This window comes from Pectobacterium odoriferum, from assembly GCF_009931295.1.
GTDB classification, from domain to species: domain Bacteria; phylum Pseudomonadota; class Gammaproteobacteria; order Enterobacterales; family Enterobacteriaceae; genus Pectobacterium; species Pectobacterium odoriferum.
Genome location: NZ_CP034938.1, coordinates 3,977,479 through 4,092,821, shown reverse-complemented (window position 1 = coordinate 4,092,821; position 115,343 = coordinate 3,977,479). Strand labels below are relative to the sequence as shown.

The following is a 115,343-nucleotide window of genomic DNA, read 5'->3' as shown; positions in this document are numbered from 1 at the left end:
GCATAATCATGACAGGCAATCAATCGCGCGCCGTCGAGTGCATCGCCCATCGGAGCCGCGAGTTGGGATTGCCACTCGTCCGGTAGCCACGGGCGAATATGTAAGCCGATGCTGCCCATGAGCGACAGGCGGGGAGGTGTATGGCGTGCCACGGCGGCCAACAGCAGGCCGATTTCGCTAGCCGTTTGCGCCAGTAGCGTGTGAGAAACGGTATCGCCCTGCTGAGCGCAGTCAAATACGTGGCGGGCGAACTGCGCATAGTCGCCCGGTTTCGCCTGCTGACTAAACGTCTGTAGCGCGTCGAGCGTGTTCGCGGCCTGCGCGGGCGTTGCGCGGGCGGAAAAGAAATCGTCGATGCGCTGACTGAGCGCAGATGGCGAGCACCAGCTTTGCAGCACATCATAGGTATGTTGCAACGCCGCCAGCCCAAGCCGTGCGCCACTGCCCTGATCGGAAATCGGGAATTCATGGCCGCCGTAGGCGGTAATCGTCCGGTTTTGCCACGCCAGCCCGCAAGAACCCGTGCCGGCAATCACTACGCCCGCCTCTTTCCCTTGGTTGACTGCCAGACAGGCGCCCAGCGCATCGGTATTGAGTACCTGAGCGGCGTAAGGATGCGGCAGTGCAAGAAAGGCATCATAGGCGGCGCGGTGTTCTGCGCTGGCGAGTGCCAGCCCGACTTTCAGCCGGGATACGTCATCCGGTGACAGTCCGCTGTGCTTCAACGCCTGCGCGATAGCGTCGTCCACCGACTGGCGAACGTTCTCCACGCCGAGTAGCAGATTGGCGCGACCGCCGTGTCCCTGTCCGAGCGGCATGCCGTCAGCCTGATAAATGCGTGCCCGACAGCCTGTACCACCGCCATCTACACCGGCATAGAGCCATGTTGTCATGATGCGCGTGCTCCAGAATCCAGATAGGGAAGGCAGGCAACTGCCAGATCGCCGCTGAGGCTGACGGTTTCAGTCTGCGAGTCCGGCAGGCTGCTGAGCAGCAGGTTCAGCTCGCCCGCGCAGCGGGTCAGCAGTTGCACCGCCAGCGCATCCTGCGGGTGCGCCAGCACAACGCGTCCGAGCGTGCTGTAGTCTGCGGCCTGCGCCTGTTTTGACCAGTCGATAACCCGATCGATATGCTTATCGAAGTGCAGGAACAGCGCTTCACTGAGTGGCGTCAGTGGGGTGATGCCCTCAACGGCCTGAAGCATCTCCTGCACCGCCCACAGCCCCAGCCGCGACAGGCTGGCTGGGTTGCCGATGAGAAAGCTATCGCCGCCGCGACAGGTCAGAAGGCCGTCATGCCAGTGCAGCAGCCGGGTAAAACCGCCGGTGACGAGCAGATAGCGGCTTTGTCCCGGCCAGCGCTGTTCGCACAACGTGCTCTCCTGCGCCCGATCAAAGGGGCGATCGCCATCAATGCCGATCTCCCTCAGTTGCCCTTTCACGGTGCGTTTTTCCGCTGTTGTTGATTGGTCGCGATCGTTTCGTTGAGGCGCTTCACATCGTTTGAGGTCAGGCGCAGATACTCATCAAACGACACCTGATCGTTCAGGTATTGGGTAAAGCGCGTCAGGATGATGGGGTACAGTTCGTTCGCGCCCAGACTTTCCATGCGTTCCCAATCAAAGACGTAAGACGGGATCTTTTTGATCTCTTCACGCGCGGTGTTCAGGCCGTCGATCACGTGCTTATCTTTGGTCTGGTAGTGCAGATCGGCAATATCCGCGCCGACGATGATATTGAAGCGCTCGGCGATCTCACGTTGCAGCGGTTCGCTGCTCAGCCACTCCATGAATTCGGCGACTTCCTGTGGGTGTTTGGTAGTGGTAAATGGCATGATGAAGGTCGCGCCACCCATCGAAATACACTTCTCTTTGCAAGGCGCGGGCAGCACTTTCCAGTCAAAACCGTCGCCAATCTGCTTACTGAATTGGTTCAACAGCCAGTTGCCGGAGAAATAGGTCACGATGTTGCCGTTCACGAAATCGTCCGCCATGCTCTTGTACTGGCCACCGCCTGCCGCACCCCACATTTCACGCGGGAACACGCCTTCGTCCGACCAGCGTTTCAGATCTTTAATCCACTGCTGCGCTGCCGCATCCGGGAAGTTGATCAGCCCGTCTTTATCGTAACGTGCGCCATAGGAATAGGCGGGTCCGGAGAAGCGGAAACCGCTGCGGTCGATGGTGAAGGGGATATGCACGCCGGTTTTTTCCGCGACCCGCTTCGAGGCTTTCATCAAGTCATCAATCGTGTAGCCTGGCTGCGGTAGCGGAACGCCTGCCTGTTCAAACAGCGTCACGTTAACGAACGGCAGATCGGCAGTCCAAGAGGCGACAAAACCCGGCAGCGCATCCGCTTTATGCACGCCTTTCACGCGCATGATCTTTTCGATACCCGCGCTGTAGCGTGTCTCAAATGCAGCGGGATCTTTCAAGTAGGGACGTAAATCCAGCGTATAACCGAGCAGCCCCATTTGCGTGGTTTTAGCAATATCGGGGCCTAAGCCCGCTGCCAACTGCATCGGTAACTGCGTTTGCAGCGCGTTATAGCCAGTGCTGACAAAATTCACATCAATGCGTTCATTACTTTGAGAGAAGGATTTAACTTTCTGCTCCATGAAATGCACTAATTCGGGATCGTCGTCACTATATAAAAATGTTATTTGCGTTTTGGCGGCTAACGCGCTGTTGCCGAATAACCCCAGTGCAAGGGCGGAAAAAAATAACGCGGTGTTGGGACGTATCATAAACATCTCCACATCATAGGTTTGATTAATGGCGCAAATACCCAAGCGTTGGCGACGGGTTTTATGCTCGTCATACTTCAAGTTGCATGTGCGTTGGCCGCGCTCAGTCACCCGAATCACTTACTTATGTAAGCTCATCGGGATTCCTTCTCTTGCCGCCTTCCTGAAACTCGAATTATTTAGAGCATATTTTCTTTTGGCGATTTATTTCATTTTTTATTAATGCAAATTTGCATTCATCTGTCATTTTCATCATGCAATCATGGACAGAACCCTGACTGATTTATGTGAAGCAGGTTAAAGATATTTTAAATGTTGATTTAAATAAAGCATTTTTGTGATATTAATCACATATATAAACGCGATAATCTTATTTATTAATGCGAAATGTCAATAAATGAATGCAAATGACAATTTAATGCAAATTTGCATTCTAATTGCGATATCACAGTGCAGGGAATGACCCGCTGCCCTAAATATTGGCAGGGTGTGCACAGCGAAAGTGCAAATAAGTGCCGCCATACATTTTCGTTATTTTATTTTTCAACGCCGTAAACAGGATTCCGTATGAATATCGGTTGGAAATTAAAGAAGAACGGCGTCATTAATCGGTTTCTCATCACCGAGTTGACGGAAAAGCGTTATTTCGCCGAGCCGGATACGCTGCCGGATAAGGTGAATTACCGCTTTATTAACGGTTTTGTCGATGTTGGTGTGCTGCCCTGTCGCGTGCGTTTTTTGCAGGAAGAGGCAAAGCGCGAAGTGGCGTTACCCGAAGATCTTCATTTCCCGCTGATGTGGAGCGGCGGCGATGAAAGCCGCAGCGTGAATTTCAGCGATTTCTGGCCGTGTCCGGTTCACGTTCAGCGCTTTGCTCGCTGCGCGATCCACAGTGACCGCGCGCAGATGGCACCGTTTACGCTCAGCACCTGCGGCGGTGTTACGCTGTGGCTGAACGGTGAGCCGATTACCCGCTTTACGCCGTTTACCCGCAACACCGAGCAAACCTGTGCGATCTCGCTGCCGTTGAGAGCGGGGCTGAACACGCTGGTGGTTCATAGCGAAGAGCTGTGCGAGCGCGATACCGACTACCTGTTTAGCCTGTGCTATCAGGGGGAAGACACGCTCTTCTGGCAGCTTGATGAAGACGCGGCGCTCAGCGAACCGCTGACCGCGCTGGATAGCTGGGTGAACGGGCTGACGCTGGAGAATAACCTGATCCACCCGCCCGTACTGGTGCTGAATAGCTCACAACCGCTGTCGGAAACGGTGACGATGGCGCACCGATTGATTGGTAACGTCAACGAGTCCGTCCCTGCGTGGCAGCAGCAACACACGCTGCCTGCTGGCAATCTGGGCTGGCAGGTGGATTTACCCAAAATCTTGGTTGGCTATTACGATCTGGTCTGCGCCGCAACCTGCAACGGCGTTACGCTGACGCGCACCCTAAGCTTTGGGCGCTTGCCATCGCAAACGATGCCTGCGCTGCCAACATTACCGGCACGTCGTGAAGCGGTACTGCGCCATACCGCGCAGCACGGTTTTGAACGCCTCGGCCGGCTGCTGGCGATTGTCGCGACGGGCGAGGGTAGCGATGCCGCTGCGCCGATCCTCAATAGCGCATTGCAGAAAATCAGCCGTCGCGAAGACTGTGCCGATTTCCAACTGGTGCCGCTGATTTGGCTGTGGCAGCGCTATCAGGGACAGCAGTTGCCGCCGCAGGACTGGCGGCGCGTGCGCAGCGCGATTCTCGGTTTCCGCTACTGGATTGATGAGCCGGGCAACGACACCATGTGGTTCTGGAGCGAAAACCACTGCCTGTGCTTCCATGTTGCGCAGTATCTGGCCGGACAAAACTTCCCGGATGACACCTTTCCGTGCAGCGGTCGTCGCGGGCTGGAGCAGAAGACGATCGCACACCAACGCCTGACGCGTTGGTTTGATTCCATTCTGGAGCACGGGCTGGTGGAGTGGAATTCGGCGGCCTATTACCCCATCGATCTGATTGGGCTAGTCGCGCTGTACGAACTGGCGCAGGACGCCGATCTGCGCGAGAAATCCCGCGTGGTAATTGACCGCATCATGCTGATGACAGCGTGGGTACATCAGAACGGCGTCGCGGTTGGCACGATGGGGCGCGCCTACGATAAAGAGTTGCGTTCCGGCATGTTGACCGAGCTGTCCGGCCTGTGTGCCCTGATGTGGGGCGAGGGCTGGCTGATTCCGCACTGCGCCGCGCTGCCGCTGCTGTGCCTGAGCGACTATCAGCCGCCGGAAACGACGGATCGGATCGCACACTGGCCACTGCCGCACGGTGCAGAAGCGCGCTGGGTGCAGGGGCTGAACCGCAGCGCCCGTATCATCGCCTGGAAGCAGCGCGACGTTGCCTTTTCTTCCGTTTTTGATCATCACCCCGGCACCCCAGGGCACCAGCAGCATCTGCTGGATGTGCGGCTGGGCACACACTATGCCGCTCGCCTGTGGGTGAACCACCCGGGTGAAGATCGCCCCGACGGCGTACACCGTCCGTCTTACTGGGCGGGAAACGGGCGTTTGCCGCACCTGATGCAACATCGTAATCGCGCGCTGATGGTGTTCGATCTGCAACAGGATATCCGCCCGTGGACGCACCTTTATCTGCCGCAAACTGCGTTGGATGACGTCATCGTTGAAGACGTTTGGTGCTTTGTGCGCGGCGGCAACGGCTATGCTGCGTTTCATAATCCCGCCGGATTGCAGCCGTTTGCGACCGCAGGCCAGCAGGCGGAAGGCGAACTGCGGGCGTATGGCGAGCAGAACGTCTGGTTCGTTGCCGTGGACAGCGGCGATGGTGCAGAAGGATTCGCCGCGTTTGCTGACCGCTTCCGAGGGCGTTCGCTGATACAGGACAGCGACGGCGTACGTATCGACGATCCCGATTACGGCGAACTGGCCTTTAGCCACGCGGCAGGATTCAGCGTGGCGCAGCAGCCTTTCCTTTTTCCCGACGATGTCCCGGTCGTCCCGCAGTTCAACACAGGAAACCCATGACATGCAGACAGGTTCACTTAACCGACAACAAACCGAAGTGCTGCTGGCGCAGGTGGCGCGGGCGTTTTGCCGCCTGAAGGCTATTGACAGCGTGACGCAGGACGATGCGCCGGATGCCGGGCTGACAATTCAATTTGAAGAGTGGGATTGGGAGGTTGGCGTCGGGCTGTACGGCTTTTGGAAGCTGGCACATCTGACGCAGGACGACACCATGCTGACGACGCTGGCGAACTGGTATCAGCAAAAGCTGGATGCCGGGCTGCCACCGCGCCAGATTAACTCGACAGCCCCGATGCTGGTGCTGGCCTTGCTGTGTCAGGACAAGCCGGATGCGCCCGCGCAGTGGCGCGAAACCGTGAGCGACTGGGCGGACTGGCTGCTGCACTCGCTGCCAAAAACCGAGGATGGCGGCTTCCAGCACACAGTAAAAGAGCGGCCGAATACCGGACAGCTGTGGGACGACACGCTGTTTATGGCGGGTCTGTTTCTGGTGGTCGCGGGGAAACTACTTTCCCGCCGCGATCTGATCGAAGAGGCGGAATACCAGCTTGTCACGCACGCACGCTATCTGGCCGATGTGCGCAGCGGGCTGTGGTATCACGGCTGGACGTTTGTTGGTCGCCATCACTATGCCAATGCGTTCTGGGGACGCGGCAACGCCTGGATCACGCTGGTGCTGCCGGAAATGCGGGTGCTAGCGGAGGATCAGCTGTCTGCGCCGGTACTGCGCACGCTAGAAGCGATTCTGGAACAGCAAACGACAACGCTGGCTCGCTGCCAGCACGATTCTGGCCTGTGGCACACGCTGCTGGATGACCCGGATTCGCCGCTGGAGACGTCTGCCAGCGCGGGATTCATTGCCGGGATTCTGACGGCACGGCGGCTGGGCATGCTGCGCGACTTCCCGCAGGACGTATTGGAAAAAGGCTATGCCGCCGTGGTGGCGCAGATTGACGCGCAGGGCGTGGTGCAAGGTGTCTCGGACGGCACGGCGATGGGACACGACTTACAGTTCTATCGCGATATTCCCAATGTCGCTGTGCCTTACGGGCAGGCGCTGGTCATGCTGATGTTATTGGCACAGTTAGATTCTGTTTGCGAGGGCTGACAATGGCGAGTCTGGAACTAAAAAACGTCCACAAAAATTATGGCGCGGTGAGCATCATCAAAGGCGTGGACTTAACGATTCATGACGGCGAGTTCATGGTCTTTGTCGGCCCGTCGGGTTGTGGAAAATCCACGCTGCTGCGCATGATTGCTGGGCTGGAAGAGATCAGTAACGGTGAGCTGTGGATCGACAACCGCAAGGTGAACGATCTCACGCCGGCGGAACGTAAGATAGCGATGGTGTTCCAGTCTTACGCGCTCTATCCGCACCTCTCGGTACGCAAGAACCTCGCGTTCGGGCTGGAGAACCTGCACTTTCCTAAAGACGAAATCATCCGTCGTATTGATGAAGCTGCCCGTATGCTGGGGCTGGAACCTTATCTGGATCGTCGGCCGCGTGCGCTGTCGGGTGGACAGCAGCAGCGTGTGGCGATTGGTCGTGCCATCGTGCGTGAACCCGACCTGTTCCTGTTTGATGAACCGCTCTCCAATCTGGATGCCAAGCTACGCGTGCAGACGCGCGGCGAGCTGTCTCGCCTGCACCAGAAGCTGCGCACTACCATGATTTATGTGACTCACGATCAGGTAGAAGCGATGACGATGGCGCAGCGCATTGTGGTGCTGAACGCGGGGCGCATCGAGCAGGTTGGCACGCCGCTGGAGTTGTTCAATCGGCCGAAAAATAAATTTGTCGCGGGCTTCATTGGTTCACCGCGCATGAATATGTTTCCGGCGCAAATCGTCGCCACCTGTGCGGACGGCGTCGACGTGCAGTGTCCGTCGGGCAATCGTCTGGTGCTGCCGTTTATCGGCACTGTCGGGCAGAGCGTCACGCTCGGCATTCGCCCTTCACACTGTGAGCTGGTGGAGGAAGGCGAGGGAATGGCACTGTGTGTCGATCGCTGCGAGATGATGGGGCATGAAACCTTTATCTACGGGCGGATGGGCGGCATTGACGATGAGATGATTGTCCATCTGGCGCAGCACCGCGAGTTCGCCACGGGTGAATCGGTATTCGTCCGCTTCCCGCCAACGTACTGCCATCTGTTCGATGGCAAAACGGATGACACATTGCCGCGCTGTACCGAGCATTAATTATCGCGACGGGAGAGGACGACATGAAAAAGATTGCCTTACTGCCCGCAGGATCGCTGATCGATAAGCTGGTGACGCCAGTGGAAAAAGCGGTGAATCTGCTACAAAAACTTGGTGGCCGCAAAGTGATGCCGTGGTTTTTTATCGCGCCCAATATGCTGCTGTTCGCCGTTTTTGTCTTTATTCCGATTCTGCTGGCGGTGTGCTACGCCTTTACCGGCGGCACCAATATCCTGCTGTGGGAACGCCCCTACGTCGGCGTGGAGAACTTTTCCACGCTGCTGAGCTGCGGCAACTACGCCGAGCCATCCACCTGTGAACAAGATCTGTTCTGGACCGGCGTCTACAACACCGTGTCGTTCACCTTTTTCAACGTGCTCTGCACGCTGCTGGTGGCGCTGGTGACGGCACTGATCCTCAACCGCAAGATTATCGCCCGTGGCTTTTTCCGCGCCATGTTCTTCTATCCGGTGCTGCTGTCGCCGGTGGTCGTTGGCCTGATCTGGCAGTGGTTCCTGAACCGCAACGGCCTGCTGAATCTGGTGCTGTCGTCGCTGGGCGGGCAGCCGATTACCTTCCTGCTCGATCCGACGTTTTCGCGCTTCTGGGTGGTGTTTGTCTCTGTCTGGTTTCACGTCGGATTTTATACCCTGATCCTGCTGGCCGGATTGCAGGCGATCCCGCGTGATATTTACGAGGCAGCGGCGGTGGACGGCACCTCGCGCTGGAGGGGTTTTTATCGCCTGACGTTGCCGCTGTTAGCACCGAATATTCTGGTGGTGGTGATTCTGCTGACCATCAATAGCGTGCAGATCTTCGATGAAGCCTGGGTACTGACCAACGGCGGCGGCCCCGGCACAGCCAACAGCTTTATCGTGCAGTACATCTACCAGACCGCCTTCTCGTCGAATGCCTCGCTTTACGGGCTGGCCTCGGCGGCGTCGGTGCTGATGGGCGTAGTGCTGATGATTTTGACGGCGTTACAGTTCCTGCTGACGCGTCGGCTGGAAGGGAAAAAATAACGGGAGCCATGATGAAAATAATCGCATTTCTCACCCGTACCCGTCATCCGGGGCGCATCCATATTACGGATATTATGAGCTGGGTCTGGCTAGTGGTGGGTACGCTGCTGGTGATGATTCCGGTGATGTGGGCGGCGATGTCGTCGTTCAAAACGCCTGCGGAGATCAACCGCTTTCCGCCCAGCTTTCTACCGCAGGCGGCGGATACTGTCACGCTGCCGGAGTACCCGAAGCCGCTCGAGCTGTGGCAGGTTAAGCAGGAAGACGGCGAAGCGAAAACGATGGCGTTGGTTAGACGCATCGGCCTGATTGCACAGCTGGTGAACCCGGATGCCCCGAGTGAAGTGGTGCGTGTGTCGACCAAAGATCTGGTGCCGATGAAGGCCTTGCATCTGGAGACGGAGAACTACACGACGCCGATAACGAAGTTCCACTTTGCTACTTACCTGAAGAACACCGTGTTCGTGACGGTGATGGCGACGTTGCTGACCCTGTTGCTCAGTTCGATGGCGGCCTTTGCGCTATCGAAATACGAGTTTCGCGGGCGCGGTACGGTGCTGACGCTGTTTCTCTCTACGATGATGATTCCGCTGTCGGTGGTGATGGTGCCGACGTTCCTGGTGGTGATTGGCCTGAACATGGGCGATAACCTGTGGGGCGTGATTATTCCCACGGTGGCAACGCCGACCGGCGTATTTCTGCTGCGGCAATACATGCTGACGATCCCCGATGAACTGATCGAGGCGGCGCGTATCGATGCCGCCAGCGAGTTCCGTATTTACTGGAAGATCATCCTGCCATTAACCGCGCCCGCGCTGGCGGTGCTGGCGATCTTCTCGGTGATCTGGCGCTGGAACGACTTCCTCTGGCCGCTGATCGTGCTCTCCAGTCAGGACAATTTTACGCTGCAAATCGGCCTGAATGCGTTTCAGGGGCAGTTCTCGGTGCAATGGCACTATATACTGGCGATGACGATGCTCTCGCTTCTGCCGGTGACGGCGGTGTTCGTCTTCCTGCAAAAATACATCACGACGGGGATTGCCAACACGGGGATGAAATAATGGCGACACTTAAGGATATTGCCGACCGCGCGGGGGTTTCCATCAGCACGGTTTCCCGCGCGCTGAACGGGACGGCACCGATCAGCGCCAAGGTCAGGCAGCACATCATGGCGATTGCCACCGAGCAAGGCTATCCGCTGCATAAAGTGGGCAAAGCGACCGTCGCGCAGAAGGAACCGCTGCGACACATCCTGCTGGCGACGCCGCGCAACCTGATGCTGGAAAGTGAGTACAATCTGGTGTCGCTGACGCTGATTAACGCCCTGAAAACGCTGTGTTTGCAACGTAACATCCAGCTTCGCCCGTTTCTCGGGGAGCACGACACCATTAACGAACAGCAGCTACTGCGTGAACTTCAGGGCGGAAAAGAGAGCGGCATTCTGATCGTGAATGACGATCACCCAACGCTGCTGAACGCCGTGGCGGAAAGCGGCATTCCAGCGGTGCTGATCAATGGGGAAGATCCCTCCATGCGCCTGAGCAGCGTCACGCCCGCTAACCACTATGCGGCGGCGGCGGGAGTGCGCTACCTGATCGAACAAGGGCATACGCGGATTTTGCACCTGACCTGGACGTCGCGTATGACGATCAAACAGCGCGAGCGTGGCTATCGTGATGCACTCGCGCAGGCGGGCATTGCGGTGGATGAGGATCTAATTCTGTCGCTGCCGGATTTCCACCCGCGCACGGCACGCGATGCGCTGCTGCGCTGGCTGACGGCTAACCCGGACAGATTGGGCGTCACTGCGATTTTCTGTGCGGCGGACAATCAGGCTATCGGCGTGATCGACGCGCTGTATCAGCACGGGTTACGCGTGCCGGAGGACATTTCCGTCATGGGCATGGACGACATTCTGCCGTTCGACATGCTGCCAGTTTCACTCACCACGGTGCATCTGCCGTTTGAGACGATTGCCCGCGCGGCGCTACAGCTACTGGCGCAGCAAATGACGCCCGCACAGGCGCTCGGTATTGCCCAGCGTACTGAACTGGCTGGGCAGGTGGTGGTCAGGGAATCGGTGCGGCGGGTGGGGTAGAGGGGCGTTATTTACAGGGAAGTTTCACCCCGCATAAGCACTATAGTTTCTGCATAAGTACTACAGTTAAAGCGGCATTCTATATTCGATAACGCCGGGTTTTTCCGCCACCCAATCATAAAGCCGCTGGGCTGTTTTATTGGTTTCCTGCGTATGCCAATACAGCCGATCGCAGCTTTTTTCCTGTGCCTGTTTTCTCACGTATTCAATTAGCTTTTTCCCAACGTGTTTACCGCGAGTGGTCGGAGCAACAAACAGATCCTCTAAGTAACAATAAGGATTTACTCCCCACGTGGAATCGTGAAACACAAAGTGCACGAAGCCCACAATATGTAATCCTTCCCTTGCTACCGCGCAATACACAGGGATCTCGGCGTTAAAAAAGCGATTCCAGGTGGTTTCAGTGACGTCATCGGTAAGCTCGACTTTATAGAACGCTTGATAGCTTTTCCAATAGGGTAGCCATTGTTCGTAATCTTCTGGCTCAACGGAATTAACAATAATTTCTTGGTCTATATTCATCATTTTACTCTCATATTGTCGTGGATCGATGTTGGCAATCAGTCTGATATTTACCGTAATAAAATAGCAATCAAATAGACGGATGTGCCCCTCCACTTATTGAGAATAGAGCAGACCAATTTGCTTGAATTCCCACATTCTGAGACCGTACAGGCTGTAGGTAAGGTCGGCTAACGTTAACGTGGCAGGTTCATTCATGTTGTGCTCAAATCTCTTATCAGGCTGGTTTTTGTATCTAAGGAGGGAGTGATGGATATTGAACAAAGAAACATTGGAAAGAACCAAACGGTTATAAACAATGAATCCGGCGTTATTAACGTCAATAACCACGGGCAATACACGAATCTGGCGGGTGAAAATACGGTACATATCTATAAGGAAATATCGCGTTCAGAACAGGGTAAGTTCATCGTTAGCTTTGTGAGCGTTTGCTTATTGCCGGGATTGAGCCTGATTGCGGACTTGATGCAGATTCATCCTGCGCTCAACCTACCGTTTTGGGTTTATGTCGCTGTGTTCGGTGTAATATTTGCCGTGGTATTAGCGGGATATTATGACAACCTCCGAATTTTGGTATCCGGTGCGCCGAATGAAAATGAATGCAAGCAGCTTTATGCCGACAGGTTATTTAGCAGAACCGAAGATGGCTATGTGGTATTCACCCACACGACGGGTTGCATATATCCAGACTGCTGCGGAAAAATTGTGATTGCGACGGCTCCAGAGCGATACAACGGAGAATACTCTTTTTTCGGTAAATGCAGCCTTGCTGGCGGACAGCACTCTTATGGCATCGACTACAACTTCAAAGCGTACCCGATAAAGGTGGATTGGCGACCGATACCCAAGCCGAATAAATAGCGCTGTAAGAAGCCGAGTTTTGTGCTGCTGAGAGTGCGCATGCCTCTTTGTAAAAGGCGAGGTTGATACCAGCATGTTGGTAAATTCAGGTTAATTTCCTGCGCGTTGGAGTGGTCGGCGAACAAACTGCTATTACGGTCACAAAATTATTAAGTTAACGTTAACATTTGTGATTATCATCCCAAATCACGACAAGAATTATTTAAATGATGAATTGTTAACGTTAACAATGGCGCAGGACTTCTTGCGGAATAGACCAACATGAATAAACACGCGCAGACACCGGCACACTCTGCCAGACAAAATTACTTAAAATTAAGTGGGTTGTTATTTGCCTTCTTTTGGACATGGTCTTCAGCCTTTTCGCTTATCTCGCTTTGGCTTAACCAGAAGGTTGGCCTTCGGGGAGCCGATACGGGGATCATTTTCTCAATCATCAGCCTTACCGCATTTTTCGCTCAGCCTATTTATGGCTTTATTCAGGATAAGTTGGGACTGCGCAAAAACCTGTTGTGGGTCATTGGTGCACTGCTGTTACTGAGTGGTCCTTGGTTTATTTTCGTTGGAACACCGCTTTTACGTTGGAATATGTTTCTGGGGGCGTTCAGCGTCGGCGTCTATGTCGGCGCCACATTTTTCGCTGGGATCGGGGTACTGGAATCTTATACCGAACGTGTCAGCCGCATTATAGGGTTTGAGTACGGAAAAGCCCGTATGTGGGGGTCGCTGGGCTGGGCGGGGGCGACGTTTCTTCGCTGGTATGCTATTTAACATCGATCCTAACCTGAATTTTTGGATGGCCTGTGTATCGGCGAGCGTGTTCTTACTGCTGCTATGGAGCCTGAATGATATTAAGCCGCATGTGATGGGAGAACTGGAATATGGTAAGAGCAATGCGTTGACGCTAGCGGATGCCATCGGGCTGCTGCGATTGCCACGTTTCTGGTCCCTGGTGGTGTTTGTCTGCGGTGTGAGCGTCTATAACGTTTACGATCAACAGTTTCCCGTCTATTTTGCTTCGTTGTTTAGCGACCCCGCTCGCGGCAACGAAATGTTCGGATTCCTCAATTCGTTTCAGGTGTTTTTGGAAGCCGGGGGCATGTTTTTAGCGCCTTTTCTGGTTAACCGCATCGGTGCCAAACGTGGCCTGTTGTTAAGCGGCCTTATCATGACGTTGAGGATATTTGGTTCGGGGCTGGCGGAAGATACGCTCACGATCTCGCTGTTAAAATTACTCCATGCCGTTGAGCTGCCGATCCTGCTCATCGCCATGTTCAAATACATTACCTCACAGTTCGATAAACGCCTTTCGGCCACGCTCTACCTAGTTGGATTCCAGTTTGTTACTTCATTTTGCGCCGCGATCCTCTCCCCGATTGTGGGATATGGCTATGACGCATTGGGTTTTGCTGACACCTATATGATATTGGCGGTTGCCGTCTTTATTCTGACGCTGGTGTCTGGCGTATTGCTTCGCGCGGAGAATGATGAATCCGCTTCTCAAAATATGAATACAGCACCACGGTGAAATGATGAAATCACGTTTGATAAAGGCAGAATCTACACGGGACGCGTTGTTGGTGCAGCGTGGTAATTCGTTTTACCCACATTACCATTTAGCGCCGCCAGCGGGGTGGATGAACGACCCCAATGGATTGATCTATTTTAATGGTCTCTACCACGCTTTCTATCAACATCATCCCATGAGCGAACATTGGGGGCCGATGCATTGGGGACACGCGACAAGCCCGGATATGGTGCACTGGCAGCACGAACCTATCGCATTGGCACCTGGGGATGAATATGATCTGGATGGCTGCTTCTCTGGCTGTGCGGTAGATGATGGGGGCGTGCTATCGCTGGTTTACACCGGCCATGTCTGGTTATCTGGAGAAGGGGACGACAGTGCGATCCGCGAAGTGCAATGTCTGGCGATCAGTCATGATGGCATCCATTTTGAAAAACGGGGCGTTATTCTGCTGCCGCCAGACGGCATTATGCATTTTCGTGATCCAAAAGTCTGGCATGAAGACGGTAGCTGGTGGATGGTTGTGGGCGCACGTGACAAGAATGATACGGGGCAGGTGTTACTGTATCGCGGCTTGTCGTTGTCGGAATGGAGTTTTGAACGGGTACTGGCCCATGCCGACGTGCAGGAAGGGTATATGTGGGAGTGCCCGGACTTTTTTCCACTGGGTGAACATCACTACCTCATGTTCTCCCCTCAGGGAATGAAAGCGGAAGGATATGCCTATCGTAATCGCTTTCAAAGTGGCGTCTTGCGGGGACACTGGCAGCCGACAACCGTATTTAAGCGGACAAGCGCCTTTGAGGAGTTGGATCATGGGCACGATTTTTATGCTCCACAGTCGTTTTTAGCGGCGGACGGCAGACGCGTTATTTTAGGGTGGATGGACATGTGGGAGTCGCCGATGCCGTCCAAGCAGGAAGGGTGGGCCGGGTCGTTTACCCTGCCGCGTGAACTCGTTGAATGTCATGGAAAGCTATATCAGCGGCCTGTTCGTGAACTGGAAAGCCTGCGCCAACATCAACAACATGTTGAACCATTGATTGTGAAGGATGCCTATCTCATTACGCCCTGTGCAGATGCGGTTGAGCTGGAAATCAGTTGGGATATTGCACGCAGTCAGTCAGAGCACTATGGCGTCAGGTTGGGGGATGGGCTGCAACTTTATGTGGATAATCAGACTCAGCGGTTAGTGTTATGGCGTCGCTATCTGCATGAAGGAATAGACGGTTATCGTAGCATCGCGCTACCGCAGTGTGAGCACGTGAAAATTCGGATGTTTATCGATCGTTCTTCGATAGAAGTTTTTGTGAACGATGGGGAAAAATGTATGACGAGCCGAATTTATCCCCAGCCGGAGCAGCGTGCATTGACGCTTTATTCCAGTCAGGGGGAAGCGGTCATGCTTGGCGGCTCACTTTGGCATCTGGAATAGCGTTCTACTTCTATTGCTACTGCTCGTGTAGTAAGAGGGCAGTGCTGTTATGTGCGAAGACCCGGTGATGTGGCCGCGCCGGAGTCTTCGCCAAACGTCCAAGCGAATCTTACGATAGCCGTATTATGTGGATGAACGGATCAAGAGGGGACAAGTGAGCTGCTGACAACCGCTGTTTTCACGATTTTCAATAATGTGAAGCGTTGCCTGACGACCAATCTCATCGTGAGGTAATTGTATGGTCGAAAGAGGTGGGAGGAACAAATTTCCCATGCCCACCTGATTATCAAACCCCAATACCGCGACCTGTTCAGGGATAGCGATCCCGCGTGCGAGCAATACCTGATAAGCAATAAAAGCGATCCGATCATTACCGCAGATAAGGACGTCAAAATCAGGACGATTATCGGGTAATTTGGTGGCCAATAAATCGGCCAAATCGGTGTAGTGCTCGTCCCCCAACATCATATGGTACTGCGAGGCGTCTGATAATGAGCGCCCCGCGGTTTGCCAGGCATGTTCAAATCCTTCACGCCGATCGCGGCTTGCCGCTTCTGCGTCAGGGAGCCAAAAGCAGAGCGGTTTTTGGTAGCCACGGTCAATGAGATAGCGTGTTGCCTGATACTGCGCGTCAAAATTATTCGGGATGTAGGCGGGGAGTGAGCGATCGTTTGACTGACAGTTTGCTAAAATAACATTTTCCCCTTTTAGCACATCTGGCAACGTGACATGGCGAAGTCCCATGGTGGTATAGATAATTCCGTCTGGTCGCTGTGCTAAAAGCTGCCGTACCGCCCGCTCGCTGTCTTGCTCTGAAAAAATATTAATAAGAAAGCTATTCCAGCCTTTTTCCCGAGCGGTTTGTTCTATTGCCAATAAAATTTCGACGGAGAAAGGCGTCGTCGCGGTATCTCGCGCCAGAATCGCAATCGTCGATGCATTGTTGCGCTGGGTGCGTATTTTTCGTGCGGAATGGTCGGGAATATAGTTAAGCGCTTGTACCGCCTGCATAACGCGTTTTCTGGTTTCGGGGCGAACGGTATCGGGATGGTTGATGACGCGTGAAACCGTCATCATTGATACCCCCGCTAACTGCGCAACATCCTTCAGGGAAACCATGCTCTTTCCATTATGATGAAGATAATGACCATTTTATCATAAAAGGGAGGTTAATCAGCGATGACAGAGTCAAATGCCACGGAAACTGAAAGAGGTATTTGGTTTTTTCATCCCCCTTTTCATTGGGCAGGCAGATGAGGACGCGCCACTTTCCTCACCTGCGACACGGTTACGCCTTGTTGTTACTCCAGTTTGATGGATTCATTATTAGCGCCGACTGCATCCCTACGCTGCCGCTCATCGACGGGTTATAGGCCTGTTTCCCGTAGAATGACGGGAGCTGACTTTTTGCTGTCGATGACGAGCTGCTTGCTCCGCCAGATGTGGGAATAAAGGGTTTCACTCCCTGTTTGGCTATCGCTCCGGTCAGGCTGCCAAACGCGGGTATCGTTAATTTGCCTAATGAGAGGCTTTGCAGCGTTTTTATTACGGGAATACGGCTGAGGCAAGTGAACTGCGGTACGATACCGAGGCTGCCAAACGAGCTGTAAGCGTTGCTGACATCCGTAAGTGATGATGGGCTGAATGAGAGCCGATTACCCGCACCAAGGATGTTGTCGTAAATCTTCGATTGTTGGTGGGCAAACGCACCGCCAGCACCGGAGACTGCGCCAGTAATCGCACCACCAATCGCCCCCGTAATCGCGCCGCTGAGCATCGATTGTTGCCAGGTTCCCGAGTTGGCGACGCCGAAGGCGTCATTGACAAAATGCTGGCTGACGCCTTGTGCAGCGCCAATGACACCTCCAGAGACCGCTCCAACAAACGATCCAGCGATGATGCCGCCTGCCGTTGTTGATGTTGCCGCCGCCGCCGCTGACCCTGCGGCAAAAGCACCGACCCCACCTGCGGCGGATAGTGCGCCCGCAACGGCACCGATCCCTGCTCCGGCAAAAATGTAACCCGCCAATGCGCCACCTTTTAGCCCAGATTGAATACCCGTGTAAGCCGCCACGCCGCCGCCAATTACCGCACCAGCCAGTGCCCCCATGAGCAAAATGACCAGAATTGGCGCTATTTCACCCGAAGGATCGGTTTGGTTGACAGGGTTGTTGTAGCAATAAACAAAGGGCCCACCATATTGGAATCTGGGATCACATGAATAAAAACGCCCAAGCTGAGGATCGTAGAAACGTGCGCGATAGTTGTAGATTGCCAGTTCAGCATCAAATTCTTGGCCGGTATAGCGATAGTGCGCGATCTCTGGCGTACCGACGCTATTGGCAAATCGCTGACCAAACGGCATGTAGTCCAGCATGGTAGCAACGGTGCCGTCGTCAGCAATGACGGCACGCACCGACCCCTGCAAGTCCTTCAGTACATAGTATGTTGCATGGTTTTTTACCATCGCCAATAGGCCGCCAATGCCATAGATATACTGGGTGTCTTGTTCCCCTGACTCCATCAGTGGAAAATCACTCAGCCCATGCACATACAGCGTTTGTGTGCCGTTGCTATGCCTTTTTATGACACGCTGATTAATGCCGTTATAGGTAAACTCCAGCGAGTTGCCCTCTTCCAGTGAAACGAACTGCGGTAAATTATTCAGCGCATTGTAGTCGATGCGTGCAATATGGCGATGCGATGAGGCGGTGACATTGCCGAAGGTGTCATAACGGTAATGCTGTGTTTGCGCGTTATCGTGATGAACGGCAGCAACTTTATTGCTGTTCTTTAGGTAATCATATGTCCTCAGTGCCGTTCCCTGCTGAAGAGACAAGATATTACCATTGGGATCGAAGGTAAGCGGGTGGCCGATGCCAAGGCTGTAGTCATCGTGAGTGCTGTGCTGTGCGACGATTAACTGGCCGCGTTTATCGTACTGATAGCGGTAGGTAAATGTGTTTTCTGGATTGATGCTGTTTTCGCTGGTGGCGCTGGCAATATTACCGTTGTAGTAACCTGAGCCGTTATAGCCACCGGATGTATAGCTAAAGGTGTGTTTGAGCAACAGGCTACCGTCAGCGTACTGGTTGTCTATTTCGGTTACCCATCCCGGTGAGTTGTAAGCTAGACGACGTACAAGCGGGCGACTCCCTGTGGTATTGAGCTGTTCTCCGGCGAGGCTGCCATCAGCATGATAACGATATTGTGCAAACTTTCCAGGGTCGCTCTCCGTACCGATGGCCGTGTTTTGCCCCATGTTATTATAGGTGTAAATGACACTGGGAACGGGTGCGCCGGTAGGGTAATCAATACGCGTGGTATTACCCAGATTGTTGTAAGTATATGTCGTGGTTTGTGCAGCTTGCTCTGGCACGCTCAATGTGGTGCGTGTTGTGTTGCCGTAGCGATCGTAGCCGTAACTGTTTTCGACGATCGTATCGCTGGCATTTCGTTTCTGTATTTTCCATAAACGCCCGCGTAATGTGACGTCTTCCCCTGTTCCGTCATAGCTATTTTGGGTTTCCCAGAGGTTATTCTGTGGATAGCGCGGATCGCTGTTCGCTATGCTCTGTAATTGGCTGCCATCTCCCCAAGAACGCGTAATTTCTCCTTCCTCAATGATACGACCCAGAATGTCATATTTCTTATAGAGAACGGTGCCTTTCTCAACCGTTAACGGCGTTGAACTAAAGCGTAGACGACCTGCGGAATCGTAGATATAGCGCGTTTCTCCCGTATCTGGCGTCGTTCGGGATATGAGTTGCTGCAGGAAGTTATAGCGGTTGTGGGTCGTAAATGCCCCAGCGTCGTTGCCTGGTAAAAAAGCGTTCGGATGCAGGATTTGGCAGATATTCCCCGCGGCATCAAAAACTTGCTGAACGGCATCAACAACGGTGTTATCTGCACTGGTCTGTTTGCCTAACGTTTGTCCTCTGCGATCTTTAATTTCCAGAACCTGAGAGCCATTCGCATCGGTCAGCGCGGTAACCAATAATTCGCCTGGGCGATACAAAATGCCCGCGATGCTTTTTTGATCGGTAACGCCATACCGAATCTGTGTGGTGTGGCTGTTGCTGCCAGTGATGGCAAACAGTTTGCCGGGTAATCCCTTTTTCAGTGGCCGCCCGAGTGATGACGCTTCATAGCGAGTGCCGCTGTACGGGTATCCTTCATCTTGTGGATAAAGCGTGCTGATTTCGCCACTCATCATGCCCGTTGCACTATCCAGCCCGCTGACAAACCCTGAGCGGTAGCCGAAAAGTGTGTTGTCAAATGTTGCTATCTTGGTTTCAGCGATGCAGTTCCCTAGTGCGTCATAGCATTTTTCTTTAACCAAACACTGGATACCATTCAACACCTGATACTGCATACCCTGCCGATTCGCATTTTTATACACCATTGAAATTTGAGGTGAGCGATACGTAACAGGATTAGCGAATTGCAATTCGCCCTGTGCTGAAAACACGCATTCGCCACGCAGTGGCGTTGGGCTTTTTATGGCAAAAACTTGTCGACCATCGGCGAATAAGAGCACGGCTCCGTTGACAGGAATCAGTAAAACCGTTGCGGGAACCTGGCCATTAACTTTGCTATTTTTGTGCGTCGTGCCATCCAGTTCCAGCGTCCAGCCCGTTGATGACTGCCATTTGGCGTTTAAGCAATTACCGATAGTGATGCCAAAAGCGGCATTCTGAGGCGTGTAGGAAGAGAGGGTAACGCCGATAGCATAGCAGTCATGCTGCTGGGTTGGCCGCCATGAAATGGTGTTAATTGCCTGACCCGTGTGGCAAAGCTGGCCGTTATTGAGCCGCCACGCACTGGCGACATCCCGCTGCCAGTGCTCCCAGACTTGCTCGCCGTTCATAAAGGTTTCGTAGAGGCCGCCTTCTGCCGCCATGATGTCACAGCTACTGGAGGGATCGTTTTGAGGATAGGCAAAGGGCTGTGCGACATTCCAGCTTCGCGTCGCGTAGCTTACCGACCCTTTTTTGCTGTTCTCCTGTGGGCCAACTTCGGTGAATTTCTGGCGTAGTGCATCGTAGCCATAACGCATGATATCGGCATTATTGCCGAGCGTGGCGGTTTCATCCCAGTAGATAGGATCGTAAAATTTCGCTTCCATGTTGCTGGTCAACGGGGTAATGCTGATATTGTTGATCAGAAGGTAAGCGGACGATTTTTCGTTCGTGAATGCCACGGTTAGCGGGAGAGGAACCCCTTCTCCCTGATAGTCGATGACCGCCTGCCAGTACACCCATTTCGCTTCATCGGTAGGGATAATCGCCATTTTTTTACGTTCACCGCCGCCTGAGCGCGTTTCCAGATAAACGTTGCCCGCGTTGGTCAGAAACCCTTTTTCCGCTTTTATCCAGCCAGCAATGATTACCGTCTGCGAGTGTTGTAGCGGCGCTATTCGCGACAGTGCGCTGTTAGCGGCAAGTTTAAAACTCTGGGTGCCTGTGCACGCATCACCAGAGGTGAGATTGTCTGCCATCGTCCCCTTGCTTGATGATAATTGCCAGTTCGACGAATAGGCTTCATAGGGTTCAAAACCGACAAAATCACAGGTGTTCTCGTCTTCGCTGGTGAAGGTCGCAATTGGCAGAATTTCGTTTTGATCCCATAGCGTACTTTCTATCTGTTTTGTGGCGTCAGTCCCACTGGTGATTGCCCCATAAAAACGCCTGCGCAGAACGCTATTTACCTTCAGCCATGATGTACCCGGGTTGGCAGCGATGAGGTGTGGGTCCTCTGGCGTGGTGTCATCAGAAGCCTGTTGCAAGATATACGCCTGGCTTGCTGCCCACACTGTTGGTGCTGGGCGACCAGAGAGTGGAAACTGACGTGACTGAGGGGTGTATTGTTGCAGGCTGCCGGAGAATACCGTTTTCTTGCCGCCATTAGCCGAGCTGGTAACCGAGTCAAAATGGGTGAAAGGAACATCGATAACGTGCTTAAGTAAGAACCACGGGTAGGCCTGATATGCATAACCATAGTCTTTAGTGATCGTTTCTACCGTACCGTCTTGAGTCACATTATCAAACGTTTCCTGTACGAGTTTGCCAAACTGGTTGTCATAAGTGTAGCCCGTGGTCGTCAGCAGGCCATCATTGGTGCTTGTGTCGGTGACGCAGCGGATGTAGCCGCCAAATAAGTCACGTTGCACTCCCTTGATGGTGAGCGTTGTAAACACCTCCACATGCTTCTGTTCATGTACCAACAGATTATGGCTGCTATCGAAGGTTTTTTGTTCAATAAGCTGCCCATCTAAAAGGCCTGAATCGTCTTGGTCTGACGCCCTGACCTTCTGATTTTTTCTGGTTAGTCCGTTGAAATAATTATTTTCGGTATAGCCAAAAAGCGGGGTGGCTGGCGTGGTGGTGCCCGGATAAGAGGTGCTTTTGTAATATTTAAATACGGCACCAGTTGGATCGCAGGTTGCCGTTGCGATATCAAAAACATACGCCGTCGTGCTGGTGGTATAACCGTCATTGATACTGACCGTATCGACGCAATAATCCACCAGCGTACCTTGCAGGGTATTATCCAGATAGCGGTTCAGCGTTAGGGTTTCTGCGTTATCAAAGCTCTTTTCCAGCGGCAGATAGGTGACAAAAGTGGAGAGGCCTGAAGGGTATTGACCATTAATGTTAGTTTTGATTTGCCCGTCTGCACCGATCTGTGTGAAGTAGCGTTGGACGATAACATCTTTACTGGCAAGGTTCTGGTTGAGGAGTGGCCAGACGGTCGTATCTTTGACTGCCGTTCCTGCCAAATTCAAATAAGAAATAAAACGCGGCCCCTGATTGATCATGGTGGTGCTATCTATCTCATACGGCACTTCCTGATAGTGGCTGACCGCATCCTGCCAGTTACACCAAGAACCACGCTGGTAGATACGATTGCCCATGGTGGCAATATCGGCACCGGCCGTTGGGAAGAAATGTATTTTCCGCGCGGATGTGGGGCCGTCTTTGCTATACAAATCTATGGCGCTGTTATCCCAGCGGGTAATCTGGGTCGTGGGATCGTAGCCAATGAGTTTGGCTTGCACGGCAGATTCCCGATTACTGACCGCGATAGCGTAATCGGTGCCGTAGGCATACCAGTTTATGTCCTGATCGCTACAGGTATCGCGGAAATTCAGGCTTTTGTTAAACAACCATGATGCGCCGTTGTAGCGTAGCAAATGAGGGCCGGAAGCAATCATGCTGTTGTTGATGAATTTGGCGATAAAGGGAATGGTAATCACACTGGAGGGATTACTTTTCGGTAGGCGACAGGGGAAGTCGACACTGTTTATCGTGTTAAAAGCAGCGTCCCATTCCAGAACTTTAATGGTGTAGTCAACGCTAAGAGAAACTTCCTGAGTAATGTAAGTCAGCGCAATAAACGAGGCGCTGCTGGCAAACCCAAAGCTGTTTGCTGGATTAGTGCCGCCTATGGTAAAGGTCAGCGTTGTGGACGCGCCGGTATGCCATTGCTCGCCACCGTCCTGATAATAGAGTGTGAATGTATTGTGATGCGTGCCGCCGCTTTCTGGCGCATAGTCCAGAATGGCGTAGTACTTGTTTGTAGCGGTGATGTAAGGCTTGTTGTTTGGCTTATTTGCCGCAAGATCGGAGGATCTCTCTTCAATAATCCATGACTTGGCAAAGCTATTCCATGTGTAGCGTAGTAGCTTGCGGTTATCTTTATCACAAGTGACGAAGAAATTGTCACCCGCAGCGATTTGTAAATGAGCGGTTTTTGCATTTATCGGTGCTGTTTCGAGCCATTCCCCCCATTTTCGGTTGTCTTTATGGTAAACGTGTACGCCCGATTTCCCATTCTGTGGGCTGGAATAGGTCAGACAGGCAAAGTCAGTGGAGGTAATCACGTTAACACTATTGATATCGAACGCGGCCTTGATGACCTGCTGCGTGGGCGTCCACTGTTGCCAGCGCCCCAGCCAAGTATAGAAAGTGATATGGATCTGGTCGGTCGATTCGTTTAGCCATAGGCTGACCACATAGTCCGCCCCAAACCAGACTCGAGGCTTCGCGGTGCGTGGCCAAGGGTTGGTAATCTGCTGCTGCCTGTCACAGAGGGGCAGCGCCTGCTGTTTGTATCGGTAGGCGATATCGGCCCCATCGGGCGTAATCGCACGGCTTAGCGCCCCAGCGTTAACGCTGCCTGCTGGCCAGTAGCTGAGTTGTAGGTCTGGCAGGGAACACGGGGTGGCGTATGTCCGGCGTATACTGGTTAGCGTGCGTTTGACAGTGTCGCCGTAGAGGTTGTCATTCTTTGCGTAGTGGCTGAAATTGCTGCTGATGTCATAACCCAATTGCACGGTATAAAGCAGAGAGCCTTGAGGATTATTAACGACAATATTGTCCAGATAACGCGTTTCGTATCGATCCTGATAGGGGCTCGGCTGGTTATCAGGGATCTGCGTATAGGGTGCATTCCAATGTGGAGACAAGTATTCGCGCGGGCCAGCAGGGGAATGGATATCGTACAGTTTTTCCTTGTAGTTGAAATTAATGGTACGGTTAAACATGTCGGTGATTGTTAAAAGGTAACAGGCTTTAGTAAACGATAGCCCGTTGTCACCAACCTGTTGTTCCACCACATCATAGCTGAACGTGATGGTATCTCCCCAAAGGCTTTCGATTTGCACTAAATTCCAGGTTGACGCGAATCTTGATTGTAATAATGTTTTATCTCCGGCATGCGTCAGCGCAGATTGTCCTGACCAGTTACCCCATCTTACTTTCCATTGAATAGCATGTTGATTCGGGGTTATTCCACCGTAAAAATAACTGGTGCCATCGTCTTTCACAATTTCCCAGCGTTCAAACTCTGGGTAATATAAAATTTTACTGAAATCATATTGGAAACATTCAAAGGCAAAACCACCAGAAAGGACACTCAGATGTGAGCCTCGGTTCTTAACGACAAACACACGTTGATTTTGGCTATCGACAATTTCCCATTGTTGATTCGGTTCGATGGTATTGACACGGGCATGACTATCAATCGTTATTCCAGAATCAATAAACTGAGACTGAATAGCGGAATCTATTTCCCCTTTGTTAAGAGGGGGGATACTGTTGTTGGAAAGTGTCGCACGCTGCCATTCATTTTTTGTTCTTATTAATTCTGTTGCGCTGTTATTAATGTAAATTTGATAGGTGTTGTCGCCTGATGAGGCACTCCCTCGTGTTTCAACTTCTATTCTTTCAAAAGGAAGCTTCCAGCCTAGTCCTAATATACTTGTTGGGGCGCTGGCATTTGATTGATGAATCTCATTTTTAACATTACTGCCATAGGATGCCGTCACTTTCACATCCAGCTTGTTTCTTCCTTGCAGTGAAACTAAGTCTAGAGGTAGATTTATATCACCGCGAAATAAATTAACGCTGTCCTTAAATATATTGTTGATGTTTTTTTCGAATTGGCTTGGGCGTATTTTTGGGGTTTGACTGTTCGTGCTATTGTTCATTTTTTATATCCTTTTAATGAAGCGTTATCAGTCAGGATGCATAAGTTAGGCTAGAGACGGTAATGTGTCGTGAGGATAATGGCTTTCTGACGTGTGAACCGTGTATTCTGGACGGTGTGCTGGTACTCAAAAGTCGCAGATAGCATTTCTGCTACCTGCGATATAATTAATCAAAAAAGAGAAAGATAAAATTATGAATCACATTCTGCGACAACAAGAACGTTGACGCTGCCATAGGCTTTATTATTGGACTTGTCTTCCATAAAACAGGTTGCAGAAACGGTGACTTTATTGCCACTAAAACTTGATATTGAGCTGGCAACGCTAATGGTTTTTAAATGGTGATCAGCACTACCGAAAGAAAGTTCAAAGGCTTGAACGGCGACAGAGGCGTTAAGTACACGAGTTCCGAAATCTATACTTTGTGTTGCACCTGATTGAACTTTGACAGCTTCAAACTTTGTAGTGGACATAGCTTATCCTTATTAATAAATAATTGTAGTTATGCTTTATATACCCTAAATAATTCGAGTTGCGTGAAGGCGGCAACTGCGCGAATCCCCAGGAGCTTACAGCAGTAAGTGACTGGGGTGAGTAAGGGCAGCCAACGCACAAGCAGCTTGAAGTATGACGGGTATAGCAGGAGTATTGCTGTTAGCCATTTTAATAACGTTAATGCAAGAATAAATTATATTCAACGAATGGCTTTGTCAATCTCGCAGGGATAAAAATAATTCATTTTATTTTTTCCTTTATCATGTTGTTTTTTAAGGTTTTATTTTATAGTTTCTTTGGTTATTGTTAATGTGGTTATTATTACCACGATCTTCTTTTAAGTGAGAGGAGAATAATAAATTGTATTTTATAAGTGATTCTGATGACTCAGGTTTCAATTACAATCCCAGAACATAACGCCAAGGAATGTAAAATACCTATTTACATTGATTTTTTATGGCAGTTTTATTAAGAATAATTTTTATGACTAATTTTTTAAGTGGTAATGGAAAAGCTAAATCTCTCACAAACTTAATGATATTAATAACTCAAATATCATTTTTGATAAAATAACCAATGATATTTTTATCGCGTGGCATGATGATTATGCTATTAAATCAGGATGACCCTGAGAAATGCAATCAATCTTGGGGAATAAAAAAACCCTGCCGGAGCAGGGTTTCCCACAATCAAATTTTTGGTGCACTTAAAAGTAAATCTTAGAATGGAATATCGTCGTCGAAATCCATTGGTGGTTCGTTGCTTTGCGCTGGAGCGCTGTTCTGTGCAGGGCGCTGCTGAGACTGCGCGCCGCCGCTGAACTGGTTGCCACCCTGCGGCTGCTGAGGTTGACCCCAACCGCCTTGTTGCTGGCCGCCACCTGCATTGCCACCGCCTGCTGGTGCACCGCCGCCCTGGCGTCCACCCAGCATTTGCATGGTGCCGCCGACGTTAACAACCACTTCTGTGGTGTAACGTTCTACGCCAGCCTGATCGGCCCATTTACGGGTTTGCAGTGCGCCTTCGATGTAAACCTGAGAGCCTTTACGCAGGTATTCGCCCGCGACTTCTGCCAGCTTGCCGAACAGAACCACACGGTGCCATTCGGTCTTCTCTTTCTGCTCACCGGTTTGCTTGTCACGCCAGCTTTCCGACGTAGCCAGCGTGATGTTGGCAACTGCACCACCATTCGGCATATAGCGGACTTCCGGGTCTTGACCCAGATTCCCGACAAGAATCACTTTATTAACGCCTCTGCTGGCCATGCTCGTGTCTCCTGATGAATCAATTTATGTAAGTCTAAACGATCAATTTTATCATGATACACATTTGTATCATACCTGCGAAATGGCTTCAGAAATGAAAGTAATATTTACAGCGTTTGCAAAATAAACGGGTTTAATACTGGATATTCATTCAGCCTTTTTTATGGCAAGCTATCCCTGCTTGCCACCCTATCGGGCCGTCGCGAGCGACGTTAAAAAATGCGTCCGGCATTTTTTTTGTGCCATAATTGCTCGTTTCGTACCGTTTCTCTCTGTTTGAGAGGCGATGACAATCCGTTTTTATTCCGGGAAGTGTGTGAATGGATAAGATCGAAGTTCGTGGTGCTCGTACCCATAATCTCAAGAATATCAACCTGATAATCCCTCGTGACAAACTGATCGTCATCACCGGTCTGTCTGGTTCGGGTAAGTCATCGCTGGCGTTTGACACGCTGTATGCCGAAGGGCAGCGGCGCTATGTAGAATCACTCTCCGCCTATGCCCGTCAGTTCCTGTCGCTGATGGAAAAACCGGACGTCGATCATATAGAAGGGCTGTCGCCCGCCATCTCTATCGAACAGAAATCCACCTCGCACAACCCGCGTTCCACGGTCGGGACGATTACCGAAATTCATGATTACCTGCGCCTGCTGTTTGCTCGCGTGGGTGAACCGCGTTGCCCAGAGCACGATGTGCCGTTGGATGCGCAAACGGTCAGCCAGATGGTCGACAACGTGCTGGCGCAGCCGGAAGGCAAACGCCTGATGCTGCTGGCACCGATTGTGAAAGATCGCAAAGGCGAACACAGCAAGACGCTGGAAAACCTGGCCTCACAGGGCTACATCCGTGCCCGTATCGACGGCGAAGTGTGCGATCTGTCCGATCCGCCGAAGCTGGAATTACAGAAAAAGCACACTATTGAAGTCGTCGTCGATCGCTTTAAAGTGCGTGACGATCTGGCACAGCGGCTGGCGGAGTCATTCGAAACCGCGCTGGATCTGTCCGGTGGTAGCATCGTTGTTGCCGATATGGACGACCCAACCCAGCCTGAACTGTTGTTCTCGGCTAACTTTGCCTGTCCGGTGTGTGGCTACAGCATGCATGAGCTGGAACCGCGCATGTTCTCGTTCAATAACCCAGCGGGTGCGTGCCCAAGCTGTGATGGTCTGGGCGTGCAGCAGTTCTTCGATCCGTCCCGCGTGGTGCAAAATGCCGAGCTGTCGCTGGCAGGCGGCGCCATTCGCGGCTGGGACCGTCGCAACTTCTACTATTTTCAAATGCTGCGCTCACTGGCGGAGCACTACAAATTTGACGTCGATGCCCCGTTTGAAAGCCTGAGCGCCGCAGTTCAGAAAGTGATCCTGTACGGCTCCGGTAAAGAGAACGTCGAATTCAAATACATCAACGATCGCGGCGATACCTCGATACGTCGCCATCCGTTCGAAGGCGTGCTGCACAACATGGAGCGTCGCTATAAAGAGACGGAATCCACGGCGGTGCGCGAAGAGCTGGCGAAATTCATCAGTAACCGTTCCTGCGCCAGCTGTAGTGGAACGCGCCTGCGTGAAGAAGCGCGCAACGTGTTTGTCGAGCAGACGACGCTGCCGCAGATTTCCGATATGAGCATCGGCCATGCGATGACGTTTTTCCAGAATATGAAGCTTAGCGGGCAGCGCGCCCAAATCGCCGAGAAAGTGCTGAAAGAGATTGGCGATCGACTGAAGTTTCTGGTGAATGTCGGGCTGAACTATTTGTCGCTCTCCCGCTCGGCGGAAACGCTGTCCGGCGGCGAGGCGCAGCGCATTCGTCTGGCGAGCCAGATCGGTGCCGGGCTGGTTGGCGTGATGTACGTACTGGATGAGCCGTCTATCGGCTTGCATCAGCGTGATAACGAGCGCCTGCTGGAAACCCTGATTCACCTGCGTAATCTGGGCAATACCGTCATTGTGGTTGAGCACGATGAAGATGCGATTCGTGCCGCTGACCATGTGATTGATATCGGCCCCGGCGCGGGCGTGCACGGCGGGCAGATTGTCGCAGAAGGCACGATGGAAGAGATCATGGCGGTGCCGGATTCGCTGACGGGGCAGTTCCTCAGCGGTAAACGCAAGATTGAAATACCGCAGCAGCGCGTGCCTGCGGATCCGACCAAAGTGTTGAAGCTGATTGGCGCGAAGGGCAATAACCTGAAAGACGTCACGCTGACGCTGCCGGTTGGGCTGTTTACCTGCATCACCGGTGTGTCGGGATCGGGCAAATCCACCCTTATCAACGATACCTTGTTCCCACTGGCGCAGCGCCAGTTGAACGGTGCGACGCTGGCGGAACCCGCCGCTCACCGCGAGATTCAGGGACTGGAGCATTTCGACAAGGTGATCGATATCGATCAAAGCCCGATTGGCCGCACGCCGCGCTCCAACCCAGCAACCTACACCGGTATTTTCACGCCGATTCGTGAACTGTTTGCTGGCGTGCCGGAAGCGCGTACCCGTGGCTACAACCCCGGCCGTTTCAGCTTTAACGTGCGCGGTGGACGCTGCGAAGCCTGTCAGGGCGACGGCGTAATTAAGGTCGAAATGCACTTCCTGCCGGATGTCTATGTGCCGTGTGACCAGTGCAAAGGCAAGCGCTATAACCGCGAAACGCTAGAGATTCAATACAAAGGCAAAGGCATCCATGAAGTGCTGGATATGACCATTGAAGAGGCGCGAGAATTCTTTGATGCCATTCCGGCGCTGGCGCGGAAGCTGCAAACGCTGATCGACGTCGGCCTGTCCTACATTCGCCTTGGGCAGTCGGCCACCACGCTATCCGGCGGGGAAGCGCAGCGTGTGAAACTATCACGCGAGCTGTCGAAACGTGGCACCGGACAGACGCTGTATATTCTCGACGAACCAACAACTGGCCTGCACTTTGCCGATATTCAGCAGCTTCTTACCGTTCTGCATCAGTTGCGCGATCAGGGTAATACCATCGTGGTGATTGAGCACAATCTGGATGTGATTAAAACGGCAGATTGGATTGTCGACTTAGGGCCAGAAGGCGGCAGCGGCGGCGGGGAAATTCTGGTCTCCGGCACGCCGGAAACGGTGGCGGAGTGCGAACAGTCTCACACTGCGCGTTTCCTGCGACCTATTCTGGCGCGTGAAGCCTGATAGCAGGGGACGCCGATGTGGACGCAATATGAAATCCGCCTGAAGCCGAAAAGCAGAGGCTTCCATCTGGTGACCGACGAGATACTGGCGCAGGTTGTCGCACTGCGTCAGATAAACGTCGGGCTGATGCAGGTGTTCATCAAACACACCTCGGCGGCGCTAACGATTAACGAGAATGCCGACCCTACGGTGCGGCAGGATTTTGAGAGTTTCTTTAATCGCTTGGTGCCGGAGGATGAACCGTACTACCGCCATACGTATGAAGGTAGCGACGACATGCCCGCGCACCTGAAAGGCAGCCTGCTCGGCAACAGCCTGACGATCCCCATCACCAACGGACGCCTGAACATCGGCACCTGGCAGGGCATCTACCTGTGCGAACACCGCAACCACGGCGGCAGCCGCTCGCTGGTTGTCACGCTCAACGGGGAATAACGCCAGCGACGCATCCCGATAAGCATCTAGCTGCCTGCACGGCAGTGAACACAGCCGCTTGTGCATCGATTTCAGCAATTGCTTTCTAATCTGCCTGTGCGGCAGTGAACCAAACTTATCAGGATGATAACTAAGCCAAAACTTTCTAAGCTGCCCGTGAGGCAGTGAAATCCTGTGTCTCAGCAGACATCTGTGCATCGGGTTTCTAAGCTGCCTATACGGCAGTGACCCCCATACCCCAGCCAGCGCATTATCAGTCATTTTCTAAGCTACCTATACAGTAGTGAACGTGCAGGAACGCAATTCACAAACCCATTAAACTTTCTAAGCTGCCTGTACGGCAGTGAACCCACTTGATGCGCTGACACATGCTGGTGTGTGTTTCTAAGCTGCCGCATAGGCAGTGAACCTGGGTAACACCGAATACGTTAATTTTGCTCATTTCTAAGCTGCCTATGCGGCAGTGAACGGCGAACGTGATCCCCGTTCGCCGACCTTTCGTTTCTAAGCTGCCTATGCGGCAGCTTAGAAAAGCGTCGAAATCTTCCCGCCATTCGTCTTCGTGTTCACTGCCGTATAGGCAGCTTAGAAATAATAGACCAAGCCCGTAAACAGAACGCCATCGTTCACTGCCGTATAGGCAGCTTAGAAAAGAGATGATCGCCGACACTCTCGATGGAATTGGTTCACTGCCGTATAGGCAGCTTAGAAAGTCCGGCAACCAGACTGATTTGATGGAATCAAGTTCACTGCCGTATAGGCAGCTTAGAAACAAAAGATTACAAGCTGTCACGTCGGATAATTGTTCACTGCCGTATAGGCAGCTTAGAAACTCGTTTTCCGCCCGCTCAATGCCATCAACGCGTTCACTGCCGTATAGGCAGCTTAGAAAACCGATGGCAATACGCTTAAATGCCGCCTGTGGTTCACTGCCGTATAGGCAGCTTAGAAATTGGTTATAATGCAGACGCCGACCGATGCATCGTTCACTGCCGTATAGGCAGCTTAGAAATATTTGGAGCGAGTGGCCGTCATGGATACCCAGTTCACTGCCGCACAGGCAGTTTATCCACGGCCTCAAGCGCTGTTGTCTGGCTATTATCGAGGTAGTACTGCGCCAGCGCTCACCCCCTTAAATAACGCATATTGATGACCTTATTTCGTAACGTTTTTAAGTAATAAGTTTCTTTTTAAGGGAATGCAAATTGTGTATTGGGTATTATTAATATTTAAAAATCATCATTTTTCCGTTAAAGTACCCTTACAGGGAAATAGTTCGCTGACTTAAGTCAAATTCAAGGGAGTGAGTGACTGTGAAATACGATCCGGTTTTAAAAACGCTTGTGGATGATGACTATCGGTTAGAAGATCATCTTGATTTTAAAAAGCAGCATGCAGATATTAACTATCAGAAATTACACGCACAACTAAATGAAATAAATAACGATAACATTCATGCCATATTGACTGCGCAGGAAGCGACGTATTTTTTAAAGACGTTATGTACACCAAACCCTAACGAATCGTGGAAAACGGCGATATTTGGCTGTACCGATCCTACTTCATCGTTTGCTGGGAATATTGCAGAAGCGGTATCTGTAAGCAGAATCGTGATGGAGATGAAAGGGTTCGGTGTAACGGCAACAGAATATGTCGGAAAAAACGGCAGTAAGTACATAAAACTGTCTGGCTATCCGGGAGTAAGAAAGTATTTAGATGCCACCCGATATTTAGTCGGTAACCAAAAAATACTCGACATAGGGATAGGTACAAAAGGAATTGAAAGTGGTATTGCGACTGGAGCAAGGTTCTGTATTGTATTTTCAGGCGCTTATCGAGCCATTGAGTTGATGGTGAAGGACGAATACGCACTAACCGATTTCTTTGTTAATTTAACGATGGATGTGGCAAAACTGGCTGTATCGGTTGGGATTGCATGGGGGGCGAAAATAGCAGCTACCGGGTTTATGCTTACTGGCGGTAGTGTTCTTGTTATTGCCATTGGTATATTCTTTTTAGGTGTTTTAGTGAGTGCAATATTATACTGGTTAGATAATGAATATAAAATTAGTGAAACGATAATAAAAAATTTAAAATCACATAAGAAACAGTATACCCCATACCATCCCGATCAATTCTTTCATGCTTGGGGGAGAGTCAGTCGTGGTTAAGATAAATAGGCCGTTAGTTGGTGCATTTGCAACCTTGATTTTCCTCATGTCCTGTTGGGGATGCTGGTTTTCTTTAAATGGGTATTTAGCCTTTTTTAAATTAAGTGATGTAATCACGTTCTCTTGGAAAGTTGGTGTTCTGGTATTTTCAGCACCGCTATTATTTTACTTTTCATACTTGGGGTTTTATTCTGCAATGAAAAATGAAATAGCGAGAATGAATAATAGATTAGCTAATGTACTGGCTGTTATAGCTATATTAGGTGCAGTAGTTGGTTTGTTTTCATCAACATATATATCATATAACCTTAGTGACCAAGGTTATAAAATATGCCCTAAGAACTCTTGGATGGATCCCAATAAATATGTTAAAGACACCGCTTTTTGTAAAGAGTAAAAATGGTATAAGAGTATGCTTTTTCATTTATGGGGGGGGCAGTCGTGGTTAAGATAAATAGGCCATTTTTTTCATATATTCAGTTTTTATTCTTTCATGCTGGGGAGGATAGTTTTCTTTAAGCAGGTATATTGAATTTTTTAATCTAAAAAATGTAGTTTCATTTTCATGGAAACTTGGTGTCATAATTTTTCTAGTTCCAATAGCGTTTCAGTTTTCTTATTTTGGTTTTTTTTCTGCTATAAAAAAAGACCAATTAAAATGAATAATAAAACTTCAAATGTATTGGTCATGTTTGCTATTTATGGTGCTGCGGTGAGATTTTTTTCATCTATGTATATCTCTTATAGCCTTAATAAGCAGGGCTATAAAATCTGCTCCAAGAACTCATGGATGGCTCCCAATAAATATGTGAGAGATGTTTCTCTCTGTGATTAATGGTAAAAATAATCTGATGGGTTTTATGATTGTTGAGGATTGTTCGTGTTTAAAATAAATAGACCGTTTTTTTTCGCATTCTCATCTTTTACCTTTCTATTGACATGCTTTACTGGTTGGTTTTCTTTTAATTCATATTTGGATATTTTACAGTTAAACGATGTGATCGTGTTTTCATGGAAGGTTGGGTTAATGGTATTTGGTTCTCCTTTGCTATTCTATTTCTCGTATTTAGGGTTTTATATAGCAATAAAAAACAAACCTATAGGAATGCATGGAATATTTACAAATGTGTGCGGCTATTTGTTTTTTATTGGTGTTGTTATTAGTTTTGTTGCATCTATGTACATATCTTTTAACTTTAGAAGTTATGGCTATGAAGTCTGCCCTAAAAACTCCTGGATGGCTCCTAATAAATATGTGAAAAATATCGCTCTTTGTGATGAATGGTGAATAACAAGCACATCTGATGATAAGGTGTGCTTGTTATCAAAGGTCATAAATTTTAGAGACTCATTTCCTCCCAAATACTATAACCCGACGTGCCTGCGATCTTATGGTTCCATGCTATGGTTTTATATTTTAGCTGGACTTTTTCATACGGCATGATGTCGTTGTTATCGATGACGTGCGGATAGACACAGGTGACATCAACAATGCTCGCATCCGTTAAGGTGACTTCATAATAAAGTTCTAACTGCCCAGCGGAATTGACGCGATAAAAATAAAATGTCACATCGACCTTTTCATTATAAGAGATTGCCATCCCTAATAACGGGGATGACTTATCGATTGGCTTAATAAAATGAATCGGATGATGAGCGACATTCTGATCGCGGCTGATGCTATGGTTTAAACCTAATACCTGTATTTGATCTTCATGACCCGTTTGGTAGCGATTACCAATTGAGTCTAGCGTTGAGCAACCCGATGATATTAAACCCTGTTTTTGACCATTAATGCTGGCGTAAATCAAATTAGCCATATCAAATCCTTATGAGAAAATTTATCAATAGACTGAGTGAAAATATATTAATCATCAGCTCGGAAATAATACGGCTAAGGCAACGTCAAAGCAAAGCGAACAATCATAAAAGGTGAATTCAGACCGCGCCTGAATTTATTTCTCGCCAGTTCAGCCAGATTCGCATATCAAATTCCAACTGGTGATAATCAGGGTCCATATGGCAGCAGAGTTGGTAGAAAGCCTTGTTGTGGTCTTTTTCTTTGAGGTGAGCGAGTTCGTGTACCACGATCATCCGCAGGAAATCTTCTGGCCCGTCACGGAATAGCGTTGCTATTCGGATTTCATTATTGGACTTTAATTTTCCGCCCTGCACGCGTGCCACAAAGGTATTGGTTCCCAGCGTCCCTTTGATCGGGTTCTGTTTATTGTCGTAAAGCACCTTTGATATCGCTGGAGCGTTTTTCAAATATCGCTGTTTCAGCTCGGCGACAAACTGATAGAGCGACTTGTCACTCTGGATCGGATGGCGGTCAGGGTATTTTTTTTCCAGCCACGGGCCGAGTTTACCTTGATCAAGGAGCGTTTGTACTTGTGCAATAATTGCTGGGGGATAACCGTTCAGGTAGCGTAGCTGGGTCATATTTTATTCGTTGGGATAAAGCATGGCAGATTTGTCGATGTGTTGCCGTCAGTCTGAGTGTAGAGAACAGATAGTACGACAGCGATAGTTAACCGAAAACACAAGCCACTGGGTTAAGCGAGCTCACTCATGTGAGTCGATTAAGCCACAGTGGCGTTGTCATTTACAATTTACTGAATCGCGGCGAAAGCGGCGGCGACGCGTTGGACGTTGCTGTGGTTCAGCCCCGCCATACACATACGGCCGCTGGCGATCAGGTAGACGCCGAATTCTTCACGCAGACGATCAACCTGTTCCGAGCTGAATCCGGTGTAGCTGAACATACCGCGCTGGGTGAGCAGGTAGTCGAAGTTACGGTTCGGCAGCGCGTTTTTCAGTGTCGATACCAGCTCCTGACGCATGCTCAGAATGCGGGTGCGCATCTCTTCGACTTCCGCTTTCCAGTCGGCGTTCAACTGCGCGTCATTCAGGACTTTAGAAACTACCTGTGCGCCGAAATTCGGTGGGGAAGAGTAGTTGCGGCGGACGGTCGCTTTTAACTGACCCAGCACGCGCTGTGCGCTGTCGGCATCGTCGCACACTACGGAAAGGCCGCCGACGCGCTCGCTATACAGTGAGAAAATCTTGGAGAACGAGTTGGCGATGAGTGCCGGAACGCCCGCGCTGGCAACGGCGCGAATCGCATAGGCATCCTGCTCAATCCCGAGGCCAAAGCCCTGATAGGCGATGTCCATAAACGGAATCAGCTCACGCTGGATGATGACTTCAATGACGCGATCCCACTGCTCGGTGGTGAGGTCGGAACCGGTCGGGTTGTGGCAGCACGGGTGCAGCAGCACGATGCTGCGCGCCGGCAGCGTTTCCAGCGTGGCAAGCATGGCGTCAAATTTCACGCCCAGGCTTTCGCCATCGAAATACGGATAGGTGTGAACGTTAAAGCCCGCGCCCTCAAAGATCGCAATATGGTTTTCCCAGGTGGGATCGCTGACCCACACTTCTGAGTTCGGGAAGTTGCGTTTCAGGAAATCTGCACCGACTTTCAGTGCACCGGAACCGCCCAGCGTCTGGATGGTGGCGATGCGACCGGCTTCCAGCGCCGCGTGGTTTTCACCAAACAGTAGATGTTGGATCGCGGTACGGTAAGGTTGTAGCCCTTCCATCGGCAGATAGGAACTCGCGCTCTGCGCTGGCTGTTTCAGGCTGCTTTCGGCCGCGCTGACGGAGCGCAGCTGTGGGATAATATTCTGCTCGTTGTAGTAGAGCCCGATACTCAAATTGATCTTATCCGCTCTTGGATCCTGTTTGAATTTTTCCATCAGAGACAGGATAGGATCTCCGGCATAGGTATCAACGTTTTGAAACACAGTGTAGCTCTCCTGAGTGTGTCATTTTTATGGGTACCGCAACCCCGACGATGGTAGGGGACAATCAGGCCGCGTAACGGCCGGGGCGATGATTCATCGCGATAATCAGGTTCAGAATGGTTGCCCCCAGAATCGAAGCAATCAACATCGGTATGCTTACCACGAACAGGGAAGTCAGCACAATCACAACGTCAACGCCCATCTGGAGTTTTCCCGCCCGCAGGCCGTATTTGTCCTGAAGATACAACGCCAGAATATTCATGCCGCCGAGGCTGGTCTTATGACGGAACAGCACCACAAAGCCGATACCGGTGATGATATTGCCAAACAGCGTGGCGTAGAACGGGTTGAGCTGATCGAAATGAACGAACAGTGGATGCAGGTCGGAAAACAGAGAAACCAGCCCGACGGCGCAGAACGTTTTGATGGTGAATTCCCACCCCATACGGCGCACGGCCAGATAATAGAAGGGCAGATTCAGCAGGAAAAAGGCAACGCCGAAGGAGACGTTGGTCAGATAGTGGATAAGAAAAGCGATGCCCGCGGTGCCGCCGGTGAGGGCACCAGCCTGACGCAGCAGGATAACGCCAAACGACACCATCAGCGTGCCGATCAGGATCGCCAGAATATCTTCCAGCAGCGTGTGTGATATTTTTTGTGTGGGAATAACGTTATCCATGGTGAGCACTCAATAGACTGTCGTAAAAACATGTGCTTACCAAAGCAAGAATCGCACCAGATAGTGCTGCTTAGCGGCTGGCGTCTGCGTAATCTCGCCTGCGATAAGAGCAACGTATTGAATTATATGAATGAAAATAATGCGTGATTCATGCGTTTTTTATTATTTATTTGTATTCTTCGTGCGCTTAATCGGGTTTTGTTGCGTGAAATATTCATTTTGTGCACCGAATAGAGGCAATTGCCCCAATTCAGGGCAACGCAGGCAGTTCTGGCATCATCAAACCGTTCTCTTTGAGGCGATTCAATACCACTGAGGTTTTCAGGTGCGCGACGCTCTTGTTCTGCGACAGAATCTGGCTAATCAGGGTGCTGAGTCCGGGCAGATCTGCCACGGCGACTTTTAACAGATAATCGGCATCGCCCGTGGTTTTATAGGCGTCGATGATGGCATCCACTTCCCCCAGCATTTGGTGAAAGCGTTCAACGTATTCGCTGGTGTGATTGATCAACCGTACTTCAATCAACCCCAGACATTCCAGCCCGACCGCGTTCGGCGACAGGCGGGCATGGTAGCCGAGAATCAGCTGTGCCTGTTCTAGCGCGATGCGACGGCGGGAACACTGCGAGGCGGAAAGCCCAACCAGATCGCTCAGCTCCTGATTGGTCAGGCGACCGTTCGTCTGTAGCAGCGTCAGGATTTTCAGATCGAAATCATCAATGTGGTACATCGCGTTCCCTAAACAGTGTCAGGCAGTGAGCCAAACAGACTACCAGCTTTTTAGGCCGCGTTGCCTATGAGTTTTTTATTACTGATTTTCGGCGCGTTTAATTTTCTTAACTGCCTGTACGGCAGTGAGTCCAGCACGAGTTTGTGCGCAAGAAAAGTTAAATTTCTAAGCTGCCTATACGGCAGTGAACCCACAGCAGCAGGCATTACATTAGCGCCGAATTTTCTAAGCTGCCTATACGGCAGTGAACCCCCATCTGGCGCTTCTCAGTCATTCGGGTACTTTCTAAGCTGCCTATACGGCAGTGAACAATCCCGCTTGCTGAACGCTCCCATACATATTTTTCTAAGCTGCCTATACGGCAGTGAACACTGTCCGCGTATCAGGACATCGTGGGTGTGTTTTCTAAGCTGCCTATACGGCAGTGAACACGTAGCTGAGTTCAAAGATGCGTTTATTGCTTTTCTAAGCTGCCTATACGGCAGTGAACTCTACATTGTTACCAGTCAGCCCACTGGCGCTTTTCTAAGCTGCCTATACGGCAGTGAACCGTTCATATTTTACGGTAGTTACCTAATTTTAAAAGGAAATAAACCATTTTTCCCGAAAAACCCTTTTTTATCAGGGCTGATAATCAAAATTAAAAATCAATGAGTTACGACGATGCGTAAAAAAAGGGTCATGAACGTATGGCAAAGATTTTATTTATCGACGATAGGCCTATGTCAGGTATCGCTCGATGCGGTGTTACCTTGGGATAGCGCCGCAGTAGACGCTACGACAAAAATTAAAATCGCGCTAGCCGCAGCAGGCACGCCTATTGGCCCGAATGATACGGCCATCGCGGGTCATGCCATCAGTGCTAAGGCCATATTGGTCACCAATAATCTGAGAGAATTTGAGCGAGTACCGGGGCTGACGTTGGAAGATTGGGTTAAATAATCGGTCAGACTGACCGGATGATGTCTGGTGAAGTGAAAGTCCTGATACTTGTTAAGCTGCCTACACGGCAGTAAATCCATCACTCAACAATAATCCGCTCATCATTCTCTCCCAGACAGATACTTAACTGCTGGCCGTCAGGGCTGAAAGCGCAGTAGGGGAGAGGTTCACGCAGGTAGAGATGCAGCGGGAGCGCGAAATAAAGCGCAACTAGCAGCAATGCCGCGACCGCTTTCGCATAGGTTGGATGTGGAGCGACTGGATTGCGCCGAGCGTGTCGATATTTCACGATGCCGATGGCGGCCATGCCTGCGCCCACCAGCATGGAAACATACAGTTCTCCGGGCATGGGGGAAAGTATCAGCTCTTCGCTTTCATAATCCTGCCAATATTGAATGCGCCACAGGGCGCTGATACCGATTTGCACCAGCCCCGCGAGTATCCAGGCAACACGCCATCCCGAGAGCCGAAAGAGCGCCAGAAAGCAGAATCCCGACGCGGCGCAAGACCAGTAGATGAGATCGAACATCGCGCTAAACATGCCGCCAAACAGCGTGCCGCCGACGTCCGTCGGTTTCAGAGTATAGAAATTAATAAGGGCAAACAGCGCCAGGATGGCAGATACGGCAAGCCAGCTTGCTGCATAGTAGATAACCCGTTTTAAAATCGGCAAGCCATGAGCCTGCCGATAAAAACTAGCCAGTCCCTTTTTACTCACCGTCGACGTATTCCAACGCGGTGCGCTGGGTTAAGCGCGTAATCAGTTCGTAGGCGCTGGCACCCGTATGCGCGGCAATGCGTTCAACCGGTAGCGTTGGGCCCCACAGGATGACCTCATCGCCGACCTTATCCTGTGCATCTGGCCCTAAATCTACCGTAATCATATCCATCGATATGCGGCCAGAAAGCGGCACTTCGCGACCGTTGACGAGCACAGGCGTACCGGCTGGCGCGCAGCGCGGGTAGCCATCGCCGTAGCCGACGGCGACCACGCCCAGACGGGTATTGCGCGGGCTGGTCCAGGTGCCGCCGTAACCGACCGCTTCACCTGAGTTGTGTTCGCGTACCGCGATCAGGTGAGACGCAAAGGTCATGGCTGGCTGGAAGCCGAAATGTGCGGCGTCTTCGTTATCCAGCGGCGACACACCATAGAGAATGATGCCGGGACGAACGCGATCGCGGTGCGACTGCGGCCACAGCAGAATACCGCCGGAGGCCGCAATGGACTGTGCGCCGGGCTTACCTTGCGTAAAGGCATCGAAGCAGGCCAACTGGCGTTCGGTGGTTCCCGCTTCGGGTTCATCGGCGCGGCAAAAGTGGCTCATGATATTGACTGGCTGCACCACGTTGCGGCATTCGGTCAGGCGTTGCCAAAACGCGTCGGCGTGTTCCGGTAGAACGCCAAGGCGATGCATACCGCTATCCAGTTTCATCCACACGGGGATCGGCTGTGGCAGCGTGGCCTGTTCCAATGCGGCAAGCTGTTCAGGGCTGTGAACGGCGGTTTCTAACTGGTGCTCCACCAGAAGCGGGAGGTCGTCGGCGGAGAAAAAGCCTTCCAGCAGGACGATGGGCTTGGTGATGCCCGCGGCGCGTAGCGCCAGCGCTTCGGAGAGTCGCGCAACGCCGTAGCAGTCAGCGTCGCAAAAGGTATGGGCAGCTTCGAGCATGCCGTGGCCGTAGGCATTGGCTTTCACGATGGCAACGACCTGACTGTCAGGCGCTAGCTGACGGATACGTTGCAGGTTGTGGCGCAAAGCACGCCGGTTAATGACGGCAGTTGCCGTTTTCATTCTTGTTCCTTAGTGCAGTGTTGTCATTGCTGAGCGCTGCGTTATTCATCGTCATATTGTGGGCCGGCATAGTTATCAAAGCGCGACCACTGCCCGTTAAAGGTCAAACGAACGGAACCAATCGGGCCGTTACGCTGTTTCCCCAGAATGATTTCAGCGATGCCTTTCAGGTCGCTGTTTTCGTGATAAACCTCATCACGATAGATAAACATAATCAGGTCGGCATCCTGCTCGATGGAGCCGGATTCACGCAGATCCGAGTTAACCGGGCGCTTGTCGGCGCGTTGCTCCAGACTACGGTTAAGCTGCGACAGGGCGACAACAGGAACCTGCAATTCTTTTGCCAACGCTTTGAGTGAGCGGGAAATTTCTGCAATTTCCAGCGTACGGTTGTCGGACAATGACGGCACGCGCATCAATTGCAGGTAGTCGATCATGATCAGGCTCAGGCCATTATGTTCACGGAACACGCGACGGGCGCGGGATCGCACGTCGGTCGGCGTCAGGCCGGAGGAGTCATCGATGTACATGTTGCGTTTTTCCAGCAGGATCCCCATGGTGCTGGAAATACGCGCCCAGTCTTCATCGTCCAACTGACCGGTACGAATGCGGGTCTGATCCACGCGAGACAGAGACGCGAGCATACGCATCATGATCTGCTCGCCGGGCATCTCCAGACTGAAGATCAGTACGGGCTTTTCTTGAGTCATCGCGGCATGTTCGCACAGGTTCATCGCAAAGGTCGTTTTCCCCATTGATGGACGTGCTGCCACGATGATCAAGTCGGATTTCTGCAATCCAGCGGTTTTCTTGTTGAGATCCTGATAGCCCGTGTCCACACCCGTAACACCATCATGTGGTTTCTGGTAAAGCTGCTCGATACGGGAAACGGTATCTTCCAGAATGCGGTCGATACTTTTTGGGCCTTCATCTTTGCTGGCACGGTTTTCAGCGATCTGGAATACGCGGGATTCCGCCAGATCGAGCAGATCCTCGCTGCTGCGCCCCTGCGGATCGTAGCCCGCGTCGGCGATCTCATTGGCGACGGAGATCATTTCACGTACCACGGCACGCTCGCGCACGATATCGGCGTAGGCACCGATGTTAGCGGCGCTGGGGGTGTTCTTTGCCAGTTCGGCCAGATAGGCGAAGCCACCAGCGGATTCCAATGAACCTTGCAGTTCGAGCGATTCGGACAGCGTGATCAGATCGATCGGTTTGCTCATTTCCAGCAGCCGATGCATCTCGGTGAAGATCAGACGGTGGGCGCGGTTATAGAAATCGTTAGCAACAACACGCTCGGCGACATTATCCCAGCGTTCATTGTCGAGCATCAGGCCGCCCAATACCGATTGCTCCGCTTCCAGCGAATGTGGCGGAAGTTTCAGACCTTCCATCTGGCGGTCGCGAGGTTCATTCGATTTATTGGTGGGTCTTTTCTCTGCCATAAAACGGGTTCTTTACCGGTTGATTTGCCATTGGATTAGGGGGCATTGTATATGCCGCACGTCCGAAATAACACAATATACCCGTCATACTTCAAGTTGCATGTGCGTTGGCTTCGCTTCGTCACCCGAATCACTTACTCAAGTAAGCTCATCGGACTCCTTCGCTTGCCGCCTGCCTGAAACTCGAATTATTTAGGGTATACGTATTATAGAGAGACAACGAACCTGTCACGATTAAGGAGATAACATGGCAAAACGCGTTCAGTTCCGAGCCTATGGTGGCCCAGAGGTTCTGCAATATGTGGATTTCACGCCTGCCGAGCCCGCGGCGGGAGAGGTTCAGGTCGAGAATCGCGCCATCGGCATTAATTTTATTGATACCTATATTCGCAGCGGCCTGTATCCGGTGCCTGATTTACCTTCGGGGCTGGGAACCGAAGCGGCGGGCGTTGTGACGAAAGTCGGGGCAGGGGTTAGCGTGCTGAAAGTCGGCGATCGCGTCGTGTATGCGCAGTCTGGGCTGGGGGCATATAGCGAAGTGCATAACGTGGTAGCAGAGAAGGTTGCGCTGCTGCCAGATGCCATCAGTTTTGAACAGGCAGCGGCCTCTTTCCTGAAAGGGCTGACGGTTTACTATCTGCTGCGCCAGACGTATGAAATCAAGCCAAATGAAGTCTTCCTGTTCCATGCGGCGGCGGGGGGCGTTGGGTTGATTGCCTGCCAGTGGGCGAAGGCGCTGGGGGCGAAACTGATCGGAACGGTGGGCTCTGATGAGAAAGCGGAGCGGGCAAAACAGGCGGGTGCCTGGGCGACCATTAATTACCGTACCGAGAATATTGCGCAGCGCGTCGCGGAACTGACCGATGGGCAGAAGGTGAACGTCGTGTATGACTCGGTTGGGAAAGATACCTGGGAAGCCTCACTCGATAGCCTGCGTCGTCGCGGATTGATGGTCAGCTTCGGTAATGCGTCTGGGCCGGTGACCGGCGTCAATCTGGGTATTTTGAACCAGAAAGGCTCGCTGTACGTCACGCGTCCGTCGCTGTTTGGTTACGTTACGAACCGTGCCGAACTCGAACAGGCCAGCAATGCACTCTTTTCACTGATCGCCAGCGGGGCGATTACGGTTGATGTGTCGCAGAACCAGAAATTCGCGCTGTCGGATGCGCAAGCCGCTCATCGGGCGCTGGAAAGCCGCGGTACGCAAGGCTCCTGCCTGTTAATTCCCTGATCTTTGTTTCTGAAAAGCAAAGGGCTTCCCGTTAGGAAGCCCTTGCCGTTACGCTAATTTCATCAGACTGTATGTAGGGTACAGCGTAGCGATCGTCACGAAGGTACCGCTGTGCGGCTATTATTTCCCTGACGATGATGAAATCGTGTGGCGAGTTTGCCACTTAGCTTGCTCACGCTTTAAATGATAAAAAGGGAGTCAAACCGTGACGTCATCCTAACAGCCACATCAGGGAAAAAATATCTGCTGGCGCACACTTTTGTATTAAAACAAGGCGGTATTAATACACGCGAGTGTTAAACACGGTGTTACCTGCCATTTTCGCGCGTCATTCAGATTTTTCTCTTTCCAGGCATTACCACTCATTCCTATTGCGCTGGCGATAGGTGTATTTTCGATCGGTATAATGTCGATAGGTATCACGGTGCGAGTTGTAGACGGGTCGCCCGCTAAATTTGCGCCACAGCCACACCGCCGCGACAGCCAAAATTAGCCACGGCAACACTTTTATCGCTAGGGTAAACAGCCCACCTATCAGCATAAAAAGGGATGCCACAAATAGTGCGGCAATCACGCCCAACAGTGACACGCCCGTCAACATCAGCATGATAAAAAAGCCAATAACGAAGAAAATTTCCAACATGGTGCGCTCCTGTAGCGGTTAAATCGCAGAAGGTCGTGTTCTGCGTGCTACATAAGCAATTACAAGAATCGTGCCAAGAGGCGTCGCTGATAACCTATTGATTTATCAGCGACGTCAGGAAGAGAAATGAAAGAGTGTTGATGGAAAACACTAACTGTTAGTGTTTTTTAAACCAAATTAACCAACGACAGCGCACGTTCCACTACCGCTGCATCGGCACCGGGTTTGTGGGCGTTTTCACTCAGGTAGCGTCGCCACTGACGGGCACCGGGAATGCCTTGAAACATGCCGAGCATATGGCGCGTGATATGGCCTAATGACGCGCCGGCAGAGAGTTCGCGTTCAATATAGGGATACATGGCTCGTACCACGCCAGCCAAATCCGGTGTCGTGGCGTCGATGCCAAATAGCTCACGGTCGACCTGCACCAGAATTCCGGGGTTTTGGTAGGCTTCACGCCCCACCATCACGCCGTCCAGATGCTGTAAATGCGCTTTGGCTTCTTCCAGCGTTTTGACGCCGCCGTTGATGGCGAGGGTGAGCGCCGGGAAATCACGCTTGAGCTGGTAAACACGTGGGTAATCCAACGGTGGAATTTCCCGATTCTCTTTCGGACTTAAGCCTGATAACCAGGCTTTGCGCGCGTGGACGATAAAGGTCTCGCACTCACCGCGTTCGGCGACGGTTTGAATAAAGTCGCACAGGAATTCATAGCTGTCTTGATCGTCAATCCCGATGCGGGTTTTCACCGTAATCGGAATTGAGGTACTGTCTTTCATCGCCTTGATACAGTCTGCTACCAGCGCCGCCTCGCCCATCAGGCAGGCACCGAAACGACCATTCTGCACACGGTCAGACGGGCAACCGACGTTCAGGTTAACTTCATCATAGCCGCGCTGTTCTGCCAGTTTGGCACATTGCGCCAGCGCTTGCGGATCGCTACCGCCGAGCTGTAGCGCCAGCGGATGTTCTTCTTCACTGTAGGCCAGATAGTCGCCTTTGCCGTGAAGAATCGCACCTGTCGTCACCATTTCGGTATACAGCAGCGTCTGGCTAGTCAGTTGGCGAAGAAAATAACGGCAATGGCGATCGGTCCAGTCGAGCATCGGCGCGATGGAGAAGCGGTTAAGGTGAGAAGCGCGGGTGTCGGCGGATACCGTGTTGTGTGTACCTGATTTTACGTCTGTCATGGTTTGTCAGTTATCGTTTCGTGTGTGTCTGGCGGTGTTGTCTGAGGTTATCTTTGCTGGTGCCGACTATAGCACAGGGAGCGGGTCGTGGCTGATAGCTATCTTACTCTGGGTTAGGGAATATGCTCCCCGCGTATGCGATAATCGGAGAGCAATAAATGTGAATCACGACGTTAACTAAGCATTAAGAAATAGTTGAACAAACTTGTCGATGTTCCATTCTTTGGTATCAGAGACTTGCCCATCACCAATTTCTATCAGGCGAAGTTCACCAGAAGCGTTTTCAGCCATATCAATCGAGAAAAAGGGTGAACTGATAGGTTGTGCTATTTCAACAACAATATCAGGAACAATGCCGTCAGAGGAATACACGTTATTTCTAAAGGAAAAATAGCGTCTTTCGCTAGTTTTTATAATGTCTTCAACCTTTCTCAGGCTAATTCCGCCTCAAATATCTCATCTACTTTGGAACTATCAAAGTAATCACTTGGGTATATTATATTCATGTAAATGATCTCAACAGGAGAGTGTGGATTGAAATTTTAAATAATTTATCACACTCCTTATCCACCGGTTATCATAAAGGTCGCCTAAGCGACCCCGTCAGCAATTTACCAGTAGTAATATAGTGCGTTACTGGGCCCTATTGTTATGCTTACTAATAAATTTGTCCTGTAAACGTTTAGACTCCTGAAGCTCACTTTGCGACATGCTTTTCTCAATTTCTTGTATTCTTTTCTCATGTATCTGAATGGCTTTTTGGATATCTGGGATTGAGCCCCATTCCAGATCTTTTTCGTTTCGATTGAATACCGAGAACCAAAAATAGGCCTGAGAGTCATTCTTCTTAACACCAATGCCGTCAGCGTACATTGCTGAAGTCATGAACTGTGCTTTTTGCATATTTTGTTCTGCTGCGTCTTTAAAATGCGTAAACGCCGTTCTGGCATTTACCGGAGTACCCACTCCATTTAGATACATTACTGCCAGGTCGAAATGTGCATCAGGCATGCCTTGCTCGGCCGCTTTTTTAAACCACGTGATCGCTTTAGCTGACTCTTTTTCGTCAAAATACATGGTGCCAAGTTCATATTGCGCTTCAGCACTGCCTTGCTCTGCGGATTTCGTGTACCACGCTTTTGCTTGCGTATAATCTTTTTCTACGCCGTCACCGTTATAGTACATGTCACCCAGCATCAATTGTGCGTAGGCATTGCCTTGCTCTGCCGCTTTCATGTACCACGTTTTGGCTTGCGCGTAATCTTCTTCTATGCCGTCACCGTCATAGTACATGTCGCCCAGCGCCAACTGTGCGTCCACATTACCGTTGTTCGCTAGCTGCTGCATTTCTGCGAGCGTTTTATTCTCAACGTCGCTGGCTACGGCGTGTGCCGTTGGCAGGACAAATGAGAGTGCGATGACAAAAAGTAATGAAATAAATTTCATGTGCAATCCTTCACATTTTTAACAATAAAAAGCGCCTGTTACGACGCAATAAATAAACCATCACGTTTATAACGTCGCCGCGTACTGGTTTATCGAGAAGGGGATACTTTAACGGTTTAAGGGGACGAGATACAGACAGTATCGGAAACGAAAAAGGGAGCATGCCGTTGGCGTGCTCCTTTATGAAGGCTGATGCGGACGATTATGCGGTAGCGCGGCTGACCATCTGTGTCAGCACCTTGCGCCACGCGTCTACCTGACCGAGGTAGTTTGCCGCTGGGATTTGCTGGAAATTCCCGTTGGCGTCTTCTAGCGCAAACGTGGGGAAGCCTTGTCCACGCACTTTTGCCAGTAATTCCCGGCTAGCGCTGATGTGTTTTGACAGCGTTTCTGCCTGAATAAAGGCGAACTCGGTGCTGAAGGCGTCGCCATCCAGACCAATCGCTTCCGCACATTGACGTAGCACGGCGGTGTCAGCGATCTTGAGCCCAGAAACGTAGTGTGCCCGCTCGATCTGGTGCAGCATCACCATGCCTTTGTCAGCTATCGCTTCCGCAGCGAGTACGGCAGCCGTCGGCGGCGCGGAATCCAGCACGACGCTGGTGTCGCGCAGCAGCCCTTCGTAATAGGCTTCCCCGAAGGTCTGCTCGGTCATTTGTGCAATGCGGCGATCGTGGGGAATCACATAATCGTGCCACTCTGGGGTGATGGTACGGCTATTGTTGCCCGTCATCATACCGCCGCCGTGGAGGATCAGATCCAGCCCGTCAATCTCCTGCGCGGCCAGCGCGAGTGGGGCGGCGCCGTAGCACCAGCCACACAACGGATCGTAAATGTAATGCAGTCTTACTGTGGCCACTTCATTTCACCTTTCAGGACTTTGGCGCTCAGTTCTAGACCTGACTCTTCTTTCAGCGTCGGGTAGTGTTTTTTCATTGCTGCGATCAGTTCGGCAGAATCTTTCGCTTTTGCCAGCTCTTTTTCCACCGTATCCAGATATTGCAGCGTAAAGGTCATGTTTTTCAAGGTGTAATCCGTTGGCGCGATAAAGTGACCCGGCACGACGGTGGTTGGCTTCAGCGCTTCAATGGATTTCAGCGTTTCACGCCAGTGAACGCGAGACTCTGGTGTTTGGGTATCGGCAAGCCAGACGTGGATGTTGGCAGACACCGGAATACCACCGACTACGGCTTTCAGAGAAGGAATCCAGACGTACGTGCGATCTGGCGTTGGCCCTTTCAGACCTTTCACTTCCAGTTTTTTGCCATCAACGGTAAAGCTATCACCTTCCAACGCTTGAGGAACGACGATTTCTTTCGGCGCGTTTTCTTTCAGAACCGGGCCCCAGTGTGCCACTTTGCCGTCTTTGCTGGCGTTAATCGCATCGATGGTGGCTTGGGTCGCAACGATTTTAGCGTCTGGGAACGCGGCTTTAATCACGTCCAGACCGAAATAATAGTCAGGATCGGAGTGGCTGATATAAACGGTGGTCAGTTTCTTTCCGGTGGCTTTGATGCGATCAACCAGCGTTTGAGCATCGTTACGCTGGAACTGCGCATCGATCAGGACGACTTCTTTATCGCCGCTGATAATTTCAGAGGAAACAGGGAATACACTGGCTTCACCTGGATTAAACACGTCGATTTTTAACTCGGCAGCGTTAGCAGCAGAAGCCAAACCCAGCGATGCAGCGAGTAAAGATACGGTAAAAGCGATAGATTTAGACATGGTGATACTCCACAGGTATGACAGAAAGTGGGTTCATGTTATGTTGCATTAATCGTACGAAAAACCGCAAAGCGGGCAATTATTTGTTGCATAAAACGGACTAATTTATGGATCGTATTACGGCAGCCGAAGTGTTTGTGACTATTATAGACCGCGGTAGCATGATCGCGGCGGCGGACACGCTGGACATGTCCCGGGCAATGGTGACGCGCTATCTGGCGGAAATGGAAACGTGGGCGGGGGCGCGATTATTGCACCGCACCACACGCAAGCTGAGTCTGACGGATGCTGGTGAAAAAACGCTGGCGCGCTGTCGGGAGATGCTGGCGCTGACGGCGGATATGCGCGTCGAGGCCGATACCGACGATGCCACGTTAAGCGGTTTGCTGCGCATCGGCTGTTCGCAGTCGCTGGCGCAGGGCGCGCTCGGTATGGCGATAACGGCTTTCCTGCGGCGGCATCCTCGGGTCGCTATCGACCTGCAAATGAATAACCGAACGGTGAATCTGGTCGAGGAACGTATCGATCTGGCGCTGCGCATCACCAACGAACTGGATCCTAATCTGATCGCCCGACCGCTTTCACGCTGTGAGTCGGTGCTGTGTGCGTCGCCTTCTTATCTGAATGAGCACGGTATTCCGCGACAGCTAACCGATCTCTCGATTCATAACTGCCTGACCTACACCTATTTCGGCAAAAGCCTGTGGCATTTTTCCCGCGATGATGAAAAGTTTACGATTCCCGTTAGCGGTAACCTGAGCGGCAATGAGTCGCTGGTGCTGCTGGCCGGTGCGTTGGAAGGCGCGGGGATCGCGCTGCAACCGCGCTATTCTGTGGCGCCGTATCTCGCTAACGGACAACTGGTAGCGCTGTTGCCGGAATACCGTCCGCAGGCGATGGGGATTTATGGTATTTACACCTCGCGCCGCCAGATGCCCGCTGCGCTGCGTACCCTGCTGGATTTTCTGGTGGAATGGTTTGCTCACGATCCTCGCTGGCGGGCGTTAGCGCTGTAATCGGTGAAGTGAGCCGACCAAGGCCGGAGTATTACTGCCGCAAGACCTGCTCCAGACGCGAAGGTACGCCGGAGGCGTACTGCTTGAGTTGATCAATCACGGTATCGACCAGCGCCGAAGCGGGGCGGTGCAGCGGACGAATCAGGCTGACCGTAAAAGGTACATCGATGCTGAAAGGCCGTACGACCACGCCGGAGGCGGCATAATCCAACGCAGTGAGCGGGTTAACGATGGACAGCCCGATGCCCGCCCGCACCATTGCACACACCGACGCCGCGCTGTGAGTTTCCAGCACCATCCGGCGCGACACGCTCTGTTCCTGAAACAATTTGTCCAGCAACTGGCGATAGCTGTCGGCGCTCGACAGGCTGATGAAGGGTTCATTGGCAAAATCCTGCGGCGTGAGCACCGCTTTTTGCGCCAGCGGATGCCCGGCAGGCAGCACGCACACTTCATTGAGTAACATCAGCGTTTGCCGCTCGGTGCCGGCTGGCGTGAGGCTGTTTTCCGTTAGGCCCAAATCGTGGCGCTGGGCAGATAACCACTCTTCCAGCAGCGGCGATTCCTGCGGAATGATGTGCAGATTAAGCAGCGGGTAACGCGCCAGCAGCGGCTTGCAGATGTCGGGCAGCAGTGACTGTGAAAACACGGGCAGACAGGTAATAGAAAGCTGTGCCTGCTGAAAACGGCGAATATCGCTGGCGGCGTTGATGATCCGATCCAGTCCATAGTAAGAGCGCTGCACTTCTTCAAACAGCTGTAGCCCCTGCGCGGTGGGGTAAAGCCTGCCGCGTAGTCGCTCGAACAGCGTCATCTGAATCAGTTTCTCGAAGCGGGCCAGCTCACGACTGACGGTCGGCTGCGAGGTGTTCAGCAGATCCGCCGCTTCTGTCAGATTGCCAGTGGTCATGACTGCATGGAAAATCTCGATGTGTCGTAGGGATACTGCCGCCATGTCGCCTCCTTCATTTATTTTTATAAACCATCAGTTTGATAAACCATATCAGAAATGAATAGAGTCTGCCTAAAACGATATTTGTTTACCGGTTGGGGTGTTTTTATAGTGTTTCTCAACTCCGTTTAACCCTTTAAATCGGTAACTTTTTATGCCACACGATCTGAATGACGTAACCCATGCTCTGAACGCACAAAGCCTGCGTGAACTGCCTGCCCGCTTTGGTTGTCCGGTTTGGGCCTATGACGCGCAGACCATCGTTAACCGCATTGCCCAACTGCGCCAGTTCGATACGATCCGCTTCGCGCAGAAGGCGTGTTCCAACACGCATATTTTGCGCCTGATGCGTGAGCAGGGAGTGAAAGTGGATTCGGTATCGCTGGGGGAGATCGAGCGTGCGCTGATTGCGGGGTTTGTTCCGGGCACCGATGCGCATGAGATCGTGTTTACTGCCGATCTGCTGGATCGTCCGACGCTGCAACGCGTTTCCGAACTGAACATTCCGGTGAACGCCGGTTCAGTCGATATGCTGGAACAGCTCGGTCAGCAGTCACCGGGGCATCCGGTGTGGCTGCGTGTGAATCCAGGCTTTGGTCATGGTCACAGCCAGAAAACTAACACCGGCGGCGAGAACAGTAAGCATGGTATCTGGTACGGCGATTTGCCGTTGGCGTTGGCGCATATTCAACGCTATCAGCTGAAGCTGGTGGGAATCCACATGCACATTGGTTCCGGCGTTGATTACGGCCATCTGGAACAGGTGTGCGAAGCGATGGTGCAGCAGGTCGTTGAGCTGGGTCAGGATATCGAGGCGATTTCAGCGGGTGGCGGGCTGTCGATTCCGTATCGCCACGGTGAAGAAGCGATTGATACTGAACACTACTACGGGCTGTGGAACGCGGCGCGCGAGAAAATTGTTGCGCACCTCGGCCATCCGGTGACGTTGGAAATCGAGCCGGGACGTTTTCTGGTCGCCGAATCCGGCGTGCTGGTGGCGGAAGTTCGGGCGATAAAATCGATGGGAAGCCGCCACTTTGTGCTGGTCGATGCCGGATTTAACGATCTGATGCGTCCGGCGATGTACGGCAGCTATCACCATGTTTCTCTGCTGCCGGGCGATGGTCGCGATATCAGCCAGTCCGCGCTGCGCGACAGCGTGATTGCTGGGCCGCTGTGTGAATCTGGCGATGTGTTTACCCAACAGGCGGGCGGCGGCGTGGAAACGTTCGCGCTGCCGGATGCGCAGGTTGGCGACTATCTGGTGTTCCATGACACCGGTGCGTACGGTGCATCCATGTCTTCTAACTACAACAGCCGTCCGCTGCTGCCGGAAGTGCTGTTTGAAAACGGCGAACCGCGCCTGATTCGCCGTCGTCAGACGCTGGACGAGCTGCTGGCGCTGGAAGTGCTTTAATCGGTTTTATTCGGTGGTATCAGGGGAGAAGCGCTCTGCTTTTCCCCCAGAACGTGATGCGCCAGCCGAACGTCATTCCGGCGGCGGACAGCAGAATCGCGACCGCCCCAGCAAGCTGCATGGCATCCAACCGATGTCCAAAAGCCGCCCAGTCTACCAACGCCGCGATAACGGGATAGATGAATGACAGTGTGCCAACCAGCGCGGTCGGGATCTTCTGGATCGCGCTGTACAATAACGTCGACATCAGGCCGGTATGGATCACGCCAATCGCCACAAGCATTCCCCACTGTGAAGCCGTAGGAGAAGCAGGTATTGCCGCGAAGGGCGCAAGAACCACAACGCCAACGAGCAGCTGTATCAGCACAAGCACATGCGGCGGAGTTCCTGACAGCTTTTTAGTTATCGCGGCTGCAATGGCATAAAAGAACGCCGCACCCAATGCCATCAGTACGCCAGAGAGATAACCGTTACTATCGCTGTCGGCTCCGGTTTGAGCGCTGACGATCAGGACGATGCCGCCAAAGGCGCACAGTAGCCAGCAGACTTTGTTGAAGGTCAGCGCTTCCCTGAAAAAGAGCGCGCCGAGCCCCACCAGCATAAAGGGCTGCGTGTGATAAACCACAGTAGCGACGGCAATAGAGGCTTGCGAGTAAGCGCCGAACAGCAGCGTCCAGTTGAGCACCAGCGCCAGACCGCCGAGTACGGCAATGCCAGCCTGCTTTCTGCTAATGATGCCTCGCCGCAGCAAGCCCAATAGCCCGCAGACGATTAACATCGTCAATGCGCCGAACGCGCAGCGCCAGAAGACCGCCATCATGGCTGGCTGTCCTGCCGTTAAAACGAACCAGCCAACCGTACCGGAAATTATCATTGCGATAGTCATTTCTATCGTGCCGCGCGTCTGGGGTGTCATCTTTTTTCCTGTCTGTCAGTGTGAAAAGTGTGCTGCTATAGCGAACAAAATTTTTTATAATGAACAACAGAGCGAAATAATGAACACGAATCAAGTGTTCGTCAAGTCGAACGATTGATTGTTATGGTGAACGATATGAAGAGCGATAGTCAGGAAAATGGTGCACAAGATGTTATGCAGGTCGCTACGCCTATCGCACGGCTGGCTGTCTCTATTCGGCGTGAACGAGAGCGGCTAAATCTGTCAGTGACCGAGCTGGCAAAGCGCGCAGGGTTGGCAAAATCAACGCTTTCGCAGCTGGAAAGCGGAGTCGGCAATCCAAGTCTGGAAACGCTCTGGGCACTGGCGATGGCGCTTGACGTGCAGGTCAGCCAGTTGATTGGCCAGTCTCGCCAGCACGTACAGGTGATTCGGGCTAATGAAGGCGCAACAACCTATTCGGAGCAAGCAAACTATGCCGCAACGCTGCTGGCGGCGTGTCCGGCAGGTGCGCAGCGTGATATTTATCGGCTGAAGGTGCAGCCGGGCGAGGCCAGAATCTCGCAACCGCATATGCTCGGAACGATAGAGCATGTGATTCTGAGCCGCGGCCGCGCCAGAATTGGGCCTGTCACACAGCCCGTTGAACTGAGCGCGGGGGATTACATCAGTTATTCGGCGGATGTCCCGCACCTGTTTGATGCGTTGGAAGCGGATACGAGCGCGGTGATGCTGATTGAACATGGCTAAAGAGGCGAACCCCGTGCAGGCTGTTTGCGCGGGGAACCGTTTTACCGTGAGTTTTACTTAGTGTAGTACGGGCCTTTCTGCACCGATTCACGCAGCTTAAGTTCGCCGGTGAAGGGCTGTAGCGGGTTGACGTCTTTGCCCGCGATCAGATCCAGCACTTGCGTAATCGCGGTGGCGGCCATCTCTTCAATCGGCATGTAGACGGTGGAAAGTGAAGGGTGCAGGTAGGCCGCGCAGGGCTCATCGTCAAAGCCGAAGACGGAGACGTCCTGCGGTAATTTTTTCCCTGCCTCGTACAGCGCTTTCATCGCGCCAATCGCCATGTCATCGTTGCTGACAAACAGCGCGCTAAAGCTGGCACCGTTGTCCAGCAGCTGGCGTGCGGCCTGATAGCCGCTGGCGACCATGCTGGTTCCGTGCGCTACCCGACGCGGATCAACGTCGATCTGATGGGTGGTTAGTGCCTGCTGATAGCCTGCGAGCCGGGCCTGCGCCGTCGGCGTTTTCATCGGTGCGGTGATGCAGGCGATCTCTCGGTGGCCCTGTTCTATTAGGTAATTCACTACGTCAAATGCGGCCTGCTGCTGGCGGAAGAAAATACAGCGTTCCCGTGCCTGCGGCAGATCGCGATTCATCACGATCATCGGAATAGTCAGCGTGTCGAGCAGCGTCATGAGGTCCGTTTCGGACATATAGCGGGTATAGAGAATAATGGCGTCGCATTGTCTGTCAGACAGAAGCTGCACCGCACGATGCTCATCTTCCGGCGTATCGTGCCCGTCGGTGACGATCAGGTGTTTACCGTTGCTTTCCGCGATATCCGCCGCTCGGCGCAACAGGCGGCCAAAGTAGGGGCCGTCAAAATTGGAAATAACGAGACCAATGCTGTTTGAAGTACGACGAGCCAGCGAACGCGCCAGAAAGTTAGGACGGTAGCCTAGCTCCTCCATTGCCTGAAATACGGCATCGCGTGTTGCCTGTTTGACCTGACCCGTGCCGTTTAGCACTCTGGATACGGTCGCTTTAGACACGCCTGCACGTCTTGCCACCTCAAGCATGGTTTTCATCGCTGCACCTTAATTGAGTATGATGACGGGCTAAACGCCTATCCATCCTTGTTACGAACGTCGTATGACATATTACCACAGGCATATTGTTGGATTTAACGCCTGATGTTCGTTTCTCAATCAGATTTTTGTCAGTTTTGTGATGCAGCCATTTCTCGGCGTAGCAAGACAATCTCTTCCGCTAAATCCCGACAGAGCATGGCGGTCATCAGATGATCCTGTGCATGTACCATGATCAGGTTGACGGGCACCTTGCCTTCCCCTTCGTCCAGACCGATCAGCCGTGTTTGAACGCGGTGAGCCGCACGCGCCGCTTCTTGTGACGCCGCGAGCAGATCGTCAGCCTGTTGCCATTCCCGTTGGCGCGCCGCCTGAATGGCCATCATGGCGTTTGAGCGCGCTTCACCCGCATTAATCAGCAGTTCCATCACGGTTTGTTCCATATCGAATGCAGGAATGTTTTCTGTGTCTTTCATCGTAGGTTTCCTTATCGCAGTCAGGAAAGCAGCCCAAGTTGGTTGAGAACTTATGTGGCTGAGAATTTATGTAGTCGAGAATTTATGGTATGCCAAAAATCACATTTTCATCATATTGGAATTCCAATATCGTCTTGTGAGAATCATGTCACAGAAAAATAATTCATTATGGTTGATTTTTGGTATGCCAAACGCGAAAGCGCGGTACCTGCATTTACCCTGCGCGTAACGGCCATCCCGCGTGTCACACGCGATATAACAATATGATGATGAAAGAGGTGGTGTTATGTCATTTAAGGACCAACTGATTGATTCATTGGGCTCCTTTGCCAATAAATTTAACAGTCTGCGTTACATTATGGCGATTAAGGCATCCTTTATTACGCTGATGCCTGTCATTATAGTCGGTGCGTTTTCCGTTCTGATTTCCAACATGGTGATGGATCCGAAAAATGGTCTGGCCAGTTTTTCCATGTTCGCGTTTTTGGCGGAACTTAAGCCGATCATGAGCGGCATTAACTACGCCACGCTCAGCTTTCTGACTATCGGTGCCGTCTTCCTGATTGGTATCGAGCTTGGGAAGATTAACGGTTCACGCGGGCTGTTTCCCGGCCTGCTGGCGGTGATCTGCTTTATTGCCGTCACGCCAACCACGATCGAAATGGCCGTCAACGGGCAGATGATGGTGGTGAAAGACGTGCTGGCTAAACAGTTCTCCGATACCAAAAGCCTGTTTCTGGGGATGTTCATCGCCATCCTGTCTGTCGAGATGTATACCAAGCTGCAAAATATTGATCGGTTGCAGATTAAAATGCCGGACAGCGTGCCGCCCAACGTCGCGGCCTCTTTTTCTGCGCTGTTTCCTTCCATCATCACGGTGGTTGCTATCGCTACCTTTGGGTTTGTGTTTCACCGCGTGACGGGTATGTATCTGTATGATGCCGTTTATAAAGTCGTACAGCAGCCGCTGGAGTCTGTGGTGCAAAGCCTGCCCGGTTTACTGGTGCTGATGTTTGTCGCCCAACTGTTCTGGGTGATCGGGATCCACGGCAACCAGATGATTAAACCGATTCGCGAACCGCTGCTGCTGGGGGCGATTGCCGTCAACATGACCGCGTTCGAACAGGGGCAGGAGATACCGAACATTATCACCATGCCGTTTTGGGATGTGTACATGAGCATCGGCGGTTCCGGCCTGACCATTGGCCTGCTGCTGGCGGTGATGATTGCTTCTAAACGCAAAGAGATGAAAGAGATCGCCAAAATTTCTTTCGGCCCCAGCGTGTTCAATATTAATGAGCCGGTGATTTTTGGTATGCCGATTATGCTCAACCCGATTCTGGCTATTCCCTTCATTATCACACCGTTAGTGACGGGTACGATTGGTTATTTCGCCACCAGCATGGGCTTTGCGGGCAAAGCCGTGGTGATGGTGCCGTGGACGACCCCGCCGATCATTAACGCCTGGCTGTCGACGGCGGGATCGATGGGGGCGGTTGCTACACAGATCGTATGCATCATCGTCGCGATGCTGATCTATCTGCCGTTTGTCAAAGTCGCGTCCCGTCGTGCTGAACTGGCGCAGTTGGAAGCAGAAAAGCAGGCCGCAGCGGAAAAAGCCTGAAATGGACGAGAAGAGAGGTAACGCATGAGTAAGGTTGCACTGACTATTCCACCGGATTTTATTCTGGGCGCGGCGGCATCGGCATGGCAAACGGAAGGATGGAGTGGCAAGAAAGCCGGGCAGGATTCTTATCTGGATCTCTGGTACAAGCAGGATCGTCAGGTCTGGCACAACGGCTACGGCCCGGCAAAAGCGACGGACTTCTTTAATCGCTATCGGGAAGACGTGGCGCTGATGAAGCTGGCGGGGCTGACGCACTATCGTACGTCGATCAACTGGTCGCGCTTTATGCTGGACTATGAGAAAGGCATCGTCGATGAGGAGTACGCGGCCTATATCGATAACCTGCTGGATGAGATGCACCGGCAGGGGATCGAACCGATGATCTGCCTTGAACATTACGAGCTGCCCGCCTGCCTGCTGGAGAAGTATCAGGGCTGGTCATCCAAGCAGGTGGTGGAGTGGTTTGTGCTGTACGCCGACGCGGTTTTCGCCCGCTATGCCGGGAAAGTGAAGCGCTGGTTTACCTTCAATGAGCCGATTGTGGTGCAGACGCGCGTTTATCTGGACGCGCTACGCTACCCTTATGAGCAGAACACGCACACTTGGATGCAGTGGAATCACCATAAAAATCTGGCGACGGCGAAAGTGGTGCAGCGGTTTCGGCAGCGGGGCTATCACCAGAATGGCGGCTCGATCGGCGTGATCCTCAATCCCGAAGTCACGTATCCGCGATCCCGTGCGGCGCACGATGTGAAAGCGGCGCACCTTTACGATCTGTTCTATAACCGGGTTTTCCTCGATCCGGCGTTAAAAGGGGAATATCCGGCGGAACTGATGGCACTACTGGCACAGCATCAGGTGAAGTGGGATTACACGGAAGAAGAGCTGGCGATCATTCGGGACAATACGGTCGATGAGGTGGGGATCAACCTGTATTACCCGCATCGGGTCAAAGCGCCCAGCCGTGAGTGGAACAAGGAGACACCGTTCCATCCGGCCTATTACTACGAGCATTTTGAGCTGCCGGGGCGTCGGATGAACACCTCGCGTGGCTGGGAGATCAATCCCAGAATCATTTACGACATGGCAAAGCGCATTGAGCGCGACTACGGCAACGCCCCGTGGTTTGTGGCGGAAAATGGTATCGGTATCGAGAACGAAGCGCGCTTTAAAGACGATGCGGGCGTGATTCAGGACGATTACCGCATCGCATTTATTGCCGAGCACCTTTACTGGACGCTGAAGGCGAAGGAAGAGGGGGCAAACTGCCGCGGCTACATGCTGTGGGCGTTTACCGACAACGTCTCGCCGATGAACGCGTTTAAAAACCGCTACGGATTGATCGAAATCGATCTGGAACAGGATCGGCAACGGCGGCCGAAAAAATCCGCCGCCTGGTTTCGTCAGCTACACGACACGCGTCGGCTTGAATTGACGCTGGATGATGAAGAGAAATAGGTGCAGATAACCAAAATGAGGAACGGAATATGAAAAGAATCGTACTGGCCTGTTCAGCAGGAATGTCGACCTCACTGGTGGTCACCAAGATGGAAAAGGAAGCGGAAACGCGGGGAATGGAACTGAAGATCTACGCGATCCCAGAGCAAAATTTGCGGGATGAGTTGCAGGAGTTCGGCGGCGACATTATTGCGGTTCTGCTGGGGCCGCAGGTGCGCTTCAAGCTTAACGAAAATAAAAAGCTGACGGACAGCTACCAGATTCCTATCGCGGTGATCGACCCCGTCGCCTACGGCACATTAAATGGCGCAAAAGTACTGGATCAGGCGCTGAGTTTGGTAAACTAATGCCCCACCGCCACGTCAGTACGTGGCTGGAGACGTGCCCGTTATCATTCAAGTTGCAGCTTGAAGTATGACGGGCAAAATCAGAGCGGGCCTGACGCCCGCACTCAGGGCGACAGTGCATGTAGGGTGAAAGCGTGGCGAAGGATGTGGTTCTGCAAGAGAAGAAGCAATATCAGGAAATCGGCTGTGATTTACGCCAGAAGATTCAGTCAGGGGATTACCCCGTCGGATCGCGCCTTCCTCCTGAACGCAATATTGCGGAAACCTATGGTGTTAGCCGGACGATAGTGCGCGAAGCACTACTGATGCTTGAGCTGGAAGGCACGGTCGATATTCGTCAGGGCTCTGGGGTTTATGTCTTGCGTATTCCTGATGAAGACGACACGGCAGACGGTGGCAAAAACCATATCGGCGCGTTTGAAATGCTACAGGCTCGCCAACTGCTGGAAAGCAATATTGCGGCGTTTGCGGCCCGCATGGCAACGCGGGCGGATATCGAAAACCTGCGTAAGACGCTGGAACAAGAGCAGGCCGCGATTGCCGTAAAAGATTACCGTGGCGATTTCGATCGCCTGTTCCATCTGCAAATTGCCGGTGCGACGCAAAACCAGATGCTGCTGGAAACGGTCAGCAATATCTGGGCGTGCCGTGATGATAACGCGCTCTGGCAGCAGCTTTATACCCACGTCGGGACGCAGGGCTATCGCTTGAAATGGCTGGCGGATCATCAGGCTATTCTGGCGGCGCTGCGACGTCGTGATGTGTCTGGTTCTTATCAGGCCATGTGGCAGCACCTCGAAAATGTCAAAAATACGCTGATGGAAATCTCTGACGCCGATGCGCCGGAATTTGACGGCTATTTGTTTGATTCTGTGCCGATTTTTCAGGGGAAGCTGGTGTAATCATGGCGGATATTTCTAGCGTGAAGATTGTTTATCTGGCGGATCATCCTCAGCATCAAGAGCAGGTGATTGACTGGATATGGCAGGCGTTCGGTAGTCAGAACAGCCGTGAATTCTTTGCCAGCGTGGTGCGCAATAGCCTGAACCCGGCGGCGTTGCCGCTGACGTTTATCGCGCTGGAGGGCGAGCGTCTAGTCGGGACGGTAGGGCTTTGGCGCTGCGATTTAATCAGCCGGCAGGATTTGACGCCCTGGCTGGCATCGCTGTATGTGGAAGAAAGCCAGCGTGATAAAGGGCTGGGCATCGCGCTGCAACAACACGTATTGGATTTCAGCCGCCGTCAGGGCTTCGAAGACCTCTATCTGTTCGCCACGTTTAGCGGCTATTACGAAAAACACGGCTGGCGTTATATCGGCGATGGGCTGGACTACCCGGACAAAGCCGTGCGGCTGTATCACCAGTCGCTATCAAGCTAGAAAAATGCGCGAAAAGGCGGTTGCCTTACATGATTCACCAGAATCTTACAGTTGGTTGCACTTATAGAATAACTCTTTCGATTCATCGCTGGTGAAGAGAGGTGACGATCTTTAGAGTTACAAGTCCCAGAGGTATTGATTGGTGATATATCGATGTGCTCTGTACATTGAACCATTTGATTACACCAACCTACGCGGATGCGTAGGTTTTTTTTTGCCTGAATTTCCCGCTTTCGTTATTTCCAGCCATTTTAATGCGATGTGAATACTGTGCCGTCGGCAATCTTCACGTTTAGCCGTCGCTTGAAGTATGGTGCATATGTAGTATTTTGACGTATCGCCTGGTGGTTTTTGCGCTTCAGCAAGCTGCCCGTTTATCTGTCTATTGGGAGAAGGCATGATTCATACCCTGTTACGTTGGGTGTTCCAGCGTCTGTACCGCATCCGGATCGAGGGCGACAGCAGCCAGTTTCAGCAATCCAAACTGCTCATCACCCCGAATCACGTCTCGTTCCTTGATGGCGTTTTTCTGGCGTTATTCTTGCCGATAAAGCCCGTTTTTGCCGTGTACTCTTCCATTTCCGACCGCTGGTTTATGCGCTGGCTGAAGCCTTACATCGACTTCGTGCCGTTAGACCCCACCAAGCCTCTGGCGATTAAAGGGTTAATCAAGGTGATCGAGCGCGGTCAGCCCGTCGTGGTTTTCCCAGAAGGGCGTATTAGCGTCACCGGATCGCTGATGAAGATTTACAGTGGCGCGGCGTTTGTCGCGGCGAAATCGGGGGCAACGATTATTCCCGTATGGATTGATGGGGCAGAGTTCACGCTCTTTGGTCGGTTGGCGGGCGTATTTAAACGCCGCTGCCTCCCGCAGATTACGATCACCTATTTGCCCCCGACTACATTGCCGATGCCGGAAGCCAGCAACGCCAGAGAACGCCGCGCGCTGGCCGGTGAGCACTTGCACCAGATTATGATGAAAGCGCGGATGGATACGCGCCCGCAGCACACGCTGTATCAGGCCTTTCTGGCCGCGAGAACCCGTTACGGGCGGCACTCTCCCAGCATTGCGGATATCTCCTTCAATGAAGACAGCTATCAGGGATTACTGAAAAAATCGCTGGGCGTGTCGCGCATTTTGCAGCGCTTCACCCGCGTTGATGAACATGTCGGCATGCTGTTGCCCAATGCGACCATCACTGCCGCATCCATCTTAGGGGCATCGCTGCGTAACCGTATTCCTGCCATGCTGAACTACACCGCGGGGGCGAAAGGGCTGCAAAGCGCGATGAAAGCGGCGGGGATCAAAACGATCGTCACGTCTCGCCAGTTTCTTGAAAAAGGCAAGCTGACGGATCTGCCGAAGCAGGTTAGCGAGGCCAACTGGGTCTATCTGGAAGATTTGAAAGACACCGTGACGCTGACGGATAAGCTGTGGATCCTGTTTCATCTGCTGTTTCCTGCCCGCGCGATGCTGCCGCAGAAACCTGACGATGCAGCCATCGTGTTGTTTACCTCCGGCTCCGAGGGGAATCCGAAAGGCGTCGTGCATTCCCATGACAGCCTGCTGGCGAACGTCGAGCAGATTCGCACAGTGGCGGATTTCACGCCGCGCGACCGCTTTATGTCCGCGCTGCCGCTGTTCCATGCGTTTGGCCTGACGGTGGGGCTGCTAACGCCGCTCATGACGGGCGCTCGCGTGTTCCTCTACCCCAGCCCGCTGCACTATCGCATTGTCCCGGAGCTGGTTTATGACCAGAACTGCACCGTGCTGTTTGGGACGTCAACGTTCTTAGGCAACTACGCGCGCTTTGCCCATCCGTATGATTTTGCTCGTCTGCGCTATGTGGTTGCGGGGGCAGAAAAGCTGTCTGAAACCACGCGTCAGGTTTGGCAGGATAAATTTGGTATCCGCATTTTGGAAGGGTACGGTGTGACCGAGTGCGCGCCAGTAGTGGCGATCAACGTGCCGATGGCAACGAAAATCCATTCCGTCGGCAAGCTGTTGCCGGAAATCGAATCGCGTTTGATTACGGTGCCGGGCATCACGCGCGGTGGCCGTCTGCAACTGCGCGGGCCGAATATCATGAAAGGCTATCTGCGGGTGGAAAACCCCGGCGTGCTTGAAGCGCCTGCGGCAGAAAATGCCCAAGGCGAGTTGCAGCAGGGCTGGTATGACACAGGCGATATTGTCGAACTGGATGAAAGAGGGTTTTGCACCATCATCGGCCGCGTGAAGCGCTTTGCCAAACTGGCGGGGGAGATGGTGTCGCTGGAAAGCGTGGAACAGCTGGCGGTGAAGGTGTCGCCAGAAGCGCAGCATGCCGCGAGTGCGAAAAGTGACAGCAGCAAAGGCGAAGCGCTGGTGCTATTTACAACGGACAACCAGATAACCCGTGACGCATTGCTTGCACAGGCGCGCAGCAGCGGTGTACCTGAGTTGGCTGTGCCGCGCGATATTCGCTATGTGAAAGCCTTACCGCTACTCGGCAGCGGCAAGCCTGACTTTGTCACGCTGCGCCACATGGCCGAAGAGTCCATAACCAACGCGTCGGAGCCGAATGCATGAGTCAGCAGACTGAACCCGCGACGCCTTTGCTGTCGCGCAGTATGAGCGCGGTGATTATCGCGCAGTTCTTCTCCGCGTTTGGCGATAACGCGCTGCTGTTTGCCACGCTAGCGCTGATCAAACAGCTGGTGTACCCCGACTGGAGCCAGCCGTTTTTGCAGATGGGGTTTGTCGCCGCGTACATCATTCTGGCACCGTTTGTCGGGCAAATTGCGGACAGCTTCTCCAAAGGGCAGGTGATGATGTTCGCCAATACCCTGAAGCTGGCGGGTGCGCTGCTGATTTGCGTGGGCGGTAATCCGTTTCTGGGGTATACGCTGGTGGGCATTGGCGCAGCTGCGTATTCACCAGCGAAATACGGCATTCTGGGTGAGATCACGCGTGGCGACCAGTTGGTCAAAGCGAATGGTCTGATGGAAGCCTCGACGATTGCGGCGATCCTGACCGGTTCCGTCGCTGGCGGCGTGCTGGCGGACTGGAACATTTACGGGGCGCTGTCGGTTTGTGCGGTGGCTTACGGCATAGCGCTGGGGGCGAATATGCTGATTCCTCGTCTCAACGCGGCACGACCGGGGCAGCCGTGGCATCCGGTACAGATGGCGAGCAGCTTCTTTTCCGCCTGTCGGGTGCTGTGGCGCGATGGTGATGCCCGGCTCTCTCTGATTGGGACCAGTATGTTCTGGGGCGCGGGCGTGACGCTGCGCTTTCTGCTGGTACTGTGGGTGCCGCATGCGCTCGGCATCACCGACAATGCAACGCCGACGCTGCTTAACGCGATGGTCGCCGTGGGCATCGTGGCGGGTGCGGGTGCGGCCGCTAAGCTGGTGACGCTCGATAATGTACGGCGCTGCCTGCCTGCGGGGCTCCTAATCGGCGTGGTGGTGGTGATCTTCACGCTTCAGCATAATCTCATGAGCGCCTACTCGCTGCTGATTCTGCTGGGGGCGCTGGGTGGGTTCTTTATTGTCCCGCTGAATGCGCTGTTGCAGGAGCGTGGGAAAGCCAGCGTCGGTGCGGGGAATGCGATCGCCGTACAGAATTTGGGTGAGAACGGCGCTATGCTGTTAATGCTGGGGCTCTATTCTCTGGTGGTGAAACTGAGTGTGTCGGTCATCACCATCGGGATTGGCTTTGGTGCCTTGTTTGCGCTGGCAATTGCGCTGCTGTGGGCATGGTTGATTCTGGCTAAGCGCCGCGATCGTTCCGTCGGCGCAGGTAAAGAATAAACGAATAGGAAGTAGCAATGAGTCTTATATGGCATGACTGGGATGTGGCAGACCTTAACGTGTATTCACTGCATGACATATTGGCGCTGCGCAATCAGGTATTCGTGGTCGAGCAAACCTGCCCCTATCTGGACATTGATGGCCGCGATCTGGTGGACGGCAATCGCCATATTACGGCGTACCGTGACGGCAAGCTGGCCGCCTGCGCTCGGCTACTCGCGCCCCATCCGAACAACGATGTGGTGACGATTGGGCGCGTGATTGTCGCGCCGCATGCCCGCGGGCAACATCTGGGGCACCAGTTGATGGAACACACGCTGATTGCCTGCGCGCGCCACTGGCCGCAAAAGCATCTTTTCCTGTCTGCGCAGGCTCATCTGCAAGCGTTCTACGGCGCGTTCGGCTTTGTGGTGACCGGTGAGGAGTACGACGAAGACGGCATTCCGCATATTGATATGCTGTCGGCGTTCTGAGGGATATGACGAAGCGGCGAAAGGAATCGGGAGTTGCAGCGTAAAGAAAAAACCGGCATAGCGTATTGCCGGTTTTTTGTTATTTGACGAGGGGTTAGCTAGCAGCGTGCGAGATTTTACTACCCAGTTTCTGCACATCTTGGCCAAAGCCGCGCGTGGTGTTACAGCCGCTCAATGTTGCTGTGACCAGCAACGCTACTACGATCGTTGTTATACGTTTCATCATCGTTACCCGCAGGTTGTTGATACAGAGCGTGATAGGTTTCTACTGTGTCATAACCGCAGGTAAAAATTCAATCCTCGATAGCCCTGAACCCGCTGATATTGTTTGAGATTATATTGCTGCTTATGGGTATTAGCTCTGGCCTGAGTTGGCACGGTTACTGCGCAGGGATAAATCTAACCTGACAGGCGGTTTTGTGCCAAAGTGGAAGTCGCTAACCTGATGCCATGTTTTATCTAAAAGGTGTATGTTAAAGGATGTGCCCATGTTATCGGTTTGTAGTCCTATATATGGATTAAAGATGGGAAGTGCGACTAAGGGAAACGTATGAGGGAACTCATTGAACTCATTGACCACCAAAGGTCTGGCTGGCTGACAGTACAGGAATATCTTAAAGAAGCGAGCAACAATTATGAAGTGCTTCCCTGTGACCCTATTCTCGCAGGATCTGCATTACATCAGCTTCAGGTGACGACCTTCTCCCCGCTAGGCAGTCTGGTATATGAAACGGGCGGCATCCTGATTGATAATGGCTGGTTGAGAATTTTAGGATCCGGTCACCCTCAACTGACACGCACTCCTGCTTCCTGGACGCAATCTGTAACACCTGGCCGAACATTTCAAGCACTCTTAGTTGCTGATGATGTATCCGGAGGTTTTTTTGCACTTAACGGTGGTGAATTCGGAGAAGATCGAGGCTGCGTGTATTATCTTGCACCGGACTCGCTTGAATGGGAAAACCTTGATATGAGCTATTCTGGTCTTCTGAACTGGGCTCTTCATGGAAATCTGGAACGATTCTATCAAAGCGTACGCTGGGTAGGCTGGCGTGAAGAAATTTCTGCAATGTGTGGTGACAAGGTTTACTCCTTTTATCCCTATCTGTGGACCGAGCCGAATTTGCGTATAGAACAGCGTTCACGGGCGATTGTGCCTATTGATGAGCACTGGTTATTGAGCATGAACCTACAACGTTAAATAACGAATATGCAGCGTAATTGATCTCCTCCGTTGAATAACAAACACTGTGTTAAAAATATTATGATGCGTTTTCAGAATAAGAGTGAACTTCCGCTCCTCGCTCACAATAAACCTTCAGCTCAACTAGGTCGTCCGCTTCGTGCCCAGGCTGTGTGAAAACTGCTGATCACTTTTTGGTCTAAGCAGTGGCCTTATATGATCAACAATTCTTGATAAACCCATGCAGTAACCTACTTTATTTAATAAAATTAAAATCATACGATTAAATATTGCGGGTGCAGATATGACTCACCACATTAAAGGTCAAGGCAGACATCAGGTGACATTGCTCCCTGAAGTGCTGGATGATTTTGTCACAGAAGACAATCCTGTCAGGGTTATTGATGTCTTTGTTGATGAATTACAGCTAGATGTACTTGGCTTCGAGCGTGTTAATGCAAAACAAACCGGGCGGCCAGGATATCACCCCGCAACCATGCTGAAGCTGTACATTTATGGGTACCTGAGTCGCATTCAGTCATCCCGCAGGTTAGAAAAAGAAGCCCATCGTAACGTTGAGTTGATGTGGTTACTTGAGCGATTAACACCTGATTTTAAAACCATTGTAGACTTCAGAAAAAACAATGCTAAAGGTATCAAAAATGCTTGCCGGGCTTTCATTGATCTGTGTCGGCAGATGCAGATGTTCACCGATGTGGTGGTTGCCATTGACGGGAGTAAGTTCAAGACGGTAAACAGCAAATCGAACAACTTCACGCCCCAGAAAACAAAAGGCCACATCGAAAGGGTTGAGCAAAGTATCGCTCTTTACCTGAATAAACTCGATGAAGCTGACAAGACTGCGGAGCCCGATAAAAATGCAGGTTTAACCGCTGCAAAACTGGCATGGCTGCAAAAGCGTTTGAAAGAACTCAAGCAAATTCAACAGGCCGTTGTGCAGCACCCTGATAAGCAGCTGTCACTAACAGATCCTGATTCCCGGCTAATGAAGATAAACAATGTTAACCGCCAGGTTAGCTATAACGTCCAGACTGCCGTTGATGCTAAATATCACCTGATTGTTGCGCATGAAGTAACGAATACACCAGACCGTGGGCAGCTAACCGCGGTGACAAAATTAGCGCAAGACGCTGTTGGCAAAGCGGATATTACCGTACTGGCTGATAAAGGTTATTACAGCCGGGGTGATATTAAAGCAACGCAGGACTTAGGTGCCGTAGCCTTAGTACCAAAAGGCGATACCTCTGGCGCTGACCGCAAAGGTCTTTTCAATCGTTCATTGTTCAAATATACCCGTGATCATTGAAGATGCTTGATTTTATGTGACGAGAAGATCAAGCTCATCCACTATGAAGATATTTATTACCGACGAACAGAAAGCCGAACTTGAGCACCTTCATGACACCACTCGTGATGGCCGTGTTCGTGACCGTATTAAAGCCGTCCTTCTTGCCTCAGAAGGCTGGACTTCTGCGATGATTGCGCAGGCTCTGCGTCTGCACGAAACGACGGTAAACCAGCATATCAACGATTACGTCAACACCCGCAAACTCAAGCCTGAAAACGGTGGCTCTAACAGCATGCTCAGCGCCACTCAAACAGCAAACCTCATCAGTCAGTTATCTCTGCATCTGTTCCATCATACTCGCGATATCGTGGCGTATGTTGAACAGCGCTGGGCTATCCGGTTCAGCATTCCCGGCATGAACAAGTGGCTGCACCGTCAGGGTTTCACTTACAAAAAACCAGCGGGTATACCCCATAAATTCAGTGAGCAAAAACAGAAGCAGTTCATTGAATATTATGAAAACTTAAAGAAAACGGCAGGTAATGAACCGATTCTGTTTATCGATGCAGTGCATCCGACACAGGCGACAAAGCTCAGTTATGGATGGATACGGAAAGGACATAAAAAGTCAGTGAAAACAACGGGAAGCCGAACCCGTCTGAATATACTGGGTGCGCTGAATCTTAGCGATATTGGCAACACGGTTATTCACGATGACAAAACGATTAATGACTACAACATTGCTCTTTTTTTCATAGAGATACGTAAACGTCACCCCGATTATCGGCAGAAAATCCATGTGATACAGGACGGAGCGGGTTATCACCGGACCCAATTGATTAAAGACTGGGCTTTTGTCGTGAATATAGAGCTTCACTATTTACCGCCTTACAGTCCGAATCTGAATGCGATAGAGCGCTTATGGAAAGTGATGAACGAGCATGCACGGAATAACCGCTATTTTGAAAACACGCGCGATTTTCGGAATGCGATATTCAGTTTTTTCTCAACCACGCTGCCAGAAATAGCGGACTCGCTGACATCCAGAATCCACGATCGCTTTCAGGTGCTCAAACCTGCATCTTGAGGTTTATTGGGTATATGACCAGGAAAAAGATATTTATATTTGTCCGATGGGTAGCGAGCTTCAGAACCGATTTACGGTGGTTGAGGATGGTTTAGAGCAGCAAATGTACTTTAACAATATTGCTTGTCGCGATTGCAGTCAGCGGTCAAGGTGCACCACATCAAAACGCGATCCGAGACGTATAAGGCGCTGGGTTCATGAAGCAGAAATGGAAGACATGCAAGCCAAGCTTAACGCATCACCACAAACAGCTGTAGTGCGAAAGCAAACGGTAGAGCATCCGTTCGGGACAATTAAAATGTGGATGGGAGCGACTCACTTCCTGACGCAACGGTTTAAAAACGTTAGCACAGAAATCAGTCTGCATGTGCTGGCTTATAACCTGAAAAGGATGATGTCCATCTGGGGTACCGGAGGATTGGCCATTAAGCTGCGAGAACAATGCAACTAGCGGGAGTGGCCGCATTACCCCCAAATAACAAGCCATTAGCACCCCATATCAAGCCACAAAAGCCTCATTCTGCCTCTACATACAAATCACAGCGAATACAATCAATATCAGGAATATCTTGCATCCCTAACTGAGGATAGTACTCAGATACTGCAAAAAACGAGTTTTTACACAGCCTGTGCCAGATGCGGACATTGTTAACATCAAAATCTGTCAATCAACAGGAATAGGCCAGTCAACTGGCTATGGGAGAGAAGTGACAAAAGCTGTCGCCACCAGGGAGGATTCTTGTGTGTTCGCGTTCTAAGTTACAGTTTATTGTAATGATAAATGGCGTTAATCTTAAATAATGATTAAAAATCATATGGTTATGAATGTTAAAAAATCACAAATATAAAATTCAATCATCAGTCATTAATGTATTTTTTTGTATATTAATCATATTGTTATGTTTTTTTTATTTCTCAAAAGTAAAATGGCACAGATTGTTTTGTGGTTTTTTCACGCAGATATTAGAATGCTTCTAATGTAAGTTATGTGGTCATTGGAGGTTAAGATGTTTGTACAATTTTCTTTTAAAAACTATTTGTCGTTTAAGGATGAGGCAACGCTATCGATGCTTGCCGCAAAAATTAAGTCTAAGGATAGGAATTTAGATAAAAGAGCGGTATTTAATGCTTTCCCTGATATAGACCTTTTAAAAGCAGCTGTTATATATGGGGCTAATGGAAGTGGAAAAAGTAATGTCTTTTCTGCATTATCTTTTATGAAGAAAATGGTAATCAATTCTTCAAAAGAATCACAAGCGGATGAGGATATAAATGTTCTTCCATTTAAATTAAATCCAAGATTTGAAGATGAACCATCATCATTTGAAATGATATTCATTATTAACAATAAACTTTATGAATATACGTTTGCTGCGGTTAGTGATAAAATTACATCAGAAACTCTTTCTGTAATAGAAAAAAATAAAGAAGAAGTAGTGTTATTTAATAGGAATACGAAAGAAATAAATGTCCACAAAGAATTTAAGGAAGGTATTGGTTTAGAAAAAAGAACAAGGAAAAATGCCTTGTTTTTATCCGTCTGTGCTAACTTTGATGGAGAAATTTCGAAATCAGTTATTAGATGGTTTAGGAAAATCAGAGTTATACAAGGTATGAGTGATATAGGTTATCTCCCATTCACTGTAAAACTTTTGGATGATGAAAACAAACGTAAGAAAATTAAATCAATCATTGATATGTTTGACTTGGATATCGTTAATATCTCTAAGAGCCAAGGTGATCGGGTTGAGAAAAAAGAAAGTGAACTTCTGGATGCAATTTTTACAACTATAAAAAAAGATTCAAGATTTAAAAATGTATCTTTGCCAAAGCATGATTCCTTAGGAGTCGCTACTACTCATAACCGTTTCAATGACGAAGGTGTTTTTGTAGATACCATTAATTTTGAGTTGGGTGAAAACGAATCTGAAGGAACGAAAAAACTCATTGCATTAGCTGGTCCCTTGATGGATACCTTTGATAATTCATATATCTTATTTATCGATGAGTTTGATGCAAGGCTTCATCCTTTAATTACCAAGAAAATTATTAGAATGTTCAACAGTTTAGATATTAATAAGAATAATGCTCAATTGGTAGTCGCAACACATGATACTAATCTGTTGGATAAAGATGAGTTGCGTAGAGATCAGATTTGGTTTGCAGAAAAAGACTCTTTAGGCGGCTCACATTTAAAGCAACTAGTTGAATATAAAGTTAGGAATGATGCATCCTATAGGAAAGGATATTTCGAAGGTGATTTTGGTGCTATTCCAATGTTAGGTGATTCAGATATAATTTGGGGTTCGGATTTAAATTAATTTTCCTTATTTTTGCTGAGGTTGAAAATGAAATTAAAACAAAGGAAAGTTGGCAGCAAAGATACTGAAAAAAAAGTTCTTATTGTATGTGAAGGTGCCCGCACAGAGCCATCATACTTCAAAAAATTTAAAGTAAATACAAAGTGTGAGATAGTTGGTGCTGGGTGTAATACTGTTAGTGTTGTTGAAAAAGCATTAGAAATGTTCTCTACAGGGAAGTTCAAAGAGGCTTGGTGCGTCTTTGATAGAGATTCTTTTACTAAGAAAAGAGTTAAGGATGCGCTTACGTTAGCGCGGAAAAATAATATAAATATTGCATTTTCCAATGAGTCGTTTGAATTATGGTATGTCTTGCATTTTGCATATTTAGATACGAAAATAACTCGTGGTGATTATGTAAAAGCACTTACTGGCTATTTGGGTAAACCGTACAAAAAGAATGATGAAGATATGTATCAAATATTACTTGAATATCAATATGGGGCTATTGAACGTTCGAAGCGACTTTATTCGGAAATGATGTTGCCTGGAGCTTGCGAGTGCGACTCTTACCCTTATACTACTATTCACACGTTAGTCGAAAGATTAAATAAACTAGGGCAAGAAATTGGCTATTAATTAAATTATATTACTGAAGTATTATATTAACTGGTAAAGGTATAGATTTTAAAATCTATACCTTTTCTACTGATGCCAGTTAACTAGAAGCTAAAGCTTTAGTCGGTGATTGCCCATAACTGCTTCGAATGTACATGGTAGTTGTCTTTGTTGTAACGTGGTTGAATTGTTGAAAATACAATTGAGGGGGCTTTTTTTGGGGTAATCCATTGTTAATAAATGGCTTATGTGATTCTATTATCAAATCATTACAGTAGATCACTAATTAGCCACTTTAACAGATATGTAATTTCTGCTTTTCGCTCAATGCAGTCTGTCAGATTTGATGATGTTATGTCTGCGGATCAAGTCTGAGCTAATGCAATTTATGGTCGCAGAAAGGGCTCATAGCCACTTAAGATGCCGCACACTGTCCTGCGACTGATGAAGTATTCGAACAACAATGACGCTATCTGTTTCGTACAGAAAAAATAGCGTATGTCTGACGACGGGAAATGAGTACAAGCCTAGCCCAAGTTCCCTACGTTCTATCCCTATCTTGTTGTGTCTGATAGCGGAAAAGGCGTGTTCGATGGTTTCCAGATAGGTGTTGGCGCTTTCTTCATTAAAATGCTGTAAACCGTAGAGGTAAATCGCCTCCAGATCGCGTTGCGCCAGCGGTGTTAGCTTGATTTTATCGGGTGGCTGTTCGCGTCCTGCTTCTGATTTTTTGCAAGAACTCATCTTTATTCCACTCCTGTGGCTCTCCGCTGTTTATCCCTTCAGCGAGTAAATGACGCAGCGTTTGCAGATCTGACTCCGCCTGTTTTTCCCGTAGCATTCTCAGCGCTTCCCGAATGACTTCACTTTGTGTGCGGTAATCACCTGATTCCACCAGCGATTCCACGTAATGGCGAAGTTCATCTCCAAGGTCAATTGTCATGGTTCTGGCCATTATGCCTCCAACGTTCAGATGTAAGATTTATTCTTACTAGAAGCTCGTAGCGTACTTAAAGATGAAATCGTCGTCCAGCACAAGGAAAAAGGATTTCCGCTCGGCGGACAAGAGGCGCGTGATGGAAAAGGGAGACGGCTCGAAATAAGGTTTGTAAGCATTGCAAAAGGAGAAGTAGGGTGGGAAGCAATGGGCAGGTTTTTCAGAGAAAACGTGCCCACTGAATTATCGTTACTCTTCCGCCAGAAACAGCTCTAGCAGGGAGTTCAGAAACAGTTTACCGTGCTCGGTGATTTGCCAGTGCGTGGCGGTTTCCGTCAGGTAGCCTTGCGCCAGCGCCTGATCCAACTGTGAGCGGATGCTGTGCTCGTCCAGACCGGTGTACGCTGTGAAATCCTCGCGCGGAGCGGCTTCCAGCAGGCGAAAGCGGTTCATGAAAAACTCAAAAGGCCGATCGTCGTTAGCAACATCGTGTTGTTTATCCAGATACGTGCCCTGCATATAGCCACGAGGATGGCGGACTTTTACCGTGCGCAGAATGCGGCCGTCGCTGAAAGTCAGCTTGCCGTGTGCGCCACAGCCAATCCCCAAATAGTCACCGAAGCGCCAGTAGTTCAGGTTGTGCTGGCACTGGTAGCCCGGTTTGGCATAGGCAGAGGTTTCATACTGCTGGTAGCCAGCGGCACTCAGTAGCGCGTGGCCTTGCTCGTAGATGTCCCACAGCGCGTCGTCGTCCGGCAGCGTCGGCGGGCGCGAGCTAAACAGCGTATTGGGTTCGATGGTGAGCTGATACCACGATAAATGCGGTGGGTTGAGCGCAATGGCCTGACGCAGGTCGTCCAGCGCTTCATCCAGCGATTGATCCGGCAAGCCGTGCATCAGATCCAGATTAAAGCTGCGTAATCCCAGACCGGTCGCCAGATGCGCTGCACGCTTGGCTTCGTCCGGGCCGTGAATACGCCCTAAGCGCGTCAGCTTCTGTGGATCGAAACTCTGAACGCCGATGGAGATACGGTTAATGCCCGCGCGCTGATAGCCGCTGAAACGGTCGGCTTCAACCGTACCGGGATTGGCTTCCATCGTAATTTCGGCATCCGGCGTTAACGGAATTCTCGCCCGAACGCCATCGAGCAGCGCCTGCATCGCTTCCGCGCTCAGCAAGCTGGGCGTGCCGCCGCCGATAAAGATCGAGTGCAGTTCACGACCGCTCGCTAGCGGCAAATCAGCATCCAGATCCGCCAGCAGATGATCGACATATTCCTGATGCGGCACGTCGCCTTTCAGCGCGTGAGAATTGAAGTCGCAATATGGGCATTTCTGTACGCACCACGGAATATGAATGTACAGGCTGAGCGGGGGAAGCTTAAGCATTGCGTAGCGCATCCAGCAACAGGCGCAGCGCCTGGCCGCGGTGAGACTGCGCGTTCTTCTCTTCACGCGTCAGTTCCGCTGCCGTTTTACCCAGCTCTGGCACGAAGAAGATCGGGTCATAGCCGAAGCCACCGCTGCCCGCCGCTTCATGCGTCAGCACACCCTGCCAGCTACCGTGGCAGACAATCGGCGTCGGGTCTTCAGCGTGGCGCAGATAAACCAGCACGCAGTGGAAGCTGGCGCGGCGCTGTTCGTCCGGTACGTCTTTTAGCGTCAGCAGCAGCTTATCCAGATTTTGCTGGTCGCTGGCATCCACACCCGCGTAGCGTGCCGAGTAAATGCCCGGTGCGCCGCCCAGCGCATCGACAGCCAGACCGGAATCATCGGCAATCGCCGGCAATCCTGTGATTTGTGCCGCATGACGTGCTTTCAGGATGGCGTTTTCGATAAAGGTCAGGCCGGTTTCTTCGGCGGAATCCACGCCCAGTTCGGTCTGCGCCACAATATCCAGACCGAAATCGGCCAGCAAGCTGGCGAGCTCGCGCACTTTACCGGGGTTTCCGGTAGCCAAAACCACTTTTTGCATCGTCTTGTCCTGCGTATTTATTCAATCGTGTTTATTCAATGAAGCCCGCGACGTCAGCCGGGATGTGTTGCGGATGGGTAATTCTAATCTGTTTATGCCGTCCGAGTTCGCCTTTTTCAATCACGACCAGACTCTTGGCGACTCGAAACTGTTTGGCGAGGAATTTGGTCAGATGGGCATTGGCCTGCCCATCAACCGGCGGAGCGGTGATGGCGACTTTTAGTTCGTCGCCATGCAAACCCACGATCTGATCCCGGCTGGCTTTCGGCTGAATATACAGCCGAATCACCAGCGCATCGCCGTGGCGGGTAATGGCACTCACAGCAGAAACCACAGCCCCGGAAACAGGTCCATGCCCAGATAGTTGAGCATATACAGAATCAGAATCACCGCCATCGCGGAGAAATCGATGCCGCCCATAACCGGAATAACGCGGCGGAGCGGCGCCATCAGCGGTTCGGTCAACTGATGCAGCAGATACTCGATTGGGCTACGGCCCTGACTGACCCAGCTCATAATCGAACGGATGATGATGACCCAGAAAACCAGATAGCCCGCGGATTTAATCAGCGAAATGAGCCCGACCAGCAGGTTCATTGGGCTAAGGGAAATCGCACCAACCTGAATCAACAGCAGTAACGGGTATTTGATCGTCGTGAGAATAAAGGCCAGCAGCAGCGAGGCGCTGTCAATCGGCCCTAACGACGGCAGAATGCGGCGCAGTGGCCCGACAATCGGCTGGGTGATTTTGACGACAAACTGCGACAGCGGGTTATAGAAATCGCTGCGTGACCACTGCATCCAGATGCGTAGCAGCAGGACCATTACATAGAGGTCGACCAGCGTTTTGACCAGAAAAGTCAGCGTGAGCATAAGTACGTCTTTTCCTTAATAAGATAAAGAATCGGGGAACCCGCTTTGGTTAAAAAAGCGTTTCCATTTCCTGTGCGCGAGCAATTGCCGCCTGCATGGCTTCAGCCACGGTTTGCGTCAACTGCTGTTCGTTTAATACCCGTAAGGCTTCTGCTGTGGTACCGCCCTTGGACGTCACATTTTCCCGTAGGGTTGATAGCGGCGTATCGGGATTGGCTTCAACCAGTGCGGCAGCGCCGGACGCGGCCTGTTGCACCAGTAGGCGAGCCGTTTCCTGACTGAACCCCTGACGGATGGCTTCCTGCTGCATCGCTTCCATAAACAGGAAGAAATAAGCCGGTGCGCTGCCCGCTGCGGCGATCACGCCGTTAATACCTTGTTCGCTCTCCACCCAGCACATTTTACCGACGCTCTGCATCAGCTGTGCGGTGAAGTCTTTATCAGCCTGACTGACGGAGGCGGGGGCATACATCCCGCTCATGCCTTTGCCGACCAGAGACGGCGTGTTTGGCATAATCCGCACGATATTCAGTGGCTCGCCCAGGAGCGCCTGAAAACGGGCGATGTTGATGCCTGCTGCAATCGAGAGCACCAGCTTACCGCTGAAGTTGACCTGTTCACGTAGCGGTTCGCAAACCGTTGCCATCATCTGCGGCTTGACGGCCAGCACAACGACGTCGGCTTCCTGAGCGCAGCGTACATTGTCTGCGCTACTGATCACGCCATACTGTGCAGCCAGCGCATCACGGTTTTTACCCGAAGGCGCGCAGACGCTGATGTGTTGAGCGGGATAACCGCCGTTAACCAATCCGGCGATAATGGCCTGCGCCATATTCCCGGCACCAATAAACGCTATTTTACGTTGTTGCATCTGCATTATCGCTGATCACCTGTTCCGTTTGTATTCTGTCAAAGATGACGTGCTGTTCAGGGCGTGCCCTGCTGTTGATTCGTTTTTGACTGACTGTTTATTTATACGCTTTTGGCTGAATAGTCCCGCGCGCCAAAGATTGCCGTACCAATGCGCACCAATGTGCTGCCTGCGGTAATCGCCGCACGCATGTCGTCCGTCATCCCCATAGAAAGTGTATCAATGTGCGGATGATTTGCAGACAACGTTTGGAACAGCACAGCCATTTGCTTGAAAACAGCAAGCTGCTGCTCATAATCGGTTTCCGGTGCCGGAATCGCCATCAGGCCACGCAAGCGCAGGTTGGGCAGTGCGGCGACGCTGGCGGCGAGTTCCGCGAGTTCTTCTACCATAATGCCGGATTTGCTCGGTTCGCCGCTGATATTAATCTGCAACAGAACGTTTAACGGCGGCAAGGTGGTCGGACGTTGCTCACTCAGACGCTGCGCAATGCGCAGGCGATCCACGGTGTGAAACCAGTCAAAATTCTCAGCCACCAGCCGACTTTTATTTGACTGTAGCGGGCCGATAAAGTGCCACTCCAATGGCGTGTCCGGATGGTTTTCCTGGAAATAATGGATCTTCTCCACGCCTTCCTGAACATAGTTCTCGCCAAACGCCCGTTGCCCTGCCGCGATGGCTTCTTCGATCGCGCTCACAGGTTTGGTTTTACTAACTGCAAGTAGCGTAATTTCTTCTGGTGCCCGTGCGCAATGCGCCGCGGCGGTGGCGATTTGCTGCCGGATGTCCTGTAGATTCTGCTGGATTGTCGTCATGGTTATTCAGGAGGTTAATCTATGGAGTTGGATGAGTGGATGGCGCGTAGTGTAAAACATAATGCCTCGGATCTGCACCTTTGTAGCGGTCATCCGCCAGTGTTGCGTGTGGACGGGAGGCTACAGCCTGAAAATACCTTACCACGTTTAACGCCGGATCAGGTGGCGCAATGGTGCGATGCCTGGCTCGAACCGGCTCAGCGCGAGCAACTGCGGCAGATTGGTCAGGTGGACGGCGCATTAATGCTGCCTGATGGGCAACGCCTGCGGGTAAATGTGTTTCGCCAGCGGGAAGGGCTGTCTGCGGCGTTGCGCGTTATTCCATCCGCTCAGCCTTCATTGGAAGCGCTACACGCGCCACCCGTTTTCTCGACACTGCTGGAGAAACCGAACGGACTGATCCTGATTACCGGTGCGACAGGGAGCGGTAAATCCACAACGCTGGCGGCCATGCTTGGGGCGTTAAACGACTGCTGCGATCGCCATGTGATTACGCTGGAGGACCCGATCGAGTTTATCCATGCCAGCCGACGCTGCCTGATTCAACAGCGAGAGATCGGTGCGCACAGCGCGTCGTTTGCACTGGCATTACGGGCCGCACTGCGGGAGGATCCCGATGTCATTCTGTTGGGAGAACTGCGCGATACGGAGACGATTCGGCTGGCGCTGACGGCGGCGGAAACTGGCCATCTGGTGTTGTCGACGCTGCATACCCGCAGCGCATCGCAGGCGGTCGATCGTCTGGTTGACGTCTTTCCTGGTGAAGAAAAAGCCTATGTTCGCAGCCAGTTAGCTACCTGTTTGCAGGCGGTGGTGACACAAAAGTTGTTGCCTGCCGCGCAAGGGGGGCGAATCGCGCTTTATGAAGTGCTGACCGCCACCGCGGCAGTCAGTAATCTGATTCGGGAAGGGAAAACGCACCAACTCCCCGGCCTGATTCAGACGGGAGCCGCTGCGGGAATGCAGACGTTTGAGCAAAGCTACCAGCAGCGCTGTCAGGATGGGCTTATTTCACACAGTTACGCCCTTGCCGTTTAGCCGCATAGAGGTTTTCATCGGCTAACTGAATCCACTCCTCAACGGAGGCAAGATCGGAACGGTAGGCAGCAATGCCAGCGCTGATCGTGAAACACAGATTCTGGCGATCGTATTCCAGCGTATGCTGCTCAATCGCTTGTCGAATACGCTCAATCGTTACCACCGCCGTTTGGTAAGAGACCTCTTTTAACAGAATGATGAATTCTTCACCCCCAAGGCGGGCGACCAGATCTTCCTGACGCAGCGACATGCGCATGAGCATCGCCAGCTCTTTGAGGACGGCATCGCCAGCCAGATGGCCGTATTGATCGTTAATGTTTTTGAACAAATCGATATCGATAATCGCCAGACAACCTTTGTCGGTGTGCTGGCTTTGCTGCTTGAGTAGAAAAAAGGCGCTGGCCTGTTCGAAGAAGCTGCTGCGATTCGGTAGTCCGGTAAGAAAATCATGTCCCGCATTAAAGCGCAGAGACGCTTCTATCTGCGTGCGTTCATCCTCAAGCGAACGCGCATGAATAATGATGCCGAGCGTTTTCACCAGCGGTGCCAATAGTTCGATCATCGTTTGATCGTAACCTTCCCGGCGGTTAGCCAGTGCGATCATCCCGATTGCTTTACCGTTGTGGGTAATCGGAATCCCAAGTAAGGAATACAGTGCGGGATGGATGGGGGGAAGGTCTCGGCCAGCCTTTTGCCTCAGCAGGTTATTGGTGCACACCACCGTATTGTGGGTCACCACGTGACCAAACAGATTATCCAATTTACGGAGCCTCAAGCCGCCGTGGGTTCTGCGCTGGTGCCTGTACCAGTTCAGGGTTTCTTCATCCCAGGCCAGGTTGGAAATCGCGGGAAGATAGAGCAACTGGCCATCTTCATCTTCCTGCAATGTGGCGATGAAGCCGAAGGTGCTGTTGGTGACGCTAAGCAGCCGCTCAAAGACTTTATCGCAGGCGGAAAGCAAATTGTGGTCGAGCAGAAAGCTGTCGTGGACTGACAGCAGGATATCGAGAATGATGCCTTGCTGATGGGCTTTCTTTTCGGTTTCGACGTTTTGCGTGATGTTGTGAGCATATTTAATGATTTTTCTCACATTACCGTCGCTATCCATGACCGGACTATAGGTCGCCTGTATCCAGAATGAATGGTTGCCTTTGCCCAGTCGATGGAAGCGCCCGCTGACAGGGTGACCGCGATGCAAGGTTTCCCAGAATGTTTGATAGTCGGCTTGTTCAGTATAAAGAGGATCGCAGAGTGACTTGTGGTGCAGGCCGAGAATTTCTTTCTCTTCGTAGCCCGTCAGCATCAGGTAGTGTTTATTGACGTGGGTAATATAGCCGTCTTTATCAAATTCGATCACGCCTTGCGAGTTTTCAATCGCGTCTAGCTGTGCTCGGTGCTCAGACATCAGACGCTTTTCCTGAGTAATATCAAGCGCCAGCTTTATGACGCCAATACGGCGGCCTGAATGATCAATAATGGGCGTATAAGCCGCATGGAGCCAAATGATGTCTCCTTTTTGGGTTTTCCGTTGGAATTCCCCTGCGTTAATATTCCCTTTAATCACATCGTGCCAGAAATGATCGTGTTTTTGGCGCTGCGCTTCTGGCATAAAAAGCGTGTGGCTTTTCTGAATAATGTCTTCTTTTTTGTAGCCCAGCATTTTGCAAAAAAGAGGATTGGCTTCAATCAGTTTCCCTGCCAGGTCGAATTCGGCGATGGCATAAACGGAATTGAGTGCGAGCAGTTTGGCTTCATTGTCAAACCTGGTAATCAAATCAACATCAACTGACTGATTATTCATGTTTATATTTGCCTATATTCTTTCTGTCTTTACCCTTGATTCGCTGTTGTCAGAGGCATTCGTTTTATCATGAAGCCATCTGTAGTGTTATTGGGCGATCGACCGTCTCCCTTTTTTACGCGAAAATCAATGGAGCGAATTAATAAAATAGCCTGCTATTAATTAATTTAATAAATATTATATTAATAGGTAATTAATAACCTAGAACGCATGATTAATATCACCACTAGGAAATTTCTCTCATTATCTTTTTATTCAATGTATTGCCGTCATTGATTTTGCCGCTTTTACGCAGAAACTCTATTTATACGCTTATGTGTAAAAACAGAGAATAGCGGTAAAAAAATAATACTCAAATTATCTGAAAGTGTACCTATGAAATAGGTGTGTGAAGAGGGAAGAGGGTTCCTGCTTTTTCTCATTATTTATTCGGTTTTTTTAGGGAATATACGGAAGCGGAGCTATCTGCAAGGGGATGTCTGTAGTCAGCGCTGGGCCGACTACAGGCGGTGCAATACACCAATAAATTAGGAAAGGCGAGGATCGACCTGAAACAGCGCCATAGACCGCATCAACTGCTGGGACTGCTGCTCCAACGACTGCGTTGTTGCAGATGAGGCTTTGACGAGCTGTGCGTTGTGCTGAGCGACTTTGTCGATCTGTGTGAAGGCGACGTTAACCTGCTCAATACCGCGATGCTGTTCTTGCGTGGCGGTGGAAATATCTCGCATCAACTGTGTAATACGGATGATTTCGTCGGTCACTTCATCCATGGTTTCACCCGCTTTAGAGGCTAATTCAAGCCCTTCGGATACACGCGTCTGAGAATCTAGAATCAATGCGCGGATCTCTTTCGCTGCCTGCGCACTATGCTGCGCCAGATTGCGGACTTCTCCGGCGACGACGGCAAAGCCCCTGCCTTGTTCGCCTGCGCGAGCGGACTCGACGGAGGCGTTCAGCGCCAGAATGTTGGTCTGGAATGCGATGCCGTCAATGACGCTGAGAATGTCATTGATGCGCTTGGCGCTGGTGGCGATCTCCTGCATTTTTTCAATGACGTAACAGACGGATTCGTTGCTGCGGCTGCTGGTGTTTGAGACGTTATTGGCGAGCTGATGTGCGAGTTCTGCGTGATCGGCATTGAGTTTTACCGTCGCGCTCAGTTGCTCCATACTCGCTGCTGTCTGTTCCAGTGCGGCAACGGATTCTTCGGTGCGTTGGGAAAGCTGGGCGTTTTCTTCAAACAGTTCTCGGCTACCGAGATCGATTTGCGTGCTGGCGTCGCGCACCTGGCTAACCGACTCCAGCAGTGCCCCTTGCATACGGCCGATGGCATCATTGAGCCGACCCAGTTCGTTGTTTCCGCCTTGAATCAGGCGGCGCGTCAGATTACCGCCAGCAACCAGCTCCAACTGCTCAATTGCATAGTCCAGCGGTTTGAGCAGCATGTGACGCAGTGCGACCCAGGCTAATACAACCAGCGTGATAGACAACAGGCTGGCAATGGCAATGAGCAGCAGCATGATGCGCTCATTGTGCTCGGACTGCGCCAGACCCTGTTCGGAAAGTTGCTGAGCATACTGTCGGAAATTCTGGATCGACAAATCAAAGGCCTCACTCAGCGGGCCGAGCTGTTTTTCCAGAACGTCATAGTATTCGTCGGTATACTGTTTTTGCAGTGCGCTCAGCATCGGCGTCATGCCCTGCTGAAAATAGGCCTGATAGGTTTTCAATACGTCCTGCGCCAGCGCCTGCTGTTTAGGATCGGCATTGGCCGATTTGATCACGCGTTCAATGTCTTCCTGCGATTGGCGGAGATGTTTCTCTACGACCCCGGTTTCCTTGGCACCGTCGTCCAGCAGGCCGATCTCTATTTTCCTGACGGCGAGCGTTGCCGAGGCTCTCGCGCTGAGCGTCTGGTTATAGCCGCTCATCAGGTTGCCGAGCTCAATGCCCTGAATTTGATTTTGTGCTGTCAGCGTTTCCCTGTCTTTCTTAATGGCGACTACGCCCATGCTGCTGACGATAAGCAGCAACAGGGTAGTTAGCAGCAATAACGTTAATAAGCCGGTACGAATAGAAATATTTTTCAACCCCATGGTGTCCTTTTCCTTACGCCGCCTTCGTGGGTGATAACTCAGTCATCACTGGATGTGGTGTGTGCAACCAAAGAGAATACGTTATCTGTGTTGCGGTGAGATAAAATTAAAAAGATATGGCTGGGACAAAGGTTTGGGCAAGAAGGGCATCGCCAACGGAGCGCTTGCAACACAAAGGGTATAAATAATTAGCCGTAGCGTTTACGCCTGGTTTATTATCTGTTAACAGCGTTGGTTTTTCAGGGGCGTACTCAATACGCCAGTCAATGATACCCAGAGGTATCCGAGGTTTATGTGCAGTTAACAAGTTTTACGGATTATGGTTTGCGGGCGCTGATTTACATGGCATCGCTGCCGGGCGGGAAAATGACCAGCATTTCGGAAGTAACGGAAGTGTATGGCGTGTCTCGTAATCATATGGTCAAAATTATCAATCAACTTAGTCGTGCTGGGTTGGTGATGGCCGTGCGCGGCAAGAATGGCGGTATCCGTCTTGGAAAACCGGCAGAAACCATCCGAATTGGCGATGTTGTGCGCGAATTGGAGCCGCTCACGCTGGTTAACTGTAGCCATGAGTTTTGCCACATTACGCCAGCCTGTCGCTTAAAGCAGGTGCTTCAACAGGCGGTACAAAATTTCCTGCATGAGCTGGATCAATACACACTGGCTGATATGGTCAAAGAAAACCCGCCGCTTTATAAATTATTGTTGGTTGAATGAGTTTTGTTCAGCCTCCTGCTGATGACAACGGAGGAACCGCAATGTCACAAGATCCATTCCTGGAACGAGAAGCAGAAAAATACGAATCCCCCATCCCCAGTCGTGAATATATTTTGGCGCACATCGCCAAGCGCGATACCCCGATTAGCCGAGAAGAATTAGCCGCCGACCTGCAATTAACCGGAGAAGAAGCACTCGAAGCGCTGCGCCGTCGCCTGCGTGCGATGGAGCGTGATGGTCAGCTTATTTTTACCCGCCGCCAGTGCTATGCGTTGCCGGAAAAGCTCGATCTGCTGCGTGGTACGGTCATTGGTCACCGCGATGGTTTCGGCTTTCTACGCGTGGAAGGCCGCAAAGACGATCTTTATCTGTCGGCTGAAGAGATGAAACGGACGATTCACGGCGATGTGGCGCTGGCACAGCCGCTGGGTGCGGATCGTAAAGGACGTCGTGAAGGGCGCATTGTGCGCGTGCTGGAACCACGTACCGGACAAATTGTCGGCCGCTATTTTGTCGATGCCGGTGTCGGGTTCGTGGTGCCGGATGACAGCCGCCTGAGCTTCGATATTCTGATCCCGAAAGAAGAAATTAACGGTGCTCGCATGGGCTTCGTGGTGGTGGTTGAGCTGACGCAACGCGCCACACGTCGCACGAAAGCGGTGGGTAAGATCGTCGAGATCCTCGGTGACAACATGGGCACCGGGCTGGCGGTGGATATCGCCCTGCGTACCCATGATATTCCCCACACCTGGCCACCTAAAGTGGAAGAGCAGGTGAAGGATCTCTCCGAAGAGGTACCGGAAGCCGCGAAAAAAGGCCGTGTGGATCTGCGTAAGTTGCCGCTGGTCACCATTGACGGCGAAGATGCTCGCGATTTCGATGACGCGGTGCACTGTGAACCGAAACGTGGCGGTGGCTGGCGCTTATGGGTTGCGATTGCGGACGTGAGCTATTACGTCCGGCCGAATACGCCGCTCGATCATGAAGCGCGGGCGCGTGGCACCTCGGTGTACTTCCCGTCGCAGGTGGTGCCGATGTTGCCGGAAGTGCTATCTAACGGACTGTGTTCGCTCAACCCGCAGGTCGATCGTCTGTGTATGGTCTGCGAGATGACCGTCTCGTCGCAGGGTAAACTGTCGTCTTACAAGTTTTATGAAGCGGTAATGAGTTCACACGCGCGTCTGACCTACACCAAGGTGTGGAGTATTCTGCAAGGCGACGCCGAACTGCGCGAACATTACAAACCACTGGTAGGCGGGCTAGAAGAACTGCACCACATGTACAAAGCGCTTGAACATGCGCGTGAAGTGCGTGGCGGTATCGCGTTTGAAACCGAAGAAGCGAAGTTTATTTTCAACGCCGAACGCCGTATCGACCGTGTGGAAGCGGTGGTGCGTAACGATGCGCACAAACTGATCGAAGAATGCATGATTCTGGCGAATATCTCCGCCGCGAAATTTGTGGAGAAAAACGAAGAGCCCGCGCTGTTCCGCGTACACGATCAACCCAGCGAAGATCATGTATTAGCCTTGCGCAGCGTGTTGGGCGAGTTGGGGCTGACGCTGAAAGGCGGAATGAAGCCACAGCCGAAAGATTACGCAGAATTGATGAATGAGCTGGCTGACCGTCCCGATCGGGAAATGCTGCAAACTATGCTGCTGCGTTCAATGAAGCAGGCTATTTATGACCCGGAAAACCGAGGTCACTTCGGTCTGGCATTAACGTCTTACGGCCATTTCACGTCACCGATTCGTCGTTATCCAGACCTGTCGTTACACCGCGCGATTAAGTATCTGCTGAGCGATCGTCATGAGCGCTGGACGTCAACGGGCGGCTGGCATAGCGACATGAACGAAATGCTACAGCTGGGTATGCATTGTTCGATGACGGAGCGCCGTGCGGATGAAGCCACGCGTGACGTTGCGGACTGGCTGAAATGCGACTTTATGCAGGATCACGTGGGTGAGGTCTTTACCGGGATTATCGCCAGTGTGACCGGTTTCGGCTTCTTCGTTCGCCTGAAAGATCTGTTTATCGATGGGCTTGTGCATGTTTCCACGCTGGATAATGATTACTACCGCTACGATAATATCGGCCAGCGGTTGATCGGCGAATCGCGCGGGCAGGTTTATCGTCTGGGTGATGAAGTCGAAATTCGTGTTGAAGCCGTCCATATGGATGAGCGCAACATTGATTTCGCGTTAATTTCCAGCACGCGCAAGGTACGTGGCGAAGGTAAAACGGCGCGCGACCGTGTGAAGAAACCGGATTCGCGTGAGGCCAAGCCAGCTCGACGTCGTCGCAGCGCCAGCAAAGCGCCAGCAAACTTTGAGCCGGATGCCGCATTCCGCAAAGAAGGCGATAGCAACGCGAAGTCGGATAAGCCAAAAGCTAAACCGAAAAAGAACCGCAGTAAAGCGAAAAAGAACGTAGAAAAAACGAATAAAATTGCTGCCGCGACGAAGGCTAAACGAGCGAAGAAAAAGTCCGCTGAGTAAGGTTAGTTAGCCCGCCTCCTCTCTGTGAAGAGGAGGGGCGGGTAAACACCGCTATCTCTAATAAACGGGTACTGCCTGTTATGGTTAATTTGAAGAGTATCAATGAGCGAAATTATTTACGGTATTCACGCAGTTAAGGCACTGCTTGAGCGCGATCCACAGCGTTTTCTAGAAGTCTTTATTCTCAAAGGGCGCGACGATCGCCGTCTTCAGCCCGTAATTGCGGAGCTGGAAGCGCAGGGCATCGTTATCCAGGTGGCTAATCGGCAGTGGCTGGATAAGCAGGCTGAAGATGCGGTGCATCAGGGGATCGTCGCGAAAGTCAAAGAAGGGCGGAAATATCAGGAAAACGATCTACCCGCGCTGTTAGACAATCTGGAAATGCCTTTCCTGCTGATATTGGACGGCGTGACCGATCCACATAATCTAGGCGCTTGCCTGCGTAATGCGGATGGCGCTGGCGTGCATGCGGTGATTGTGCCACGCGATCGTTCTGCGCAACTCAATGCGACAGTGAAGAAGGTGGCCTGTGGCGCGGCGGAAACTGTGCCGGTTATCAGTGTGACCAATCTGGCCCGCACGATGCGCCTGTTGCAAGAGCGTAATATCTGGATTGTTGGCACGGCGGGTGAGGCGGATCATACGCTGTACCAAAGCAAACTGACCGGACCATTGGCGCTTGTGATGGGCGCGGAAGGGGAAGGCATGCGTCGTCTGACCCGCGAGCACTGTGATGAGTTGATCAGCATTCCGATGGCGGGCAGCGTGTCTTCACTGAATGTGTCTGTTGCGACCGGCGTGTGTTTGTTTGAAGCCGTTCGCCAGCGCGCGTAGTCAGAGCAGTAACCAATAGCAGAGAGGTGCCACAAGGCACCTCTCTGTCGTTTTATGCAGCAGATGTCAGCCTGCGAACCTCGTGTTGCGAAGGTTGTAAAAGCCGGAAAACGGAAACGGCATCAGAAAGTATGATCGCCTGTTGTTCCAGTGAGTGAGCAGCCGAAGAGGATTGCTCTACTAGCACGGTGTTTTGCTGCGTGTTCTGATCCATTTCTATAATGGCCTGACCGACCTGAGAAATACCGCGATGCTGCTCGTCCGACGCGGTAGTAATGTCTTTCATGATGGCGTGGACCTGCGTCACTGACTGTACAATCCCTTCCATGGTTTTCCCCGCACCGTTAACGAGTGCCGCGCCGTTATTAATCTGCGAAACTGATTCGCCAATGAGCGTATCGATCTCTTTGGCCGCCTGCGCGCTGCGCTGCGCCAGATTACGCACTTCGCTGGCGACAACGGCGAAACCGCGGCCTTGTTCACCGGCCCGCGCAGCCTCTACCGCGGCATTGAGCGCCAGGATATTGGTTTGAAACGCGATGCTGTTGATCATTGAGGTAATTTCGGCGATGCGGTGGGAGCTTTGCGCGATATCGTGCATGGTGTTGACGGCTTTAGAAACCTGCTCTCCCCTTGATTCGCGGTGTCAGAAGCATCCATAACCAGTCGGTTGGCCTGATGGGCGTTATCGGCATTCTGTTTCACCGTTGACGTCAGCTGTTCCATACTGGCGGCGGTTTCTTCAAGCGCGGCGGCTTGTTGCGTCGTGCGAGAGGAGAGATCGGCGTTACCGGCAGAAATTTCCCCTGCGGCATAGGAAATCTGGTTCGCGCTGAGGCGAATTTTATCAATCATGCTATGCAGATTGCTGTTCATCTGCCCCATGGCTGAAATCAATTGGCCTAATTCATCGCGGCGTTCATTATGAAGCTGTACGGTAAGATCGCCTTCCGCAATTGCGCGGGTGGCGTGTAACGCCTGATGTAGCGGGCGAACGATCTGCCGCGAGATCACAATGGCCGTGGTCAGACCGAGTATGATGGCAATCAGCGTAATCACGCCCAGCTGTATATCGCTGCTAATGACGTTACGGCCCGCGCGGGTCTCTTCCGTGAAGTAAAGCTTATTGATATTTTCCTGCAACACCGCCATCTGAGCGTTTAATTCACTGAGCCGCTGTTGGCTGACATTCGGGCTCATAACCTGCTGGCGCTGTGTAATATAGGCGCTGAGTGATGCGCTGATATCCTGAATGGTGCTTTTATCTTCTGTTGGCCAATCTCCCGTATCGATCGCTTTCAGCAGCGTTGATAGTTCTTCGCTAATGTTACCGATCGCACTGTCGTGCTGTTCCAGATACTGTGCTTTACGCTCCAGCGCATAGCCGAAGTTACCTTCCCGTGCGACAACGGTTTTGTCATACATGGCGCCAAGACGACTGATGCGTTTTAACGATTGGTCGCTATTGTATAATCCGTAAAAGCCGACCATGGAGAGGATCACTCCCATGACGAGCAATAAACCAAATCCTACCAATAACTTTCGTGTTACAGACAGGTTTTGAAATGACATCCAGCGCAGCATAAACCTCTTCCTTTCGTTCATTAATTATTTATTTTTCCGTCATTGCAGGCCAAGAACGGATTAGTTGTCGTTGTGTGTTTGTATAAATTATGTGTTGCAGTAGAAGGCAGGTGATGAATGTGAAACGTGCTCTTATCTAACTGATAAAAAATGCCTTATCTGTTATCGGCATTTCAGATGCAATGCTTATTCATTTTCTTAAAAAATGTGAGGGTACTCATGCGGAGATGACGGCCGGGGGATAAAGCGCTCCGTTGGGGATTCCTGCATTACTTATCACGTAAAGTCATGTATAAACGCTTTGCTATGCAATAATCATCTATACCTGTCATTCAAAAGGAATATCGCTATGCCTATTGTTACGTCGCTACTCGCTTTTGCGTCCTATTTCTTTATTGGGTTTGCTATGGTGCTAGCCTTTCTGTTTATCTACACCCGTATCACGCCGCATGATGAATGGGCGCTGATTAAAGAGAACAACGGTACGGCTGCTATTGGGTTTGGTGGGGCATTGATTGGCTATGTGATCCCGCTTTCCAGTGCGGCGATTAACTCGGTGAGTCTGGTGGATTACATCACCTGGGGCGTGGTTGCGCTGGTGGTGCAATTGCTGATTTATTTCGCTGTGCGCCTGTATATGCCGCGCCTCAGCCAGCATATTCAGAATAACGATATCGCTTCCGGCACCTTTCTCTGCGCTGCCTCGCTCAGCGGCGGGATCCTGAATGCGGCGTGTATGTCGTATTAATGTGCCGTGGCATGACAATACCGGGGATCTGCCCGGTATTGTTTTACTGGTCCCTTAGATTCAGCGATACAGCACGGCGCGCGCGAACCACATGCCGGGGAGCGTTGCTGCCTCGGATTTCAGCACAATCACATAATAATGCGCGCCGGAGGCATCGGCTTTCTGTTGAAGGGCGCGATCCACATCATCAGCATTTCCGCGCTCGTTAACCGAAATTGTCCCCATTTTTTCCAGCTTGCTGGTTTGCGCATAGCGAATTTCGAGTGCTTTCTCCGCAGGCGGTGGTGCCGCGACAGGCTTACCTTGTATGATCTGGCAGCCGGACAGCATCAGTATTAAGGGTAAGAAAAGTATCCGTACGAGGTTCATCGTATCAGCCTGACAGGAGTAGATAGCGGGAGTGTAGCGCTATCATCGGGCCGATTGCATTCTCTTTAACAGGGAAAATAACGGGCGGCAGTGGGTGCCGCCCGTGAGTTGAGGTTAGCGCGAGACGACCAGCGTAAAGTCTTCGCCTTTGAAGACTTTTACCGGATTGCCGCGTTCTATCTGGTGGTGGAACAGACGCCGCTGTGCCCGTAGTTCAGCATGCTGCTGTTGCTGTAACGCTTCCAGACGATAGGCGATGAGATAACAGGCCAGGCGCTTGTTGGCGTGCTGGCTACGTTCACTCTGTACCTTCACCGTGATGCCGCTGGCGACATGCGTGGCGCGGACGGCAGACTCGGTTTTATTCACATGCTGCCCGCCAGGACCGGAAGACTTGGTGGCTTCAAAGCGGATCTCGTTATCGGCAAACACCTGTTCCTGATGAAAGCGTGCGATGCCAATAAACCAGTTCTTGCGTCCGCCACCTTTGCGCCAGGGGCTATTGCACGTCCACTGAAGCGTACCGCACCAGTTGGCAGCCAGCGGTTCCGCCTGTTCACCGTTTAGCAGAACCAAGGCGGAACGCAGTGTACCGGAACGCTTCCCTGATTCGGTTTCGATGACTTCACATTCGATACCGTGCCGCGCAGCATCTCGCGTCAGAGCCTGCAACGCTTTTGCGGTTGCCAGCATGCATTCGTCCGGCCCCTGCGCAGCGGAAAGTTGAAGCAATATCATTTATCCCTCCTGCGCGTTTTGTAGGTGAGTACGGGTTTCAGACGGGCAATCAGTGTGATTAACCCCGCCTGCTGCATCGCGCCAATCACGCTGTCTATCGGTTTGTAAGCCTCTGGCGCTTCCTGAAAGATCAGTTCCCTGTCCTGACAAATAACACGGCTACCGAAACGAGTACGCGCCAGTTGCTGGACGCTGTAACGTGCAGATAGTCGATCCTTACACTCCGTTCGCATCCACTTTCTGCCCGCGCCATGTGCCAGAGAATACAGGCTGTCGGCGTGAGGAATGGGCTGCACGATGTAGCTGTAGTCGCCGCGTGAACCGGGAATGATGACCGGGCCGCAATCGGCAGGTGTCGCACCTTTGCGGTGCAGCCAGCCGGAAATACCCTCAATCGTTGTTGGTGTCACCAGATTGTGGTTCACGTCCAGCGCGGCCTCTCCTTGCGTATGCCACCGCTCCAACATCCGCTGCGCGATCAGCCGCCGATTATTGGTAGCAAATGTCAGCGCGAACTGATGCTGTTCCAGATAGGCTTCAGCAGCGGGCGTGTTGGCTTCAAGACCATGATGGCCGAATTCCCGCACATGAGCTTCCAGTATGGATTGCCCTAATCCGCGCGAGCCGCTATGGACAAGCAGCAATAACTGCTTCGGATCAATATGCAGAGCGTGCAGCGTATCTGACTGATAAATTTCATCAAGCAGCTGCAATTCTGCAAAATGATTACCACCGCCGATGGTGCCCAACGAATAGCGGAAATCGGCCAGGGCCGGTGGAATATCGATATCGTTTTCCAGTGGCCCATCAATACTGCCAAGCCGTTTTTCCAGCTTATCCAGAGAAACCTTTTTAGCATTCAGGCCGGTGTGCCATAACGCCATGCCGCAGCCGATATCATTCCCGACCAGTGCTGGGTAGAAGCGCTGCTGTGAAAAAAAGGCGGCTCCGATGGGGTAACCACGGCCTGGATGCAAATCTGGCATGCCGGCCACGCGTACCATATTAGGGAGTTGTGATGTAGTTTGAAGTTGTTGGATTGCTTTACCTTCAATCCAAGTGTTTTCCGTCGCGATCACACTGACACGCGCCGAAATAGAGCGAATAGCATTGCCCATAGATCATCCTGCTGATCAATTTAAAAATAGGGTAAGGCAGGCTACAGCTGGGGGATAACGCAAAGTGGAAAAGAATGCGGAATTAGTCCCGAGATGTCCTGCAAAGAATCAGAGTAAGTGTTGTCATGATGTCGTCTCCTTTGTCAGTGTGGGGGATGGGTGAAAAAACGTCGGCATAATACTCAAGTGGCGGCCATCGTGCAATACCTGCGACACGATGGCCGTTATACCCGTCATACTTTAAGCTGCAGATTTGTCAGTCACCCGAATTACTTACTTGAGTAAGCTCATCGGGATGCCTTCTCTTGCCGCCTGCCTGCAACTCGAATTATTTAGGGTACGTGTGAATGTTAAATACGGAAGACGCTAACCAGCTCGCTGAGATGGTTGCCTTTCTGGCGCAGGCTCTGCGCGGTGTCTTCCGAATTGTTGACCAGAATGGCGTTTTCCTGTGTTGCTTGACCAATCTGTACAATCGCGATGTTCACCTGGCTGATACCCGCGGACTGCTCGCGTGAGGCGATATCGATATCGTTCACGATGGTGCTGACTTGTAAGATGCGGTTACGCAAATCGTCCATTACCGCCTGCGTTTTTTCTGAGAAATGATAACCCGCTTCGATTTTCTCCAGTGATTCATCAATCAGGGTTTCAATCTCTTTCACGGCGGTAGAACTGCGCTGTGCCAGTGCCCGTACTTCGGCAGCAACTACGGCGAAGCCTCTGCCGTGTTCACCTGCACGAGCGGCTTCTACTGCGGCATTCAGTGCCAGAATATTGGTCTGGAAAGCGATAGATTCGATTACCGTCGTGATATCGGCAATCCGCTGGGATGAGTTTTTGATATCGCTCATCGTCGAAACGGAGTCGGTGACGGTCTGGCTGCCGTTTCGTGCTGCTGCGGCGCTCTGCTCTGCCAGATCTTTGGCGGCGGAGACGTTATCGGCGTTCTGCTTCACGCTGGCGGAGAGTTGCTCCATGCTGGCAGACGTCTCTTCGACGCTACTGGCCTGACGGGCAATCTGCTCGCTGATGTTTTCGCTATCGGCAGCCAGCGCATCGGTGCTGGCACTGATTTCTTCGGATGAATTTCTCACTTGCGATACGATGGTCGTTAGCCCTTGTCCAATGCCGTTAATGGCATCGATCAGGCGGCCAACTTCATCATAACGGTTGCTTGAGAGCGTTGCTGTCAGGTTACCGGCAGAAAACTGTTCCGCCACTTTAACGATTTCAACCAGCGGCTGGCTCAGCCATTTGCGCGTCAGCACGACAAAGAATCCTGCGAAGAGCAGAACCAGAATAATGCCGCCGCCCAAAAACAAGTTACGGGTGTGGTTAACCTCTGCCATTAGGCTTTCTTTGCTCACTGCGCCTGCAACAATCCAGTTCCACTGCGGAATACTGCGGTACACCATGATTCGGGTTCTTTCTTCGCCCGTCATCGTGTTGTTGTCGTATTCAAGCGTACCATTACCGGTTGCTAGCGCTTTCTCTAACGCACCTTCCGACCAGTCAGGGCGTTGGTTGGCATTGCTTTGGTGGTAAAGATAGTTACCCGCATCCTTTCCTTTTTTCGTGCTAAGGACAAAGAAATGGCCTGTTTCACCGATTTTCTTGTTCAGAATAGTTTGTTGCATCTCGGTAAATTGCTTCGTGATGTCGACACCGACGAACAGAATACCGATAACCTTGTTTTCACTATCGCGTATCGGTTGATACTGGGTGATGTACTGTTTGCCGAAAAGCGTGGCTAACCCACTGTAGGTGTCGCCTTTCATCACGGGCGCATAGGCCGGGCTTTCACGATCGAGTTTGGTGCCCATCGCACGCGATCCATCTTCTTTTTTCAGTGAAGTGGTGATGCGCGTAAAATCCTCTCCATCACGGACAAAAATCGTTGAGATCGCGTGGGTACGGCTCAGAAAGTCGTCCGGTACTTCGGTGTTGAGGTTCAGTACCGTATCGCCAGCCTTAAGCGTTGGGTGAGAGGTGCTTCCGAAAGGCGTGCGGTTAACGTTATCCAGTGAAAACTGCGTCGGCAGAAAGCTTGCCAGCAGCCGCGTATAGTTGCTGACCTCGGCTTGTAGGCTGGCATCGTACATGTTGATCATGTCGGTGACGCCATTCACCTGGCTCTGCATGTCGTTAAGGGTCAGAGCTTTGAGCTGATTGCCTGCGGATCGGGTAAGGGATAGGGTAAATGCGATAAAAAGTATCGCTACGCTCAGTGAAGCGATGACTGATAACTTGATACCCAGGCCCCAGTGTTTAAAAGAAAGTCCCAACATATGTGTGTCTCTTATAATAAAAAAGGTTATTTTTTAGTCTTGCTTCACATGCGTTAACGGCAGTAAATGGAAAAAAATTAATCACGGAGTGTAAACATTCGTTTCAATTATTGATCTGGATCAATGTGATTTTTTTATTTACGTAAATACACCAATTAAACCCGAACGGAATCAAGGACGACACGGAGATAAGAAAGTGGCTGTGAGCGGGGTTATCGTAAAAGGTCGTCCCCTTTCTGCTAAAGACGATTTCGCTACATAAAAATAGGCTGACAGAACGGAAAACGAGGGAAATATGGTCGAAATGTCACTGGATAAACTCGGTAGCGGTATTGAAACGATTCACGCGGCACCTGCGGGAAAGCGAGAGCAGCCCCTCCCGACGATTTTCTTCTTTCATGGTTACACCTCATCAAAAGAGGTGTATTCGTATTTTGGCTATGCGTTGGCTCAGGCTGGGTTTCGGGTAATTTTGGCCGATGCGACCATGCACGGCGCGCGTTATAACGGGGATGAAGCGCAGCGATTGCGCCATTTCTGGGATATTCTGCAATCGAATATTGAAGAATTTCCCGACTATGTTGCGGAATATCGGCAGCGTGGCCTGATCGATGGGGAACGGATTGGCGTTTGCGGCGCGTCACTCGGTGGAATGAGTGCACTCGGATGTATGGCTCGCTACCCCTGGATTACTGCGGTGGCGGCATTTATGGGATCCGGCTACTTCTCTACGCTATCGTCCGCGCTGTTTCCTCCTGTTCCGGCCGATCGTGAGGGAAATCAGGCGGTGTTGCAGACGTTAGCGAGCAAACTGGCCGATTATGATGTCACCACGCGTCTGGACGCGCTGTCCGATCGGCCGCTGTTGGTGTGGCACGGTGAAGCGGATGACGTTGTGCCGGCGGCAGAAAGCGCCCGTCTCTATGAGGCATTACAGGCACGCGATAAGCTGGCTAATCTGACGTATTTGACCGAGTCGGGCGTAGGGCATCGCATTACGCCAACGGCGCTGCAGGCGGGCGCTGATTTCTTCCGGCGGACGCTGTAATTCTGGCCCGATTGCTTAAATATCGCCACGCAGAAAACTCCTGTGTTTCTTCCTTGTGTTCTTTAATGTCGGGCACTATACTTACGCGTCATTTTTTCAGCCGCACATACACACGTTCCTTGCCTCCACGGGCCGCGGTTGACCCAGACAGGAGGCTGAATAATCCGTAAGGAGCAATTCGATGCGTCATTACGAAATCGTATTTATGGTTCATCCTGACCAGAGCGAACAGGTTCCGGGCATGATCGAGCGCTACACTGCTACTATCACTGGTGCGCAGGGCACGATCCACCGTCTGGAAGACTGGGGCCGCCGTCAACTGGCTTACCCGATCAACAAACTGCACAAGGCACATTACGTTTTGCTGAACGTTGAAGCGCCGCAGGAAGCGATCGATGAGCTGGAAACAAACTTCCGCTTTAACGATGCCGTTATCCGTAGCATGGTTATGCGCGTTAAGCACGCGGTAACTGAAGCATCTCCAATGGTGAAAGCGAAAGACGAACGCCGTGAGCGTCGTGAAGATTTCGCTGAAGCTGGCGATGATGTGGATGCAGGGGATTCTGAAGAGTAATTGTTGTGGTGACGGTGAATCGTCTGGTGTTGTCCGGCACAGTGTGCAAGACGCCCATTCGTAAAGTCAGCCCGTCAGGCATTCCTCACTGTCAGTTTGTGCTTGAGCACCGCTCGACACAGGAGGAAGCCGGATTGAGTCGGCAAGCATGGTGTCGTATGCCCGTGATTGTCAGCGGACTCTCGTCACAAGCAGTTACCCACAGTATAACGGTCGGCACGCAACTTACCGTGCACGGGTTCATTAGCTGCCATCAAGGGCGCAATGGCTTGAGCAAGATAGTGTTACATGCCGAGCAGATTGAATTGATAGATTCTGGAGACTAGCCACATGGCACGTTATTTCCGTCGTCGCAAATTCTGCCGTTTCACCGCGGAAGGCGTTGTAGAGATTGATTATAAAGATATCGCTACGCTGAAAAACTATATCACTGAAAGCGGCAAGATTGTTCCGAGCCGTATCACCGGTACTCGTGCAAAATACCAGCGTCAGCTGGCCCGCGCTATCAAGCGTGCGCGTTACTTGTCTTTGTTGCCGTACACTGACCGTCATCAGTAATCGGCCACTGTCCATTAACGAGACTTTGAGAGGATAAAGTAATGCAAGTTATTCTGCTTGATAAAGTAGCAAACCTGGGCAGCCTGGGTGATCAGGTAAACGTTAAAGCGGGCTACGCTCGTAACTTCCTGGTTCCACAGGGCAAAGCTGTCCCGGCAACCAAGAAAAACGTTGAGTTCTTCGAAGCACGCCGTGCTGAACTGGAAGCCAAACTGGCTGACGTTCTGGCTGCTGCTGAAGCTCGCGCTGCTAAGATCAAAGAACTGGGTAGCGTTACCATCGCGTCTAAAGCAGGCGACGAAGGTAAACTGTTCGGTTCCATCGGTACTCGCGATATCGCTGATGCGGTAACGGCTGCCGGTGTTGATATTGCTAAGAGCGAAGTTCGCCTGCCGAACGGCGTTCTGCGTACTGTGGGTGAGCACGAAGTGAGCTTCCAGGTACACAGCGATGTCTTTGCTGAACTGAATGTCGTTGTTGTTGCTGGAGCGTAATTCACGTTTATCGTTGAATTAACACTTTAGTTAACATGTGAAACGCTGGCCTTGTGCCAGCGTTTTGCATTTTAGGGATCGGGAAATGATCTATCATTGCCTATACCTAAAAAATGAGGCCGGAGGCCGCATGTCTGACTTGATTCATCTCACCCGCGTTTATGACGCGCACGCGCCTTTCTCTTCCCCCACTTTTCTGATTGATCGTCTGTGGCCGCGCGGTATCAGCAAAGCGCGTCTGGAGGGCGTTGAGTGGTTTAAAGACATCGCGCCGAGCAGCGAGTTGCGGAAATGGTTTCACGCCGAGCCTGAACGCTGGGCGGAATTTGTGGATTACTACCGTAATGAGTTAGAACAGGGCACGGCGGGCGGCAGGCTATTGACGTTACTTGAGAAGAAGCAGGCGATCACGCTGCTTTATGGCAGTAAAGATGCGCAGCACAACCATGCTATCGTCCTGCGCGATTTTCTATTGGAACGGCTGGCTCGTTAGCGAGTACGAGTAAAGGCTCCGTCCGCACCGCGGGTGAATCGGATCGTCTGGTTCGCCGTGGTTTCGATCTCCAGCTCTGCGACCATGCCTTGTGCATTCAACTGTAATTTGACTGCCTGACCTGCCCGTAAATTGCTGAGCGGTTTATCCCTGCCTTCCACCTGAGCCATCGCGAACACATCGCTGACTGGCAGATTGTTATCGCGAAAGAGCTGGGCCAGCGTTTGGCCCGAGGCGATCTCATACTGTCGCCACGGTGCTGCTGACGACGTTGGAGGCTCGGTAGTCGCAGGCTGCTGCTGGGGTGTTAAAGGCTGGCTTTCAATAATCACGGCCTGCATCGCAGCCTGATTATCCGCTTGAGTAAGAGGTACGGGCGTGGTGCGGGCAGGCTGCGAATGTTGAGCGCTGTAAGGCCAGAGCAACACGACGAGCAGCAGTGCGATAGCGATTAAAATCCAGCGACGATGGAGGAACGGCAACGGTTCCATCCAGTGATAGCCGTCGGGCAGATGCCAGACTTTCTGTAGCATGGCACCAAGACGCTCGCGCAGGGAAAGAGAGGGCAACTGTTCCTGCTCTTCGCGCTCCCCGTCGTTTTTTACGGCTACAGCATGTGAGGGCTGCCGCTGGATGATTCGCTGGCAGAAGCGTACTAGCGTTTGATAATCCCAGGTGTTTTTCCGCTTCCTGGGCGCAATTCTGCCCATGGTGACCTCTCTTACTACAATTCAGTATAAAAAAACAGTCAGTATAAAAAACAGTCAGTATAAAAACGGCATCATATAAAAATGATGTCATTAACAACGCTATATTGGCAACCAAACAAACTTGCCAGTAACTAAGCTACATCACTAGCCAGGCTGCGTCGGCATAAAAACAGTATCAGGATAATAACGCAATCCAGTATACCGATAATCCGTATGAACTGACCAGTTAACGCGTTGATGATTAAGGTAACCGGTGCGACAGAAACATCAGAACTACCAGTATAGGCCAGCTTCCCGGAATGGCGTGGCTGGCGTGCGGTTAACGTGATTACCTGCACACAGGATTTTACCCCAATCCCCGTCGCTGTTATGCTGCGCTTTCAGTTTTTTACAGATTAAAAGGAACATCCATGACAACTCCTTCTTTTGATAGCGTCGAAGCGCAGGCAAGTTACGGCATCGGCTTACAGGTTGGTCAACAGTTACAGGAATCAGGTCTTGAAGGCCTGATCCCAGAAGCCCTGCTTGCTGGTCTACGCGATGCGCTGGAAGGTAATGCGCCAGCGGTGCCTGTGGATGTGGTTCATCGTGCGCTGCGTGAAGTTCATGAACGTGCTGATGCGGTACGTCGCGATCGCCAACAGGTGCTGGCGGTAGAAGGTCAGCAGTTCCTAGCCGAAAACGCGCAAAAAGAAGGCGTGAACAGCACGGAATCTGGTCTGCAATTCCGAGTGTTGACTCAGGGTGAAGGTTCGATTCCTGCTCGTCAGGATCGCGTACGTGTACATTACACCGGTCGCCTGACTGACGGCACCGTGTTCGACAGCTCCGTTCAGCGTGGCCAACCCGCTGAATTCCCTGTAAGCGGCGTGATTCCTGGCTGGATTGAAGCGTTGACGCTGATGCCAGTCGGTTCCAAGTGGGAACTCTATATTCCGCATAATCTGGCGTATGGCGAACGTGGCGCAGGGGCTTCCATTCCGCCATTCAGCGCGCTGATTTTTGAAGTGGAATTGCTGGAAATTCTGTAATCTCCAGACAACAAGAAAGGCGCTCAGTGAGCGCCTTTGTTATTTTTACGGAATGGTTTTTACGGAATCGTTTTTACTGACTTTCTTTTTTATTGAAACGACATTACTCACCGCGCAGCGCGCGTGGGAACAGCAAATTGTTTTCCAGATGGATGTGTTCCATCAGGTCGGTAATGAACTCGTTGATACCAGAGTACAGCGCACGCCAGGTGTTGCAGGCACCTTCCGGTGGTACGACACCGTTGGTCAGCTCTTTGACCACTTCCACATCACGCCCGGCGTCATCGTGCTCATGCTCCATCACGGAAATTGGTGCGGCAGCATTCGCGCCCATTCCTTGACTAATCATTGGGAAGAGGATGCGTTCTTCTTTCATCATATGCTGAGACAGCTCGTTATAGATGGCGGTCAGCTGGTTTGCGAGGCCGTGCGGGCAATCGGCTTTATCGTGATGCACGCGCTCGACTTTTTCTGCCATCAGAATCAGCTCTGGCAGTTGTTCACGGTGGCGATCGTGAAAGCGAGGGATGATGTACGCAATAATGTCAGCCAGCGGTGCTTCACGCCAGTCCCGCGCGTCAGAAGGCTGCGCGGCCAGTTTTTCTAGCTGTGCTTCCAGCTCGTCGATATTGAGATCTTTTTTGCCAGCCGCGCGGCTGAGCGTTTGCTTTCCGCCGCAGCAGAAATCCAGATTGAGTTCACGAAAGAGTTTGGTCGCGCGCGGAATAGCGATAGCCAACTCACCCAGGGATTGATCGCGGTATGCCATGATGTTGCCTCTCAACGAATGCAGTTTATAAATTGCATTTTAAATGCATCTTTAGGCGTTGAATATACCGCTTACGAGGTAGGCGGTAAAAAGCATACCGTGCTACTGCACGGTATTGCGGGTCTCAAGCGATTGCGTGATGGTATGTAAGAGCGCGGGAATATCCATTCTCGGCAATACCACCTCAATGAGTGAGAAGCGAGATGCGGCATTCACCTGCTCAAGCACCTGCGCGAGTGCGGCCGGCGAACATACCTGTTCGCAGAGTATCTCGTCTTCATTTGCCCCTAGCGCGGCAGGAAGCTGTGTCCAGTTCCAAGCGGCAATGTCGTTGTAGCGCTGTTCGGGGCCGTGAATCGCGCGTTCAACGGTGTAGCCTTCGTTATTCATCACCACAATGACCATGTTCAGGCGATCCCGAATGATCGAGCCCAGTTCCTGTACGGTGAGCTGAAGTGAGCCGTCTCCGATCAACAGCACCACGCGTCGTTCCGGTTCGGCAATCTGTGCGCCGAATGCGGCGGGCAGAGAATAGCCTATTGAAGCCCACAGCGCTTGGACGATGAAATGGCAGCCCGCTGGTAACTGGAGCGTGGCGGCCCCAAAACAGGAGGTGCCTTGGTCGGTCACGAGAATATCGCCAGAGCGAAGGAAACGCTGCATCTGTTGCCAAAACTCCCGTTGATTGAGTGTGTCTGTGTGCTCTGACTGCGGTAAGGCCGGAGGCGTAATGGTACGGTGATCCCAACGGGGTGAGAGCATCGCGGTGATGTTTTCCAACGCGGTGATGGCGGCTGACATCGGAACAGCAGGGAAAACCTGACCTCCAACGCGCGCCAGCGTTGGCTGGATATCGATGTTTTTTTCGCTGGAAATCTGGTGGCTGAAGCCAGCGGTAATCGTATCGGTATAACGCACGCCAATGCTGATGATGACATCCGCGTCTTCGATGTGTGCCCGGATCGCTTCGTGACTGCCGCCACCCGAGTAGGTGCCGGTAAAACTGCGGTGCTGTTCGTTTAGCGTGCCTTTCCCCATCAGCAAGGTGGCGTGGGGGAGCGGGGTTTTATCAAGCCAGCGTTGGATTTGCCCTGCAACGCCAGCACGCTGAGCCAGAAAGTCAGCCAGCAAGGAGACTGATCTTGCCTCGCTGAGCATCGTGGTAGCCGCTGCGGTAAAAGCTTGCAGCGATTCATCAGAGTGTAGTGGTTCAGGGATAACGAGTGGATACGGTCGTGTATCCGCAGGTGCCGCCGCTACGTCCAATGGCAGAAACAGGTATACCGGCTTGTGCTGAGCAAGCGCTTCTCCAATAACCCTGTCGATCTCTGTGGTGGCGTTCTCGACGGTGAGGCTGGCTTGCGCAACGGTAACTTCCGCTGCCATGCGGGAAAAGTGGCTAAAGTCGCCGTCGCCTAATGTGTGATGGAGTAATTCACCGTTGTGTTGTGACGCGAGACTGGGCGTAGAGGCAATGTGAATGACGGGCAGGCATTCCGCGTAGCTGCCTGCAATTCCGTTAATCGCGCTGAGTTCTCCGACACCGAAGGTGGTGAGTAGGGCCGCTGCTGGCCGGCATCGCGCATAACCATCGGCGGCGTAAGCGGCGTTTAACTCGTTTGCACAACCCACCCAGGCGATCTCTGGGTGACTGATGACATGATCGAGAAAATGCAGGTTGTAATCGCCCGGCACGCCGAAGAGATGCTGAATACCAACCTGTGCCAGACGATCCAGTAAGTAATCGCCCACCGTATAGTTTTTGCTCATTGCTATTCCCTCTATGAATGATGGATGTTCTGAGGGTAAGTATTATCGATAAGGTGAATATTTCTAATATTTATTCTTTATGGATAGGCCTTTAACCTGCATTTTTTCGTTGTTTAGAGGTTTTTGTCATTAAATTAATTAATGAATTAATAGGGTGCTGATGAATAGCGTGCATTGGCGTTAACGAAACGTTAAGAACGGTAAAATCAGGAAAATGCGCATTTATCTGATAGTGATGCAGAGGAATTCCCCGTATATCTCTGTCAGGCCGCAGTCGCGGTGAGCAAGGAGTTCCCCTATGTTTAAGCCACTCGTCATTAGTGCCCTGTTTGTGGGAATGTTTGCGGTTATGCCAGCACCAGCGGCTAAAGGTGCCAGCATCGAGCTGATGCCCGGCGTCACGTTGAATATCGGCGAGCGTGACAGACGAGGTAATTACTGGGATGGCTATGACTGGCGCAGCGAGCGCTGGTGGCAGGAGCATCGGGGTTACCATCGTGGTGAACGTAATCGGCACGGCTACTATTGGGATGGCTGGCGCTGGCGCGATGCCCGCTGGTGGCGTGAGAGTCAGCGCGATAGACGTGATTATGACAACCGTCGTTTTGATCCGCCACGCTACATTGACGAGCGTGGGCCGCGTCGCGGCGAGTGGGACAGGCGCGGGCACGATCGGGGAAATGGTTACTATCGCAATGGGCGAGGATCGTTTCGCGACTAGCCGTTCAGGCTCCTGCCGAAGCAGGAGCCTGTGGATCACAAGGCAGTCAGCCCTTATTTCGTGTGTTGCAGGTCAAGGCGATAAACCGCAAAGCCTGTTTCATCATTACCGACGGACGTCATCGGGTACTGCGCTTTCTCTTTGATAAATGCTGTGGCTTTCTCTGATGGTGATGTTTCAAAGCGGATATCCAGCGGCGTATCGCTGACGATAGGGGCCAGACGCCAGTTGTTATCCGCCTGCGGCTTCACTTCTCCCGACTTTTGCGTTTCCGCGCTGATGTAGGCCGCCAGAACGGAGCGGTTTTCATCCGGCGAGGCGAAGGCCACATACTTCTCACCCGTACCGGCAAATTTCTCGCCGTAGGCGCGATAGTTATTAGTGGCGATCAGGAAAGTCGCTTTGGGATCGATCGGTTTGCCGTTAAACGTCAGCCCTTTGATACGGTGTGATTTATCGTTGATTAACGCACATTCGCTGTCATAGCGGGCAGGTTGCGTCACATCAATCTGATAATTGACGCCGTCGATCACGTCGAAGTTATAGGTGCGGAAGCCGTCCCAGTTGAGCAGGGATTGTGGCTCACGCTTGCTTGGATCGATTTGTTTGAACTGACCCGCAGCGCACTCCAGCCACTCCTGCACCTGCTGTCCGTTGACTTTCACTACCACCAGCGTATTCGGGTAGAGATACAGATCGGCAGCGTTACGGAAGGTGAGCTGGCCTTTTTCTACTTCGACATAGCTGGCCGGATCATTTTTACGTCCACCGGCTTTAAACGGTGCAGCGGCGGAAAGCACCGGCAGATCGGCCAGATCGGGATCGCCTTGAATAAAATGCTCTACATAGGCGCGCTGAGCATTGTTGACGATCTGCACGGTCGGATCGTCCTGAATCAGCGACAGGTAGCTATACATGTTGTCTGCGGATTTACCGATCGGTTTGCTGACAAACTCACGCGTATTCTGGTGGGCATCGGACAGCACTTTCACCAGTTTGTCGTCTTCCGCCGCCAGTGATTTCTTCTGCGCTTTGTCATAGATCGGTCTGGCTTCCGCTTTCGCCTGTTCCACCTTCCATGTGCCGCTGTCGTTATTCAATGTGAAATCGACGACACCGAGGTGGTCACCCCATTGCCCCGGCATCACCGCAGGCACGCCGTTGAGCGTTCCCTGTTTGATGTCAGCGCCCTTGATGTTCGCAAAGTCATTGCTGGGGAAAACCGCATGAGCATGACCGAACATGATCGCGTCAACGCCGGGGATTTGGCTGAGGTAGTAAACAGAGTTCTCCGCCATCGCTTTGTACGGTTCGGCAGAAAGGCCGGAGTGAGGGATCACAATCACCAGATCGGCACCTTGCTTGCGCATTTCCGGTACCCACTTTTTGGCACTCTCCGTGATATCTTCTACGGTGACTTTTCCGGTCAGATTAGCTTTATCCCACACCATGACCTGCGGCGGAACGAAGCCAATATAGCCGATGCGCAGGGTATGCTGTTTGCCATCGCGGTCGGTGACCGACTTGTTTTCAATGTGATAAGGCGTAAACAGTGGTTTACCCGTTTTCGCATCCAGCACGTTGGCGTTCACATAAGGGAATTTCGCGCCGGACAGCGCCTTGTGCAGATAGTCCAAGCCATAGTTGAATTCGTGGTTACCGATATTGCCAACGGAATAATCCAGCGTGTTCATCGCCTGATAAACCGGATGTACATCGCCCGCCTTCAGCCCCTTCGCCGCCATGTAATCCCCTAACGGGCTGCCTTGGATCAAATCGCCGTTATCCACCAGCACGCTGTTGGTGGCTTGTTCGCGCGCGGCGTGAATCAGGCTGGCGGTACGTACCAGACCAAATTTATCGGTTGGCGTATCCTTGTAATAGTCGAAGTCCATCATATTGCTGTGCAGATCGGTGGTTTCCAATACCCGTAAATCAACGGTGGCGGCATGAACGGTCGTGGCGACCAGCGTAGCAAGCAGGCTGAGTGCCAGTGAATGCTTCATTGCGTAACTCCTTGTGCGGTGATTGTCGACGCGTGAGACGATCGGGGTGTCTTTCATATCATGATGAAGTTAAAGTGATTATCGTCTCTAAATGCTGAGGATGACATCAATAATGGTAATAATCGTAGATTGCCTCACAGATGTATAATGAATGACAGAGATGAAGTCTGCGTTACGCTATCGTCGCGTAACCGATAACGACGAGGTAGATCATGCTAGAACCTATTTGCCAACTGGCCCGTGATGCTGGTGCTGCCATTATGCAGGTTTATGACGGGCAGCATCCCGTAGATGTCGCGCACAAGAAAGATGATTCGCCAGTAACCGCCGCCGATCTTGCGGCGCATCGGGTCATTAAGGATGGCTTGGCTGCGGCGTATCCTGATATTCCTTTGCTGTCAGAAGAAGATCCGCCTGAATGGGAAATCCGTCGGCACTGGCTGCGCTATTGGCTGGTCGATCCGCTGGATGGCACCAAAGAGTTCCTCAGCCGTAATGGCGAGTTTACGGTGAATATTGCGCTGATCGAGAACGGTCAGGCCGTACTCGGCGTGGTTTACGTGCCGGTTACGGGCGTGATGTACTCTGCGGCGGAAGGTAAAGCTTGGAAAGAAGAGAACGGCCAGCGTCGGCAAATTACGGTGAAGCAAGCCCGGCCTCCTCTGGTGGTGGTCAGCCGCTCTCATGCCGATCGCGAATTAAAGGACTATCTTAATCAATTGGGTGAACACCAGACGGTGGCGATTGGGTCATCGCTAAAATTTTGTCTGGTGGCGGAAGGTGAAGCGCAGCTTTACCCACGCTTCGGGCCGACGAACATTTGGGATACGGCGGCGGGCCATGCGGTGGCGGTGGCGGCCGGGGCACAGATTCACGATTGGCAGGGGCAGACTTTGTCTTACACGCCGCGTGAATCTTTCCTCAACCCCGGTTTTCGCGTCTCCCTGTTTTAGCTGCTTTAGCGTTATTTCTCTTCCAGCAACTGGCGCAGCAGGGACATTACCTGCTGCACTTCCTGTCCGCTCAACGCGCCATCCTTCACGAAACGGATTTTTCCCTGTTTATCCAGCACCGCGATAGCTGAGCTCTGTGGTTGGAGCTGCCAGGTTTTCCGCACGTTGCCGTTGCTATCAACAATAAACTGCGACCACGGAAAGGCTTTCTTGTTGTCTTCAAGGCTACTGCGCACAAACATGCTGGTGCCGATGATGGCATCGTCGGTATTCACGATTGTCGTCGTTTGGTAATAATCATGCGGTAGGTTAGCGGCCTTCAGGGCGGAGATGAGCGGATCGTTCATCTCTTTGGCTGAGGTGCGGCCAGCGATATGTTGTATCACCCGCACTTTTCCGGGCAGTTGCGCACTGTTCCAGTTTTTATAACTAAACTGATTATTAAGGTACTGAAGTTCTCCCCTATCCGCGACGCCAACCGGTGGAACCAATTGGTTGAGCACCAGCGTATGAGCTGAAGCCGGGAGCGAGAAAAGCCCTAAGGGAGTGAGAGCGAGCACGAGGAGCAGGTGGCGTATTTTTATCATGGTATGTCCTTCAATGTGGGTGGCCCGATGCGATGTCAGAGATGGAAAATATCAGGCTATGGAATAAGCGTAGATTCAGGAAACTGGTCTGTCCTGCTCTGCGATAAAACGCTTTGTGCCCGATTGCACAAAACCCTTATTTTTGAAGGTTTATACTAATGACTAAGGGTTTTCTTAAACACTACTCTGTAAAAATCTGTAAAAGCAGTTAAGAATACTGAGTAGTGGGGAACTAAATGCTGTTTTACAGTACTAACTAGCAGTATCCGTTATCTCATTAGCGCTCCAGAACCTCAGCCATGTTGGCGAAAGGGAGAGCGTAGAAAATAAAACGGGAGAGTAAAACGATGAGGATCTTCGAACGTTACAATCCTTTGAAAGTCGCCAAGTATGTGAAAACCCTGTTTCGTGGGCGGCTGTACATAAAAGGGGTTGGTGCTTTTGAGTTCGACTACGGCAAAATTCTATTGCCAAAGAAACAGGATAAGCAGCATCTTCTGGTGATGTCCGAAGTGAATCGCCAGGTCATCCGGCTTCAGGCCGAGATGGGATGAGTGATAAAGAAACGGCCCGTAGCGGGCCGTTCTGGTTTTTTATGAAGTATGCATGCCTTCTGGCGGTTAATCGTCGCTATCAATCTTCACGCTTGATGAGACAATCGGGCGGTCTTCCAGACGTGTCACCAGCAGCTGATCGATCTTGTAGCTATCGATATCCACCACTTCAAATTTATAGCCTGAGAAGCGCACCGCATCGGTACGTTTCGGGATTTTCCGCAGCGTATACATCATGAAGCCGCCGATGGTTTCGTAGTTGCCGGAATGCGGGAAATCATCAATATTCAGCGCGCGCATCACGTCTTCTATTGGCGTACCGCCTTCAACCAGCCAGGAGTTCTCATCGCGTGCGACAATCTGCTCTTCCATTCCCTGACCGACGAGATCGCCCATCAGCGTCGTCATCACGTCATTAAGGGTGATGATGCCGACGATCAGCGCGTATTCATTCAGAATAACGGCGAAATCTTCGCCCGCGGTTTTAAAGCTTTCTAACGCTTCGGACAATGTCAGCGTATCCGGTACGATCAGCGCAGGACGAATCTGCACGCCGCTACTCAGCGTCAGGCTTTGGTTTCCTAGCACCCGAATCAGCAGGTCTTTGGAATCCACGTAGCCGACGATCTGATCAATCGTGCCATCGCAAACCAGAAACTTGGAATGCGGCTGCTGGGCGATCTTTTCCTTAATGCTGTCTTCCTGCTCGCGCAGATCGAAATAGACCACGCTTTCGCGTGAGGTCATCGAAGACGGCACGGTACGGGATTCCAGCTCAAACACGTTTTCGATCAGCTCATGTTCCTGTTTACGCAGTACACCAGCCAGCGCACCCGCTTCCACCACGGCGTAAATATCATCGGACGTGATGTCATCTTTACGCACCATCGGTAGCTTGAGCAGGCGGAAAATGACGTTAGCCAGGCCGTTAAATACCCAAACCAGCGGACGGAAGAGGAACAGGCAGAAGCGCATGGGGTTGATTATGCGGACCGCGACGGTTTCCGGCGCAATCATACCAATGCGTTTCGGGGTGAGATCGCCAAACAGGATAAACAGACTGGTGACGAGTACGAATGAGCAGATGAAACTGACTTTATCTGCGGCTTCGGGTGACATGAAGCGTTCAAATAGCATGGAGAAGGTCGGAGAAAATGCCGCATCGCCGATGATACCGGCCAGAATCGCGACGGCGTTGACGCCAATTTGAATCACGGTAAAGAAAATGCCCGGCGTTTCTTGAAACTTGAGCACCAGATCGGCGTTGAGGTTTCCCTCATCGGCCATCAGTTTGAGTTTAATTTTACGCGATGCCGCCAGTGAGATCTCCGAAATCGAGAAAAACGCACTGATGGCAATGAGACAAAGAATCAGTAATAGACTGTTTAACATAGTTTTTACTTTAGGTAAGTTTTCGCATGAGCCGAGATTGACGCAGCGATCCTCAGAAAGGTGAGCACATAAAAGTGAACACATTATGATCATTATTGAAGGTCATAACCGGGCGAGGATTAGCCCGGTTCGGGGGCATTATAGCAGGAGCGGTGAAATGACCGCCAGCAGTCAACGCGGAGGCGGCAGACAGATGCTGATGCCACCTAATCCACAGTAGCCGTTCGGGTTCTTGTGCAGGTATTGCTGGTGGTCGTCTTCCGCATAATAGAACGGGCCCGCAGGCTCGATTTCTGTGCTGATAGCACGGCCGTCGCCGTTCTCCCTCATCGCCTGCTGAAAGCGCTGAAGGCTTTCTTGTGCCGCCTGTTCCTGCTCGGGCGTGAGCGTATAGATAGCAGAGCGGTATTGGCTGCCGATATCGCCACCCTGACGCATACCCTGCGCGGGGTCGTGATTTTCCCAGAACAGTCGCAGCAACTGCTCATAGCTGATCACCGCAGGATCGAAAACGACGCGCACGGCTTCGGCGTGGTCGGTTTGCCCGCTGCATACTTCACGGTAGGTCGGGTTAGGCGTGTAACCCCCGATATAACCTGCTGCGGTGCTGTAGACGCCCGGCTGTTGCCAGAACAAACGCTCCGCTCCCCAGAAACAGCCCATCGCAAAAATAGCGACAGACATCGGATCCGGCACATGCGTCATGGAATGTTCATGAACGACATGCAGCCTGGAGACGGGCATGGGGGTGGAACGCCCCGGTAGAGCATCGGATTGCGTAATCCGCTGTGTTTTATCAATTGAACTCATCACGTTGTTAACTCCAGCTAGACTGGGTAAATAACCCGCTTTCATGGAAAGCATAACCAAGAAGCATGGGGCTGTCTTTATATCTTCATCGTGTTTAATGTTAAGGTAATGTTTATCTATAATGCCGCATATTGATGTTTGTAGGTGAAAATCTATTCTTAAGATGGAAAGTTAGTATTTATCACTAATATCATGCGAAGTTGGTAGGAAATTTAGGCGCTGCGTGGCGGATTGTCAGGTAAGCGCACAACGACGGACGGCCGTCAATGCGGCGCGCGAAGTGATAAAAGCCATGCTATAGGTTTTAGACGACAAGGTTTTAGGCGACATACCGATTTATCAGGGAGCTCAGTGACTATTTTTATCTCAGCGAAAAGTTTCATTGGAAAAAAAAGCGTTACCGGGCAAAAAGGCATCGCAGGACAAAAAAATAGCTTTGCTGGCTGCGGTGCGCCACGATACCGGGTTCTTGGCCTGATGTGCGCGCTGCTTATGCTGGCCCCAGAGAGCCAGGCGGCGAATGTGCGTCTGCAAGTCATGGGGCTGGAAGGGCAGTTACAAAAGAATGTACGGGCACGCTTATCTACCATTGCGGTCGATGAGGTTAATGCCGACGGGCGTTTCCGCTCACGCGTCGATGAAGCGATCCGTCAGGGATTGCGCGCGCTCGGCTACTACGATCCACAGATTGGTTTCGAATTCCGGCCTGCCGTTAATGGCGGACGACCCGTATTGATTGCCACCGTCACTCCTGGTGAACCGGTAAAAATTGCTGGGGTGAACATCACCCTGCACGGTGGTGCGCATGACGATAAAGACTACCAACAGCTGGTTAAAGACGATCGCCCCGAAATCGGTTCGGTGTTGAACCACGGTGATTTCGATCGCTTTAAAAGCGGGCTGAACGGTTTGTCATTACGTAAAGGCTATTTCGATGCGCGCTTCCAGCAAAGCCAGCTCGGCGTGATGCGGGAAGAGAGAGAAGCGTTTTGGGATATCGACTTTGATAGCGGTGAACGCTATCGCTTTGGTGCCGTACACTTTCAGGGCGCCCAAATCCGCGATGATTATCTGCAGAATTTGGTGCCGTTTCACGAAGGTGATGCTTACACCAGTGAAGATCTCGGTGAGTTAAATCGCCGTCTTTCTGCGACGGGGTGGTTTAACTCTGTGGTGGTGTCGCCTGATTTCGAACGGTCGAAAAGCTCCAAGGTGCTGCCGTTGGAAGCGGTGGTGACGCCGCGAACCCGTAACCGGATTGAAACCGGGGTCGGCTATGCCACTGATGTTGGCCCCCGCTTTAAAACGACCTGGAATAAGCCTTGGGTAAACTCTCGGGGACACAGTCTGGAAAGCAGCCTGAGCGTGTCTGCGCCGGAGCAATCGCTCGATTTTAGCTACAAAATCCCCTTGTTGAAGAACCCGCTTGAGCAGTACTACCTGCTGCAAGGCGGCTTCAAGCGCGAAGATCTCAACGATACTAAATCCGATGGTACCACGCTGAATGTGGCGCGCTACTGGGATCTCTCTAGCGGCTGGCAACGCGCGATTAACCTGCGCTGGAGCCTCGACCACTTTACGCAGGCAAGCGTGACGGATACCACGATGCTGATCTATCCGGGCGTTAGCATTAACCGAACCCGCCAACGCGGCGGGCTGATGCCGGTGTGGGGCGATACGCAACGTTATTCTATCGATATTTCCGACACCACCTGGGGATCGGATATCGACTTTGCCGTGGTTCAGGCACAAAACGTCTGGATTCGTACGCTGGCGGATAAACACCGTTTTGTGGCGCGTGGCAATCTGGGCTGGATTGAGACCAATAATTTCTCCCGCGTCCCCCCTCACTGCGTTTCTTTGCTGGTGGCGATCGCAGCATTCGTGGGTATAAGTACAAATCTATTTCGCCGCGCGACAGCGACGGCAAACTGACTGGTGCGTCCAAGCTGGCGGCTGGCTCGCTCGAATACCAATACAACGTGACGGGAAAATGGTGGGGCGCGGTTTTTGTTGATTCAGGTGAAGCAGTGAATGACATCAAACGGAGTAACGTCAAGACCGGTACGGGCGTCGGTGTACGCTGGGCCTCACCGATTGGCCCGGTGAAACTGGATGTTGCTATGCCGATCGGCGATGCAGAGAAGAAGAATAATGTTCAGTTCTATATCGCACTGGGGCCTGAATTATGATGGATGATAAAAACGAAAAAAAAGCACAGGATTCGGTGGCGGAAGAAAACGTCGCGCACGACAACGCGCCGACGACGCCTTCACGAAAAGGGCGCGGGTGGAAAAGAGTCGGTATTAGCTTTGTTGCTTTCTTACTGTTTCTCGTTGTTGGGCTAGGATTATTGGTGGGGACCACGCCGGGTCTGCATCTGTTGCTGAATACCGCCGCACGCGTGGTGCCGGGGCTGGACATTGCCAGTGTGAGCGGCGGCTGGCGTGATTTAACGCTGAAAAACGTCAGCTACGAAATGCCGGGCGTGACGGTAAAGAGCGATGAATTTCATCTGTCGCTCGCGCTGGGCTGTCTGCGCAAAAGTCAGCTGTGCATCAATGACCTGTCGGCAAACCGTGTCGATGTGGTTGTGGATACCAAAGCCTTGCCTGTGGCGGCAGAGCCACCGCCGCCTTCAACGCCAGTAACGGAAATTTCAACACCCTTCCCGATTTCATTGCGTCAGCTAACGCTCAGCAACGTTCAGGTTACCGTGGACGATACGGTGATTTCACTGGGCGAGTTCCGCACGGGAATGCAGTGGGAAGAGCGTGCGTTGACGCTGCTACCGACCAAAATCAGCGCGCTGCTGGTGGCCTTGCCGAAGAGCCCCGTTGATGTGCTGGAAGATGGCAAAGTGACGGCGGCGGAAATGGCGTCCGTTGTCAAAGAAACGGCGCAGAGCGTGCGTGAAGCAGCCGAGCAAGGTTCATCGCAAACGCTTCACATCGATAAAGTACTCGAGGCAAATAATACGGTAGCAGCGGCCACGGCGACAGCTCCGATACCGACGGCGTCGACATCCAAAACGGATAGCCCCCCTGACAAGCCTGCCGAGCCAGAACAACCGCTGGGTGAACGCCTGAGCGAGCTGTTTTCCAAACCGCTATTACCTGATTTACCGCAGTTTACGCTACCGCTGGATCTGAATATTGTCGAGATTCACGGTGAACAGCTGCGGCTGACGGGCGATCAGGACATTTTGATTAATAACCTTTTCGTAGAGGCATCGACCCAGCAACAGCATTTGCGTTTGGACAAGCTGATCGTGCAATCGCCACAGGGTGGATTGAATGTGCGCGGTGAAGCGACACTCAGCGATAGCTGGCCCGTCTCGCTGGCGGCGAACGGCGTGCTGAATGTCGAGCCGCTCAAAGGCGAGAAGCTGAAACTGACGGTTGATGGCGGCCTGCGCGAACAGCTGAATGTGGCGCTGAACCTCTCTGGGCCGCAGCGTGCGCAATTGGAGCTGCAAACTCAATTGGCGGAAGCCGGGCTGCCGCTGGCGTTGACGCTGCAAACCGAACGCGTGCGTTGGCCGTTGACGGGCGCGACGCAATATCAGGCTGACAACGTCAGGTTGCGTTTTAACGGCAAAGCGACGGACTACGCGCTGTCGCTGCGCGGCGACCTGAGCGGCGCGGATATTCCTCCCGCAACGCTGTTGCTCGATGGTAAAGGCAACGAGCAACAGTTTACGCTGAGCCGCCTGCGGCTGGCGGCGTTGCAGGGTAATGCCGATCTGAGTGCGCTTATCGACTGGAGCAAAGCCATAAGCTGGCGCAGTGAGCTGGTGCTGAACGGGATTAACACCGCAAAACAGTGGCCTGAATGGCCCGCGAAAGTAGACGGCAAGATTACGACGCGCGGCAGCGTCTATGGCGGTAGCTGGCAGTTACAGGTGCCGGAATTGCGTCTGGACGGCAACGTGAAAGCGAATAAGCTCACGGCCAGAGGTGAACTGCGCGGTAACGCGGCGGGCCAGTGGACAATTCCAGCACTGAATCTGGCGTTAGGCCGCAACCAGTTGAACGTCAAAGGCGACCTGAGCGATAAGTGGCAGTTGGATGCAGACATCAATGCACCGTCGCTGGACGGCATGTTGCCCGGTCTGGCGGGGCGTGCCATCGGCACACTTAAATTACGTGGCAATCTGCGTGAACCGCAGATGCTGGCGGATATCACGGCGTCTGGCCTGCGCTGGCAGGCGATGACGATTAGCAGTGTAAGGGTGGAAGGCGATGTACGCTCCGATCAGCAGATTCAGGGCAAGCTGACAGTACGCCTCGAAGCACTGAAGCAAGAAGGCCTGAATATTGCGCTGCTGACACTGGATGCCAGCGGTAACGAGAAACAGCACCAGCTCCGGCTGACTATGCAGGGCGAACCGGTTGCGGGGCAACTGGCACTTTCGGGTAGTTTCGATCGTCAGGAGCAGCGCTGGCGCGGCACGCTGAACAATACCCGCTTCGACACGCCAGTGGGTGAATGGCGTCTGACGCAGGATATGGCGTTGGATTATCTGAATGTGCAGCAGAAGATCACCATCGGCACGCACTGCTGGCGGAATCCGAACGCAGAGCTTTGCGTACCAAAAGCAATTGAAGCTGGGCCGAGCGGACAGGCGAGCATTCGACTGAACCGCTTCGATCTCGCCATGCTGAAACCGTTCCTGACGGCGGATACGGCGCTAGCCGGTACGTTCACCGGTGGTGCGGATATCAGCTGGCAGGCAGGGCAAGATTTACCACAGGCGAAAGTGTCGCTGGTGGGTAACGGCGTCAGCGTTCGCCAGCAGATGCAGGGCAACACGCTGCCGATTGATTTCGATACCTTTACGTTGAATGCCGGGCTCGAGCGCGGGCGGGCGCAGCTCGGCTGGCTGATGGCGATTCGAGAGAACGGACGCTTCAGCGGTGATATTCAGGTGACCGATCCACAGGGCCGACGCAATCTCGGCGGCAGCGTCACGATCAACACTATTTCGCTGGCCTTGCTCAACCCTGCGTTGAGTAAAGGAGAAAAAGCGGCGGGGATACTGAATGCGAACCTGCGTCTGGCGGGGGATGCTGCGCGTCCTCAGCTCTTCGGCCAGATGGCGCTGGAGCAACTGGATATCGACGGCAATTGGATGCCGATCGATCTGACCAACGGGCGGCTGGCGGTGAATTTCAGTGGGATGTCGTCAACGCTGCAAGGCTTCCTGAAAACGAATAACGGGCAGTTGAATCTCGGCGGGAACGCAGACTGGTCGCGGCCTGATGCCTGGCGTGCGCGGATCGCAGCGAAAGGCCAGAAGCTGCGGGTGACGGTTCCGCCGATGGCGCGGCTGGATGTCTCACCGGATATTGTCTTCGAAGCCACGCCGCAGCTGTTTGCGCTAAACGGGTCGGTCAGTATTCCGTGGGCGCGCATTGTCGTTAAAGACATGCCGGAAAGTGCGGTAGCGGTATCATCGGATGAAGTGATGCTGGATGCACAGCGTCAGCCGCTGAAGAAAGCCAGCGCCGCGATTCCGATTAACAGCAACCTGACGATCCGTGTCGGTAATGATGTGCAACTGGATGCGTTCGGGCTGGCTGCTCGCCTACAGGGTGACCTGAAAATGGTTCAGGACGAGCGTGGATTAGGGCTGAACGGCCAGATCGACATTCCGTCTGGTCGCTTTAAAGCCTATGGGCAGGATCTGATCGTCCGCAAAGGACTGATTCTGTTCTCCGGCCCACCGGATCAGCCGATCCTGAATATCGAAGCCATTCGTAACCCAGACAACACGGCGAATGACGTCATTGCCGGCGTGCGCGTCACCGGCATGGCCGCGACACCGAAGCTGGAAGTCTTCTCCGATCCGGCCATGTCACAGCAGGAAGCGCTCTCTTATCTGCTGCGTGGACAGGGTTTGGACAGCGGTGGAGCAGATAGCTCGGCAATGACCTCAATGTTAGTCGGTTTAGGGGTTGCACAAAGTGGTCAAGTTGTGGGTAAAATCGGCGAGGCCTTTGGCGTAAGTAATTTAGCTCTGGATACACAGGGTGTTGGCGATAATTCTCAAGTTGTCGTCAGCGGCTACGTCCTTCCGGGTCTGCAAGTAAAATATGGTGTTGGCATATTCGATTCTTTGGCAACGTTAACGCTACGTTATCGCCTGATGCCAAAACTATACTTGGAAGCGGTGTCTGGAATTAGCCAGGCATTAGATGTGCTCTATCAGTTTGAGTTCTAGCGATGCGAATTATTGTTTACGGCAGTTTACGACGCAAACAGGGAAACAGTCATTGGATGACGAATGCGCAATGGTTAGGGGACTGTCAGCTTGCGGGTTTCGAGCTGTACGATCTCGGCCATTATCCGGCAGTCGTACCTGGTGATGGAGAAATCCATTGCGAGGTCTATCGCATTAGTTCGTCGATTTTGACAGAGCTGGATGCCTTAAAGCGAGACGGCCACGAATACCAACGTGAGCTGATTCGTACGCCTCTGGGTAGTGCCTGGATTTATCTGTACAAACACCCTGTTGTAGGGCTGACGCGTATTGCTAGCGGTGACTGGCTAAAGCGCAGCGAAGAAGATGAAGAAGGGGCTTGAGGCCGAGTAGCCAATCAAGTCATGGTCGCCATAAATAAAAACACCGCGCAAGGCGGTGTTTTTGATCATTCATTGAGTGGCGCTTACTTGTTTTTTGCGCGCTCGAAGGAAGCAACGATCTCGGCTTTTGCCGCAGCAGCGTTATCCCAACCTTCAACTTTCACCCACTTGCCTTTTTCCAGATCTTTGTAGTGTTCAAAGAAGTGGCCGATCTGTGCACGCAGCAGTTCAGGCAGATCGTTAACGTCTTTAATGTGATCGTATTCTTTGGTCAGCTTGCTGTGCGGAACGGCAACCAGTTTGGCATCTTCGCCTGCTTCATCAGTCATTTTCAGCACGCCAACAGGGCGGCAACGGATCACTGAGCCCGGCTGCAACGGATACGGGGTCGGAACCAGAACGTCAACCGGGTCACCATCCAGAGACAGCGTATGGTTGATGTAGCCGTAGTTGCACGGGTAGAACATGGCCGTAGACATGAAACGGTCTACAAACAGCGCACCGGTATCTTTATCAATTTCATATTTGATCGGATCGGCATTCGCGGGGATTTCAATCACTACATAGATATCTTCCGGCAGATCTTTACCTGCCGGGACATTGTTCAGACTCATGTCGTTTTCCTTCTCTTAAAACCTGAAATAGCGTGGCCGTCATTATAGCCAAAAAGCGTTTAATGTCCCTGATTTTTAGCGAGCCAAGGCGCTATACGCTAGCGTGAGTCGTTAAAGTAAAAATACTTTCGTTACTAAAGTTTCTTTAAAGAAAATAGCCTGCCTACCGATAAAAATATGATATCGATCACATTACTGGTTTTTTTTTTACGAATTTATTTATCATTCTTAATTTCAGGGAAACAAAAATGTTAAGAAACATCACCATCAAGACAAGCTTGATTGCTTTGTTGGGAACGATGGTACTGCTCTTGTTGTTGGTCTGCGCAATTGGTATCACCTCAATCAATCAGGGAATCACTTCGCTTACGACCATTGACAAGATTCAGGGTAAAGAAGTCACCGCACTGTCTGGGAGCTATACCGCTTCGCTGCGAGCAAGGACTGTATCGGCATTGGCTGCCCGTCAGATGGAAAACGGACTGACCGATCTCGCGAATGCGTCGGTAGTACGAGCAGAGGCTTATACGGCGCTCTCCCACAAAGAAATGGCGCGTTTTCTTTCTTATGGCACCGTAACGGAACGTGGCGCCAAAATGGCGGAAGAGGTTAAAACCAGTTACGAACAATATATGAATCTTGGTGTTCAGCCGATGGTCGATGCGCTGAAACGTGGTGATATCGCAGCCTATTACGTGCTGTTACAGGACGTGCTACCGCCGCTCAGCGTTAAGATGGATAAGGTGGCGAACGAATTCCGCGACTTTGGCCTTGAAGTAGGCGAAAGCATGCTCGCAGAAGCTGAAAGCTTTGCGTTCGAGCGTTTGACGATCATTGGTATTGTCTGCATATCCTTGCTGCTGCTGGTGTTAGCTGCCTGGATTGCGTTGAAGCGTTCCATTCTGTCTCCGCTTGAAGAGACCGTCGGTCAACTGGAGTTTATTGCCCGTGGTGATTTGACTCAGCGCATCGCCGATGGCGGCAATAATGAAATTGGCCGCCTGATTCAGGCGATGAAGGCCATGCAGCATTCGTTGGCAACCGCCGTGGGCCGCGTCCGCGATGCGGGTATGCAGATTGACGTCGGTACGTGCGAGCTGTCTTCCGGCAATACGCATTTAGCCGCGCGTACGGAAGAGTCAGCCTCCTCGCTGGAAGAAACTGCAGCCAGTATGGAGCAGTTGACCGCTACGGTGACGCTGAACGCGGAGAGTGCGGAACAAGCGCATACGCTGGCGCAAAATGTGTCCGACATTGCCAATAAAGGCAGTGAAACCGTGGGGAGCATGATTGAGAAAATGCAGATGATATCCAGCAGCTCAGCACGCATTGGCGATATTCTGGCGGTGATCGACGGCATTGCGTTCCAGACCAATATTCTGGCGCTGAATGCGGCGGTTGAAGCTGCACGTGCGGGTGAGCAGGGGCGTGGATTTGCCGTGGTGGCGGGGGAAGTCCGCAGCCTGGCACAGCGCAGTGCGCAATCGGCCAAAGAGATCAAAATACTGATGGAAGAATCTCAAAGTCGCGTCAGTGAAGGCACCGTTATGGCGAAAATGGCGGGTGAAACGATGAATGACGTTTCTGACGCCGTGGCGCGCGTGACGTCCCTGATGCGTGAGATTTCAACAGCAACGCGTGAACAGAGTAATGGCATTGGGCAGGTAAATCTGGCGGTATCGCAGATGGATGAAGTCGCACAGCAAAATGCGTCTCTGGTAGAAGAATCCGCCGCGGCCACGCGCTCACTGGAAGATCAGGCGCGACTGCTGGCTGAAAGCATGTCACAGTTTAAAGTGCAGCCGCAGGAGTTTGCCGCCATCGGCCGATTCTAATATCGCCGTCATACTTCAAGCTGCATGTGCGTTGGCAATACTCGGCTCCTCTCTGAGCCTCGCCCTGAAGGGCCGCCGCAAGCGGCGTTCAAATCGACTAAGCCGATTTGTCCTCGCTCACCCCAGTCACTTACTTGAGTAAGCTCCTGGGGATTCACTGCGTTGCCGCCTGCCTGCAACTCGAATTATTTAGGGATATACTTCATAAAAAATTCCCGTGAAAACGGGAATTTTTTGCCTTACTCTTCGGGGGAGGTTTGTTCGTCTTCTGGCTGTTTCTTCTTGC

General features: G+C 51.8%; 99 protein-coding genes, 6 pseudogenes and 2 CRISPR repeat arrays (2 of these 107 only partly in view). Of the genes and pseudogenes, 53 read left to right on the top strand and 52 right to left on the bottom strand.

Going from position 1 to position 115,343, the window contains the following annotated elements; all coding sequences use genetic code 11:
* The 3 genes in view from EO763_RS18470 to EO763_RS18460 are tightly spaced (each overlapping or abutting the next) and all read right to left on the bottom strand, a layout consistent with a single transcriptional unit that may run on beyond the window.
* A protein-coding gene (locus tag EO763_RS18470) for a glucosamine kinase nucleotide-binding domain-containing protein (RefSeq protein ID WP_161529825.1) crosses the window boundary here: on the bottom strand, window positions 1-893 show its 5' portion. The gene continues 22 nt to the left of window position 1, outside the view; only the first 893 of its 915 coding nucleotides appear in the window; it begins with the start codon at window positions 891-893; its stop codon lies beyond the left edge, outside the window.
* Complete coding sequence (locus tag EO763_RS18465) at window positions 890-1,441, bottom strand: glucosamine kinase (protein WP_161529824.1); 552 nt, start codon at window positions 1,439-1,441, stop codon at window positions 890-892. The genes EO763_RS18470 and EO763_RS18465 overlap by 4 nt, the downstream gene beginning before the upstream one ends.
* The gene (locus tag EO763_RS18460; protein ID WP_161529823.1) at window positions 1,438-2,745 is read right to left on the bottom strand and encodes an ABC transporter substrate-binding protein; all 1,308 of its coding nucleotides are present in this window, start codon (window positions 2,743-2,745) and stop codon (window positions 1,438-1,440) included. The genes EO763_RS18465 and EO763_RS18460 overlap by 4 nt, the downstream gene beginning before the upstream one ends.
* Before the next feature lie 567 nt (window positions 2,746-3,312).
* Here EO763_RS18460 and EO763_RS18455 point away from each other — a divergent pair.
* The 6 genes from EO763_RS18455 to EO763_RS18430 are packed head-to-tail and all read left to right on the top strand — an operon-like array spanning window position 3,313 to window position 11,097.
* A complete protein-coding gene (locus tag EO763_RS18455; protein WP_161529822.1) occupies window positions 3,313-5,775 on the top strand; it encodes a hypothetical protein in 2,463 nt (820 codons plus the stop codon).
* Window position 5,776: 1 nt separating this feature from the next.
* The gene (gene bglB / locus EO763_RS18450) at window positions 5,777-6,883 is read left to right on the top strand and encodes a beta-galactosidase BglB (RefSeq protein ID WP_039507092.1); all 1,107 of its coding nucleotides are present in this window, start codon (window positions 5,777-5,779) and stop codon (window positions 6,881-6,883) included.
* Between the two features lie 2 nt (window positions 6,884-6,885).
* A complete protein-coding gene (locus tag EO763_RS18445; protein WP_044208251.1) occupies window positions 6,886-7,977 on the top strand; it encodes an ABC transporter ATP-binding protein in 1,092 nt (363 codons plus the stop codon).
* 23 nt (window positions 7,978-8,000) lie between these two features.
* Window positions 8,001-8,999 (top strand): carbohydrate ABC transporter permease, encoded by a 999-nt coding sequence (locus EO763_RS18440; RefSeq protein ID WP_010295143.1) that lies wholly within the window; start codon window positions 8,001-8,003, stop codon window positions 8,997-8,999.
* Between the two features lie 8 nt (window positions 9,000-9,007).
* Window positions 9,008-10,060: a carbohydrate ABC transporter permease gene (locus tag EO763_RS18435; protein WP_010295141.1), complete on the top strand. Its 1,053-nt coding sequence runs from the start codon at window positions 9,008-9,010 to the stop codon at window positions 10,058-10,060.
* On the top strand, window positions 10,060-11,097 hold the full coding sequence (locus EO763_RS18430; protein WP_039541319.1) for a LacI family DNA-binding transcriptional regulator: 1,038 nt from the start codon (window positions 10,060-10,062) through the stop codon (window positions 11,095-11,097). The genes EO763_RS18435 and EO763_RS18430 overlap by 1 nt, the downstream gene beginning before the upstream one ends.
* 66 nt (window positions 11,098-11,163) lie before the next feature.
* Here the strand turns inward: EO763_RS18430 and EO763_RS18425 are convergent, their stop codons facing one another.
* A complete protein-coding gene (locus tag EO763_RS18425) occupies window positions 11,164-11,622 on the bottom strand; it encodes a GNAT family N-acetyltransferase (protein ID WP_161529821.1) in 459 nt (152 codons plus the stop codon).
* A 246-nt stretch (window positions 11,623-11,868) separates the two neighbouring features.
* Here EO763_RS18425 and EO763_RS18420 point away from each other — a divergent pair, with 246 nt between their 5' ends.
* The 3 genes and pseudogenes from EO763_RS18420 to EO763_RS18410 all read left to right on the top strand — a co-directional run bounded on the left by EO763_RS18420 (window position 11,869) and on the right by EO763_RS18410 (window position 15,443).
* Window positions 11,869-12,480: a hypothetical protein gene (locus EO763_RS18420; protein WP_161529820.1), complete on the top strand. Its 612-nt coding sequence runs from the start codon at window positions 11,869-11,871 to the stop codon at window positions 12,478-12,480.
* A gap of 261 nt (window positions 12,481-12,741) precedes the next feature.
* A pseudogene (locus EO763_RS18415) lies at window positions 12,742-14,008 on the top strand (oligosaccharide MFS transporter).
* Window position 14,009: 1 nt separating this feature from the next.
* Window positions 14,010-15,443 carry a glycoside hydrolase family 32 protein gene (locus tag EO763_RS18410; protein ID WP_161529819.1) on the top strand — a complete coding sequence of 478 codons (1,434 nt, stop codon included), beginning with the start codon at window positions 14,010-14,012 and terminating at the stop codon, window positions 15,441-15,443.
* A 123-nt stretch (window positions 15,444-15,566) separates the two neighbouring features.
* On the opposite strand, the gene EO763_RS18405 is transcribed toward EO763_RS18410, so the two are convergent.
* From EO763_RS18405 to ssb1, 4 genes are all read right to left on the bottom strand, one after another.
* Window positions 15,567-16,562, bottom strand: a complete 996-nt coding sequence (locus EO763_RS18405) for a LacI family DNA-binding transcriptional regulator (RefSeq protein WP_039490814.1) — start codon at window positions 16,560-16,562, stop codon at window positions 15,567-15,569.
* Between the two features lie 169 nt (window positions 16,563-16,731).
* On the bottom strand, window positions 16,732-24,111 hold the full coding sequence (locus EO763_RS18400; protein WP_161529818.1) for an RHS repeat domain-containing protein: 7,380 nt from the start codon (window positions 24,109-24,111) through the stop codon (window positions 16,732-16,734).
* A gap of 1,016 nt (window positions 24,112-25,127) precedes the next feature.
* On the bottom strand, window positions 25,128-25,409 hold the full coding sequence (locus EO763_RS18395; protein WP_039490817.1) for a hypothetical protein: 282 nt from the start codon (window positions 25,407-25,409) through the stop codon (window positions 25,128-25,130).
* 741 nt (window positions 25,410-26,150) lie between these two features.
* Complete coding sequence (gene ssb1, locus EO763_RS18390) at window positions 26,151-26,696, bottom strand: single-stranded DNA-binding protein SSB1 (RefSeq protein ID WP_010295128.1); 546 nt, start codon at window positions 26,694-26,696, stop codon at window positions 26,151-26,153.
* Between the two features lie 320 nt (window positions 26,697-27,016).
* Between ssb1 and uvrA the strand changes: the two genes are divergently transcribed.
* The 6 genes from uvrA to EO763_RS18360 all read left to right on the top strand — a co-directional run bounded on the left by uvrA (window position 27,017) and on the right by EO763_RS18360 (window position 33,745).
* Complete coding sequence (gene uvrA, locus EO763_RS18385) at window positions 27,017-29,851, top strand: excinuclease ABC subunit UvrA (RefSeq protein WP_039490819.1); 2,835 nt, start codon at window positions 27,017-27,019, stop codon at window positions 29,849-29,851.
* Between the two features lie 15 nt (window positions 29,852-29,866).
* Window positions 29,867-30,286: a secondary thiamine-phosphate synthase enzyme YjbQ gene (locus tag EO763_RS18380; RefSeq protein ID WP_039490821.1), complete on the top strand. Its 420-nt coding sequence runs from the start codon at window positions 29,867-29,869 to the stop codon at window positions 30,284-30,286.
* A gap of 564 nt (window positions 30,287-30,850) precedes the next feature.
* A CRISPR array of direct repeats spans window positions 30,851-31,298; the repeat unit is 28 nt; unit sequence GTTCACTGCCGTATAGGCAGCTTAGAAA.
* 301 nt (window positions 31,299-31,599) lie between these two features.
* Window positions 31,600-32,457, top strand: a complete 858-nt coding sequence (locus tag EO763_RS18375) for a hypothetical protein (protein ID WP_161529817.1) — start codon at window positions 31,600-31,602, stop codon at window positions 32,455-32,457.
* A complete protein-coding gene (locus EO763_RS18370; RefSeq protein ID WP_161529816.1) occupies window positions 32,450-32,854 on the top strand; it encodes a DUF1240 domain-containing protein in 405 nt (134 codons plus the stop codon). The genes EO763_RS18375 and EO763_RS18370 overlap by 8 nt, the downstream gene beginning before the upstream one ends.
* Window positions 32,855-33,022: 168 nt before the next feature.
* Window positions 33,023-33,292, top strand: coding sequence for a DUF1240 domain-containing protein (locus EO763_RS23685; protein ID WP_425281351.1), 270 nt, complete (start codon window positions 33,023-33,025; stop codon window positions 33,290-33,292).
* 45 nt (window positions 33,293-33,337) lie between these two features.
* A complete protein-coding gene (locus tag EO763_RS18360; protein ID WP_161529815.1) occupies window positions 33,338-33,745 on the top strand; it encodes a DUF1240 domain-containing protein in 408 nt (135 codons plus the stop codon).
* Between the two features lie 52 nt (window positions 33,746-33,797).
* Here the strand turns inward: EO763_RS18360 and EO763_RS18355 are convergent, their stop codons facing one another.
* From EO763_RS18355 to EO763_RS18335, 5 genes are all read right to left on the bottom strand, one after another.
* Window positions 33,798-34,277 (bottom strand): Hcp family type VI secretion system effector, encoded by a 480-nt coding sequence (locus EO763_RS18355; protein ID WP_010295094.1) that lies wholly within the window; start codon window positions 34,275-34,277, stop codon window positions 33,798-33,800.
* A 118-nt stretch (window positions 34,278-34,395) separates the two neighbouring features.
* A complete protein-coding gene (locus EO763_RS18350; RefSeq protein ID WP_044208625.1) occupies window positions 34,396-34,899 on the bottom strand; it encodes a M48 family metallopeptidase in 504 nt (167 codons plus the stop codon).
* 170 nt (window positions 34,900-35,069) lie between these two features.
* Window positions 35,070-36,263, bottom strand: coding sequence for an amino acid aminotransferase (locus EO763_RS18345; RefSeq protein WP_161529814.1), 1,194 nt, complete (start codon window positions 36,261-36,263; stop codon window positions 35,070-35,072).
* Between the two features lie 64 nt (window positions 36,264-36,327).
* Complete coding sequence (locus tag EO763_RS18340) at window positions 36,328-36,942, bottom strand: YitT family protein (protein ID WP_161529813.1); 615 nt, start codon at window positions 36,940-36,942, stop codon at window positions 36,328-36,330.
* A 250-nt stretch (window positions 36,943-37,192) separates the two neighbouring features.
* Window positions 37,193-37,672, bottom strand: a complete 480-nt coding sequence (locus tag EO763_RS18335) for an Lrp/AsnC family transcriptional regulator (RefSeq protein WP_010295086.1) — start codon at window positions 37,670-37,672, stop codon at window positions 37,193-37,195.
* A 102-nt stretch (window positions 37,673-37,774) separates the two neighbouring features.
* A CRISPR array of direct repeats spans window positions 37,775-38,222; the repeat unit is 28 nt; unit sequence TTTCTAAGCTGCCTATACGGCAGTGAAC.
* A gap of 185 nt (window positions 38,223-38,407) precedes the next feature.
* Between EO763_RS18335 and EO763_RS18330 the strand changes: the two are divergent.
* A pseudogene (locus tag EO763_RS18330) lies at window positions 38,408-38,614 on the top strand (PIN domain-containing protein); the annotation flags it as partial.
* A gap of 79 nt (window positions 38,615-38,693) precedes the next feature.
* On the opposite strand, the gene EO763_RS18325 reads toward EO763_RS18330, so the two are convergent.
* Genes EO763_RS18325 through dnaB form a run of 3 tightly spaced genes read right to left on the bottom strand, consistent with a single transcriptional unit; the run spans window position 38,694 to window position 41,855 of the window.
* A complete protein-coding gene (locus tag EO763_RS18325; protein ID WP_161529812.1) occupies window positions 38,694-39,332 on the bottom strand; it encodes a hypothetical protein in 639 nt (212 codons plus the stop codon).
* Window positions 39,325-40,407, bottom strand: coding sequence for an alanine racemase (alr, locus tag EO763_RS18320; protein WP_161529811.1), 1,083 nt, complete (start codon window positions 40,405-40,407; stop codon window positions 39,325-39,327). The genes EO763_RS18325 and alr overlap by 8 nt, the downstream gene beginning before the upstream one ends.
* A 41-nt stretch (window positions 40,408-40,448) precedes the next feature.
* Window positions 40,449-41,855 (bottom strand): replicative DNA helicase, encoded by a 1,407-nt coding sequence (dnaB, locus tag EO763_RS18315; protein ID WP_010295074.1) that lies wholly within the window; start codon window positions 41,853-41,855, stop codon window positions 40,449-40,451.
* 247 nt (window positions 41,856-42,102) lie between these two features.
* On the opposite strand from dnaB, the gene EO763_RS18310 reads away from it, so the two are divergent.
* Complete coding sequence (locus EO763_RS18310) at window positions 42,103-43,086, top strand: quinone oxidoreductase (RefSeq protein ID WP_161529810.1); 984 nt, start codon at window positions 42,103-42,105, stop codon at window positions 43,084-43,086.
* Window positions 43,087-43,441: 355 nt separating this feature from the next.
* Here EO763_RS18310 and pspG read toward each other — a convergent pair whose 3' ends face one another.
* The 6 genes from pspG to EO763_RS18280 form a co-directional block, all read right to left on the bottom strand.
* Window positions 43,442-43,729, bottom strand: a complete 288-nt coding sequence (gene pspG, locus EO763_RS18305; RefSeq protein ID WP_161529809.1) for an envelope stress response protein PspG — start codon at window positions 43,727-43,729, stop codon at window positions 43,442-43,444.
* A 167-nt stretch (window positions 43,730-43,896) separates the two neighbouring features.
* Window positions 43,897-44,919: a tRNA dihydrouridine(20/20a) synthase DusA gene (dusA, locus tag EO763_RS18300; RefSeq protein ID WP_161529808.1), complete on the bottom strand. Its 1,023-nt coding sequence runs from the start codon at window positions 44,917-44,919 to the stop codon at window positions 43,897-43,899.
* A 177-nt stretch (window positions 44,920-45,096) separates the two neighbouring features.
* The gene (locus EO763_RS18295; protein ID WP_244322020.1) at window positions 45,097-45,291 is read right to left on the bottom strand and encodes an ATP-grasp domain-containing protein; all 195 of its coding nucleotides are present in this window, start codon (window positions 45,289-45,291) and stop codon (window positions 45,097-45,099) included.
* 261 nt (window positions 45,292-45,552) lie between these two features.
* Entirely contained in the window at window positions 45,553-46,365 is an 813-nt protein-coding gene (locus EO763_RS18290; protein ID WP_161529807.1) for a tetratricopeptide repeat protein, read from the bottom strand.
* 202 nt (window positions 46,366-46,567) lie between these two features.
* Window positions 46,568-47,224: a DsbA family protein gene (locus tag EO763_RS18285; protein ID WP_161529806.1), complete on the bottom strand. Its 657-nt coding sequence runs from the start codon at window positions 47,222-47,224 to the stop codon at window positions 46,568-46,570.
* Window positions 47,212-48,093: an MBL fold metallo-hydrolase gene (locus EO763_RS18280; RefSeq protein ID WP_161529805.1), complete on the bottom strand. Its 882-nt coding sequence runs from the start codon at window positions 48,091-48,093 to the stop codon at window positions 47,212-47,214. The genes EO763_RS18285 and EO763_RS18280 overlap by 13 nt, the downstream gene beginning before the upstream one ends.
* 107 nt (window positions 48,094-48,200) lie before the next feature.
* Here EO763_RS18280 and EO763_RS18275 point away from each other — a divergent pair, with 107 nt between their 5' ends.
* Complete coding sequence (locus EO763_RS18275) at window positions 48,201-49,109, top strand: LysR family transcriptional regulator (protein ID WP_161529804.1); 909 nt, start codon at window positions 48,201-48,203, stop codon at window positions 49,107-49,109.
* A 31-nt stretch (window positions 49,110-49,140) separates the two neighbouring features.
* Here the strand turns inward: EO763_RS18275 and EO763_RS18270 are convergent, their stop codons facing one another.
* Window positions 49,141-50,064 carry a LysR family transcriptional regulator gene (locus EO763_RS18270; protein ID WP_161529803.1) on the bottom strand — a complete coding sequence of 308 codons (924 nt, stop codon included), beginning with the start codon at window positions 50,062-50,064 and terminating at the stop codon, window positions 49,141-49,143.
* Window positions 50,065-50,215: 151 nt separating this feature from the next.
* Between EO763_RS18270 and lysA the strand changes: the two genes are divergently transcribed.
* Entirely contained in the window at window positions 50,216-51,478 is a 1,263-nt protein-coding gene (lysA, locus tag EO763_RS18265) for a diaminopimelate decarboxylase (RefSeq protein ID WP_161529802.1), read from the top strand.
* A 19-nt stretch (window positions 51,479-51,497) separates the two neighbouring features.
* Here lysA and EO763_RS18260 read toward each other — a convergent pair whose 3' ends face one another.
* Window positions 51,498-52,394: a DMT family transporter gene (locus tag EO763_RS18260; RefSeq protein ID WP_161529801.1), complete on the bottom strand. Its 897-nt coding sequence runs from the start codon at window positions 52,392-52,394 to the stop codon at window positions 51,498-51,500.
* Window positions 52,395-52,568: 174 nt separating this feature from the next.
* Between EO763_RS18260 and EO763_RS18255 the strand changes: the two genes are divergently transcribed.
* Window positions 52,569-53,123 (top strand): helix-turn-helix domain-containing protein, encoded by a 555-nt coding sequence (locus tag EO763_RS18255; protein WP_161530439.1) that lies wholly within the window; start codon window positions 52,569-52,571, stop codon window positions 53,121-53,123.
* Between the two features lie 53 nt (window positions 53,124-53,176).
* Here the strand turns inward: EO763_RS18255 and EO763_RS18250 are convergent, their stop codons facing one another.
* Entirely contained in the window at window positions 53,177-54,190 is a 1,014-nt protein-coding gene (locus tag EO763_RS18250; RefSeq protein WP_161529800.1) for a LacI family DNA-binding transcriptional regulator, read from the bottom strand.
* Between the two features lie 131 nt (window positions 54,191-54,321).
* Entirely contained in the window at window positions 54,322-54,666 is a 345-nt protein-coding gene (locus EO763_RS18245; RefSeq protein ID WP_039488009.1) for a PTS lactose/cellobiose transporter subunit IIA, read from the bottom strand.
* Window positions 54,667-54,952: 286 nt separating this feature from the next.
* Here EO763_RS18245 and EO763_RS18240 point away from each other — a divergent pair, with 286 nt between their 5' ends.
* From EO763_RS18240 to EO763_RS18205, 8 genes are all read left to right on the top strand, one after another.
* Entirely contained in the window at window positions 54,953-56,290 is a 1,338-nt protein-coding gene (locus EO763_RS18240) for a PTS sugar transporter subunit IIC (RefSeq protein WP_039490855.1), read from the top strand.
* 24 nt (window positions 56,291-56,314) lie between these two features.
* Window positions 56,315-57,751 carry a glycoside hydrolase family 1 protein gene (locus tag EO763_RS18235; protein ID WP_161529799.1) on the top strand — a complete coding sequence of 479 codons (1,437 nt, stop codon included), beginning with the start codon at window positions 56,315-56,317 and terminating at the stop codon, window positions 57,749-57,751.
* A gap of 29 nt (window positions 57,752-57,780) precedes the next feature.
* Entirely contained in the window at window positions 57,781-58,098 is a 318-nt protein-coding gene (locus EO763_RS18230) for a PTS sugar transporter subunit IIB (RefSeq protein ID WP_010279152.1), read from the top strand.
* A gap of 134 nt (window positions 58,099-58,232) precedes the next feature.
* Complete coding sequence (locus tag EO763_RS18225) at window positions 58,233-59,000, top strand: FCD domain-containing protein (RefSeq protein WP_130640343.1); 768 nt, start codon at window positions 58,233-58,235, stop codon at window positions 58,998-59,000.
* A gap of 2 nt (window positions 59,001-59,002) precedes the next feature.
* Complete coding sequence (locus tag EO763_RS18220) at window positions 59,003-59,476, top strand: GNAT family N-acetyltransferase (protein WP_161529798.1); 474 nt, start codon at window positions 59,003-59,005, stop codon at window positions 59,474-59,476.
* A 397-nt stretch (window positions 59,477-59,873) separates the two neighbouring features.
* Window positions 59,874-62,045 (top strand): bifunctional acyl-ACP--phospholipid O-acyltransferase/long-chain-fatty-acid--ACP ligase, encoded by a 2,172-nt coding sequence (aas, locus tag EO763_RS18215; RefSeq protein ID WP_161529797.1) that lies wholly within the window; start codon window positions 59,874-59,876, stop codon window positions 62,043-62,045.
* Complete coding sequence (gene lplT / locus EO763_RS18210) at window positions 62,042-63,271, top strand: lysophospholipid transporter LplT (RefSeq protein WP_161529796.1); 1,230 nt, start codon at window positions 62,042-62,044, stop codon at window positions 63,269-63,271. Before aas ends, lplT begins: the two co-directional genes overlap by 4 nt.
* Window positions 63,272-63,288: 17 nt before the next feature.
* Window positions 63,289-63,744, top strand: a complete 456-nt coding sequence (locus tag EO763_RS18205; RefSeq protein ID WP_010295020.1) for a GNAT family N-acetyltransferase — start codon at window positions 63,289-63,291, stop codon at window positions 63,742-63,744.
* A 94-nt stretch (window positions 63,745-63,838) separates the two neighbouring features.
* Here EO763_RS18205 and EO763_RS18200 read toward each other — a convergent pair whose 3' ends face one another.
* Window positions 63,839-63,967 (bottom strand): entericidin A/B family lipoprotein, encoded by a 129-nt coding sequence (locus EO763_RS18200; RefSeq protein WP_039347108.1) that lies wholly within the window; start codon window positions 63,965-63,967, stop codon window positions 63,839-63,841.
* Window positions 63,968-64,294: 327 nt separating this feature from the next.
* Between EO763_RS18200 and EO763_RS18195 the strand changes: the two genes are divergently transcribed.
* The 6 genes and pseudogenes from EO763_RS18195 to EO763_RS18170 all read left to right on the top strand — a co-directional run bounded on the left by EO763_RS18195 (window position 64,295) and on the right by EO763_RS18170 (window position 70,262).
* Window positions 64,295-64,945, top strand: coding sequence for a DUF2625 domain-containing protein (locus tag EO763_RS18195; RefSeq protein WP_161529795.1), 651 nt, complete (start codon window positions 64,295-64,297; stop codon window positions 64,943-64,945).
* 286 nt (window positions 64,946-65,231) lie between these two features.
* Window positions 65,232-66,248, top strand: a pseudogene (locus EO763_RS18190) (IS1182 family transposase); the annotation flags it as partial.
* Between the two features lie 49 nt (window positions 66,249-66,297).
* Window positions 66,298-67,323, top strand: a complete 1,026-nt coding sequence (locus tag EO763_RS18185; RefSeq protein ID WP_161529794.1) for an IS630 family transposase — start codon at window positions 66,298-66,300, stop codon at window positions 67,321-67,323.
* Between the two features lie 13 nt (window positions 67,324-67,336).
* Window positions 67,337-67,774, top strand: a pseudogene (locus EO763_RS18180) (transposase); the annotation flags it as partial.
* A gap of 556 nt (window positions 67,775-68,330) precedes the next feature.
* Window positions 68,331-69,644 (top strand): AAA family ATPase, encoded by a 1,314-nt coding sequence (locus EO763_RS18175; RefSeq protein ID WP_161529793.1) that lies wholly within the window; start codon window positions 68,331-68,333, stop codon window positions 69,642-69,644.
* 27 nt (window positions 69,645-69,671) lie between these two features.
* The gene (locus tag EO763_RS18170) at window positions 69,672-70,262 is read left to right on the top strand and encodes an RloB family protein (protein ID WP_161529792.1); all 591 of its coding nucleotides are present in this window, start codon (window positions 69,672-69,674) and stop codon (window positions 70,260-70,262) included.
* A gap of 384 nt (window positions 70,263-70,646) precedes the next feature.
* Here EO763_RS18170 and EO763_RS18165 read toward each other — a convergent pair whose 3' ends face one another.
* The 8 genes from EO763_RS18165 to EO763_RS18130 all read right to left on the bottom strand — a co-directional run bounded on the left by EO763_RS18165 (window position 70,647) and on the right by EO763_RS18130 (window position 75,712).
* Entirely contained in the window at window positions 70,647-70,985 is a 339-nt protein-coding gene (locus tag EO763_RS18165) for a type II toxin-antitoxin system RelE/ParE family toxin (RefSeq protein WP_161529791.1), read from the bottom strand.
* Window positions 70,936-71,196 carry a type II toxin-antitoxin system ParD family antitoxin gene (locus tag EO763_RS18160; RefSeq protein ID WP_072014018.1) on the bottom strand — a complete coding sequence of 87 codons (261 nt, stop codon included), beginning with the start codon at window positions 71,194-71,196 and terminating at the stop codon, window positions 70,936-70,938. Before EO763_RS18160 ends, EO763_RS18165 begins: the two co-directional genes overlap by 50 nt.
* Before the next feature lie 231 nt (window positions 71,197-71,427).
* Window positions 71,428-72,567 (bottom strand): radical SAM family heme chaperone HemW, encoded by a 1,140-nt coding sequence (gene hemW / locus EO763_RS18155; RefSeq protein ID WP_161529790.1) that lies wholly within the window; start codon window positions 72,565-72,567, stop codon window positions 71,428-71,430.
* Window positions 72,560-73,153 carry an XTP/dITP diphosphatase gene (locus EO763_RS18150; protein WP_039470191.1) on the bottom strand — a complete coding sequence of 198 codons (594 nt, stop codon included), beginning with the start codon at window positions 73,151-73,153 and terminating at the stop codon, window positions 72,560-72,562. The genes hemW and EO763_RS18150 overlap by 8 nt, the downstream gene beginning before the upstream one ends.
* A 31-nt stretch (window positions 73,154-73,184) precedes the next feature.
* Window positions 73,185-73,475 (bottom strand): DUF167 family protein YggU, encoded by a 291-nt coding sequence (gene yggU, locus EO763_RS18145; RefSeq protein WP_010295005.1) that lies wholly within the window; start codon window positions 73,473-73,475, stop codon window positions 73,185-73,187.
* Complete coding sequence (locus tag EO763_RS18140; RefSeq protein WP_010279107.1) at window positions 73,472-74,026, bottom strand: YggT family protein; 555 nt, start codon at window positions 74,024-74,026, stop codon at window positions 73,472-73,474. The genes yggU and EO763_RS18140 overlap by 4 nt, the downstream gene beginning before the upstream one ends.
* Before the next feature lie 49 nt (window positions 74,027-74,075).
* On the bottom strand, window positions 74,076-74,897 hold the full coding sequence (gene proC / locus EO763_RS18135; protein WP_161530438.1) for a pyrroline-5-carboxylate reductase: 822 nt from the start codon (window positions 74,895-74,897) through the stop codon (window positions 74,076-74,078).
* A 101-nt stretch (window positions 74,898-74,998) separates the two neighbouring features.
* Window positions 74,999-75,712, bottom strand: coding sequence for a YggS family pyridoxal phosphate-dependent enzyme (locus EO763_RS18130; RefSeq protein WP_161529789.1), 714 nt, complete (start codon window positions 75,710-75,712; stop codon window positions 74,999-75,001).
* A 21-nt stretch (window positions 75,713-75,733) separates the two neighbouring features.
* Between EO763_RS18130 and EO763_RS18125 the strand changes: the two genes are divergently transcribed.
* Complete coding sequence (locus tag EO763_RS18125; protein WP_161529788.1) at window positions 75,734-76,750, top strand: type IV pilus twitching motility protein PilT; 1,017 nt, start codon at window positions 75,734-75,736, stop codon at window positions 76,748-76,750.
* Here the strand turns inward: EO763_RS18125 and EO763_RS18120 are convergent.
* Window positions 76,719-78,551, bottom strand: a complete 1,833-nt coding sequence (locus EO763_RS18120) for a sensor domain-containing diguanylate cyclase (RefSeq protein WP_161529787.1) — start codon at window positions 78,549-78,551, stop codon at window positions 76,719-76,721. The genes EO763_RS18125 and EO763_RS18120 overlap by 32 nt on opposite strands.
* Before the next feature lie 527 nt (window positions 78,552-79,078).
* The gene (locus EO763_RS18115; protein ID WP_161529786.1) at window positions 79,079-80,650 is read right to left on the bottom strand and encodes a methyl-accepting chemotaxis protein; all 1,572 of its coding nucleotides are present in this window, start codon (window positions 80,648-80,650) and stop codon (window positions 79,079-79,081) included.
* Between the two features lie 294 nt (window positions 80,651-80,944).
* Here EO763_RS18115 and nsrR point away from each other — a divergent pair, with 294 nt between their 5' ends.
* The 3 genes from nsrR to rlmB all read left to right on the top strand — a co-directional run bounded on the left by nsrR (window position 80,945) and on the right by rlmB (window position 84,702).
* The gene (nsrR, locus tag EO763_RS18110) at window positions 80,945-81,370 is read left to right on the top strand and encodes a nitric oxide-sensing transcriptional repressor NsrR (protein ID WP_010279087.1); all 426 of its coding nucleotides are present in this window, start codon (window positions 80,945-80,947) and stop codon (window positions 81,368-81,370) included.
* 41 nt (window positions 81,371-81,411) lie between these two features.
* Window positions 81,412-83,868, top strand: a complete 2,457-nt coding sequence (rnr, locus tag EO763_RS18105) for a ribonuclease R (protein ID WP_161529785.1) — start codon at window positions 81,412-81,414, stop codon at window positions 83,866-83,868.
* A 102-nt stretch (window positions 83,869-83,970) separates the two neighbouring features.
* Entirely contained in the window at window positions 83,971-84,702 is a 732-nt protein-coding gene (gene rlmB / locus EO763_RS18100) for a 23S rRNA (guanosine(2251)-2'-O)-methyltransferase RlmB (RefSeq protein ID WP_039490879.1), read from the top strand.
* A 52-nt stretch (window positions 84,703-84,754) separates the two neighbouring features.
* Here the strand turns inward: rlmB and EO763_RS18095 are convergent.
* A pseudogene (locus tag EO763_RS18095) lies at window positions 84,755-86,286 on the bottom strand (methyl-accepting chemotaxis protein).
* Window positions 86,287-86,635: 349 nt separating this feature from the next.
* On the opposite strand from EO763_RS18095, the gene EO763_RS18090 reads away from it, so the two are divergent.
* A complete protein-coding gene (locus EO763_RS18090) occupies window positions 86,636-87,034 on the top strand; it encodes a DUF350 domain-containing protein (RefSeq protein WP_039361338.1) in 399 nt (132 codons plus the stop codon).
* Window positions 87,035-87,094: 60 nt separating this feature from the next.
* Here the strand turns inward: EO763_RS18090 and bsmA are convergent, their stop codons facing one another.
* The 4 genes from bsmA to EO763_RS18070 form a co-directional block, all read right to left on the bottom strand.
* Window positions 87,095-87,403 (bottom strand): biofilm peroxide resistance protein BsmA, encoded by a 309-nt coding sequence (bsmA, locus tag EO763_RS18085; protein ID WP_161529784.1) that lies wholly within the window; start codon window positions 87,401-87,403, stop codon window positions 87,095-87,097.
* Window positions 87,404-87,517: 114 nt separating this feature from the next.
* On the bottom strand, window positions 87,518-88,141 hold the full coding sequence (gene prfH, locus EO763_RS18080) for a peptide chain release factor H (protein WP_039490885.1): 624 nt from the start codon (window positions 88,139-88,141) through the stop codon (window positions 87,518-87,520).
* The gene (locus EO763_RS18075; protein ID WP_161529783.1) at window positions 88,138-89,259 is read right to left on the bottom strand and encodes an RNA ligase RtcB family protein; all 1,122 of its coding nucleotides are present in this window, start codon (window positions 89,257-89,259) and stop codon (window positions 88,138-88,140) included. The genes prfH and EO763_RS18075 overlap by 4 nt, the downstream gene beginning before the upstream one ends.
* Before the next feature lie 350 nt (window positions 89,260-89,609).
* Window positions 89,610-91,550 (bottom strand): methyl-accepting chemotaxis protein, encoded by a 1,941-nt coding sequence (locus EO763_RS18070; protein WP_161529782.1) that lies wholly within the window; start codon window positions 91,548-91,550, stop codon window positions 89,610-89,612.
* Between the two features lie 295 nt (window positions 91,551-91,845).
* Between EO763_RS18070 and yjfP the strand changes: the two genes are divergently transcribed.
* From yjfP to EO763_RS18040, 6 genes are all read left to right on the top strand, one after another.
* The gene (gene yjfP / locus EO763_RS18065; protein ID WP_161529781.1) at window positions 91,846-92,598 is read left to right on the top strand and encodes an esterase; all 753 of its coding nucleotides are present in this window, start codon (window positions 91,846-91,848) and stop codon (window positions 92,596-92,598) included.
* A gap of 181 nt (window positions 92,599-92,779) precedes the next feature.
* Complete coding sequence (gene rpsF, locus EO763_RS18060; RefSeq protein WP_005974793.1) at window positions 92,780-93,172, top strand: 30S ribosomal protein S6; 393 nt, start codon at window positions 92,780-92,782, stop codon at window positions 93,170-93,172.
* Between the two features lie 5 nt (window positions 93,173-93,177).
* Window positions 93,178-93,498, top strand: a complete 321-nt coding sequence (gene priB / locus EO763_RS18055) for a primosomal replication protein N (RefSeq protein ID WP_015841576.1) — start codon at window positions 93,178-93,180, stop codon at window positions 93,496-93,498.
* Window positions 93,499-93,502: 4 nt separating this feature from the next.
* Entirely contained in the window at window positions 93,503-93,730 is a 228-nt protein-coding gene (gene rpsR, locus EO763_RS18050) for a 30S ribosomal protein S18 (RefSeq protein ID WP_005974788.1), read from the top strand.
* A 41-nt stretch (window positions 93,731-93,771) separates the two neighbouring features.
* On the top strand, window positions 93,772-94,224 hold the full coding sequence (gene rplI, locus EO763_RS18045; RefSeq protein WP_039486279.1) for a 50S ribosomal protein L9: 453 nt from the start codon (window positions 93,772-93,774) through the stop codon (window positions 94,222-94,224).
* Between the two features lie 130 nt (window positions 94,225-94,354).
* Window positions 94,355-94,717, top strand: a complete 363-nt coding sequence (locus EO763_RS18040; RefSeq protein ID WP_161529780.1) for a DUF488 domain-containing protein — start codon at window positions 94,355-94,357, stop codon at window positions 94,715-94,717.
* Here the strand turns inward: EO763_RS18040 and EO763_RS18035 are convergent.
* Both EO763_RS18035 and EO763_RS23780 read right to left on the bottom strand, forming a co-directional pair.
* Entirely contained in the window at window positions 94,714-95,427 is a 714-nt protein-coding gene (locus EO763_RS18035) for a LysM-like peptidoglycan-binding domain-containing protein (protein WP_161529779.1), read from the bottom strand. The genes EO763_RS18040 and EO763_RS18035 overlap by 4 nt on opposite strands.
* 273 nt (window positions 95,428-95,700) lie before the next feature.
* Complete coding sequence (locus tag EO763_RS23780; protein ID WP_280117242.1) at window positions 95,701-95,835, bottom strand: hypothetical protein; 135 nt, start codon at window positions 95,833-95,835, stop codon at window positions 95,701-95,703.
* A gap of 2 nt (window positions 95,836-95,837) precedes the next feature.
* On the opposite strand from EO763_RS23780, the gene bamJ reads away from it, so the two are divergent.
* Window positions 95,838-96,458 carry a BamJ family beta-barrel-assembly machinery protein gene (gene bamJ / locus EO763_RS18030; RefSeq protein ID WP_039490894.1) on the top strand — a complete coding sequence of 207 codons (621 nt, stop codon included), beginning with the start codon at window positions 95,838-95,840 and terminating at the stop codon, window positions 96,456-96,458.
* 103 nt (window positions 96,459-96,561) lie between these two features.
* Here the strand turns inward: bamJ and ytfE are convergent, their stop codons facing one another.
* Window positions 96,562-97,227: an iron-sulfur cluster repair protein YtfE gene (gene ytfE / locus EO763_RS18025; RefSeq protein ID WP_010279034.1), complete on the bottom strand. Its 666-nt coding sequence runs from the start codon at window positions 97,225-97,227 to the stop codon at window positions 96,562-96,564.
* A gap of 102 nt (window positions 97,228-97,329) precedes the next feature.
* Window positions 97,330-98,997, bottom strand: coding sequence for an indolepyruvate decarboxylase (ipdC, locus tag EO763_RS18020; protein WP_161529778.1), 1,668 nt, complete (start codon window positions 98,995-98,997; stop codon window positions 97,330-97,332).
* A 298-nt stretch (window positions 98,998-99,295) separates the two neighbouring features.
* Here ipdC and EO763_RS18015 point away from each other — a divergent pair, with 298 nt between their 5' ends.
* Window positions 99,296-99,718: a DUF2502 domain-containing protein gene (locus EO763_RS18015; RefSeq protein ID WP_161529777.1), complete on the top strand. Its 423-nt coding sequence runs from the start codon at window positions 99,296-99,298 to the stop codon at window positions 99,716-99,718.
* A 53-nt stretch (window positions 99,719-99,771) separates the two neighbouring features.
* Here EO763_RS18015 and EO763_RS18010 read toward each other — a convergent pair whose 3' ends face one another.
* Window positions 99,772-101,724, bottom strand: coding sequence for a bifunctional 2',3'-cyclic-nucleotide 2'-phosphodiesterase/3'-nucleotidase (locus EO763_RS18010; protein ID WP_161529776.1), 1,953 nt, complete (start codon window positions 101,722-101,724; stop codon window positions 99,772-99,774).
* A 212-nt stretch (window positions 101,725-101,936) separates the two neighbouring features.
* On the opposite strand from EO763_RS18010, the gene cysQ reads away from it, so the two are divergent.
* The gene (cysQ, locus tag EO763_RS18005; protein ID WP_161529775.1) at window positions 101,937-102,677 is read left to right on the top strand and encodes a 3'(2'),5'-bisphosphate nucleotidase CysQ; all 741 of its coding nucleotides are present in this window, start codon (window positions 101,937-101,939) and stop codon (window positions 102,675-102,677) included.
* A gap of 11 nt (window positions 102,678-102,688) precedes the next feature.
* Here cysQ and EO763_RS18000 read toward each other — a convergent pair whose 3' ends face one another.
* Entirely contained in the window at window positions 102,689-103,264 is a 576-nt protein-coding gene (locus EO763_RS18000; protein WP_161529774.1) for a YtfJ family protein, read from the bottom strand.
* Window positions 103,265-103,611: 347 nt separating this feature from the next.
* Here EO763_RS18000 and EO763_RS17995 point away from each other — a divergent pair, with 347 nt between their 5' ends.
* A complete protein-coding gene (locus EO763_RS17995; protein ID WP_005974755.1) occupies window positions 103,612-103,818 on the top strand; it encodes a DUF1107 domain-containing protein in 207 nt (68 codons plus the stop codon).
* A 66-nt stretch (window positions 103,819-103,884) separates the two neighbouring features.
* Here the strand turns inward: EO763_RS17995 and paeA are convergent, their stop codons facing one another.
* Both paeA and msrA read right to left on the bottom strand, forming a co-directional pair.
* Window positions 103,885-105,210 (bottom strand): polyamine export protein PaeA, encoded by a 1,326-nt coding sequence (gene paeA, locus EO763_RS17990; protein ID WP_161529773.1) that lies wholly within the window; start codon window positions 105,208-105,210, stop codon window positions 103,885-103,887.
* Between the two features lie 171 nt (window positions 105,211-105,381).
* Window positions 105,382-106,020, bottom strand: a complete 639-nt coding sequence (msrA, locus tag EO763_RS17985) for a peptide-methionine (S)-S-oxide reductase MsrA (RefSeq protein ID WP_161530437.1) — start codon at window positions 106,018-106,020, stop codon at window positions 105,382-105,384.
* Window positions 106,021-106,497: 477 nt separating this feature from the next.
* Here msrA and tamA point away from each other — a divergent pair.
* The 3 genes and pseudogenes from tamA to EO763_RS17970 all read left to right on the top strand — a co-directional run bounded on the left by tamA (window position 106,498) and on the right by EO763_RS17970 (window position 112,608).
* Window positions 106,498-108,212 (top strand): annotated as a pseudogene (tamA, locus tag EO763_RS17980) (autotransporter assembly complex protein TamA).
* The gene (gene tamB, locus EO763_RS17975) at window positions 108,209-112,246 is read left to right on the top strand and encodes an autotransporter assembly complex protein TamB (protein WP_161529772.1); all 4,038 of its coding nucleotides are present in this window, start codon (window positions 108,209-108,211) and stop codon (window positions 112,244-112,246) included. The pseudogene tamA and the gene tamB overlap by 4 nt, the downstream one beginning before the upstream one ends.
* Window positions 112,247-112,248: 2 nt before the next feature.
* Complete coding sequence (locus EO763_RS17970) at window positions 112,249-112,608, top strand: gamma-glutamylcyclotransferase family protein (protein WP_029368857.1); 360 nt, start codon at window positions 112,249-112,251, stop codon at window positions 112,606-112,608.
* Window positions 112,609-112,691: 83 nt separating this feature from the next.
* Here EO763_RS17970 and ppa read toward each other — a convergent pair whose 3' ends face one another.
* Window positions 112,692-113,222: an inorganic diphosphatase gene (ppa, locus tag EO763_RS17965; protein WP_010278977.1), complete on the bottom strand. Its 531-nt coding sequence runs from the start codon at window positions 113,220-113,222 to the stop codon at window positions 112,692-112,694.
* Window positions 113,223-113,470: 248 nt separating this feature from the next.
* Here ppa and EO763_RS17960 point away from each other — a divergent pair, with 248 nt between their 5' ends.
* Window positions 113,471-115,057: a methyl-accepting chemotaxis protein gene (locus EO763_RS17960; protein ID WP_161529771.1), complete on the top strand. Its 1,587-nt coding sequence runs from the start codon at window positions 113,471-113,473 to the stop codon at window positions 115,055-115,057.
* A 239-nt stretch (window positions 115,058-115,296) separates the two neighbouring features.
* Here the strand turns inward: EO763_RS17960 and plsY are convergent, their stop codons facing one another.
* Window positions 115,297-115,343: the 3' portion of a glycerol-3-phosphate 1-O-acyltransferase PlsY gene (gene plsY, locus EO763_RS17955; RefSeq protein WP_161529770.1), read on the bottom strand. 589 nt of this gene lie beyond the right edge of the window; the window shows 47 of its 636 coding nt (coding positions 590-636); its start codon lies off the right edge, out of view — the gene reads right to left on this strand; the stop codon is at window positions 115,297-115,299.

Bases quoted from the DNA above. Each gene is read 5' to 3' on its own strand.
- EO763_RS17995 (WP_005974755.1), top strand. From the start codon at position 103,612: ATGAGGATCTTCGAACGTTACAATCCTTTGAAAGTCGCCAAGTATGTG.
- EO763_RS18255 (WP_161530439.1), top strand. From the start codon at position 52,569: ATGCAGGTCGCTACGCCTATCGCACGGCTGGCTGTCTCTATTCGGCGT.
- EO763_RS18070 (WP_161529782.1), bottom strand. From the start codon at position 91,550: ATGTTGGGACTTTCTTTTAAACACTGGGGCCTGGGTATCAAGTTATCA.
- EO763_RS18230 (WP_010279152.1), top strand. From the start codon at position 57,781: ATGAAAAGAATCGTACTGGCCTGTTCAGCAGGAATGTCGACCTCACTG.
- EO763_RS18380 (WP_039490821.1), top strand. From the start codon at position 29,867: ATGTGGACGCAATATGAAATCCGCCTGAAGCCGAAAAGCAGAGGCTTC.
- EO763_RS18430 (WP_039541319.1), top strand. From the start codon at position 10,060: ATGGCGACACTTAAGGATATTGCCGACCGCGCGGGGGTTTCCATCAGC.
- EO763_RS18120 (WP_161529787.1), bottom strand. From the start codon at position 78,551: ATGAATAATCAGTCAGTTGATGTTGATTTGATTACCAGGTTTGACAAT.
- EO763_RS18350 (WP_044208625.1), bottom strand. From the start codon at position 34,899: ATGACCCAGCTACGCTACCTGAACGGTTATCCCCCAGCAATTATTGCA.
- bglB (WP_039507092.1), top strand. From the start codon at position 5,777: ATGCAGACAGGTTCACTTAACCGACAACAAACCGAAGTGCTGCTGGCG.
- alr (WP_161529811.1), bottom strand. From the start codon at position 40,407: ATGAAAACGGCAACTGCCGTCATTAACCGGCGTGCTTTGCGCCACAAC.
- EO763_RS18270 (WP_161529803.1), bottom strand. From the start codon at position 50,064: ATGGCGGCAGTATCCCTACGACACATCGAGATTTTCCATGCAGTCATG.
- EO763_RS18165 (WP_161529791.1), bottom strand. From the start codon at position 70,985: ATGAGTTCTTGCAAAAAATCAGAAGCAGGACGCGAACAGCCACCCGAT.
- prfH (WP_039490885.1), bottom strand. From the start codon at position 88,141: ATGATATTGCTTCAACTTTCCGCTGCGCAGGGGCCGGACGAATGCATG.
- EO763_RS18355 (WP_010295094.1), bottom strand. From the start codon at position 34,277: ATGGCTAATTTGATTTACGCCAGCATTAATGGTCAAAAACAGGGTTTA.
- EO763_RS18035 (WP_161529779.1), bottom strand. From the start codon at position 95,427: ATGGGCAGAATTGCGCCCAGGAAGCGGAAAAACACCTGGGATTATCAA.
- cysQ (WP_161529775.1), top strand. From the start codon at position 101,937: ATGCTAGAACCTATTTGCCAACTGGCCCGTGATGCTGGTGCTGCCATT.
- rnr (WP_161529785.1), top strand. From the start codon at position 81,412: ATGTCACAAGATCCATTCCTGGAACGAGAAGCAGAAAAATACGAATCC.
- EO763_RS18010 (WP_161529776.1), bottom strand. From the start codon at position 101,724: ATGAAGCATTCACTGGCACTCAGCCTGCTTGCTACGCTGGTCGCCACG.
- ipdC (WP_161529778.1), bottom strand. From the start codon at position 98,997: ATGAGCAAAAACTATACGGTGGGCGATTACTTACTGGATCGTCTGGCA.
- EO763_RS18435 (WP_010295141.1), top strand. From the start codon at position 9,008: ATGATGAAAATAATCGCATTTCTCACCCGTACCCGTCATCCGGGGCGC.
- EO763_RS18455 (WP_161529822.1), top strand. From the start codon at position 3,313: ATGAATATCGGTTGGAAATTAAAGAAGAACGGCGTCATTAATCGGTTT.
- EO763_RS18245 (WP_039488009.1), bottom strand. From the start codon at position 54,666: ATGAAAGACACAGAAAACATTCCTGCATTCGATATGGAACAAACCGTG.
- EO763_RS18410 (WP_161529819.1), top strand. From the start codon at position 14,010: ATGATGAAATCACGTTTGATAAAGGCAGAATCTACACGGGACGCGTTG.
- ssb1 (WP_010295128.1), bottom strand. From the start codon at position 26,696: ATGGCCAGCAGAGGCGTTAATAAAGTGATTCTTGTCGGGAATCTGGGT.
- rlmB (WP_039490879.1), top strand. From the start codon at position 83,971: ATGAGCGAAATTATTTACGGTATTCACGCAGTTAAGGCACTGCTTGAG.
- EO763_RS18250 (WP_161529800.1), bottom strand. From the start codon at position 54,190: ATGAAAACCATGCTTGAGGTGGCAAGACGTGCAGGCGTGTCTAAAGCG.
- ppa (WP_010278977.1), bottom strand. From the start codon at position 113,222: ATGAGTCTGAACAATGTCCCGGCAGGTAAAGATCTGCCGGAAGATATC.
- EO763_RS18405 (WP_039490814.1), bottom strand. From the start codon at position 16,562: ATGGTTTCCCTGAAGGATGTTGCGCAGTTAGCGGGGGTATCAATGATG.
- EO763_RS17960 (WP_161529771.1), top strand. From the start codon at position 113,471: ATGTTAAGAAACATCACCATCAAGACAAGCTTGATTGCTTTGTTGGGA.
- ytfE (WP_010279034.1), bottom strand. From the start codon at position 97,227: ATGGCATACCGCGATCAATCCCTGGGTGAGTTGGCTATCGCTATTCCG.
- EO763_RS18310 (WP_161529810.1), top strand. From the start codon at position 42,103: ATGGCAAAACGCGTTCAGTTCCGAGCCTATGGTGGCCCAGAGGTTCTG.
- EO763_RS18240 (WP_039490855.1), top strand. From the start codon at position 54,953: ATGTCATTTAAGGACCAACTGATTGATTCATTGGGCTCCTTTGCCAAT.
- EO763_RS18205 (WP_010295020.1), top strand. From the start codon at position 63,289: ATGAGTCTTATATGGCATGACTGGGATGTGGCAGACCTTAACGTGTAT.
- EO763_RS17970 (WP_029368857.1), top strand. From the start codon at position 112,249: ATGCGAATTATTGTTTACGGCAGTTTACGACGCAAACAGGGAAACAGT.
- lplT (WP_161529796.1), top strand. From the start codon at position 62,042: ATGAGTCAGCAGACTGAACCCGCGACGCCTTTGCTGTCGCGCAGTATG.
- EO763_RS18275 (WP_161529804.1), top strand. From the start codon at position 48,201: ATGGATCGTATTACGGCAGCCGAAGTGTTTGTGACTATTATAGACCGC.
- EO763_RS18200 (WP_039347108.1), bottom strand. From the start codon at position 63,967: ATGAAACGTATAACAACGATCGTAGTAGCGTTGCTGGTCACAGCAACA.
- EO763_RS18440 (WP_010295143.1), top strand. From the start codon at position 8,001: ATGAAAAAGATTGCCTTACTGCCCGCAGGATCGCTGATCGATAAGCTG.
- EO763_RS18015 (WP_161529777.1), top strand. From the start codon at position 99,296: ATGTTTAAGCCACTCGTCATTAGTGCCCTGTTTGTGGGAATGTTTGCG.
- EO763_RS18090 (WP_039361338.1), top strand. From the start codon at position 86,636: ATGCCTATTGTTACGTCGCTACTCGCTTTTGCGTCCTATTTCTTTATT.
- aas (WP_161529797.1), top strand. From the start codon at position 59,874: ATGATTCATACCCTGTTACGTTGGGTGTTCCAGCGTCTGTACCGCATC.
- pspG (WP_161529809.1), bottom strand. From the start codon at position 43,729: ATGTTGGAAATTTTCTTCGTTATTGGCTTTTTTATCATGCTGATGTTG.
- EO763_RS18000 (WP_161529774.1), bottom strand. From the start codon at position 103,264: ATGATAAAAATACGCCACCTGCTCCTCGTGCTCGCTCTCACTCCCTTA.
- EO763_RS18130 (WP_161529789.1), bottom strand. From the start codon at position 75,712: ATGACGACAATCCAGCAGAATCTACAGGACATCCGGCAGCAAATCGCC.
- uvrA (WP_039490819.1), top strand. From the start codon at position 27,017: ATGGATAAGATCGAAGTTCGTGGTGCTCGTACCCATAATCTCAAGAAT.
- lysA (WP_161529802.1), top strand. From the start codon at position 50,216: ATGCCACACGATCTGAATGACGTAACCCATGCTCTGAACGCACAAAGC.
- EO763_RS18040 (WP_161529780.1), top strand. From the start codon at position 94,355: ATGTCTGACTTGATTCATCTCACCCGCGTTTATGACGCGCACGCGCCT.
- EO763_RS18420 (WP_161529820.1), top strand. From the start codon at position 11,869: ATGGATATTGAACAAAGAAACATTGGAAAGAACCAAACGGTTATAAAC.
- EO763_RS18340 (WP_161529813.1), bottom strand. From the start codon at position 36,942: ATGGATAACGTTATTCCCACACAAAAAATATCACACACGCTGCTGGAA.
- EO763_RS18260 (WP_161529801.1), bottom strand. From the start codon at position 52,394: ATGACACCCCAGACGCGCGGCACGATAGAAATGACTATCGCAATGATA.
- EO763_RS18175 (WP_161529793.1), top strand. From the start codon at position 68,331: ATGTTTGTACAATTTTCTTTTAAAAACTATTTGTCGTTTAAGGATGAG.
- EO763_RS18280 (WP_161529805.1), bottom strand. From the start codon at position 48,093: ATGTCTAAATCTATCGCTTTTACCGTATCTTTACTCGCTGCATCGCTG.
- EO763_RS18075 (WP_161529783.1), bottom strand. From the start codon at position 89,259: ATGGGCAATGCTATTCGCTCTATTTCGGCGCGTGTCAGTGTGATCGCG.
- EO763_RS18335 (WP_010295086.1), bottom strand. From the start codon at position 37,672: ATGTACCACATTGATGATTTCGATCTGAAAATCCTGACGCTGCTACAG.
- rpsF (WP_005974793.1), top strand. From the start codon at position 92,780: ATGCGTCATTACGAAATCGTATTTATGGTTCATCCTGACCAGAGCGAA.
- rplI (WP_039486279.1), top strand. From the start codon at position 93,772: ATGCAAGTTATTCTGCTTGATAAAGTAGCAAACCTGGGCAGCCTGGGT.
- hemW (WP_161529790.1), bottom strand. From the start codon at position 72,567: ATGCTTAAGCTTCCCCCGCTCAGCCTGTACATTCATATTCCGTGGTGC.
- paeA (WP_161529773.1), bottom strand. From the start codon at position 105,210: ATGTTAAACAGTCTATTACTGATTCTTTGTCTCATTGCCATCAGTGCG.
- EO763_RS18185 (WP_161529794.1), top strand. From the start codon at position 66,298: ATGAAGATATTTATTACCGACGAACAGAAAGCCGAACTTGAGCACCTT.
- EO763_RS18140 (WP_010279107.1), bottom strand. From the start codon at position 74,026: ATGCTCACGCTGACTTTTCTGGTCAAAACGCTGGTCGACCTCTATGTA.
- EO763_RS18220 (WP_161529798.1), top strand. From the start codon at position 59,003: ATGGCGGATATTTCTAGCGTGAAGATTGTTTATCTGGCGGATCATCCT.
- EO763_RS18460 (WP_161529823.1), bottom strand. From the start codon at position 2,745: ATGATACGTCCCAACACCGCGTTATTTTTTTCCGCCCTTGCACTGGGG.
- EO763_RS18195 (WP_161529795.1), top strand. From the start codon at position 64,295: ATGAGGGAACTCATTGAACTCATTGACCACCAAAGGTCTGGCTGGCTG.
- dusA (WP_161529808.1), bottom strand. From the start codon at position 44,919: ATGACAGACGTAAAATCAGGTACACACAACACGGTATCCGCCGACACC.
- EO763_RS18160 (WP_072014018.1), bottom strand. From the start codon at position 71,196: ATGGCCAGAACCATGACAATTGACCTTGGAGATGAACTTCGCCATTAC.
- EO763_RS18150 (WP_039470191.1), bottom strand. From the start codon at position 73,153: ATGCAAAAAGTGGTTTTGGCTACCGGAAACCCCGGTAAAGTGCGCGAG.
- msrA (WP_161530437.1), bottom strand. From the start codon at position 106,020: ATGAGTTCAATTGATAAAACACAGCGGATTACGCAATCCGATGCTCTA.
- EO763_RS18125 (WP_161529788.1), top strand. From the start codon at position 75,734: ATGGAGTTGGATGAGTGGATGGCGCGTAGTGTAAAACATAATGCCTCG.
- EO763_RS18395 (WP_039490817.1), bottom strand. From the start codon at position 25,409: ATGTCCACTACAAAGTTTGAAGCTGTCAAAGTTCAATCAGGTGCAACA.
- rpsR (WP_005974788.1), top strand. From the start codon at position 93,503: ATGGCACGTTATTTCCGTCGTCGCAAATTCTGCCGTTTCACCGCGGAA.
- tamB (WP_161529772.1), top strand. From the start codon at position 108,209: ATGATGGATGATAAAAACGAAAAAAAAGCACAGGATTCGGTGGCGGAA.
- EO763_RS18170 (WP_161529792.1), top strand. From the start codon at position 69,672: ATGAAATTAAAACAAAGGAAAGTTGGCAGCAAAGATACTGAAAAAAAA.
- proC (WP_161530438.1), bottom strand. From the start codon at position 74,897: ATGCAACAACGTAAAATAGCGTTTATTGGTGCCGGGAATATGGCGCAG.
- EO763_RS18425 (WP_161529821.1), bottom strand. From the start codon at position 11,622: ATGATGAATATAGACCAAGAAATTATTGTTAATTCCGTTGAGCCAGAA.
- EO763_RS18290 (WP_161529807.1), bottom strand. From the start codon at position 46,365: ATGAAATTTATTTCATTACTTTTTGTCATCGCACTCTCATTTGTCCTG.
- yjfP (WP_161529781.1), top strand. From the start codon at position 91,846: ATGGTCGAAATGTCACTGGATAAACTCGGTAGCGGTATTGAAACGATT.
- EO763_RS23780 (WP_280117242.1), bottom strand. From the start codon at position 95,835: ATGTTCCTTTTAATCTGTAAAAAACTGAAAGCGCAGCATAACAGCGAC.
- EO763_RS18115 (WP_161529786.1), bottom strand. From the start codon at position 80,650: ATGGGGTTGAAAAATATTTCTATTCGTACCGGCTTATTAACGTTATTG.
- EO763_RS23685 (WP_425281351.1), top strand. From the start codon at position 33,023: ATGGAAACTTGGTGTCATAATTTTTCTAGTTCCAATAGCGTTTCAGTT.
- dnaB (WP_010295074.1), bottom strand. From the start codon at position 41,855: ATGGCAGAGAAAAGACCCACCAATAAATCGAATGAACCTCGCGACCGC.
- bamJ (WP_039490894.1), top strand. From the start codon at position 95,838: ATGACAACTCCTTCTTTTGATAGCGTCGAAGCGCAGGCAAGTTACGGC.
- EO763_RS18445 (WP_044208251.1), top strand. From the start codon at position 6,886: ATGGCGAGTCTGGAACTAAAAAACGTCCACAAAAATTATGGCGCGGTG.
- EO763_RS18235 (WP_161529799.1), top strand. From the start codon at position 56,315: ATGAGTAAGGTTGCACTGACTATTCCACCGGATTTTATTCTGGGCGCG.
- bsmA (WP_161529784.1), bottom strand. From the start codon at position 87,403: ATGAACCTCGTACGGATACTTTTCTTACCCTTAATACTGATGCTGTCC.